Source organism: Pseudoxanthobacter soli DSM 19599, from assembly GCF_900148505.1.
GTDB lineage: Bacteria > Pseudomonadota > Alphaproteobacteria > Rhizobiales > Segnochrobactraceae > Pseudoxanthobacter > Pseudoxanthobacter soli.
Window position 1 is genome coordinate 57,672 of record NZ_FRXO01000005.1, and the last position, 112,106, is coordinate 169,777.

104 protein-coding genes, 3 tRNA genes and 2 CRISPR repeat arrays (2 of these 109 cut by a window edge) are annotated in these 112,106 nt (G+C 67.3%); of the genes, 48 read left to right on the forward strand and 59 right to left on the reverse strand.

Features of this window, described 5'->3' with window-relative positions; translation table 11 throughout:
• Both BUF17_RS13040 and htpX read right to left on the reverse strand, forming a co-directional pair.
• A protein-coding gene (locus BUF17_RS13040) for an RsmB/NOP family class I SAM-dependent RNA methyltransferase (protein WP_073629993.1) crosses the window boundary here: on the reverse strand, positions 1–1,257 show its 5' portion. Its footprint begins 60 nt before the window's first position; the window shows 1,257 of its 1,317 coding nt (coding positions 1–1,257); it begins with the start codon at positions 1,255–1,257; the stop codon falls past the left edge of the window.
• A 215-nt stretch (positions 1,258–1,472) separates the two neighbouring features.
• The gene (gene htpX, locus BUF17_RS13045; protein WP_073629399.1) at positions 1,473–2,480 is read right to left on the reverse strand and encodes a zinc metalloprotease HtpX; all 1,008 of its coding nucleotides are present in this window, start codon (positions 2,478–2,480) and stop codon (positions 1,473–1,475) included.
• A gap of 145 nt (positions 2,481–2,625) precedes the next feature.
• Between htpX and BUF17_RS13050 the strand changes: the two genes are divergently transcribed.
• Complete coding sequence (locus BUF17_RS13050) at positions 2,626–2,835, forward strand: DUF1674 domain-containing protein (protein ID WP_073629401.1); 210 nt, start codon at positions 2,626–2,628, stop codon at positions 2,833–2,835.
• Between the two features lie 79 nt (positions 2,836–2,914).
• Here the strand turns inward: BUF17_RS13050 and BUF17_RS13055 are convergent, their stop codons facing one another.
• The 3 genes from BUF17_RS13055 to secA form a co-directional block, all read right to left on the reverse strand.
• The gene (locus tag BUF17_RS13055) at positions 2,915–3,319 is read right to left on the reverse strand and encodes a (deoxy)nucleoside triphosphate pyrophosphohydrolase (protein ID WP_073629403.1); all 405 of its coding nucleotides are present in this window, start codon (positions 3,317–3,319) and stop codon (positions 2,915–2,917) included.
• Positions 3,320–3,398: 79 nt separating this feature from the next.
• The gene (locus BUF17_RS13060; protein WP_073629405.1) at positions 3,399–4,295 is read right to left on the reverse strand and encodes a lipid kinase; all 897 of its coding nucleotides are present in this window, start codon (positions 4,293–4,295) and stop codon (positions 3,399–3,401) included.
• A 157-nt stretch (positions 4,296–4,452) separates the two neighbouring features.
• Positions 4,453–7,224: a preprotein translocase subunit SecA gene (secA, locus tag BUF17_RS13065; RefSeq protein WP_073629407.1), complete on the reverse strand. Its 2,772-nt coding sequence runs from the start codon at positions 7,222–7,224 to the stop codon at positions 4,453–4,455.
• Positions 7,225–8,018: 794 nt separating this feature from the next.
• Here secA and BUF17_RS13070 point away from each other — a divergent pair.
• The 5 genes from BUF17_RS13070 to BUF17_RS13090 all read left to right on the forward strand — a co-directional run bounded on the left by BUF17_RS13070 (position 8,019) and on the right by BUF17_RS13090 (position 11,818).
• Entirely contained in the window at positions 8,019–8,942 is a 924-nt protein-coding gene (locus tag BUF17_RS13070; protein WP_073629409.1) for a peptidylprolyl isomerase, read from the forward strand.
• 92 nt (positions 8,943–9,034) lie between these two features.
• Complete coding sequence (locus BUF17_RS13075; RefSeq protein WP_073629411.1) at positions 9,035–9,325, forward strand: YciI family protein; 291 nt, start codon at positions 9,035–9,037, stop codon at positions 9,323–9,325.
• 90 nt (positions 9,326–9,415) lie between these two features.
• The gene (locus tag BUF17_RS13080; RefSeq protein WP_073629413.1) at positions 9,416–9,622 is read left to right on the forward strand and encodes a DUF1737 domain-containing protein; all 207 of its coding nucleotides are present in this window, start codon (positions 9,416–9,418) and stop codon (positions 9,620–9,622) included.
• Positions 9,623–9,725: 103 nt separating this feature from the next.
• Positions 9,726–10,964: a bifunctional glutamate N-acetyltransferase/amino-acid acetyltransferase ArgJ gene (gene argJ / locus BUF17_RS13085; protein ID WP_073629415.1), complete on the forward strand. Its 1,239-nt coding sequence runs from the start codon at positions 9,726–9,728 to the stop codon at positions 10,962–10,964.
• Between the two features lie 59 nt (positions 10,965–11,023).
• Positions 11,024–11,818: a GNAT family N-acetyltransferase gene (locus tag BUF17_RS13090; protein ID WP_073629417.1), complete on the forward strand. Its 795-nt coding sequence runs from the start codon at positions 11,024–11,026 to the stop codon at positions 11,816–11,818.
• A 12-nt stretch (positions 11,819–11,830) separates the two neighbouring features.
• Here BUF17_RS13090 and BUF17_RS13095 read toward each other — a convergent pair whose 3' ends face one another.
• From BUF17_RS13095 to ftsE, 5 genes are all read right to left on the reverse strand, one after another.
• Positions 11,831–12,319 carry a GreA/GreB family elongation factor gene (locus BUF17_RS13095; protein WP_073629419.1) on the reverse strand — a complete coding sequence of 163 codons (489 nt, stop codon included), beginning with the start codon at positions 12,317–12,319 and terminating at the stop codon, positions 11,831–11,833.
• Entirely contained in the window at positions 12,316–13,116 is an 801-nt protein-coding gene (locus BUF17_RS13100) for a lysophospholipid acyltransferase family protein (protein WP_244530877.1), read from the reverse strand. Before BUF17_RS13100 ends, BUF17_RS13095 begins: the two co-directional genes overlap by 4 nt.
• Positions 13,117–13,215: 99 nt before the next feature.
• Positions 13,216–13,830, reverse strand: a complete 615-nt coding sequence (locus tag BUF17_RS13105; protein ID WP_175563695.1) for a YdcF family protein — start codon at positions 13,828–13,830, stop codon at positions 13,216–13,218.
• Between the two features lie 308 nt (positions 13,831–14,138).
• Complete coding sequence (locus BUF17_RS13110; protein WP_210215446.1) at positions 14,139–15,194, reverse strand: cell division protein FtsX; 1,056 nt, start codon at positions 15,192–15,194, stop codon at positions 14,139–14,141.
• Complete coding sequence (gene ftsE, locus BUF17_RS13115) at positions 15,191–15,850, reverse strand: cell division ATP-binding protein FtsE (RefSeq protein WP_073629423.1); 660 nt, start codon at positions 15,848–15,850, stop codon at positions 15,191–15,193. Before ftsE ends, BUF17_RS13110 begins: the two co-directional genes overlap by 4 nt.
• A gap of 393 nt (positions 15,851–16,243) precedes the next feature.
• Between ftsE and BUF17_RS13120 the strand changes: the two genes are divergently transcribed.
• Positions 16,244–16,627 carry a response regulator gene (locus tag BUF17_RS13120; RefSeq protein ID WP_073629425.1) on the forward strand — a complete coding sequence of 128 codons (384 nt, stop codon included), beginning with the start codon at positions 16,244–16,246 and terminating at the stop codon, positions 16,625–16,627.
• A gap of 187 nt (positions 16,628–16,814) precedes the next feature.
• On the opposite strand, the gene BUF17_RS13125 is transcribed toward BUF17_RS13120, so the two are convergent.
• The 6 genes from BUF17_RS13125 to BUF17_RS13150 all read right to left on the reverse strand — a co-directional run bounded on the left by BUF17_RS13125 (position 16,815) and on the right by BUF17_RS13150 (position 22,002).
• Positions 16,815–17,642: a universal stress protein gene (locus BUF17_RS13125; RefSeq protein WP_073629427.1), complete on the reverse strand. Its 828-nt coding sequence runs from the start codon at positions 17,640–17,642 to the stop codon at positions 16,815–16,817.
• 239 nt (positions 17,643–17,881) lie between these two features.
• Entirely contained in the window at positions 17,882–18,265 is a 384-nt protein-coding gene (locus tag BUF17_RS13130) for a hypothetical protein (protein ID WP_139282526.1), read from the reverse strand.
• Positions 18,266–18,431: 166 nt separating this feature from the next.
• Entirely contained in the window at positions 18,432–20,051 is a 1,620-nt protein-coding gene (gene xseA, locus BUF17_RS13135) for an exodeoxyribonuclease VII large subunit (protein ID WP_073629431.1), read from the reverse strand.
• 66 nt (positions 20,052–20,117) lie between these two features.
• The gene (locus BUF17_RS13140) at positions 20,118–20,612 is read right to left on the reverse strand and encodes a periplasmic heavy metal sensor (protein WP_073629433.1); all 495 of its coding nucleotides are present in this window, start codon (positions 20,610–20,612) and stop codon (positions 20,118–20,120) included.
• The gene (locus BUF17_RS13145; protein ID WP_084564621.1) at positions 20,609–21,115 is read right to left on the reverse strand and encodes a hypothetical protein; all 507 of its coding nucleotides are present in this window, start codon (positions 21,113–21,115) and stop codon (positions 20,609–20,611) included. The genes BUF17_RS13140 and BUF17_RS13145 overlap by 4 nt, the downstream gene beginning before the upstream one ends.
• The gene (locus BUF17_RS13150) at positions 21,115–22,002 is read right to left on the reverse strand and encodes an RNA polymerase sigma factor (RefSeq protein WP_244530878.1); all 888 of its coding nucleotides are present in this window, start codon (positions 22,000–22,002) and stop codon (positions 21,115–21,117) included. The genes BUF17_RS13145 and BUF17_RS13150 overlap by 1 nt, the downstream gene beginning before the upstream one ends.
• Positions 22,003–22,269: 267 nt before the next feature.
• Between BUF17_RS13150 and BUF17_RS13155 the strand changes: the two genes are divergently transcribed.
• Positions 22,270–22,346 (forward strand) — tRNA-Arg (locus BUF17_RS13155).
• Positions 22,347–23,070: 724 nt separating this feature from the next.
• On the opposite strand, the gene BUF17_RS13165 is transcribed toward BUF17_RS13155, so the two are convergent.
• The 6 genes from BUF17_RS13165 to BUF17_RS13190 are packed head-to-tail and all read right to left on the reverse strand — an operon-like array spanning position 23,071 to position 28,600.
• The gene (locus BUF17_RS13165) at positions 23,071–23,736 is read right to left on the reverse strand and encodes a helix-turn-helix domain-containing protein (RefSeq protein ID WP_175563696.1); all 666 of its coding nucleotides are present in this window, start codon (positions 23,734–23,736) and stop codon (positions 23,071–23,073) included.
• 35 nt (positions 23,737–23,771) lie between these two features.
• On the reverse strand, positions 23,772–24,566 hold the full coding sequence (locus BUF17_RS13170) for an ABC transporter permease (protein ID WP_073629437.1): 795 nt from the start codon (positions 24,564–24,566) through the stop codon (positions 23,772–23,774).
• Positions 24,563–25,468 carry an ABC transporter permease gene (locus BUF17_RS13175; protein ID WP_175563697.1) on the reverse strand — a complete coding sequence of 302 codons (906 nt, stop codon included), beginning with the start codon at positions 25,466–25,468 and terminating at the stop codon, positions 24,563–24,565. Before BUF17_RS13175 ends, BUF17_RS13170 begins: the two co-directional genes overlap by 4 nt.
• An 8-nt stretch (positions 25,469–25,476) precedes the next feature.
• Positions 25,477–26,556, reverse strand: a complete 1,080-nt coding sequence (locus tag BUF17_RS13180) for an ABC transporter ATP-binding protein (RefSeq protein ID WP_073629439.1) — start codon at positions 26,554–26,556, stop codon at positions 25,477–25,479.
• Between the two features lie 32 nt (positions 26,557–26,588).
• Positions 26,589–27,629, reverse strand: a complete 1,041-nt coding sequence (locus tag BUF17_RS13185; protein WP_084564627.1) for an ABC transporter substrate-binding protein — start codon at positions 27,627–27,629, stop codon at positions 26,589–26,591.
• A gap of 35 nt (positions 27,630–27,664) precedes the next feature.
• On the reverse strand, positions 27,665–28,600 hold the full coding sequence (locus tag BUF17_RS13190) for an aminotransferase class IV (protein ID WP_073629441.1): 936 nt from the start codon (positions 28,598–28,600) through the stop codon (positions 27,665–27,667).
• A 157-nt stretch (positions 28,601–28,757) separates the two neighbouring features.
• Between BUF17_RS13190 and BUF17_RS13195 the strand changes: the two genes are divergently transcribed.
• The 6 genes from BUF17_RS13195 to BUF17_RS13220 are packed head-to-tail and all read left to right on the forward strand — an operon-like array spanning position 28,758 to position 34,086.
• A complete protein-coding gene (locus BUF17_RS13195) occupies positions 28,758–29,744 on the forward strand; it encodes an aldo/keto reductase (RefSeq protein ID WP_073629443.1) in 987 nt (328 codons plus the stop codon).
• A complete protein-coding gene (locus BUF17_RS13200) occupies positions 29,741–30,637 on the forward strand; it encodes an amidohydrolase family protein (RefSeq protein WP_073629445.1) in 897 nt (298 codons plus the stop codon). The genes BUF17_RS13195 and BUF17_RS13200 overlap by 4 nt, the downstream gene beginning before the upstream one ends.
• Complete coding sequence (locus BUF17_RS13205) at positions 30,634–31,221, forward strand: DUF1349 domain-containing protein (protein WP_073629447.1); 588 nt, start codon at positions 30,634–30,636, stop codon at positions 31,219–31,221. Before BUF17_RS13200 ends, BUF17_RS13205 begins: the two co-directional genes overlap by 4 nt.
• 22 nt (positions 31,222–31,243) lie before the next feature.
• The gene (locus BUF17_RS13210) at positions 31,244–31,672 is read left to right on the forward strand and encodes an RbsD/FucU family protein (protein WP_073629449.1); all 429 of its coding nucleotides are present in this window, start codon (positions 31,244–31,246) and stop codon (positions 31,670–31,672) included.
• Positions 31,673–31,706: 34 nt separating this feature from the next.
• The gene (locus tag BUF17_RS13215) at positions 31,707–32,552 is read left to right on the forward strand and encodes a fumarylacetoacetate hydrolase family protein (protein ID WP_073629451.1); all 846 of its coding nucleotides are present in this window, start codon (positions 31,707–31,709) and stop codon (positions 32,550–32,552) included.
• Positions 32,545–34,086 carry a UxaA family hydrolase gene (locus BUF17_RS13220; protein ID WP_084564629.1) on the forward strand — a complete coding sequence of 514 codons (1,542 nt, stop codon included), beginning with the start codon at positions 32,545–32,547 and terminating at the stop codon, positions 34,084–34,086. Before BUF17_RS13215 ends, BUF17_RS13220 begins: the two co-directional genes overlap by 8 nt.
• A gap of 89 nt (positions 34,087–34,175) precedes the next feature.
• Positions 34,176–35,273: direct repeats of the CRISPR family, unit length 32 nt; unit sequence GTTTCGATCCACGCCCCTGCGGGAGGGGCGAC.
• A gap of 192 nt (positions 35,274–35,465) precedes the next feature.
• Here BUF17_RS13220 and cas2 (BUF17_RS13225) read toward each other — a convergent pair.
• The 7 genes from cas2 (BUF17_RS13225) to BUF17_RS13260 form a co-directional block, all read right to left on the reverse strand.
• A complete protein-coding gene (cas2, locus tag BUF17_RS13225; RefSeq protein WP_073629455.1) occupies positions 35,466–35,756 on the reverse strand; it encodes a CRISPR-associated endonuclease Cas2 in 291 nt (96 codons plus the stop codon).
• 9 nt (positions 35,757–35,765) lie between these two features.
• Positions 35,766–36,128 (reverse strand): CRISPR-associated endonuclease Cas1, encoded by a 363-nt coding sequence (locus BUF17_RS13230; protein WP_244530879.1) that lies wholly within the window; start codon positions 36,126–36,128, stop codon positions 35,766–35,768.
• 154 nt (positions 36,129–36,282) lie between these two features.
• Positions 36,283–37,236 (reverse strand): type I-C CRISPR-associated protein Cas7/Csd2, encoded by a 954-nt coding sequence (gene cas7c, locus BUF17_RS13240; protein WP_073629457.1) that lies wholly within the window; start codon positions 37,234–37,236, stop codon positions 36,283–36,285.
• Entirely contained in the window at positions 37,233–38,981 is a 1,749-nt protein-coding gene (gene cas8c, locus BUF17_RS13245; RefSeq protein ID WP_073629459.1) for a type I-C CRISPR-associated protein Cas8c/Csd1, read from the reverse strand. Before cas8c ends, cas7c begins: the two co-directional genes overlap by 4 nt.
• Positions 38,978–39,646 carry a type I-C CRISPR-associated protein Cas5c gene (gene cas5c / locus BUF17_RS13250; RefSeq protein ID WP_073629461.1) on the reverse strand — a complete coding sequence of 223 codons (669 nt, stop codon included), beginning with the start codon at positions 39,644–39,646 and terminating at the stop codon, positions 38,978–38,980. The genes cas8c and cas5c overlap by 4 nt, the downstream gene beginning before the upstream one ends.
• 177 nt (positions 39,647–39,823) lie before the next feature.
• Complete coding sequence (locus tag BUF17_RS13255; protein WP_073629463.1) at positions 39,824–42,064, reverse strand: CRISPR-associated helicase/endonuclease Cas3; 2,241 nt, start codon at positions 42,062–42,064, stop codon at positions 39,824–39,826.
• A 118-nt stretch (positions 42,065–42,182) separates the two neighbouring features.
• Positions 42,183–43,055, reverse strand: a complete 873-nt coding sequence (locus BUF17_RS13260) for an EamA family transporter (protein WP_073629465.1) — start codon at positions 43,053–43,055, stop codon at positions 42,183–42,185.
• A gap of 78 nt (positions 43,056–43,133) precedes the next feature.
• On the opposite strand from BUF17_RS13260, the gene BUF17_RS13265 reads away from it, so the two are divergent.
• On the forward strand, positions 43,134–43,685 hold the full coding sequence (locus BUF17_RS13265; RefSeq protein ID WP_073629467.1) for a MarR family winged helix-turn-helix transcriptional regulator: 552 nt from the start codon (positions 43,134–43,136) through the stop codon (positions 43,683–43,685).
• Positions 43,686–43,829: 144 nt separating this feature from the next.
• Here BUF17_RS13265 and BUF17_RS13270 read toward each other — a convergent pair whose 3' ends face one another.
• Entirely contained in the window at positions 43,830–44,267 is a 438-nt protein-coding gene (locus BUF17_RS13270; RefSeq protein WP_073630009.1) for an EamA family transporter, read from the reverse strand.
• 543 nt (positions 44,268–44,810) lie between these two features.
• Here BUF17_RS13270 and BUF17_RS13275 point away from each other — a divergent pair.
• From BUF17_RS13275 to pyk, 4 genes are all read left to right on the forward strand, one after another.
• Positions 44,811–45,572, forward strand: coding sequence for a SapC family protein (locus tag BUF17_RS13275; protein ID WP_073629469.1), 762 nt, complete (start codon positions 44,811–44,813; stop codon positions 45,570–45,572).
• A 200-nt stretch (positions 45,573–45,772) separates the two neighbouring features.
• Positions 45,773–46,717 (forward strand): DMT family transporter, encoded by a 945-nt coding sequence (locus BUF17_RS13280; RefSeq protein WP_073630011.1) that lies wholly within the window; start codon positions 45,773–45,775, stop codon positions 46,715–46,717.
• Between the two features lie 418 nt (positions 46,718–47,135).
• Positions 47,136–47,702, forward strand: coding sequence for a DUF1036 domain-containing protein (locus BUF17_RS13285; protein ID WP_244530880.1), 567 nt, complete (start codon positions 47,136–47,138; stop codon positions 47,700–47,702).
• Positions 47,699–49,129: a pyruvate kinase gene (gene pyk, locus BUF17_RS13290; protein ID WP_073629473.1), complete on the forward strand. Its 1,431-nt coding sequence runs from the start codon at positions 47,699–47,701 to the stop codon at positions 49,127–49,129. Before BUF17_RS13285 ends, pyk begins: the two co-directional genes overlap by 4 nt.
• 138 nt (positions 49,130–49,267) lie before the next feature.
• Here the strand turns inward: pyk and BUF17_RS13295 are convergent, their stop codons facing one another.
• From BUF17_RS13295 to BUF17_RS13325, 7 genes are all read right to left on the reverse strand, one after another.
• A complete protein-coding gene (locus tag BUF17_RS13295) occupies positions 49,268–50,335 on the reverse strand; it encodes an alpha/beta fold hydrolase (RefSeq protein WP_073629475.1) in 1,068 nt (355 codons plus the stop codon).
• Between the two features lie 86 nt (positions 50,336–50,421).
• Positions 50,422–51,138, reverse strand: coding sequence for a tetratricopeptide repeat protein (locus tag BUF17_RS13300; RefSeq protein ID WP_084564633.1), 717 nt, complete (start codon positions 51,136–51,138; stop codon positions 50,422–50,424).
• Between the two features lie 188 nt (positions 51,139–51,326).
• Complete coding sequence (gene ykgO / locus BUF17_RS13305) at positions 51,327–51,452, reverse strand: type B 50S ribosomal protein L36 (RefSeq protein ID WP_073629477.1); 126 nt, start codon at positions 51,450–51,452, stop codon at positions 51,327–51,329.
• A gap of 237 nt (positions 51,453–51,689) precedes the next feature.
• Positions 51,690–51,896, reverse strand: a complete 207-nt coding sequence (gene yacG / locus BUF17_RS13310; protein ID WP_073629479.1) for a DNA gyrase inhibitor YacG — start codon at positions 51,894–51,896, stop codon at positions 51,690–51,692.
• Complete coding sequence (locus BUF17_RS13315) at positions 51,893–52,534, reverse strand: Maf family nucleotide pyrophosphatase (RefSeq protein WP_073629481.1); 642 nt, start codon at positions 52,532–52,534, stop codon at positions 51,893–51,895. The genes yacG and BUF17_RS13315 overlap by 4 nt, the downstream gene beginning before the upstream one ends.
• A 202-nt stretch (positions 52,535–52,736) precedes the next feature.
• Positions 52,737–53,438, reverse strand: a complete 702-nt coding sequence (locus tag BUF17_RS13320; protein WP_073630015.1) for a ribonuclease T2 family protein — start codon at positions 53,436–53,438, stop codon at positions 52,737–52,739.
• A gap of 62 nt (positions 53,439–53,500) precedes the next feature.
• Positions 53,501–53,965, reverse strand: coding sequence for a hypothetical protein (locus tag BUF17_RS13325; RefSeq protein ID WP_073629483.1), 465 nt, complete (start codon positions 53,963–53,965; stop codon positions 53,501–53,503).
• A 351-nt stretch (positions 53,966–54,316) separates the two neighbouring features.
• Here BUF17_RS13325 and BUF17_RS13330 point away from each other — a divergent pair, with 351 nt between their 5' ends.
• Both BUF17_RS13330 and BUF17_RS13335 read left to right on the forward strand, forming a co-directional pair.
• Positions 54,317–55,036, forward strand: a complete 720-nt coding sequence (locus BUF17_RS13330; RefSeq protein WP_073629485.1) for a DUF1013 domain-containing protein — start codon at positions 54,317–54,319, stop codon at positions 55,034–55,036.
• Between the two features lie 252 nt (positions 55,037–55,288).
• On the forward strand, positions 55,289–56,161 hold the full coding sequence (locus BUF17_RS13335) for a 23S rRNA (adenine(2030)-N(6))-methyltransferase RlmJ (RefSeq protein ID WP_073630017.1): 873 nt from the start codon (positions 55,289–55,291) through the stop codon (positions 56,159–56,161).
• Between the two features lie 30 nt (positions 56,162–56,191).
• On the opposite strand, the gene BUF17_RS13340 is transcribed toward BUF17_RS13335, so the two are convergent.
• Positions 56,192–57,184 (reverse strand): AraC family transcriptional regulator, encoded by a 993-nt coding sequence (locus BUF17_RS13340; protein WP_084564705.1) that lies wholly within the window; start codon positions 57,182–57,184, stop codon positions 56,192–56,194.
• A 149-nt stretch (positions 57,185–57,333) separates the two neighbouring features.
• Here BUF17_RS13340 and BUF17_RS13345 point away from each other — a divergent pair, with 149 nt between their 5' ends.
• From BUF17_RS13345 to cas2 (BUF17_RS13365), 5 genes are all read left to right on the forward strand, one after another.
• A complete protein-coding gene (locus tag BUF17_RS13345; RefSeq protein WP_073629487.1) occupies positions 57,334–58,224 on the forward strand; it encodes an SDR family oxidoreductase in 891 nt (296 codons plus the stop codon).
• Between the two features lie 291 nt (positions 58,225–58,515).
• Positions 58,516–61,731: a type II CRISPR RNA-guided endonuclease Cas9 gene (cas9, locus tag BUF17_RS13350; protein ID WP_073629489.1), complete on the forward strand. Its 3,216-nt coding sequence runs from the start codon at positions 58,516–58,518 to the stop codon at positions 61,729–61,731.
• Positions 61,732–61,742: 11 nt separating this feature from the next.
• Positions 61,743–61,922 (forward strand): hypothetical protein, encoded by a 180-nt coding sequence (locus BUF17_RS13355; protein WP_073629491.1) that lies wholly within the window; start codon positions 61,743–61,745, stop codon positions 61,920–61,922.
• Positions 61,923–61,959: 37 nt separating this feature from the next.
• Positions 61,960–62,787, forward strand: coding sequence for a type II CRISPR-associated endonuclease Cas1 (gene cas1 / locus BUF17_RS13360; RefSeq protein ID WP_428977652.1), 828 nt, complete (start codon positions 61,960–61,962; stop codon positions 62,785–62,787).
• A 31-nt stretch (positions 62,788–62,818) separates the two neighbouring features.
• Entirely contained in the window at positions 62,819–63,166 is a 348-nt protein-coding gene (cas2, locus tag BUF17_RS13365; RefSeq protein ID WP_244530881.1) for a CRISPR-associated endonuclease Cas2, read from the forward strand.
• Between the two features lie 72 nt (positions 63,167–63,238).
• A CRISPR array of direct repeats spans positions 63,239–63,670; the repeat unit is 36 nt; unit sequence GGTTTAGCAGTTCAGAAATCGCAGGCCAACCGCAAC.
• Positions 63,671–63,740: 70 nt separating this feature from the next.
• Here cas2 (BUF17_RS13365) and BUF17_RS13370 read toward each other — a convergent pair.
• Entirely contained in the window at positions 63,741–64,343 is a 603-nt protein-coding gene (locus BUF17_RS13370; protein ID WP_073629495.1) for a TetR/AcrR family transcriptional regulator, read from the reverse strand.
• Positions 64,344–64,557: 214 nt separating this feature from the next.
• On the opposite strand from BUF17_RS13370, the gene BUF17_RS13375 reads away from it, so the two are divergent.
• Positions 64,558–65,313, forward strand: a complete 756-nt coding sequence (locus BUF17_RS13375) for an SDR family NAD(P)-dependent oxidoreductase (protein ID WP_073630021.1) — start codon at positions 64,558–64,560, stop codon at positions 65,311–65,313.
• Positions 65,314–65,398: 85 nt separating this feature from the next.
• Here BUF17_RS13375 and BUF17_RS13380 read toward each other — a convergent pair whose 3' ends face one another.
• Positions 65,399–65,770 carry a hypothetical protein gene (locus BUF17_RS13380; RefSeq protein WP_073629497.1) on the reverse strand — a complete coding sequence of 124 codons (372 nt, stop codon included), beginning with the start codon at positions 65,768–65,770 and terminating at the stop codon, positions 65,399–65,401.
• 112 nt (positions 65,771–65,882) lie between these two features.
• On the opposite strand from BUF17_RS13380, the gene BUF17_RS13385 reads away from it, so the two are divergent.
• From BUF17_RS13385 to BUF17_RS13400, 4 genes are all read left to right on the forward strand, one after another.
• On the forward strand, positions 65,883–66,425 hold the full coding sequence (locus BUF17_RS13385) for a hypothetical protein (protein ID WP_073629499.1): 543 nt from the start codon (positions 65,883–65,885) through the stop codon (positions 66,423–66,425).
• 5 nt (positions 66,426–66,430) lie between these two features.
• On the forward strand, positions 66,431–66,664 hold the full coding sequence (locus BUF17_RS13390) for a helix-turn-helix domain-containing protein (protein WP_073629501.1): 234 nt from the start codon (positions 66,431–66,433) through the stop codon (positions 66,662–66,664).
• Between the two features lie 225 nt (positions 66,665–66,889).
• On the forward strand, positions 66,890–67,852 hold the full coding sequence (locus BUF17_RS13395) for an AraC family transcriptional regulator (protein ID WP_084564639.1): 963 nt from the start codon (positions 66,890–66,892) through the stop codon (positions 67,850–67,852).
• Positions 67,853–68,319: 467 nt separating this feature from the next.
• Entirely contained in the window at positions 68,320–69,069 is a 750-nt protein-coding gene (locus BUF17_RS13400; RefSeq protein ID WP_073629503.1) for an SDR family oxidoreductase, read from the forward strand.
• A gap of 240 nt (positions 69,070–69,309) precedes the next feature.
• Here BUF17_RS13400 and BUF17_RS13405 read toward each other — a convergent pair.
• Positions 69,310–69,399: transfer RNA gene (locus BUF17_RS13405), tRNA-Ser, on the reverse strand.
• Between the two features lie 573 nt (positions 69,400–69,972).
• On the opposite strand from BUF17_RS13405, the gene BUF17_RS13410 reads away from it, so the two are divergent.
• The 5 genes from BUF17_RS13410 to BUF17_RS13430 all read left to right on the forward strand — a co-directional run bounded on the left by BUF17_RS13410 (position 69,973) and on the right by BUF17_RS13430 (position 78,568).
• Positions 69,973–70,815 (forward strand): N-formylglutamate amidohydrolase, encoded by an 843-nt coding sequence (locus BUF17_RS13410; protein ID WP_084564641.1) that lies wholly within the window; start codon positions 69,973–69,975, stop codon positions 70,813–70,815.
• Positions 70,816–70,926: 111 nt separating this feature from the next.
• Positions 70,927–71,274: a DUF1244 domain-containing protein gene (locus tag BUF17_RS13415; protein ID WP_073629505.1), complete on the forward strand. Its 348-nt coding sequence runs from the start codon at positions 70,927–70,929 to the stop codon at positions 71,272–71,274.
• A gap of 354 nt (positions 71,275–71,628) precedes the next feature.
• Positions 71,629–71,883 (forward strand): DUF2312 domain-containing protein, encoded by a 255-nt coding sequence (locus BUF17_RS22600; RefSeq protein ID WP_139282530.1) that lies wholly within the window; start codon positions 71,629–71,631, stop codon positions 71,881–71,883.
• A 288-nt stretch (positions 71,884–72,171) separates the two neighbouring features.
• Entirely contained in the window at positions 72,172–74,091 is a 1,920-nt protein-coding gene (locus BUF17_RS13425; protein WP_073629509.1) for an autotransporter assembly complex protein TamA, read from the forward strand.
• 169 nt (positions 74,092–74,260) lie between these two features.
• Positions 74,261–78,568, forward strand: coding sequence for a translocation/assembly module TamB domain-containing protein (locus tag BUF17_RS13430; RefSeq protein WP_073629511.1), 4,308 nt, complete (start codon positions 74,261–74,263; stop codon positions 78,566–78,568).
• Positions 78,569–78,600: 32 nt separating this feature from the next.
• On the opposite strand, the gene BUF17_RS13435 is transcribed toward BUF17_RS13430, so the two are convergent.
• The 3 genes from BUF17_RS13435 to BUF17_RS13445 form a co-directional block, all read right to left on the reverse strand.
• On the reverse strand, positions 78,601–79,938 hold the full coding sequence (locus BUF17_RS13435) for an ATP-binding protein (protein WP_073630027.1): 1,338 nt from the start codon (positions 79,936–79,938) through the stop codon (positions 78,601–78,603).
• Between the two features lie 208 nt (positions 79,939–80,146).
• A complete protein-coding gene (locus BUF17_RS13440; RefSeq protein ID WP_073629513.1) occupies positions 80,147–80,860 on the reverse strand; it encodes a response regulator in 714 nt (237 codons plus the stop codon).
• The gene (locus BUF17_RS13445; protein WP_084564707.1) at positions 80,860–81,450 is read right to left on the reverse strand and encodes a MarR family winged helix-turn-helix transcriptional regulator; all 591 of its coding nucleotides are present in this window, start codon (positions 81,448–81,450) and stop codon (positions 80,860–80,862) included. Before BUF17_RS13445 ends, BUF17_RS13440 begins: the two co-directional genes overlap by 1 nt.
• Positions 81,451–81,809: 359 nt before the next feature.
• On the opposite strand from BUF17_RS13445, the gene BUF17_RS13450 reads away from it, so the two are divergent.
• Positions 81,810–82,703, forward strand: coding sequence for a branched-chain amino acid aminotransferase (locus BUF17_RS13450; RefSeq protein ID WP_073629515.1), 894 nt, complete (start codon positions 81,810–81,812; stop codon positions 82,701–82,703).
• A gap of 73 nt (positions 82,704–82,776) precedes the next feature.
• Here BUF17_RS13450 and BUF17_RS13455 read toward each other — a convergent pair whose 3' ends face one another.
• The 7 genes from BUF17_RS13455 to BUF17_RS13485 all read right to left on the reverse strand — a co-directional run bounded on the left by BUF17_RS13455 (position 82,777) and on the right by BUF17_RS13485 (position 91,699).
• Positions 82,777–83,538, reverse strand: coding sequence for a sulfotransferase-like domain-containing protein (locus BUF17_RS13455; RefSeq protein WP_073629517.1), 762 nt, complete (start codon positions 83,536–83,538; stop codon positions 82,777–82,779).
• Positions 83,539–83,543: 5 nt separating this feature from the next.
• Positions 83,544–84,515 (reverse strand): aminotransferase class IV, encoded by a 972-nt coding sequence (locus tag BUF17_RS13460; protein WP_073629519.1) that lies wholly within the window; start codon positions 84,513–84,515, stop codon positions 83,544–83,546.
• A 369-nt stretch (positions 84,516–84,884) separates the two neighbouring features.
• Positions 84,885–85,820, reverse strand: a complete 936-nt coding sequence (locus BUF17_RS13465) for a sugar-binding protein (RefSeq protein WP_073629521.1) — start codon at positions 85,818–85,820, stop codon at positions 84,885–84,887.
• A gap of 101 nt (positions 85,821–85,921) precedes the next feature.
• Positions 85,922–86,959, reverse strand: a complete 1,038-nt coding sequence (locus BUF17_RS13470) for an ABC transporter permease (RefSeq protein WP_073629523.1) — start codon at positions 86,957–86,959, stop codon at positions 85,922–85,924.
• Positions 86,959–87,699 (reverse strand): ATP-binding cassette domain-containing protein, encoded by a 741-nt coding sequence (locus tag BUF17_RS13475; protein ID WP_073629525.1) that lies wholly within the window; start codon positions 87,697–87,699, stop codon positions 86,959–86,961. The genes BUF17_RS13470 and BUF17_RS13475 overlap by 1 nt, the downstream gene beginning before the upstream one ends.
• A 307-nt stretch (positions 87,700–88,006) precedes the next feature.
• Positions 88,007–89,299: an L-rhamnose catabolism isomerase gene (rhaI, locus tag BUF17_RS13480; RefSeq protein ID WP_073629527.1), complete on the reverse strand. Its 1,293-nt coding sequence runs from the start codon at positions 89,297–89,299 to the stop codon at positions 88,007–88,009.
• Between the two features lie 285 nt (positions 89,300–89,584).
• Positions 89,585–91,699: a bifunctional rhamnulose-1-phosphate aldolase/short-chain dehydrogenase gene (locus BUF17_RS13485; protein ID WP_073629529.1), complete on the reverse strand. Its 2,115-nt coding sequence runs from the start codon at positions 91,697–91,699 to the stop codon at positions 89,585–89,587.
• Between the two features lie 469 nt (positions 91,700–92,168).
• Between BUF17_RS13485 and BUF17_RS13490 the strand changes: the two genes are divergently transcribed.
• The 7 genes from BUF17_RS13490 to BUF17_RS13520 all read left to right on the forward strand — a co-directional run bounded on the left by BUF17_RS13490 (position 92,169) and on the right by BUF17_RS13520 (position 99,720).
• Positions 92,169–92,978: a DeoR/GlpR family DNA-binding transcription regulator gene (locus BUF17_RS13490; protein WP_073629531.1), complete on the forward strand. Its 810-nt coding sequence runs from the start codon at positions 92,169–92,171 to the stop codon at positions 92,976–92,978.
• Between the two features lie 133 nt (positions 92,979–93,111).
• Positions 93,112–94,095: a rhamnose ABC transporter substrate-binding protein gene (rhaS, locus tag BUF17_RS13495; RefSeq protein WP_073629533.1), complete on the forward strand. Its 984-nt coding sequence runs from the start codon at positions 93,112–93,114 to the stop codon at positions 94,093–94,095.
• 240 nt (positions 94,096–94,335) lie between these two features.
• Positions 94,336–95,877, forward strand: a complete 1,542-nt coding sequence (locus BUF17_RS13500) for a sugar ABC transporter ATP-binding protein (RefSeq protein ID WP_073629535.1) — start codon at positions 94,336–94,338, stop codon at positions 95,875–95,877.
• Positions 95,878–95,921: 44 nt separating this feature from the next.
• Complete coding sequence (locus BUF17_RS13505) at positions 95,922–96,938, forward strand: ABC transporter permease (RefSeq protein WP_428977650.1); 1,017 nt, start codon at positions 95,922–95,924, stop codon at positions 96,936–96,938.
• Positions 96,935–97,978, forward strand: a complete 1,044-nt coding sequence (locus tag BUF17_RS13510) for an ABC transporter permease (RefSeq protein WP_084564647.1) — start codon at positions 96,935–96,937, stop codon at positions 97,976–97,978. Before BUF17_RS13505 ends, BUF17_RS13510 begins: the two co-directional genes overlap by 4 nt.
• On the forward strand, positions 97,975–98,292 hold the full coding sequence (gene rhaM, locus BUF17_RS13515; protein WP_073629537.1) for an L-rhamnose mutarotase: 318 nt from the start codon (positions 97,975–97,977) through the stop codon (positions 98,290–98,292). The genes BUF17_RS13510 and rhaM overlap by 4 nt, the downstream gene beginning before the upstream one ends.
• A gap of 24 nt (positions 98,293–98,316) precedes the next feature.
• Complete coding sequence (locus BUF17_RS13520; RefSeq protein WP_084564649.1) at positions 98,317–99,720, forward strand: FGGY-family carbohydrate kinase; 1,404 nt, start codon at positions 98,317–98,319, stop codon at positions 99,718–99,720.
• 20 nt (positions 99,721–99,740) lie between these two features.
• Here BUF17_RS13520 and BUF17_RS13525 read toward each other — a convergent pair whose 3' ends face one another.
• The 4 genes from BUF17_RS13525 to epmA all read right to left on the reverse strand — a co-directional run bounded on the left by BUF17_RS13525 (position 99,741) and on the right by epmA (position 103,571).
• Positions 99,741–100,274, reverse strand: a complete 534-nt coding sequence (locus tag BUF17_RS13525) for a CC0125/CC1285 family lipoprotein (protein ID WP_175563698.1) — start codon at positions 100,272–100,274, stop codon at positions 99,741–99,743.
• A gap of 252 nt (positions 100,275–100,526) precedes the next feature.
• Positions 100,527–102,050 carry a sensor domain-containing diguanylate cyclase gene (locus BUF17_RS13530; RefSeq protein WP_084564653.1) on the reverse strand — a complete coding sequence of 508 codons (1,524 nt, stop codon included), beginning with the start codon at positions 102,048–102,050 and terminating at the stop codon, positions 100,527–100,529.
• A 242-nt stretch (positions 102,051–102,292) separates the two neighbouring features.
• A tRNA-Gln gene (locus BUF17_RS13535) sits at positions 102,293–102,367 on the reverse strand.
• A gap of 133 nt (positions 102,368–102,500) precedes the next feature.
• Positions 102,501–103,571 (reverse strand): EF-P lysine aminoacylase EpmA, encoded by a 1,071-nt coding sequence (gene epmA / locus BUF17_RS13540; RefSeq protein WP_073629539.1) that lies wholly within the window; start codon positions 103,569–103,571, stop codon positions 102,501–102,503.
• Between the two features lie 256 nt (positions 103,572–103,827).
• On the opposite strand from epmA, the gene efp reads away from it, so the two are divergent.
• The 3 genes from efp (at position 103,828) to BUF17_RS13555 (ending at position 108,067) form a co-directional block, all read left to right on the forward strand.
• On the forward strand, positions 103,828–104,394 hold the full coding sequence (gene efp / locus BUF17_RS13545) for an elongation factor P (RefSeq protein WP_073629541.1): 567 nt from the start codon (positions 103,828–103,830) through the stop codon (positions 104,392–104,394).
• Between the two features lie 423 nt (positions 104,395–104,817).
• Complete coding sequence (locus BUF17_RS13550) at positions 104,818–105,909, forward strand: Gfo/Idh/MocA family protein (protein ID WP_244530882.1); 1,092 nt, start codon at positions 104,818–104,820, stop codon at positions 105,907–105,909.
• A gap of 112 nt (positions 105,910–106,021) precedes the next feature.
• A complete protein-coding gene (locus BUF17_RS13555; RefSeq protein ID WP_084564655.1) occupies positions 106,022–108,067 on the forward strand; it encodes a D-apionate lactonase family protein in 2,046 nt (681 codons plus the stop codon).
• A 53-nt stretch (positions 108,068–108,120) separates the two neighbouring features.
• Here BUF17_RS13555 and BUF17_RS13560 read toward each other — a convergent pair whose 3' ends face one another.
• Positions 108,121–109,539, reverse strand: a complete 1,419-nt coding sequence (locus tag BUF17_RS13560; RefSeq protein WP_073629543.1) for an APC family permease — start codon at positions 109,537–109,539, stop codon at positions 108,121–108,123.
• Between the two features lie 612 nt (positions 109,540–110,151).
• Here BUF17_RS13560 and BUF17_RS13565 point away from each other — a divergent pair.
• Positions 110,152–110,439: a hypothetical protein gene (locus BUF17_RS13565; RefSeq protein WP_073629545.1), complete on the forward strand. Its 288-nt coding sequence runs from the start codon at positions 110,152–110,154 to the stop codon at positions 110,437–110,439.
• Positions 110,440–110,614: 175 nt separating this feature from the next.
• On the opposite strand, the gene BUF17_RS13570 is transcribed toward BUF17_RS13565, so the two are convergent.
• From BUF17_RS13570 to sppA, 3 genes are all read right to left on the reverse strand, one after another.
• Positions 110,615–110,959 carry a lipopolysaccharide assembly protein LapA domain-containing protein gene (locus tag BUF17_RS13570; protein WP_073629547.1) on the reverse strand — a complete coding sequence of 115 codons (345 nt, stop codon included), beginning with the start codon at positions 110,957–110,959 and terminating at the stop codon, positions 110,615–110,617.
• A 162-nt stretch (positions 110,960–111,121) separates the two neighbouring features.
• The gene (locus BUF17_RS13575; protein WP_073629549.1) at positions 111,122–111,421 is read right to left on the reverse strand and encodes an integration host factor subunit beta; all 300 of its coding nucleotides are present in this window, start codon (positions 111,419–111,421) and stop codon (positions 111,122–111,124) included.
• A protein-coding gene (sppA, locus tag BUF17_RS13580) for a signal peptide peptidase SppA (RefSeq protein ID WP_073629551.1) crosses the window boundary here: on the reverse strand, positions 111,418–112,106 show its 3' portion. It continues 364 nt past the right edge of the window; the window shows 689 of its 1,053 coding nt (coding positions 365–1,053); its start codon lies off the right edge, out of view; the stop codon is at positions 111,418–111,420. Before sppA ends, BUF17_RS13575 begins: the two co-directional genes overlap by 4 nt.

Consider the following 112,106-nt stretch of genomic DNA (forward strand, 5'->3'; position numbering starts at 1 on the left):
ATCGGTCGCGGGCAGGTGGAAGGGCAGGGTGCGCAGGTCGCCGTCGGCGGTCAGGCATTCGGCAAGGCCGCCGATCTCGTCCGCACGCACAGGAACGCGTCGGAAGGGGGCGCCTTCGGCGAGGAAGCGGGCGATCTGCTGCTCGCCTTCCTCCGGCTCCAGCGAGCATGTGCAGTAGACGAGCGTGCCGCCCAGTGCGACCCAGCCGGCGGCGCGCCGCAGCAGGCTCGCCTGAAGCGCGGCGAGCGCGGCGATATCCGCCGGACCCTTCAGCCGCACCACATCCGGATGGCGGCGGATGGTGCCGGTGGCGGAACAGGGCGCATCGAGCAGCACGGCGTCGAACGGCGCTTCGGGCTGCCATTCGGCGAGATCGGCGACGACGATCTCGGCATGGAGCCCGAGCCGCGCGAGATTGGAGGCAAGGCGCTCCAGCCGGGCCGGCGAGATGTCGACGGCCGTGACGCGCGCGCCGGCCACGGCGAGTTCGGCGGTCTTGCCGCCGGGCGCGGCGCAAAGGTCGGCTACGCGCTTGCCGGCGACATCGCCGAGGAGGCGGGCCGGCAACGCGGCGGCCGCATCCTGTACCCACCAGGCACCGTCGAGATAGCCGTCCAGCCGCTCGATCTGGCCGCGCGGGGTGAGCCGAACGCTGCCGGTCGGCAGAACGGTGCCGCCGAGCCGCTCGGCCCAGCCCTGCGGGTCGGACTTCACGGTGAGGTCGAGCGCGGCCTCGCCCATGTGGGCTTCGGCGATGCGGCCTGCCGCTTCCACGCCGTAGGCCGCGCTCCAGCGTTCATAGAGCCAGGACGGCGTGTTGAGGCGCGGTGCATCCTGGGCGGCGAGAATCTCCGCCCGGCCGCGCGCGAGCGCGCGCATTACGCCGTTGACGAAGGTGGCGTAGTGCTCGGTGTGGCGGTCGGCGTGGGCGAGGTCGACGGCGAGCGAAACAGCGGCGTGGTCGGGCACATCGAGAAACAGGAGCTGCGCCGCCGAGATCACGAGGATCGCGTGCACGGCGCGCGCCTTCGCGGGCAGCGGGCGCGTGACGAGCCGCCCGAGAGCGTCCTCGATCTGCCCGAGACGGCGCAGGGAGACACCGACGATGGCGCGGGCGAGCGCACGATCGCGCTCCGGCAGCACGGCCAGCGCCGAGGCGCCATCCACCGGGTCGAGCGCGGCATCGAGCGAGTGGCCGCCCAGAACGGCGTCGATGATGGCGGCTGCGGCGCTGCGCGCCGGAAGGCCGGGCTTCAGTGAAGGCCGGCGGCCACCAGGCTTTCCACCGCCATTCTTTCCGCCGGACGTCTTATTGCCGGACGCCTTGCTGACGGAATTCTTGCCACCAACACTCTTGCCGGAGGCCGTTCGCTGGACATGACCTTCCGAAGCAGCACCGCCATTGTGGTCACCGGGGCCGCGCCGGTTGCCGCCTTTGCTGCGGTTTTCGCCGTCCGCCCGGCTTCCCGTGCTCAACCCCAGGGTCCGCGGCTGCCGGGACGGCGGCCGTCATCCTGCGGTCGCGCCTGTCCCCACGGGCCGGACGGAGCCGGACCGGTGGACCGGCCGAAGCCCTGCTGCTGCGGAAATCCCGGCTGCGCGAAGCCCTGACCGTGGGGGGCGCCGCCGCGCGGGCCGCTCCAGCGGCCGGCCAGCTCCATCAGCGCCGCGACGCGGTTCTCGGTGTTGGGGTGGGTCGAAAACAGGTTGTCCATCCGCTGCCCGCTCAGGGGATTGATGATGAACATGTGCGCCGTCGCCGGATTCGCCTCGGCGGACGCGTTCGGAATCCGATGCGCGCCGACGGCCAGCTTCTCCAGCGCCGAGGCCAGCCATTCCGGCTCGCCGCAAATCTCCGCGCCCATGCGGTCGGCAGCATATTCCCGCGTGCGGCTGATGGCCATCTGAACCAGCATCGCGGCAAGGGGTGCGACGATCATCGCCACCAGCGTGCCCAGCCAGCCGGCCTGGTTGTTCTCGCGGTTGCCGCCGAAGAAAAACGCGAAGTTCGCCAGCATGGAGATCGCGCCCGCGATCGTCGCGGTGATCGTCATGATCAGGGTGTCGTGGTTCTTCACATGGGCGAGTTCGTGGGCCATCACGCCGGCGACTTCCTCGCGGCTCAGCAGCCGCAGCAGGCCGGTGGTGGCCGCGACGGCGGCGTTCTGCGGGTTGCGCCCGGTCGCGAAGGCGTTCGGCTGCGGTTCGTCGATGATGTAGACCCGCGGCATCGGCAGGTTCGCCCGCTGCGCCAGCGTCTGCACCAGTCCGTAGAACTCGGGGTGGCTGCGCGCGTCGACCTCGACCGCGTGGTACATCGACAACACCAGCCGGTCGGCATTCCAGTAGCTGAAGACGTTCATTGCCGCGGCGATCACGAACGCGATCACCATGCCGCTCTGACCGCCGATGAGGTAGCCGACCCCCATGAACAGCGCGGTCAGAGCTGCGAGCAGCAGAGCCGTGCGGAAATAGTTCACGTTGGTCTCCCTCTCGACAACTCTCTCGCCTCCGCCGGGGCTATCGCGTTCATCCGGATGGATGTGCCCGGCGGGACACCTATATGATGGGAACGGCGCCGGTTTGCCGCAAGCCGGCGGGCGATGAGATCGACGGGAGAAAGCCGTGACCGAGGACGATTCCACCCAGCCGCAGCCGCGCGATCCGGCGACGCTGCCCGAAGCGGCGAAGCGCGCGCTGGCGGAGGCCGAAGCCCGGCGCGCGAGCGCGGCTTCGGACGCCCAGGCGCTGCCGCGTGAGATCAACGGCCGCGACGGCCCCGAACCGGTGCGCTTCGGCGACTGGGAAGTGAAGGGCATCGCCTGCGACTTCTGAGGCAGGCCCGCTGTCACCGCCCCGGATCCCGGGGTCGCAGGACAAGTCGGCCTGATGCTTCGATGCCTCCGCAGGAGCGTCAGCGGATCAGGTCGATCAGGTGCGCGATCAGCGGCTCGTCGGCCGGCGGCATGGGAAGCCCGCGCAGCTTGGCCGGCTTCAGCCACTGGATCGCCTGTCCCTCCCGGCCGGCGGGCGCGCCCTTCCAGCGCCGGCACACATAGAGCGGCATCAGCAGGTGGAAGTCGTCGTAGGCGTGGCTCGCGAAGGTCAGCGGCGCCAGGCAGGGCTTTTCCACGGTGATGCCGAGTTCCTCGTCGAGTTCGCGGATCAGGCACTCCTCCGGCCGCTCGCCGGGCTCGACCTTGCCGCCGGGGAACTCCCACAGGCCGGCGAGCGCCTTGCCTTCCGGCCGCTGCGAGACGAGCACGCGGCCATCGCTGTCGACGAGGGCGCAGGCGGCGACGAGCACGAGGCGCAGCATCGGGTGATCCTGTCGTGAGAGGAAGGCAGAGAGCCGAGGAACGGTAGCCTGCCGGGCCGGCAGGTCAAGCCGTGCCCGGTCAGCTCCGCCCCGGGGCGGGCGGCGCGTAGACCTTCAATGCCGCCCGTTCCACGCTGAACACGGCAGGCGTCATGGTGGTGATCTCGCCGTCGGTGTTGACGGGCCGGGGATGGCGCGTTTCCACCCGGACGTGATGGCCGCGGAAGGTGCGGGTATAGCGGCTGGTGCGGTGCAGGCCGAATCGCACCGCGAAGGCCGCCTGCACGAGATGGGGTAGGGTGTCGGCGTCGATGGCGAAGACGTCGAGCATGCCGTCGTCGATTTCGGCGTCGGTGCCGACCTTGAGGCCGCCGCCGAAATGCACCCCGTTGCCGACGGTCACCTGGATGGTCTTCAGAGAATCCTTCACCCCATCGGCCGTGATCCACACCGTGAAGCGCTGGGTGCAGCACTTGAAGGCCCGCACCGCGGTGACGAAGTAGCTCAGCGCCTTCAGCCGGCGCTTCAACGCGGCGTCCTGGTGCTGGGCGACCGAGACGGGCAACCCGATGCTGGCGGCGTTGACGAACACCCGGTCGTTGACGCGGCCGAGGTCGATCGCCCGGGTCCGGCCCTCGACGATGGTGCGAACGGCTGCGGCGCCGACAGGAATGCCGAGGGTGCGGGCAAGATCGTTGGCGGTGCCGAACGGCAGCAGGCCGAACGGCTTGCGGATTTCGGCAAGCGCCTCGGCGGCGGCGTTCACCGTGCCGTCGCCACCGGCCAGCACCACGGCATCGAACGCATCGGCGCGGCTGCGGATCGTCTCGGCGAGGGCGTCGCAATCGCCGGGCGCCTCGCGCTCGACGGCGATGCCGGCATCGCCGAAGGCGGCGAGGGCCGAATCGAGGCCCTGTGCCGCGCGTCCGCTTTTCGGATTGGCGAGAAGGAGGATCGAGCGCGGCTTTTCTGCCATGTGGCGGTGTACCGGTCCGGACAACGGGCCGCGCCTGCGCCGGCGGCCTGAGGCGTTTCGCTCACGTGTGGCGTCCCGCGCGCATTTTCCAGGGCCGGACGACCCTTTTCATCCGCCGGACGCATCCGTCCGGCGGCACGTCTCTAGCCGGTCGCTATCAGGCGACGAACTGGCCGTGGCAGTGCTTGAACTTCCGGCCCGAGCCGCACGGGCAGGGCTCGTTACGGCCGACGCGACCCCACGTCGCCGGATCCGCGGGGTTGCGGTCCGCAGCCGGAGCTGGCTGGAACGCAGCCGCCGCCTCGACGACCTCGTTCTCGCCGGTCACAGGGTCCTCGTGCTCGGCGATGGCGGTCGCAAGCGTCGCCTCCTCGGAGAGCTGCGGCGGCGTCTGAACCAGTTCGACGCGGGCGAGCTGGCCGGTGACCTGCTGGCGCAGGTGGGCGAGCATCGCCTCGAACAGCGTGAATGCCTCGGACTTGTACTCGTTCAAGGGATCGCGCTGGGCATAGCCGCGCAGGTGGATCGCCGAGCGCAGGTGGTCGAGGGTCGACAGGTGCTCCCGCCACAGGTGGTCGAGGGTCTGCAGCAGCACCGCCTTCTCGACCTGGCGCATGATCGGCTCGCCATACTGGGCGACCTTGCGTGCGGCGGCCTCGTCGGCGGCGGTCTTCAGACGCTCGCGCACTTCCTGGTCGGCGATGCCCTCTTCGCGGGCCCATTCGACGACCGGCAGGTCGAGATTGAAGTAGACGCGCACGTCGTCCTGAAGGTCCTGGGAATTCCACTGCTCGGGATAGGCGCGCTCGGGGATGTGCTTGGCGACGAGTTCGTCCACCACGACATGGCGCATCTCGGCGACCGTATCGGCGACGTTGTCGGCGCTCATCAGGTCGATGCGCTGCTCGAACACGACCTTGCGCTGGTCGTTCATCACGTCGTCGTACTTCAGGATGTTCTTGCGGACGTCGAAGTTGCGGGCTTCGACCTTCTGCTGCGCCTTCTCCAGCGCCCGGTTGATCCAGGGATGGACGATGGCCTCGCCTTCCTTCAGGCCGAGGCGCTGCAGCATGCCGTCCATGCGATCGGACCCGAAGATGCGCATCAGGTCGTCCTGCAGGGACAGGAAGAAGTGCGAGTGACCGGGATCGCCCTGGCGGCCGGAGCGTCCGCGCAGCTGGTTGTCGATGCGGCGGCTCTCGTGGCGCTCGGTGCCGATGACGTAGAGGCCGCCGGCGGCCAGGGCCTGCTCCTTCAGCCGGGCGATATCGGCACGGATTTCGGCGACGCGCGCCTCTTTCTCCGGGCCGTCCTCGAGGTCCGCGAGTTCGCGGGCGACCCGCATCTCAAGATTGCCGCCGAGCTGGATGTCGGTGCCGCGGCCCGCCATGTTGGTGGCGATGGTCACCGCACCGGGCACGCCGGCCTGGGCAATGATGTAGGCTTCCTGCTCGTGATAGCGGGCGTTGAGCACCTGGAACACGAAGTCGTCGGGCGCCGGCGGGCGGCCGTCGAACGGCTCGGACAGGTCGCGCTGGCGGAAGCCCGCCTTGCGCAGGTCGGCGGCGAGCTGCTCGGACTTTTCGATCGACGTGGTGCCGACGAGAACCGGCTGGCCGCGCTTCTTGCAGTCCAGCACGACTTCGACCACGGCGTGGTTCTTCTCCGCAACGGTGCGGTAGACCTCGTCGTCGTCGTCGATGCGCTTCACGGGCAGGTTGGTCGGGATCTCGACCACCTCGAGGCCGTAGATGTCGAGGAACTCGTTGGCTTCCGTCGCGGCCGTGCCTGTCATGCCGGCGAGCTTGCCGTACATGCGGAAATAGTTCTGGAAGGTGATCGAGGCGAGCGTCTGGTTCTCGGGCTGGATCTGGACGCGTTCCTTCGCCTCCAGCGCCTGGTGGAGGCCGTCGGAATAGCGCCGGCCCGGCATCATGCGGCCGGTGAACTCGTCGATGATCACGACCTCGCCGTTGCGCACGATGTAGTCGCGGTCGCGCTGGAACAGCTTGTGGGCCCGCACCGCCTGCTGGAGGTGATGCACCACGGAGACATTTTCGATGTCGTAGAGCGAGCCGCCCTTGAGAAGGCCGGCTTCGCTCAGCCAGACTTCCAGTCGCTCGTTGCCGGATTCGGTGAACGATGCGGTGCGCTGCTTCTCGTCCACCTCGTAGTCGTCGGCCTCGAGACGGGGAATGAAGGCGTCGATGGTGTTGTAGAAGTCCGAGCGATCGTCGAGCGGGCCGGAAATGATGAGGGGCGTGCGCGCCTCGTCGATCAGGATCGAGTCCACCTCGTCGACGATGGCGAAGCCGTGGCCGCGCTGGACCATCGAGCCGCGCTCGTACTTCATGTTGTCGCGCAGATAGTCGAAGCCGAACTCGTTGTTGGTGCCGTAGGTGATGTCGGCGGCATAGGAGGCGCGCCGCTCGGCATCATTGAGGCCGTGGACGATGATGCCGGTCGACAGTCCCAAAAACCCGTAGACCCGCGACATCCACTCCGCGTCGCGGCGGGCGAGATAATCGTTGACGGTGACGACGTGGACGCCGTTGCCGGACAATGCGTTCAGGTAGGTCGGCAGCGTCGCGACCAGCGTCTTGCCTTCACCGGTGCGCATCTCGGCGATCTTGCCGTCGTGCAGCACCATGCCGCCGATGAGCTGAACGTCGAAATGGCGCTGGCCCATGGCGCGCCGCGATGCCTCGCGCACGGTGGCGAACGCGGGAATCAGCAGATCGTCCAGGCTGCGCCCGTTGGCGACTTCCTGGCGGAAGGTGTCGGTCCGCTGGCGCAAGGCGTCGTCGGAGAGTGCCTTCAATTCGGCTTCGAGAGCTCCGATCGCGGCGATACGGGCACGGTAGCCCTTCACCTTTCGATCGTTCGACGACCCGAAAATCTTGCGGGCGAGGGCGCCGAGACCGGCCATGTGCAACTTTCCTCTCGGAACAGATCGAGGAGGGCTCGCCGCCCGTCTCCGGTTTGCGATCCCTGCGGCGGGTTGCCGTACGCCCCGAATGCCGCTTCGATCATGACGTCATTATGATCTTGAAGACGGCAACTGGGGCGAGAAGGCGGCCGGCCGAGGATCGGATGGTCGGCACCCGGGCGGACGCACGCCATCGCAGCCGCGCTCGCGCACGGTCCGGCCCGCCGCGAGACATAAGAACGGGGTCCGTGGTTGTCAACGCTGCGGCTTTCGGACAAAGTGCGCGCGCACCCGGCACCGGGGGCCCGCCAGGGCCGTCGCGGCGTGTTCTGCGTGAAAACGGCACGGCGCCGACGGCGGGAAATCAGGCCCGCGACGGGGAGAACGGCCGGGTTCTTGCGGGAGATGCGGCTGCGATGCGCGTTCCGGCGGACCGCAGGCGCGGAGATCGACGGCGCGACGGCTTGCAACCGCCCGCCGGACCCTCGGATTGCCAGCGGAAACATTGCCGAATTGTAACGTCGTCGGCACGGAAACGTCCATATTTCGCCGAAGTCGGGTGGAAATCCTGCCCACGCCAAGGCTCAGGGCCGGTCCGGCCGGGTGCAACGCCCGGCTTCTAGGCCCTGGAGCGCGGCGATCGGCGGGGCGGGATCGGGCGATCCGGCGTCGATGGAAGCCTTCTTGCGGCGGCGCGCTCATCCGGGCGCTCCAGACCGCGGAAAAACCGAAGCGGGCGTCTTGCCCGTCCAATCAACGGCGGGCGGCGACGCCGCCCTGTGGAGCCGGAACTCATGTCCTTCACCCCCTCCTTCCGTGATGCCGCCCGTTCGCTGGCGGCCGCACTGCTCGTCACGACGACCCTCGGCGCCGCAGTTCCCGCGCTCGCCCAGTCCGAGACGCCGGCTCCCGCTGCCGCCGCCGAGAAGAAGAGCCCGGACACGGTGGTGGCCACCGTCAACGGCGCGAAGATCACCGAGGCCGATCTCGGCTTCGTCTCCGAGGACTTCTCCGACCAGCTCGCGCGTATTCCCGAGGCCGATCGCCGTCACGTGCTGACCGACGTCCTGATCGACATGCAGCTGATCGCCCAGGCAGGGCAGAAGGCCGGCATCGACAAGACCGACGCCTTCCAGCAGCGGATCGACTACCTGCGCACCCGCGCGCTTCGCAACGCCTACATCAGCGAGGACGTCTCCAACTCGGTGACCGACGCCGAGGTGAAGGCGCGTTACGACGCCGAGATCGCCAAGCTGCCGAAGCAGCAGGAGATCCATGCCCGCCACATCCTGGTGAAGACCAAGGCCGAGGCCGAGGAAATCATCAAGGAGCTGAAGAAGGGGGCCGACTTCGCGACCATCGCCAAGGAGAAGTCGATCGACACCGGTTCGGGCAAGCAGGGCGGCGACCTCGGCTATTTCGTCGAGGGCCAGATGGTGAAGCCGTTCGAGCAGGCGGCCGTCGCACTGCAGGTCGGCAAGATCACCGACCAGCCGGTGGAGACCGAGTTCGGCTGGCACGTCATCAAGGTCGAGGACAAGCGCGAGAAGGCGCCGCCGTCCTTCGACGAGGTGAAGGGCCAGATCCACGAACTGCTTCTGCGCGAGAAGTTCGAGACGGTGCTCGCCGACCTCAAGAAGAACGCCAAGATCGACATCATCGACGCCAGCGCGAAGCCGCCGGCGGCCCCGGCCGCCCCGGCGACCCCCGCGCAGTGACGACCTTGGTGCAGTGACGACCTTGGTGCAATGACGATTTGGCTCGCGGCGGGACATCCCGCTGCGGGCCTTTGCTTTGGCGGCCGGCTCCGATGTTCCTCGTCATCCTGACCTACAAGGTCGCCTTCGCGGAAATCGAGCCGCACATGGCGGCCCACATGGCCTTCGTCGACCGGGGCTTCTCCGACGGCATCTTCGTGCTGTCGGGCCGCAAGGTGCCGAGAACCGGCGGTGTGATCATCGCCCGCGCCGCCAGCGAGGCGGACCTGCGCGACTTCCTTGCCTCCGATCCCTTCCTGCAGTTCGATCTGGTGGACGCCGAGATCGTCGCCTTCGCGCCGAGCCGCGCGGCGGAGGGCCTCGGCGCGCTTCTCGACGGCTGAGCCGACCCCCGTCTTCCCTTGCGTGCCCTGCGATCGGAGCCCATCTGATTGGTGGGCAAACATTCTCCAGCGACCGCATTCGAGACCGCCATGCGCCTCTACCGCTTCCTGACCGGCCCCGATGATGCCAGCTTCTGCAAGCGCGTCAGCGCCGCCCTCAACAAGGGCTGGCAGCTCCAGGGCTCACCCTCGCTCACCTTCGATGCCGTCAAGGGCCGCGTGATCTGCGGACAGGCGATCATCAAGGAGGTCGAGGGGGTCGAATACAGCGACGACATCACGCTCTCGGATTACTGAGCCGGGAAAAGAGCGCGTTTTCATCCCGTCGCCTGCGGCGCGGACGGGGCTTGCGAACGCGCCTGCCTTGGGGCAAACGGGAGCCGTCCCGCCGGAGGCTCACATGGCCGTTAGCGCCCACATCTCTCCCTTCGCCCCGTCCGTCTTCCCGGACGTTCCGCCGGTCGCCGGCATGCGCTTCGCCACTGCCGAGGCGGGCATCAAATATCGCGGCCGCACCGACGTGCTGTTCGCGGTGTTCGATCCCGGCACCACGGTCGCCGGCGTGCTCACCACCACCCGCTGCCCGTCGGCGCCGGTGGAATGGTGCCGGGCGAACCTGCCCGCCGGCAAGGCGCGCGCGCTTCTGGTCAATTCCGGCAACGCCAACGCCTTCACCGGTCTCAAGGGTCGCGAAACGGTGCGGCTGTCCGCCGAGGCGGCCGCGGCCGTGGTCGGATGCGCGCCGGAGGAGGTGTTCCTCGCCTCCACGGGCGTGATCGGCGAACCGCTCGACCCTTCGAAATTCTCCGCGGTGCTGTCCGATACCGCGGCGCGCGTCGCCCCCGGCCCGTGGCTCGACGCCGCGCGTGCGATCATGACCACGGACACCTTCCCCAAGGTCGCCAGCCGCACGCTGAAGATCGACGGCGAGACGGTCACGATCAACGGCATCGCCAAGGGCGCAGGCATGATCGCGCCGAACATGGCGACGATGCTGTCGTTCATCGCGACAGATGCCCCGATCGCGGCGCCGGTGCTGCAGTCGCTGATCGCGCGGGCGGCTGACGGTTCGTTCAACGCCATCACCATCGATGGCGATACCTCCACATCCGACACGCTGCTGATGTTCGCCACGGGCAAGGCCCAGATCGCGCCGATCACCGAGGCGACCGACCGCCGCCTTGCCGGATTCCGGCGCGCACTCGCGTCGCTCTCGCTGGAACTCGCCCACCTCGTGGCGAAGGACGGCGAGGGGCTGACGAAGTTCGTGGCGGTGACGGTCGAAGGCGCGACGTCGGCGAAGTCGGCCAAGAAGATCGCCTTCTCCATCGCCAACTCGCCGCTGGTGAAGACCGCGTGCGCCGGCGAGGACGCCAACTGGGGCCGTATCGTGATGGCGGTCGGCAAGGCCGGCGAGCCGGCTGAGCGCGACCGGCTGGCGATCTGGTTCGGCGACGTGCGCGTCGCCGTCGACGGCGCTCGAGATCCGGACTATTCGGAAGACGCCGCCTCCGCGGTGATGAAGCGCCCGGAGATCGCGATCCGCGTCGACCTCGGCCTCGGCCGCGGCAAGGCGACGGTGTGGACGTGCGACCTCACCAAGGAATATGTCGCCATCAACGGCGATTATCGCAGCTGAACCCTGCAGGATGCGCGCCGGCCCCGCCGGCGCCCCGTGCGAGTTACCGGAGGGCGAGGATGGAAGCGCGTGCGCCGGCATCCGCCGCGATCGATCCGGCCCTCGTGCGCCGGCTGGAAGACGCGACGATCAATTCCTGGCCGTCGCGCCATCTCGTCGTCGACGGCGCATGGATGCTGCGTCTCACGCCGGGTCACCCCTCCAAGCGGGCGAATGCGCTTTCGGTGCTCGATCCCGCCGACGATGCCCGCGTCGCCGAGCGGCTCGCGGCGATGTTCGGTCATTGCGAGCGGCTCGGTGCGCCGCCCCTCGCGCGATGGACGCCGCTGATGCCGCCGGCAGTCGAGGCGGAACTGCTGGCCAGGGGATTCGCGCCGTTCGATCACACGCGGGTGCTGCGGGTCCTGCTCGATCGGCCGGCCGTCGCCGAAGCCGAGCCGGCGACGGATCTCCTGACCGATCCGCCGGGGGAGCGCTCGCGCTGGGCCGACATCATCGTCGCGCTCGGCGGGGAGGCCGCCCGCTTTCGCGACCTGCTCGCGGGGATCTTCGACCGTATCGCGCCGCCGGCGGCGCTTTCGGTCGCGTACGATGCCGCCGGCCGGCCTGCCGCGGCGACGCTATCGGTCACGGACGGTTCTCTCTCGGGCCTGTTCGAGGTCGTGACCCGGCCCGATGCCCGCCGCGAAGGTCACGCCACACGCGCGGTTCGCACGGCGCTCTCCCACGGCCGGGCGCTCGGCGCGACACATGGCTGGCTTCAGGTGAAGGCGGACAACGCCGCCGCGGCCGCGGCCTATGACCGGCTCGGGTTTGCCGAGATATACCGCTACCATTATCTCAGGCGCGACTGAGGCGGGCCGGCTTCAGGTGGGCTCAGGCGTCACGTCGATGGCGACGATCTCGGCTGTTCCGCCTGGAAGTGTCACTTCGTCGCCGACCTCCCGTCCGATCAGGGCCCGGGCGACCGGGGCGAACCAGGCGATGCGCCCGCTGGCGGGCTCCGCTTCGTCCGCGCCGACGAGACGGTAGGAGCGTTGCCGCCCGTTCTCGTCTTCCACCGTCACGCGGGCCCCGAACGATACCTTTGCCGGCTCACCATCGGCAGGCAGCGGCGGATCGATCGGTTCGGCGCTGGCGCGGCGCCGGGTCCAGTACCGCAGGTCGCGCGATGCGCGTGCGACGGCGCTCCGGTCCCCAGCGGCGGTCGCAACCGCGAGCGCGTCTCTGAGGATCGCGATCTCGGCCTCGATCAGCGCCAGCCCGCGGCGGGTGACGAGATTTCGCTCCGGGCCGACGGGGCGTTCCGGCAGGGCCTCTTCGCCGTCTGATTCCTTGACGAATGCGCGGCTCACAGCGGGCCTGCAGCGGTTCTGCGGGCGAAGCTTTCCGGCACCGGCGGCGGGTTTGGCGCGGCCAGCGCCTCGGCGATCAGGCGGTCGCTCGCGGTCTCGATCTCGTTTTCAAGCCGGCTCATGAACGTGCTGCGGTCCAGGCCGGGCTCGATCGGGGGCAGGAACTCCACGACGATGGTGCCGGGCCGGCGCACCCACGACCGACGCGGCCAGAACAGCCCGGAATTGAGCGCGACCGGCAGGCAGGGCTGGCCGAGCTTGTCGTAGAGGAAGACGATGCCGACCTTGTAGTCCGGCGGCGCTCCGGGCGGGCGGCGGGTGCCCTCGGGAAACAGCACCACCTGCCGGCCGTCATCGACGACCTTCTTGGCGTCCTTGCACATCGCAACGAGAGCCTTGCGGCCGCCGTTCCGGTCGACCGGGATCATGCCCATGCGCGCCGCGCACCAGCCGAACACCGGAATGGCCAGCAGTTCCTTCTTCAGGATGAAGTCGGCTTCCGGAAAGCAGGGAATGAGCGCGAAGGTCTCCCACATCGACTGATGCTTTGCCGCGATTAGGAAGCCGCCGTCCGGAATGTTTTCCCGTCCACGGAACTCGACACGCGTTCCGGCGATCCAGCGCTGCAGGAACAGGCTGACCTGGGCCCAGGAGATGACGATGCGCCAGGGCGCCCGCCCCGGGATGAGGAAAAACGGCCACGTCGTCAGAAGGTAGCCGATCAACACGGCATAGAAGGCGACGACGAACAGGACGGAGCGGATGCGAAGCATAAGGATCGACGGTCGTGGGCCCATGATTTCTGCGCCGTTATAGCCGATTGCGGCGCCAGAGATATCGATCCGTTGCCTGGAAAGACAATTTGCGTCCCGCGGCGACCGGAACAGGCCCCCGCATCATGATGGATTGGGCGAGGCCGGCGGGAGATGCGGCGAGGCATTCGCGGTGGAGACGAGGCCGATCCGCTCGGCCCCGAGACGCAGACGCACCATCAGGTACTTGAAATATTCCCGCACCAGCACGCGGACGGTCTTGGGGCGGTCGTACCAGTGGTCGAGATGGATGCCGGGATCGGGAACCGGATAGGGGATGAGTTGCCGCCCCGGAAGAGCGGCGCCGAACTCCGCGAGGGTGCGCGGAATGTGATAGGTGCTCGTCACCACGAACAGCGAGTGGAAGCCACGCTCTTCGGCCCATTTGCGCGCTTCCGCGGCGTTGCCGATGGTATCGGCCGCCTCGCGCCCGAGGTCGATGCAGCAATCGGCGAACCCGGCGACGTCCGGCGCACGGGCGATCAGCGCGTTCTCGGTGACGCGCCGGCCGACACCGGAGATCAGCATCCGCTCCGCCCGGCCCTCGCGCAGCAGGTCCAGGCCACCGGGGATGCGGTCTGCACCGCCGGTCAGGACTACGATGGCATCGGCCTTGCTGTCCTGCGGACGCTCAGCCGTCGCGACGGTCTGGACGAAGTGAAGGAAATCGATGGCGACCGCGGTGACGCCGACCACCACCAGAACGGCCAGCGTGAGGCTTGCGACGCGCAGGGTGGTTCGCAGCCGACTTCGGCGCGGCCTCGTCCGTCCGTCGCCCGTCCTGTCAGGCGTCGGCGATAAGGACTCCCCGCCCCGCGGTGCTGTTGCGCCGCTATGCTGGTCGACCACGGCCATACGAATCAAAATACCGTAAAATCGTGGCTGACACGAGCCTCGGCCGTGGCAGAGGAGCGGCGAAACAAAATGTTCCGCAGCCTGCCGCGCGCATTCCCGCGATCTGCAGCGCCTGTCGATCGAAGGGCATCATCCGGTCGACAAGATGTGCTCTAGGAAAGCCGCGAGAGGTGACCCTGCACGGCAAGGCGCGAAGTCGCCGCGGCAAGGAAAGCCGCGAACGCCGCGACGAGCACCGTGGCGAGATAGCCGAGCCAGCCGACCGAAAGACTGCCGAACAGCGCATGGGCCTGATCCGCCTCCGGGGTACCGGCCCCGTTGCGGTCGGCGAACCCGATGGCGAGATAGGTGACGACGGCCATACCTCCGCCGAACAGACCGCCGCGAAGGCCGAGGCGCCAGAAATGGCGCTGGAATTCGCGGGCGATGAAGCGGCTTTCGGCGCCGACGAAGTGCAGCACCTCCACGACCTCGCGGTTGGCAGCCATGGCGGCGCGGGTGGCGAACACCACGCACAGCATCATCGCCGTCATCACCAGCGCGAGCACGATCAGCCCACCCGCGACGACGCTTGCCGCCATCGCCGCCATGTGGGCGCTCCAGGCGGAGTGATCGTCGAGGCTCGCGCCCTTCACCCTCTGGGCGATCTCCGCACCGAGTGCGGGGAGGTCGGCCTTGGCGGGATCCGCGACCTGCACGGAAATCAGCCGGGGCACCGGCAGCGCGTCGAGATCGAGCCCGCTTCCGAGCCACGGCTGGAGCAGGGCGCGGGTCTCGTCGTTGGAGAGCACCTGCACGGTGCCGATCCCCGGGGCGGCACTGGCGATGGACGACGCCCGGTCGAGCGCCTCGCCCATGTCGACGCCGTCCACGGGGCGCACCTGGATGGTGACCTCGCGGGTGAGATCGCGGCTCCAGTCGGTCGCGGCGCCCTGCACCACCGTCACCGCGCCGATGGTGAGGCAGGCGAGATAGCTCATGATGGCGACAACGAGCGTGAGCGCACGCCCCGGCACCGATGCCGCCGGAACGATGGGCGCCGAAGCGGCACCGCGCCCGAGCACCTTGCGGCCGAGCGCCGCCCCGCGCCCCTGGCCGGAACCGAGCCGGGGCGGTTTCCTGTCCGCCGCCGCCATGGCACCTGCGCTCATGCCTGCGGTCTTGCCGGACTTCGTTCCGCGAGCGTTCGAGGGGGCGCGGCCGTTCATTCGGAAATCTCCAGCCGGCCGTCCGAAATCACCAGCCGGCGCGCATCGACCTGATCCATCAGGCCGATATCGTGGGTGGCGATGACGACGGCGGTGCCGAGCCGGTTGAGCTCGATGAAGAGGCGCAGCAGGCGGCGGGCGAGCGGAGGATCGACATTGCCGGTCGGTTCGTCGGCGAGCAGCACCTCGGGCTGGGTGATGAGCGCGCGTGCGATGGCAACGCGCTGCTTCTCGCCGCCCGACAGCACCGGCGGATAGGCGTTGATCCGTTCGCCGAGGCCGACCCAGCGCAAGAGTTCCACGACGTCGTGGCGGTAGCCGCTCTCTTCCCGCTCCAACACGCGAAGCGGCAGCGCCACGTTCTCGTAGGTGGTGAGATGATCGAGCAGGCGGAAATCCTGGAACACTACGCCGATACGGCGGCGCAAGGCGGGCAGTTCCGACTTCGGCGCGGTGGAGAGATCGCGCCCGAAGACCCGCACCAGACCGCGGGTCGGCTTCAGCGACAGGAACAGGAGGCGGATCAGTGTCGTCTTTCCGGCGCCGGACGGCCCGGTTAGGAACTGGAATGAGCGCGCGGGGATGTGGAAGTTCAGGTCGCGCAGCACTTCCGGCCCCATGCCGTAGCGCAGGCCGACATTCTCGAAACGGATCACCCTCGAAATCTCCAGGTCAAGAGCGCGCCTCCGATGCCGGACCGGCCGCCCGGCATCACGTTCCCCAAACCCCGGTGCCGACAATTGCCTCAGGGGTGTTGAACGCTCGTTAACGATAGCCACGCGGGGAGGGAAGAAAAAAGGCGCGCGGCGCACCCGGCGGCGACCGATTCGGCGGCTGTTAACCGGGCGCGGGTCAGTGATGGGCCGAAAGCCGGAACACGCCCCGGCCCGCCCACCCCGACGCGGGTTCTTTCTGATGTGCCGTCCGGCGTGCCGGCTCCACCATGGAACGACCGCGCCGTGCGGGCGTTCCGGTTCTGTCGTGCCTTCCTATCCGCCATCGCAGCCCGGCGAGTGCTTGCCGGGACCGCACCTCCGGGAGCCGCCACCATGGCCCGCATCCTGCTCACCGAGGACGACGACTCGGTCCGCACCTTCGTCCGCCGCGCGCTGGAGCTCGACGGCCATGCCGTCATCGAGGCCGGCGACGGCGCGGATGCGTTCGACGCCCTGCAGCACATGGATCTGAAGTTCGACCTTCTGGTCAGCGACATCGTCATGCCGGAAATGGACGGCATCGCGCTCGCCCACGCCGCGCGCGCCCTGTCCATCGATCTGCCGATCGTGCTGATGACCGGCTACGCCGACCAGCGCGAGCAGGCCGAAGACCTCGCCGCAATCGTGCACGAGGTCATTTCGAAGCCGTTCAGCCTGGACGACATTCGGCGCGCCGTGGGCCGTGCACTCGACCATGCGGCCGGCATCGCCGCCTGACAGCTCCTGACGGCCGAAAATGACGCCCTCCGAATTGGCGCCCTGAAGCACGCCCGCCCGTTTCTCAACAACCCAGAACTACCTAGGCGATACGGAAAACCCAGGGTTCGCAGGCGCCGCCACGGCTCGTCCCGGCGCGTGCCGTGTGGGCAGCGGCCGGGACGTGCGGATCGGATCCCGGCCGTCGTCAGTGCGCCATGAGCACGGGCACCGTCATGGTGCGCATCATGTCGCTGGTGGCACCGCCCAGGATGAACTGGCGCAGGCGGCTGTGGCCGTAGCCGCCCATCACGATCAGATCGGCGTCGCTGTCGACCGCCTGCTCGATCAGGGTGGTGGCGACATCGCGGCCGAGGGAGGACAGGCGGGAGATCTGCACCTTGAAGCCATGGCGGGCGAGATGCAGCGCAAGGTCGGCGCCCGCATCCTCGCCGAGACCGCGACCCGAATCGACCACGGCGACATGGATCTCGCAGGCCTGCTTCAGGAGCGGAAGCGCGGCGCGCACGGCCCGGGAGACGGTGAGGCCGCCGTCCCAGCCGATCACGATCTTATCGAGCTTGAACGGCCCCTGATAGGCGCGCGGCGTCAGCAGCACGGGCGCGCCGGCCTCGATCAGCAGCGTCTCGATCAGAGCCTCGCGGGCGGGCTCCATCGCCTCCGGGTCGTCCTGGCCGACGACGGCGAGGTCGCACAGCCGGCCGACCGAGACGAGGCCGCTGCCTTCGCCTTCCATCAGCGAGAAGGTAGCGCTCTGGCCGCGCGCGCCTGTTTCCGCGAGGATGGCATCGAACGCCTTTAGCCCGGCCGCAGCGCGGTCCTCGGCGACCTCACGGGTGTCGTCGATCATCTCCAGCGGCACCGGACCGCCGATATAGACCGGGGACACGAAATCCGCGACCGGGGCGAGGCCGGTAACGTGGGCATCGGTTGCGAGCGCCAGCGACGCCGCAAGCCGGCAGGCCGCCCGGTCGCCCTCAAGGTCGATGATGGCGAGAATATCCTTGATGCTCATAACCTCTCCGATCGGTTCTGCCGCGGCGTGCGATGCCCTCGGGCCCGGGTGCGGCCTTCGCTGCGCCCCTTTTCGACCGGATTGCGGTCCGGGTCCATGGCGGCGACGCGATTTTTGCTCGCGCCCCGGCCGTTATCCTTGTGCTGCCGCAGGGTTTCGGCAGTCGGAGGTACGAGACTGCGATCGGGTGACGTCGATCGGGCGACGTCGACCCGGCCCACCGATATGGCCGTGGCGCCTCAGGTCTTCCCGGCCGTCTTCCGATTGCGCCCGACCATCACGTCATAGCCGGCGTACACGGCGAGCGCGCCGAAATAGACGGCAAGGACCGTCCATCCCCAGACCGGGACGGACGCGCGCTGCTGGAAGATGATGCTCGAACACACCACCGTCACGCCAATAAGAAGCGGAACGGTCCATTTCGCCTTCATCAAGGCAAGATAGGTATCCGCCCACCGACCCGCCCGGTTTGCATTCGCAGGAAGCGAGGCGAGGATCAGCACGGTGTAAATGGAAAGCAGGACGAAGATTGCCGCAATGCCCATTGCATCGATCCGTTCGCGACTGGATGCGTGCCGGAGCGTCTCGCTGTCGATGATCTCATCAACCGACGGAAGTCGCACCGGAGTCAATTTCTGCGAAACTATTCATGCCACAGAGAAAAGTAAGTCTCATGACGGCGGGCTATTCTGGCCTGCCGTCATGCTTGCGGCAAGTGTTTCCGGCGGCGTTCGCCGTTAAATATTGTTCATGTGGCCCTGTGGCGGTCGCGGAACTTGCCGCGATCGGTCAGAACAGGCTGCCCTGGCTGCCAGGTCCCGGCTTCTTCGGCCGCGCGGCGTCGCTTCGCTTCGGCTTCGGAGCCTCCTGCTGCGGTGCCGGATCGGCGGGCGTGGCGCCGCCGCCGGCGGCGATGGCGGCGATGCGGCCGTCGGACAGTTCGACCGTCAGTGCCTCGCCCGCGGAAACGGCCGTGACGCTGTGAACCGGGCGATCGGCTGCATCGCGCAGGATGGCATAACCCCGCCGCAGCACCGCCCGGTGGCCGAGCCCGTCGATCAGCTTCAGCGCGGTTTGGAGCCGCCCCCGGGAGCGTTCGACAGAACGTGTGAAAGCGCCTTCGAGCCGGCCCGACAGTTCCTCCAGCCGCCGTTTGCGGTCTGCGGCCGCACGCTCGAGCCTCTCCGGGGAAAGGCGGCGCGCGACGGCATCGAGATCGGCGCGCTTGCGGGCGACGAGGCGCAGGCTGCCGGACTCCAGCCGCCGGCCGTCGAGCGCGAGCCGCTCCCGCCGCGCGTCGAGCGTCCGCATCAGCCCGGCCGGCGACAGCCGCGAGGCCGAACGTTCGAACCGGGTTCGGTGGATCTGGCGGGCGGTGGTAAGCCCGTGGGCAAGCCTCGCCGACGCGAGATCGAGCCGCTGGCGCGCCGGCGCGACGAGGTCGCGCGGCTGCGGCAGGCCACGCGCGGCGGACCGGACCAGCGTCCGGCGTGCCTCGATCAGGCGGCGGACGGCACCGGAAAGCCGGCGGCCGTCGTCATCCACGGTCGCGATCAGGTCGGCGCGCACCGGCACGATCATTTCCGCCGCGCCCGTCGGCGTCGGTGCGCGACGGTCCGCGGCGTGGTCGATCAGCGTCCAGTCGGTTTCGTGACCGATGGCCGAGACGAGCGGGATCGCCGAACGCGCGGCGGCGCGCACCACGTTCTCCTCGTTGAAGCTCCAGAGATCTTCCAGCGACCCGCCGCCACGGGCAACCACGATCACGTCCGGCCGGGGGAAGGCGCCGCCCGCTGTCATCGCGTTGAAGCCGTCGATGGCCGCCGTGACTTCGGCCGCCGCGGTTTCGCCCTGCACCCTCACGGGCCACACCAGCACTTCGACCTGGAAGCGGTCGGACAGGCGGTGAAGGATGTCGCGGATCACCGCGCCGGTCGGCGAGGTGACGACGCCGACGACGCGCGGCAGGAACGGCAGCGGCTTCTTGCGGACCTCGTCGAACAGGCCCTCGGCGGCAAGGCGTCGCCGCCGGTCCTCAAGCAGCGCCATCAGCGCGCCGACGCCGGCCGGTTCCAGCGCCTCGATGACGATCTGGTACTTCGAGCCGCCCGGGAAGGTGGTGAGCTTGCCGGTCGCGACCACCTCCATGCCCTCCTCGGGACGGAAGCGCAGCCGCTGGAACACCCCGCGCCACACGACGGCTTCGATGCGGGCCTTGTCGTCCTTCAGAGAGAAATAGGCGTGGCCGGACGAATGCGGGCCGCGATAGCCGGAGATTTCGCCGCGCACGCGGACATGACCGTAGGCATCCTCGATGGTGCGCTTCACCGAAAACGCGATCTCGGAAACCGTGAACTCGCCGATATTGCCGCGCGGCCCGTCAAGATCGCTAACGCTGTCGCCGTCCATCATCGCCTCCGGTTCGGGCACAGGGTTCACCCGAATCCGGCGCGAAGTCCAGAGCGGTTGCCGATGTCAGGGTGCCTCGCCAGGCGGGGGGGGCGGTGGTGGCGGAGGAGGGCCGTCGTCGACGGGAATCGGCGGCATGGCGTTCTTGCCGCGGCCGATTTCCTGCCGCACCGTAAGCGGCACCGTTTCGAGCGCGCGCAGGATCGAGGACTGCACGATGGTCATCAGCCCGCGGGCCTTGTCCTGCTCCACCAGAAAGAGCGCCTTCACGCGGGCCGGATCCAGCGGATCGGCACGCATGGCCTCGAAGGTCTGCTGGCGCGCTTCGTTGAGTTCGCGCGCTGCCTGCCGGACAAGCGGGCGGTTCTGGTTGTCTGCCCGCACGGCATCGCGGATCTCCGGCGGAAACGCGCGCATCATGAATCCGACGCCGGGCGGTGGCGGCGGTGGCGGTCGATGGGAAAAGGTGCCGACGAGATAGCCGGCACCGACGAAATTCACGACGAGCGAGACCGCGAGCACGGCGGCCACCGCAACCGCCGTGCGGGTGCCGACGATCATGACAGGTCACCCGGATCGAATCCGAGGACGACGACCGCCAGTTCCTGCTCGCCGTAGCCGGTGTCGTGGGTGGCCGGCACAGGGGCGACAATGCTGAGGCCGACGCCGAGGGCGACGCACATCACCAGCGTCCATGCCCCGACGAAGGCGAAGCGGCGGCTGAAGCCGATCCGAAGAGGACGTTCGGCCGAACGCGGCCGTGCGCCGTGGAGCCGCGACACCAGTCGCCCGACGGTCGCCGAATCGACCGGAGCGGTGGCGACGGCCTCCCCCAGAAGCACATCGAGGGCGCGGGCGCGGTCGGCCTCCCGCCGCGCGGTTTCATCGCGGGCGGTCAAGGCTAGGGCGGCTTCGCGCTCGCGGGCAGGCCAGCGCGCCGGATCGCCGCCGCAACGGTCGAGCAGGGCGAGAAACGCCGTCCGGTCGAGCGCCGCGGGACCTTCGCCCGGGAGCCCGCGGGCCGGACCGGCTTCGGAGCCGGAAGGATGATGACGGTTCGACATTATCGGACTTCCCCCTCGCGCCGGGCGAGGTTCATTCTCAACGTTCTGCGCGCGCGCACCAGAAGCTGTTCGGCCGCACCGACGGTTACGCCCAGGCTTTCGGCGATGTCGGCGGTGCTGTGTTCTCCGCCAGCGGCGATCAGGATCGCGGCACGCTGACGGGCGGGCAGGGCGCGGATGTCGTCCATCACCGCGGCGAGGCGAGATCGGTCGGCGAGCTGCCGTTCGGCGCCGACGTCCGGGTCGGCGGCCTCTGCCGCGTCCTCCAGACCGACGAAGCGCCGCAGCTTTCGCCGCCGCTCGAGATCGATGCAGCGGTTGACCGCGATCCGGGTGATCCAGCTCGCAACCTTGACGCCTCGGTCCTCGAAACGCGAGGCCGTGCGCCAGATCGTCCAGAAGGTATCCTGCACCACGTCGTCGGCGCTGCCGGCCGCGGCGCTGTAGCCGGCCGCGAGCGCGCGGATACGGGCGCCGTGCCGGCGGAGCAGAGCCGTCAGCGCCTGCTCGTCACCGGCCGCAACCGCCCTGATGAGGGCGATGTCGGGATCGGCCGCGGCAACCTCGGCGATCGCCGCGCCGGCCGCCGCCGCTTCGGACGAGGCGTCGCTATCCGGCACCCGCTCGAACGTCATGGCGGCGTCCGGGCGCGCGTGGAGACCGGCCTCGCCGGCCCGCGCGCTGCCGGCGGGGCCGCCGGTGCCGTTCTGCAGGGAATCCGCCGCCACGTCGGCTCCGGTTGCTGTGTCATGCCATCCGAGGGTCCGCCGCACGCCCGTCGCCATCTCCGTCGCGACCCGCGCCGCGCCGGTTCCCGCCTTGCCTGTCCTGGTCTGCGCGACGTCCGGTCGACCGAATGTCGCGAAGGGCTGAACGAACGCCGCCATGGCCAACTCTCTCGACCGTGTCCATCATAGCAACTGCCGTACGAGACGGCGACTGCAAGGAGAACGCGGCAGGCGCCCATTTCCCTACGCACGCAAACACCTCTGGCACCGGCTCAGGCCCGCAAGTCCCCACGGCCGGCCGCCGGAACGAGGCCTTCGCTGGGGGCAACAGCCACTTTCTGCACCGATGACCGTCCCGCCGCGATTGCGGAACGCCACCTGATCGGTTATGAGATCGGCGTTCGCCAGCGCGGCGAAATCCGGCCTGCACCCGTAGCTCAGCTGGATAGAGCGTTGCCCTCCGAAGGCAAAGGTCACACGTTCGAATCGTGTCGGGTGCGCCATTTTCTGGCGAAAATCAGTCACATATCAAGGCGCCCTTTAGGGCCGTGCACCTCTGTCTCGATGCGGTGGGGATTACGGCGTGCGGCAGCGGCACCGCGTGGAGCGGACGGCGAAGAGATTCGCGATGAGCGTCGTGGCTCTGCCCCTAAGCCGCCTTTCACACCTTGTTGAATCTGCGCCGCGAGGGCCGCCTTGTCCTGCGGCAGGCAGCGCCCGGAGTGCTTGGTGACCGTCTCCAGGGTGTCCTGGACCGGACGAACACGCAAGCACTGCCGGTCGTCGAGCGGTTTCGGTCCACGCCCCTGGGAGAGGGGCGACATGTTGGGGAACTGGACGGTCTGGCCGCCGGTCGAGTTTCGATCCACGCGCCCGCGAGAAGGGCGACGTCGTTCAGCGGCGCGACCGCGACCTACGCCGCGTTTCTATCCACACCCCTGCGATAGAGGCGACCTAATCGCTGCACTCGGTGGCCTGTGGTGGTTGCGGGCGAGGCCGCGTTGCTCAGGGCCGCCAACACGTGCCCGGCCCGATAGCTGAAGCGTGGACGCATCATCGGCGAGAAGCGCGAGAAGGCGTCAACCGCGGCCAGCGCCCGGCTCTTGCGGCCGGCGGCGAGCTGGTCTTGGACCGGCTCCATCACCCAGACGTCAATCGTCCCAGTGGCGGGCGTCCGGTCCTGCCGCACCTTTGCTTAGCCGACGCTCCGGTGTCCCGTTGCGCAGCTCATTTCTTTTCACTCAGTATTTTATCTTTAATGATCTGACGGAGAGTTTGTGCCAGGTTCGGCGTGGCGCTCGAGCATGTAATCATGATCTCGCTCGGCGATTCGGTAAGCGACGTATATGCGTGCTTCATGGTGCTGTCCAAATAGACGCAGTCGCCCGTCTCAAGCGCGATCGGCTCGTAATATTCCGAGAAAAGCATAACTCTGCCTTTCAAGACATGCACGAATTCTTCCCCGACGTGTGATGTCATTTCGCCGGCCTGCTCAATCGTTCGTGCGCGAATCTCGATATGTATGGGTATGATTCGTTTGTGAGCGACATCGGAGCAAAGATATCGATAGGTATAATATTTCGTGTCCAGTTGCTGGCCGTCATATTGCCGGCTGACGCTGCGCCGGCCAACGACGACAGCCGGTGTCCTGTCATCGGTCGCAGGAGGATCAAGAAGGTCTGCAATTTCGACCCCAAGTCCCCGGCTCAGTTGCAGCACCTTGTCGAAAGTGGGCGATAGCAGGCCATTCTCAATCTTGGACAAGGTCGAAGTCGAGATGCCTGTCATCGTGCTGACGTCGGCCAGTGTCCAGCCATGATGCGCGCGCCGGTCGCGCAGCAACTTCCCCAGCGCGGGCGGCTCATTGTTTATCGGAGTGTCTCGGTCTGCCACGTCTGGTCCTGCCGCTTGGCGATTGCGAGGGGTCATTATTTTCGCGCCATCGTCTCCTTAAGCGACATCGCACCGAGAACGGCAAGTGTGATTGTCACCGCGAGGACGATGGAGACGAGCGCATTCACTTCGGGGGTGAAGCCAACCCGCATCATCGCCCACAGGCGGATGGGCAGGGTCGCATCGCCGCCGACGAGGAAGAAGGTGACCAGCGTCTCGTCGAAAGAAAGGGTGAAGGCGAGAAGGCCGCTGGTGACCAAGGCCGACCGCAACTGCGGCAGCACCACATGCCGGAAGGTCTGCCAGTTGTTGGCGCCGAGATCTAGCGAGGCCTCGATCTGGCTGTTCTCCAGGCTTTCCAGCCTGATCGTCACCATACGGTAGATGATGGCGAGAACCAGCACGACGTGCCCGACGGTGACGGTCAGAAGGCCGCGCTCCAGCCCGAGGCCGCGGAACGCGATGAGCAGCGAGATGCCGGTGATGATGGCCGGCAGCACGAAGGGCAGGAAGATCACGAGCTCGATGAGCGCCCGGCCGCGGCGAACACCCGTCTTCATGTAATAGGCAAGGCCGAGCGCCAGCGCCGTGGCGAGCGCGACGGCGCTGGCGCCGACCAGGAGCGTGTTGCCGAGGGCGGCGAGCATCTGCGGATTGTCGCCAAGCCGGGCGTACCACTGCAGGCCGAAGCTGCTCCAGTCGATTCCCTCGCGGCTGATGTCGAAGAAGGACAGCAGCACCACCATGAACGCGGGGCCGTAGAGCGCTGCAAACACCAGGGCGCCGATCAGCCACAGCAGGGTAATGGTCATGCGCTCTGCGGCGGTCATTTCACCCTCGCGTGACGGGAGATGGCGGCCGCAACCAGGATGATGAGGACGACCGAGACCAGCAGCACCACGGCCAGCGCCGCTCCGAAGGGCCAGTTGAAGGCCATGCCGAACTGGCTCCAGATCGCGCGGCCGAAGGTGAAGCCCTGATTGCCGCCGACCATTTGCGGGGTGAGATAATCGCCCAGCGCCAGCACCATGACGAACAGCGCGCCGACGATCGAGCCGGGCAGGCTGAGCGGCAGAACCACATGGACGAAGGTCGGGCCCGGCCGGCCGCCCAGATCGGCCGAAGCTGCCATCAGTGAGGGCGAGATGCGCTCCAGCGACAGGAAGATCGGCAGGATGGCATAGGGCAGATAGATCACCGCCATGGTGATCATCACTGCGGTCTGGTTGTAGATGAAGGCCTTGCTCGGCACGTCCAGCACGCCGATCTGGATCAGCAGCCAATTGACCGGGCCGTTATAGCCGAGAATGTTCCGCATCGCGTATATCTTGACGATATAGTTCATCGCCAGCGGGATCACGCTTATCAGCAGAAGAAAGTAGCGTAGGCGGCCTTCCAGACGCCAGATCAGATAGGCAATGATATAGCCGAAGATCAGACTGGTGGTTGCGACGATGCCGGCAAGCCAGAGAGTTCCGGTGAATACGCTGCGATAGACCGGTTTCGCCAGAAAATCGATGTAGTTAGCCAGGGTAAAGCTCTTCACCAACTGGCCATCGGCGGTCGACCAGAAACTGTAAAGCAAAAAAGTGGCCAGCGGCACGAGAATCAAAAGGACAGGCAGGCCATACACCACCAGCGCCAGAGCGATGCGACGCAATTGCCGGCGGCGGGAGGGGACACCCGTCCTCATCGGACCAGCCTGGGGCGCGGCGAAGGAGAGATCGGCCATGGCGCGCCTCATGCGGTCAGGATACTGACATCGGCGTCGGACCAGCGCAGCGGCACGGGTTCGCCGATCCCGATTCCACTGCCGAGATCCGGTGTCGGCAACCGCACCTTGACGGTGTGCGGCGAGCCCTCGCCGAGGCGCACCACAAGTTGGGTGGTGGCGCCGAGAAAAGTGAGGCTCTCCAGCAATCCGGTCATCGAGCGCTGGTCGTCCGCGCTCTTGCCGGCCATGCCGACACAGAAGCTCTCAGGCCGGATGGCGATCGAGATGGCATCGGCCGGCGCGGGGCCGCTGAGGGCATGGCTGCCGAGCGGGCTGTGCGCCGCCAGCGACGCGCCGGCCCCTGTCAGTCGAGCCGGCAAGATGTTGTTCTCCCCGAAAAATTTCGCCACGAACTCGCTGTGCGGGCGGTAATAGATGTCCTTCGGCGTGCCGACCTGCTCGACCTTGCCATGATCCATGACCACGATGCGGTCCGACATCGAGATCGCCTCCTCCTGGTCGTGGGTGATGAAGACGAACGTGGTGCGGATGCGCCGCTGCAGCGCCTTGAGGAAATCCTGCATCGAGCGGCGCAATTCGGCGTCGAGCGCGCCCAGCGGCTCGTCCAGCAGCACCACCCTGGGCTCGCACACAATGGCGCGGGCCAGCGCCACGCGCTGGCGCTGGCCGCCGCTCAGTTCGGCGGGGTAGCGCGCCGCCTTGTCGGCCAGCTCGACCATGGCCAGCACGTCCGCGACCTTGGCGTCGATTTCCGCCCGCGGGCGCCGCCGCATCTTCAGGCCATAGCCGACATTCTTCGCCACGCTCATGTGCGGGAAAAGCGCGTAGTCCTGAAACACGGTGTTGAAGGGCCGCTCGAAGATCGGCATGTCAGTGATGTCGACGCCGTCCAGCAGGATGCGGCCGGTGCTCGGCGGCGTGAAGCCGCCGAGCATACGCAGGATGGTGGTCTTGCCGGAGCCCGAAGGCCCAAGGATGGTCAGAAACTCGCCATCGCCGATCGTCAGATCGATCGGCTTCAGCACGTTGACCGCCCCATAGGATTTGCCGACCCCGGCAAGGTGGATGAGGTTGCGGAAGCTCATGCCGGCATCTGCTCCGTTTGACGAGAGGCTGGTCATTCGACCGGCGTCGCCTTGATCTCGTTCCACAGGTCGATGCGTCGCGCGAAATCTTCCGGCGCCTGCAGGAAGACCAGCTTGTCGGCATAGGTCAGGCCGATCGCCTCGTTGGCAGCGGCATTGGTGGTGTTGCCGTAACCGGTCTTCTCGCTGATATAGGTGCCGACGTCCTCTTCGAGCATGGCATCGATCCACGCATGGGCAAGGGCGGGGTCGCGGGCGCCGGCGCTGATCGCCCAGCAGTCGATCCAGCCGATGGCGCCCTCCTTCGGAATGGTCAGTCCGACATCGAGACCCTTCTTGCGCAGCATCGGCGCCTGCGGCTCGCCCATGGACATCATCAGGTCGACGCCGCCCTGGGCGAAGATGCTGACCCCGTCGTCGAAGCCGGCATAATAGGTCGAGACGAACCGCTTCTGGTCGAGCAGCTTGGCCTTGATGCTGGCAAACTGGGCGTCGGTGAGGTTGAAGGGGTCCTTGTAGCCGAGCAGCAGCGCGGTTGTGACGATCGCGTTGTTGGCGTCGTCCATGGCGATGATACGCCCCTTGTACTGTTCGTCCCACAGCACGTTCCAGCTGGCCGGCGGCTCGGCGAAAACGGCCTTGTCATAGATCAGCGGGATCGATCCCCACGCGAACGGCACGGCGTAGGGCTTGCCGTCGAACACGATGGCGGAGACGTTTCCGAAGGCCGGCAGCAGGTTCTTCGCATTCGGAATCTTGGAAAGATCAACCGGCTGGATCAGCTTTTCCTGCGTCAGGCGCTTATAGGATGATGTCTCGATGGCGATGACGTCGAAATCCTCGCCCTTCGAGGCGGTCATCTTGGCGAAGATTTCGTCGACGCTGCCGGTGTAGGTGATCTTCACCTTCGCGCCGGTCTTGGCCTCGAAGGCCTTGACCCACGGCTCGTCCGCATAACCCTCCCAGGTCAGCACCCGCAATTCCTTGGGGGCGGCGACTGCAGGCAAAGTGGCGCCGGCCACGAGCAGCCCGGCAAAGCCGGCGACGCCGGCCATGAAGTTGCGTCTGTGCATGGAATTGATCCTCTGGAATGTTCTGATTGGGCCGCCTATGCGGCGGTCGTCGTTTTGGCGGCGGCGTAGTTCACCTCGGTCCGGTGCCAGCCCTCGGCGTGTTTCTGCCAGTAGAGCGCCTTCAGCCTCAGGCTGACCGGCCCGGGAGCGTCGTTGTTCATGATGTGGCCGTCGACCCGCGCCACAGGCATGACGCCGCCTGCGGTCGTCGTGCAGAACACCTCGTCGGCCTGCAGCAGGTCCTCATGGCGCAGCGGCGCGATGCGGGCCGGCAGGCCGATTATCGCGCAGAGATCGAGGACCGAGCGGCGGGTGATGCCCTCGAGGGCGCCGCGGTCCGGCGTGAGCACCTCGCCGTCGCGAACCATGAACACGTTGAAGCCCGGCCCTTCGGTGACGAAGCCGTCAGAGTCGAGCAGCACGGCGGTGTCGGCCCCTGCATCGTGCGCCTCGAACAGGCCGCGCGTCAGGTCGCCCCAATGATAGTTCTTCACCGTCGGGTCGATCGACGCGGCCGCAATGCGCGGCACGCTGGCGACATGGAGGTGCGCGCCGCGGGCCTGGACGTCGAGCGGAATGACGTCGATCCACGGAATGGCGTAGGCGGTGAAGAGGTTCTCGCAATCCGCCGGCCGGCGTGAGCCGAAGATGCGCGGGCGGCCGCGGGTGCAGACCATCGCGACATAGGCGTCACGCAGGCCGGAGAGCGCCACGCAACGCTCGAGTATCGCCGCGATCTCGGCGCGGCTGTGCGGTGGTGTCAGCCGGCACGCTGCGAGCGAGCGCTCGAAGCGGTCGAGATGGTCGTCGAGCCGGAAAAAGCCGCCGTCGCGCACATGCACCACGTCATAGGTCACGTCCGACCGGGTGAAGCCCCAATCGAGGATCGAAAGCCGTGCCTCGGACGCCTGAACGTAACGGCCTTCGACGAAGGCGGCGCCCTGAGAGAAGTCGGGAAGGTCGGCGGTCATGCCATCGATATCCTGCGGTGTCTGCGGTGGACGTGTCGGATGATGCCGGGGAGATATCCGATTGGCAACAAAAATTTCGGATAAGAAAAATAATTTGACATATCCGCAATTGACGGCGACATCTGGCACCGACGCAACGCGATCCACGGGAACCTGCATGCCCCTCGCGACTGAAACAGAACGCCTCGGCCCAACCGGGCTCCGCATCACCCGACTGGGGCTCGGCACGGCGCCGCTGGGCGGCCTCTACGAACCCGTGAGCGACGAGGCCGCAGAAGCGACGATCGCCCGGGCCTGGGACCTCGGGCTGCGCTTCTTCGACACGGCTCCGCAATATGGCAACGGGCTCTCCGAGCGCCGGCTGGGTGCCTTTCTCGCGGGCAAGCCGCGTGAGAGCTATGTGCTCTGCACCAAGGTCGGAAGGCTCCTGCGCCGCCCGGCGCGGCCGGTGGGCGAGGATGCCTATTACAAGGGAACGCCGCCGGAGCGGCCCGTCTTCGATTTCAGCTATGACGGGGTGATGCGCTCGTTCGAGGAGAGCCTGGAGCGGCTCGGTACGGGTCGGATCGACGTTCTGCACATCCACGATCCCGACGATCACTATGATGAGGCGGTGGCCGGTGCTTACCGCGCGCTCGACCGGTTGCGCAGCGACGGCGTCATCGGCGCGGTCGGCGCCGGCATGAACCAGAGCGAGATGCTGGCCAGCTTCGCCCGTGCCGGCCGCTTCGATTGCTTCCTGCTCGCCGGCCGCTACACGCTGCTGGAGCAGGGAGCCGTCAAGGACTTCTTGCCGTTGTGCCAGCAGCAGGGCGTCGGCGTCATCATCGGCGGCGTCTACAATAGCGGAATATTGGCGAACCCCGCGCTTGGGGCCAAGTTCAACTATGTCGACGCCGACCCGGCTCTCATCGCCCGGGCGCTCGATCTTGAAGCGGTCTGTGCCCGCCACGGCGTCCCCCTGAAGGCCGCCGCGATCCAGTTCCCCGCCGCCCATCCGGCGGTCGCATCCATCCTCACCGGCGCCCGCAACGCGGCCGAGATCGACGAGAACGAAGCTCTGTTCCGCCATCCCATACCGGCGGCGTTGTGGGAAGAACTGCGCGCGCTAGGCCTGATCGACCCGGCGGCGCCAACGCCATGAGCGCCGCATCGCCCCTCGTCATCGATGCCCATCAGCATTTCTGGGATCCATCGCGGGCCAGCTACCCGTGGATGGCGGGCGAGGCGATGGCGCCGCTGCGCCGGCCCTATGTGCCTGGCGACCTGGCGCCGCTGCTCGCCGCTGCGGGGGTCGACGCCACCCTCCTCGTGCAGTGCCGTCACGAGGCGGCCGAGACCGAGGAGTTCCTGGCCCTTGCGGCGGCCACGCCTTTCGTCGTTGGCGTCGTTGGCTGGGTCGATCTTGAAGGACCCGATGTCGCCGGCGACATTGCCCGGTTGCGGACCCTGCCGGGCGGCGACCGCCTGGTCGGTCTGCGTCACAATGTGCACGACGAGCCTGATCCTGAATGGCTGGAGCGCGCGGACGTGTGGCGCGGGCTGGAGGCGGTGTTCGCCGCAGGACTCACGTTCGACCTGCTGGTGCGTTCCCGCGAGCTTCCCGCTGCGATCGCCTGTGTCCGCCAGTTCCCCGGAGGGCGTTTCGTGCTCGATCACATGGCGAAGCCGCCCATCGCGCGTGGCTTCGATGCGCTGTGGGCGGATCGCTTCAGGCAGATCGCAGCGTTCGGCAATGTCCGGTGCAAAATCTCGGGCCTGGTGACCGAGGCGACGTGGGCCGACCATTCGCCAGCGACGTTCGAGCCCTATCTGGCCCTCGCGCGCGACGCCTTCGGTGCGCGACGGCTCATCTTCGGCTCCGACTGGCCGGTGGCGACCCTCGCGGCCGACTATGCCACGGTCAAGGACATCGCCGCCCGATGCTTCCACGACGATCCTGACGCCGCGAAAGGCCTGTTCGCCGACAATGCGATCGCCGCCTATCGCCTCGAATCCCGGCTTCGCACCCCTCCCTGCAGCGAGACATCCCCATGACCAACGTCGATCTCGGCACTGGCCGTTGGCTCAACGAGCCGGCCCGCTGGTCCATTGCCTCCGGCACCCTGCATCTGGCGACGGATGCGGCGACCGATTTCTGGCGTGAAACCCATTACGGCTTCATCCGCGACAACGGCCATTTTCTCGGCTTTACGACCGGCGAGGCATTCACCGCGGAAGTTCGGGTCAAGGGCGAGTACCCCTCACTCTACGACCAGGCCGGCCTGATGGTGCGGATCGACGAAACGCGATGGGTCAAGGCGGGGGTCGAGTTCTCCGATGGCCAGCTCAATCTCAGCGTGGTGGTCACCGACGGCCGCTCCGACTGGTCGGTGACGCGGCCGGATGGAGATGTCACCGACGTGCGATTGCGCCTCACTGTGAAGGGCGGTGCCCTACGGGTGCAGGCCTCCACCGACGGCACGATATGGCCGCTGCTGCGCCTCGCTCCGTTTCCGGCGGCGCCCACCTATCAGGTCGGGCCGATGGCCTGCACGCCGGAACGAGCCGGTCTGGAAATCGCCTTTTCGGATTTCCGCATTCTGCCGCCGACCGAGCGCGACCTGCACGACCTTTCATGACCACAACAACCAGGCGGACACCATGCTGATCGGCATCGACCCGATACTGAATCCGGACATTCTCCATGCCTTGCGCGCGATGGGCCACGGCGACGAAGTCGTCATCGCCGATGGCAGCTTCCCCGCCGAAACCGTGGCGCGCCGGCTGGTGCGCATGGAAGCGAGCGACATGCCGCGCATGCTGCGCGCGGTCTTGAGCGTGCTCCCGATCGATGAATCCGAGCCCGACCCGGTGCTGGGCATGGAGGTCATCGGCGAGCCCGACACCTTGATGCCCGCGCACCGGGAGATCGCCACCATTCTCGGCGAGGTGACGGGCGGCGCCGTCAGTCTCAAGCGCATCGAACGCTACGCCTTCTACGAGCGCGCGAAGCAGGCCTTCGCGGTGATCGCGACGGGAGAGCGACTGTTCTACGGCAACGTCATCATCCGCAAGGGAACGGTGGCCTGATCTCGCGGGCTGCCGGACATCTGGAGTCAATGACTTGAAACTGTTGCGTTACGGTCCGGCCGGCCAGGAGCGTCCCGGCTTGCTAGATGGCGAAGGCCTCATACGGGATCTCTCGTCCGTTGTTCCCGACATATCGGGTAAGACGCTGTCGCGCGCGGGTATCGAGGCCTTGAGGCGCCTCGATACCGCCGCGTTGCCGCTGGTTGCGGATCCTGTGCGGATTGGTCCCTGCGTCGCCGGCGTCGGCAACTTCATCGCCGTCGGGCTCAACTATGCCGACCATGCCCGCGAGAGCGGCCTGCCCATTCCAGCCGAGCCGGTGCTGTTCAACAAGGCGCCGTCTTCAATCTCCGGGCCGAACGATCCGATCGTCGTGCCGCCGGGATCGAGCAAGCTCGATTGGGAGGTGGAGATCGCGATGGTCATCGGCGAGGCCGCCTATGATCTCCCTGAAGCTGACGCGCCGGATGTCATCGCCGGCTATTGCGTCTGCCACGATGTTTCCGAGCGTGCCTTCCAGAACGAGCGCGGCGGGCAGTGGACAAAGGGCAAGAGCAGCCCGGGCTTCGGCCCGCTCGGTCCCTATCTGGTCACGGCGGACGCCATCGCCGAGCCGCAGGACCTGACCCTCTGGCTCGACGTCAACGGCGTGCGGATGCAGTCGGGCTCCACCGCCACCATGATCTTCGGGCTCCATTTTCTCGTGTCCTACATCTCGCGCTTCATGCGGCTCGAACCGGGAGACGTCATCACAACCGGCACGCCGCCCGGCGTCGGCATGGGGCGGCATCCTCCGCGCTATCTGAAGGCCGGCGACCGCGTCGAACTCGGCATTACCGGGCTCGGCACCCAGCGTCAGCAGGTGCTGGCCCATGGTTGAGCCCGACATCATGGTGCGGCCGGCGCCGCGCAGCGTTCGGATGGATCCGGACGACAATCTCATCGTCGCGGTCGACGCCATCGAGCGCGGCGTCGCGGCGGGGGGCATCGTCGCTGCCGATCGCATCCCGCGCGGCCACAAAATGGCGGTGGCAGCGATCGAGGCCGGCGCGCCGATCGTCAAATTCGGCCAGATCATCGGCTTCGCCACCGTCGCCATCGCGCCCGGCACCTGGCTGCACGAGCACAATGTCGGTCTCAGGGATTTCGAGCGCAACTCCCGACCGGCCATTGACCCAACCGGCCGGCCGCCAGCCGCCATCGAGCCGCCGGTCACCTTCGCGGGCTTCCGCCGCCCGGACGGCCGGGTCGGCACCCGCAACTATGTCGGCATATTAAGCTCGGTGAACTGCTCGGCCACCGCGGCACGGTTCATGGCGGAGGAGATCGTCCGCTCCGGGGTGCTGGCCGATTTTCCCAATATAGACGGCGTCGTTCCGCTGGTTCACGGCACCGGATGCGCCATGGACACCGAGGGCGAAGGCTTCGAGGTGCTGAAACGCACCCAGTGGGGCTATGCCGCGAACCCGAACATGGCCGCTGTCATTATGGTCGGCCTTGGCTGCGAGGCCTTCCAGATCGACCGCTGGAAGCAGGCCTATGGCATTGTCGAGAGCGACCGCTTCCGCAGCCTGACCATTCAGCAGACCGGCGGCACGCGGAAGACCGTGGAAGCCGGCGTCGCTGCCATCCAGGACCTGCTGCCGCTCGCCAATCAGGCGCGGCGCGAGCAGGTGCCGGCATCGCATCTGATGCTGGCGCTGCAATGTGGCGGCTCGGACGGCTATTCCGGCATGACCGCCAACCCGGCGCTGGGCATTGCCGCCGATCTGCTGGTTGCCCACGGCGGCACTGCGATCCTCTCCGAGACGCCGGAGATCTACGGGGCCGAGCATCTGCTGATACAGCGCGCGGCAAGCCCCGAGATCGGCGAGCGGCTGATCGGACTGATCCGCTGGTGGGAGGATTATGCCGCCCGCCATCGCGGCGTGATGAACAACAATCCGTCCCCCGGCAACAAAGCGGGCGGGCTCACCACCATTCTGGAGAAGTCGCTCGGGGCGATCGCCAAAGGCGGCAGTTCTCCGCTGGCCGGCGTCTATCGTTATGCCGAGCCGATCACCCGGAAGGGGCTGGTGTTCATGGATACGCCCGGCTTCGATCCGGTCGCCGCCACGGGCCAGATCGCCGGAGGCGCCAATGTGCTCGCCTTCACCACCGGGCGCGGTTCCGCCTTCGGCTCAAAGCCGACGCCCTCGATCAAGCTGGCGACCAATACGCCGATGTATATGCGGATGGTCGACGATATGGATGTCAATTGCGGCGACATCCTTGACGGCGTGTCGATCAAGCAGAAGGGCCGAGAGATCTTCGAGCAGATTCTGGAGGTTGCCTCAGGCCGCCGCACCAAATCCGAAATGCTCGGTTATGGCGACCATGAATTCGTGCCCTGGCAGATCGGCGCGACCATGTAGGCGGGGGCATGCGTCAAACGCCTCCTCGCCCGTCGCTCAGGACGATTTGCTTTGCGATCGGTCATGACCAGAACTTGTCATGGCCCGTGGTTTCGATCCACGCCCCTGCGGGAGGGGAGACTACCACGGTCGAATATGCCTCCGGCGCCAAATACGTTTCGATCCACGCCCCTGCGGGAGGGGCGACCTGACGCGGGCGGAGTTCGACGCCGCGCTGCCGGTTTCGATCCACGCCCCTGCGGGAGGGGCGACTGCTGATCTGGGGCGGCTCATGTCGCAGCATCTGTTTCGATCCACGCCCCTGCGGGAGGGGCGACCATCGCCCCTAACGGCTGCCGCTTTGGCCTTTGGGGGTTTCGATCCACGCCCCTGCGGGAGGGGCGACGAGGCGACGCTCGTCGAAAGCGGCGACGTGGACGCGTTTCGATCCACGCCCCTGCGGGAGGGGCGACGCTCCCATCCGCGGGATAACTGGCACTGGCGACCCCGTTTCGATCCACGCCCCTGCGGGAGGGGCGACAACGTGGCGTCGTTGTCTGGGTACTCTACGGTAAGTTTCGATCCACGCCCCTGCGGGAGGGGCGACGCCCTCCCAAACGTCGCGATAGCCGCCGGGGCCGTGTTTCGATCCACGCCCCTGCGGGAGGGGCGACCGTCGAAGCCCTGCCCTTTCGCCTGCTTGAAGATGTTTCGATCCACGCCCCTGCGGGAGGGGCGACGAATAAAGCAGGAGGTTGCGCTCCGGGAGTGTGTTTCGATCCACGCCCCTGCGGGAGGGGCGACTTCGATGGACCGCCGCCAATCGAAGCGCCGAACGTGTTTCGATCCACGCCCCTGCGGGAGGGGCGACCCTGCTGGCCAAGGCACTGTCGCCGGATGTCTCCAAGTTTCGATCCACGCCCCTGCGGGAGGGGCGACATTCTGACCGCGCCAAGTCCGAGTGCGACGAGTACGTTTCGATCCACGCCCCTGCGGGAGGGGCGACGCGCGCCGATGACGAGCTGCCGAGCGGCGTCACCGTTTCGATCCACGCCCCTGCGGGAGGGGCGACCGACAACAGGTCGATGACGTCGCCGGATTCTTCGCTGGTTTCGATCCACGCCCCTGTGTGAGGGGCGACCTGACGCTGATGTCGACCGCGACCGTCCCGGCGCTGTTTCGATCCACGCCCCTGCGGGAGGGGCGACCGCTTGACTTCTAAGCCGATGCACGCGTTCAGCAAAGAGGGCGTGCGGCGCGAACCTGCGCGGAAACTGGCCGCGCAAAGCGGTCTTGAGGATAGGAAGGTTGCAAAAGAGGTTTTCCGGCAAGGGTCTGCCACGGGTGCGAACCTCACCGGGTTCGCCGGCACGCTTCAGGTTCGCACCGCGTGTGTGCCCTCAGACAATGAGGGGGCCGTCCAGATCCACTGCCGGCTTGGCGCCGACGTGCTCGATCTTTCTCCGGCCGTTCGCGCCGAGGTAGTAGTAGCGCAGACTGTCGCTCTCCGGCCTGATCAGACCTTCAAGACGCGCTTTCAGCCGCGTCCACTGGGCCGGATCCACCTCAATCTCAAACACCGAATACTGCACACGCTGCCCATAGTCTCGGCATGCTTTCGCAACCGCGCGCAGGCGGGCGCCGCCATCGCCTTCCGAGGTTCGTACATCATAGGTGACCAGCACGAGCATCGCAGCCGCCTATTTCCAGAACCAGGGCGGGTAGGCATCCAGATCGCCGCGCAGATGCCGCGCCAGCATCTGTGCCTGGAGATAGGGCGTCAGGCCGAGCGGTGCCTTCTCCTCCAGAAAGGGGTGCTGGCGTTCATCCTTCTTTCGTTCCTGCCATGCCGTCAGAACCTTTTTGCGCGCTTCATCGGAAAGAAACACGGCGCCGGCGTCCCGCAGCTCGAAATCGCTCGCCCGCAGCTGCCGTCGATTGATGAGCGAAAGGGCGAGCCGGTCGGCGACGCTGGCGATGTTCAGCCAGCGGCAGCGCCATCGCCCGACGAACGCCGCGCGCCTTGCGGGCCCCGCCCTTGTCCGCCACGGCGTGGAGCACATGGCCCTCCGCCGTGAAACGATTGTCCGCCCAGAGACGCTCCAGATGGATCAGCGCCGCCTGGCGCATGCAATAGACGGCATGCTGAAGGGCCGAGAGCGGAATGGGCTCACCCGGCTCCGTCCTCCCCGATCCTTCCGCCTGCGCTCCCATTGCTCAGAGTCTTTCGATGATCTCGACGCCCGCGGGGAGGTTTTCGCGGTCGATGGTCACGATGTAGTCGGTGAATTTGCGGGCAGGGGGCTCATTGCCGATCCGCTTGTCGTCGATTTCCCGGAACTCGCCATCCACGTTGCGGCCGATCCTGATGCGATCGAACAGGGCGTGGGCGGGGGCGTTGCCCATGGGGTGCTCGTGCTTGAACACGATCAGTTTGCGGGTGGCCATCTGCCCGCGCGCGGCGGCGCGATCATGCTCGAACATGCCGGTCAGAGCCTCGAACAGGAGGTCGAGATCGCTTTCCGAAAAGCCGGTCCGCTCGGCGAACTTGGCCGAGATGAAACCATGGGCCACATAAAGCCCATAGGGCACGATGTGCTTGCGGCCCATGGTGCGGTTGTCGGTACGATCGCTGGAATCGTCGCCCTCCGCCTTCTGCTTCTTCTCGGCCTCATTGGTCGCCGCCATGCGCGTGATGGAAATCTCAAGCGGCATGATCGGCTCGACGGAGGAGGCGAAGGTCATCTGCACCGGTCCCTTCACCTGCCCGCAATTGATGCCGGTGGACATGACCGCGCCGAAGGTGCGCACATCGAAGAAATTGCGGCACATGAAGTCGCGCAGCTTCACCGCCTCGGCGTCGTCCCTGGGGTTCAGCTTGGCATCCTTGCTCGCCTTCGGGTCGTCCGGCCGCAGCGCCTTATAGGCCTGACGGTGCTTCTCGTTCAGAATGGCGCCTTCCTCCACATAGATGTGGAAGCCGTCCTGGCCGCCTTTGGCCAGCTCGATGTAATTGCGAACCTTGCGTTTCAGGCTGACGTCGCTCACCAGACCCTTGTTGGTCTCGGGATCGAGACGCGGCATGTTTCCCGCATCAGGATCCCCGTTCGGATTGCCGTTCTCGACATCGAAGATCAGCGTGAAGTCATAGCGATTGGCGAGCGTGGTCATTCCGCGGTCTCCCCGGTGTCTGCGGCATCGACGGGTTTCTTGAAGAATTCGTTGCGCTGGTGGTAGTAGCCGAGGCCGAACAGGGCCTGCTCTTCAGCGGAAAGCGTCGGGGGGAAGGGATCGTCTCCCGGCTCCATTGCTTCCATGATGCCGCCGATCACCTTCTCCAGGTTTACCCGGCGCCCCGGCGACTGCTTGCCCACCTTCGACAGGTGGTTGGCCGAACCTTTATCCAGCAGGGAAAAGACCTTCCGCGGCTGGGCCGAGGCCGATCCATAGAATTTGTCCTTGATGGTGGCGTTCACCTTGCCGCCGAGGGCGGCATTCTGCGCCTGTTCATAGGCGGCGAAGAGCCGGCCCAGCAGGTAGCCTCGATCTCTGTTGCTCGGGTCGAGCGCCACGGGAGCCTCCCGGTTGTAGTTGCGAACAAGGATTGCCTTGAGAATGCCAGTGCGTAGGGCGTTCACCTCGCCATCGGCGCGGACCCGTGTCAGCACGGTGGCGAGCAGCGTCAGCGGATAGCGCGTGCCGCCCAGAACAGAGCGCATCCATTCGCCGGCGAGATTGGGCGGAACATTCTCGGATTTGCCGAGCAACGCCGTCTCGCGCAGATAGCGCCACAGCGGCGGGTAACCGTCACGCGGCGCCGGCTCGATGTGCATGTCGGAGACGAAGCGCTGATAGTTGCGGGTCAGCGCGCCGAAACTGTCCTCGAAGAAGAAGCGGATCGACAGCCGGGCTGCGTTGGGCGCCAGCCCGAGGACGTAAAAGCGCACGCCGGCCTCAAGGTCCGGAGCGACCTGCGCGAGATGCTCGCCCGCGCGAATGCGGGCCAGCTGGATGCCGACCGTCTTGCTGGCCGCCGCATCCTCCGCGCCGGGGTCGATAAAGGCGGCGAACAGGCTCTCGGCCTCGCTTGCGGCGGCGATGTCGGACGCATCCGCCCAGAACACCACCGAGGCATCGCCGATCTGGATGCGGTGGCCGCTGTCCCTTTCCAGGAAGCGGTTCAGAGCGGTGGTGTAGGCGAAGGCGGCGGCCTCGGAGACCGGGGCATTGTCGCCCTGCTCATGGCCATAGGAGGTGAAGGCGTCGAGGTTGAAGGAGACGATTGAACCGCCGGCCACTTGACCACCCCAAACGCCCTTGATGGCTGGATGAAGCCGAGCAATGGGAGCAACCTGTCCGGTGACCAGACACACAGCTTGCGTGCGCTCACCATCGGCGAAGCGCCGCTCCCAAATCGCTTTGGCGGCTTCCCTCTGGTGTAAGAGCCGGTCTCTTCGCTCTCGCTCAAGCGCGAAAACGATATTCTGGTCCTTCATCTCTTCAGGCCAGCCCAGTTTTACAAAGTCATCCGGGCTCCAAGCCGAAATAAAATTGCGGAGAGCGATCAGACCTTCATCATCCGTCTCTTCCAGCAACTCCATATGGAGGTCGTAAAAAGCTTGGTGTCGAGCCTCTGCGCCCTTCGCTTCGTTTGCGCTGACCCCGAGAACGTATGCTGTGTTGTCCCAAAGGAAAAAGGAGCGGGGCGTAATACCGGGGCGCTTGAAGGATGCCGGCACAGGAAGCAGCCTTGCCACCTTCTTCTTTCCCGCGCCGTCACGCAGGTCCACCACATGGGCGACCGAGCCGTCCTCGTTCAAGGAAATGAGAAAGCCGATCTTCTCCACGGAAAAGCCGAAGGGCGGCGCGTCCGGCAGGCGCTCATAGGCTTGGACGAGGGAGGAGAGGATGCTCATCGGCGGATCTCCGCGGAGTCCGGTGCCGGCACCTGGATCACGCCCGCTTCGAGTGTGGCGCGAAAGAACAGCGAGGGGCGATCGGGCGCCTGATGGTCGATGTCCCACAGCATGAAGCCGAGATCCCGGCTTTCGGAAATGGCCGGGGGCAGGGGGGCGTCGGGCGCGATCAGCTCGAAGTGGGCGGCGAATTCGCGGGTGCCGAGGCAGGGCTGGTGGAAGCACTGGCCGCGCGCGGCGCGCCGGTTGAACGTGTCGAGATGCTTGCCGACATTGTCGTCGGCGCCGGCCTTGCCTGTCAGTTCGAAATGCGCCGCGATCACATAGGCCGGTTTCACCAGCACGGTGGACGCACGCTGCTGGCGATCCTCGTCCACCAGAAGGCTCAGGCCCTCCAGATCGCCGCGCTTCATCGCGCTCTTGATCTTGCCCGCCGGGGCCTTGCTGCCCACCTCGTTGCGGCGGATGGACTGGAAGCGGATCGGCTCCAGCACATGGATGGCATCCACCACCCAGCGGATCGCCGGCTTCCAATGGATCGCCTCGAGAATGCCGCGCGCCGCGGAGGGCGTCATGACATCATAGGAAACCCGTTCGACTTTCATCTCGGGCCGGGTGAAGCAGGCGTAGTCACCCCACACCTTCAGACGGATACCGTACGCCACGATCCCTCCCTGTCGTTTTCCACCTCGTCTCGCTTCTGTGTAACGAAGCGTATTTTAGTTCAGTCGTGTTTTTGGGGAGTTGTGACGGAATGTGGAAGTAAGTTTTGTTCGCGATTCGAAGTTGTAAATCTATAATGGATGGTATGCATCCCCAGCGATAATCTCTGTCCGTTTTATTCAGATAATCACGCTTTCTTCCAAAATATAATCCGCATTTTCCCACAAAAGCCCGACATCGTCCCGGTATAGACTGGTGTTATTTAGTACAGCGAACTGATCGGCACGAATTTCCGCATGTGCGAAAGCAACATGCCCATTCCGAATCAGCAGCTCACGCGCCTTGAGCGGAACTTGCACGATGAAGGATTGCAATTTGCGCGCGAGCGTTCCAGAGGAAATATGTTCTATCCCCAGTTCGCTCACGGCTTTTTCAGCGGCCGCGTCATAGGGGATGATCACCGGCGCTAGACCGCTCTCGATCATCTTGAAGGCCTCGGCCACGGAGCGATAGGCGAAGTCCGTTCCGCGGCGGCTTATCGTGAACTTCTCTAATATCTTCTTCGCATCCAGACGATCGCCCATGCGCCAATAGACCTCGCCGAAATAGTCGGCGATGGCATCCAGCGAGAGCAGGTCCGGATGCTTGTCTATCATACGCCCCATGTCGCTGATCAGGTCTTTTATTTCGTTCGGCGGCGGGTAGTCGGGTGCTGAGAATACGGTAACGATACTGTCTTCCGGGGCGAGCTTTCCTTCCCGGTTGCAGCGACCGGCGGCCTGGATGATCTGCTCCAGCCCGGCTTCAGCCCGCCAGACGCGCGGAAAATCCACATCCACGCCGGCCTCGATCAGACTGGTGGCGATGACGCGGCAGGGGGCTTCCCCCTTCAGGCGCGACCGCACGTCGTCGAGTATGAGACGGCGATGGGCGGCGCATTGGCGGGTGGTGAGATGAATGAGACCATCCAGCCCGGCTGCCTGCGCCGCCTGGAAAAGCTCCAGCGCGTGACGTCGGCTGTTGACGATGACCAGAGCCTGCCTCGCCGAGACAAGTGCGTCGACCAGCGCGGTATTGTCCATCGGTCCGGCCGGCACGATCCGCGCCCGGCGCAGCTGCCGAGCGAGGCCACTCGGGTCCGGTGAAAGTTCGCGCCCCTCCAGCGGCAGGCCGTCGGGCAGGTTGCGCTGGTCGAGGGCGGGCTGCGTGGCGGTGCACAAAACGATGGTGCAACCATAGTTGCGCGCCAGTTCGTCCAGCATGCGGATGCACGGCCTGAGCAGCGCGCGCGGGATGGTCTGAGCCTCATCGAGGATGATGATGCTTCCCGCGATGTTGTGCAGCTTGCGCGCGCGGGACGGGCGGGCCGCGAACAGGCTTTCGAACAACTGTACATTGGTGGTGACGATGACCGGCGCCGCCCAATCCTCCATGGCGAGCTTCAGCTTGTCCCGGCTGTCGCGGCCCTGCATCGGGTCGAACGTCCGCTCTTCGACCGCCGAATGATGCGCCAGCACATGATCGTCGCCGAGAATGTCGCGAAACACCTCCACGGTCTGGTCGATGATGGAGGTGAACGGGATGGCGTATATGATGCGGCGGTGCCCGTGGGCCTGCGCGTGGTCGAGGGCGAAGCCGAGCGACGCCAGTGTCTTGCCGCCTCCGGTGGGCACGGTGAGGGTGAAGAGGCCGGGTGCCTCGCCGGCCTTGCCGCGCACATGGGCGAGAATGTCGCCGCGCAGCCGGTTGAGCGTGGTGGCGGTGCTGGCCTTGCCCCGCATGTGGGCGTCGAAGGCCTCTCTGAAGGCGGGCAGAAGCGCATCCAGCGTCGGCCAGTCGCGTTCCACAACCCGGCCTTCCAGCGCGGCGTAGAAGGCTTCCGTGTCCTTGAAGTCCGCGTCCACGAGGCAGGAGAATATCATCCGGCCCATGACGGACAGGCCGAAGCACAGTGCTTCCCTCGAGCGGTAGTTGCGCGCAAAACTCGGCACAAGATCGCTCACCTGCGTGACGAGCTCTGCTTTCCAGATGGGATCCAGCGCCGGCAGCTTTGTTTCACGACGGCGCTCCAGGCAGGCAGGACTATCGTTCTGCCTGTCCGGCAGCCCCGCATGGTGGCCGGCGATGCAATAGGCAATCAGTTCGGCGATTGACTTGTCGGCGCCCGCAGCCAGATCCCCCAACATGGCGATTGCGCCAGCTGTGGAATGATCGACGCGGACATCCGCGCCCGTCAGCCGCTTCTGGAATTCGGCGGTGTATTTTCCAAGGTCGTGAAACAGTCCAGCGGCGTGTGCCGCAGCGGCAAGGCCGAGCGGCGCGGCCAGCCGAGAGGCAAGGTCGGCCGTGGCGAGCAGATGAGCCCGCAATTCCTGCCAATCCGCTTTGCTGCCATCGCGTCCGGAATGTGCGTAATACATGATCGTTGGTTGCTGCGGTTAAAGGCTGGCCTGCGTGTAGAGAAGCGTCGAAGCGGCGGGTCTAATGGCGGAGACGTTGGAATTGTCTACGGACGATTGTCGGCACAAAACACCAGCTTCAACGCGTGGGCGCCGATGAAATCGCACGCAGCCCTGACCGTTGGCCGAGCCAGACACTGACGAGCACAGTCGCCGCCCCAATCATCTGGACTGGGCCCAGAGCTTGTCCGAGCAGCAGCCACCCGAGGAGAACCGCCGTCAAGGGGCTCAGGAATCCGAAGGATGTGACCGCTGCCGGGCCAAGCCGGGCGATGCCGCGAAACCAGAAGAAATATGTCAGGGCGGCCCCGATCAGGCCGAGCCACAGGAAGCCGGCGAGATTGGTCGCGGTCGGCACGGGAAAGCCGGGCTCCATGACAAGGGCGATGGGTAACAAGAGAAGGCCGCCCGCCGTCAATTGCCAGGCGGTGACCGTCAGCGGCGAAGCCGGCATCTGCCATTTGCGCGTCAGGACAGTTCCCGCGCCCATTGATAGAGCGCCGATGAGGGCCGCGGCGGCCCCTATCGGATCGAGTTCGGCGTTCGGCGCCAGGATCAACAGGCCGACGCCGGCGATCCCGGCAAGCGCTGCGCCCAGACCGGCCGGCTCGATGCGCAGTCCAAGAGCGGGCCTTGAGAGCAGCAGCACGATCAGCGGCTGGGTGGCGCCGAGAGTTGCCGCCACGCCACCTGGCAATCTGTAGGCCGACACGAACAGCGCCGCCCAGAACAGGGTGAAATTGAGCGCGCCGAGGATGAAGATGCGGCCGAGCAGGTCTCTTGGCGGCAGGCGGCGGACGGCGACGAGGAGAATCAGGCCGGCCGGCAGAGCGCGCAACGTGCCGACCATCAGCGGAAAGCCGGGGGGCAGCAACTGGGTGGTGACGATATAGGTGCTGCCCCAGATCACCGGCGCGCTTGCGGTCAGGATGATGTCGCTCATTCGTGCCATGGCTAGCTCCATTTATCTTGACTTCAAGGTATCTGGAGATGGCTTGATGTCAAGATATATCCGGAATATGCTCCAGCCATGGATCAGGTGGATCGCATTCTCGACCAATGGCATCGCGAGCGGCCAGACCTCGACGTCGTGCCTATGGGCATGTTTGGACGCCTGAAGCGGCTCGTCACGCATCTCAGCGCGCATCTCGACAGAGTGTTCGAAGCGCAGGGGCTGAACGCAGCGAGCTTCGACGTGCTCGCCACGCTGCGCCGCTCCGGGCCGCCTTATGCGCTTAGCCCGTCCGTTCTGATCGAGTGGACGATGGTTACTTCCGGCACGATGACCAACCGGATCGACCGACTGGAAAGGGCGGGGCTGGTCTCGCGCTCACCCGATCCACGCGACGGTCGGGGCAGTGTCGTGGCTCTGACGGACGAAGGTTTCACCCTGATCGATGCATTGATCGGCGAGCATGTCGAGAACCAGCATCGCCTCATAGAGGGCTTGGATAAGGCGGAAAGCGCCGAACTCGACCGGCTGCTCGCCAAATGGCTCGCTTGCTTCGAACCGGAGCGGGCCATTGAAGACGGCGACGAAACGATGAACGCACGGCACAGGGGCAGGCCGACCTCCGCCTAGGGTCTGTCCCGTTCAGATCGGAAAGCACTCTGGAGGTAGGATGCGGCGCAGGCATAGTTCCTTGTCTTTGCCGGGCGCCGCGTGCCGGCTCTTCAGGATATGTCGGCTAGGTGTGATTGCGGGAGCGCCATCATACCCCGCTCTTCATCCCCTGTAGGCGACAAGAACGGCGCCGCAGGCGATCAGGCCGACGCCGAGCCAGTTTGGCAGCGAGAGCTTCTCGCCCAGAAAGGCGACGCCGAAGATGGCCACGAGGACGACGCTCATCTTGTCGATCGGGGCGACGCGGGCGGCATCGCCGATCTTCAGCGCCCGGAAATAGCAGATCCACGATGCGCCGGTCGCGAGGCCCGACAGCACGAGGAAGATGCCGGTGCGCGGTGAAATCGTGCCGAGACCCTGCCACTCGTCCGTCGCCGTCAGGATCGCCGCGAGCACGAGCAGGATGACGACGGTTCGGATGAAGGTCGCGAAGTCGGAACCGACATTCTCGATGCCGATCTTGGCGAAGATGGCCGTTAGGGCGGCGAAGCAGGCGGACAGGACAGCCCAGAACTGCCAGGACATCATCACCTGTTTCATCGTGTTCTCCATTGCCCGTCACCGGCCTCGTCCGGCCGGTGTGACGTCAGACTATGCCAGGGCGGGCTGTGCAGCAGCGATCCTTTTCGGTCGATCCCGGGATGACAGGCCGGCGCGGACCGGGACGATGCGACTGCCGTTCCATCAGGCGGCCTGTTGAACCCCGGACGGCACGCGCGCACTCGTTCATCGAAATCATGACGGCTCGGACGCGAGCGAGAGCTGTTCGGCTGAGCAACGGCCGGAAGGGCCGTACGATATCGACGAGAAGCCGCGCCTCGCCGATCTGCCGCGACGGCATGAGCGAAGCCGTTCTCCTCAAAGGAAGAGACCTTCTCGCCGTTACCGTGATGGGTGGGGATTAATGGCGTTCGACCGGCGGTAGCGGGCAGCCCGGGCTTCGGATAAGCTCCCTGACCGCGCCGGAGGCGCTGCCCGGACGGCCTCGCTGCCGCCGCGGCGCGGGGCGCGATCGATGTTGAAGAGAGACCTTTTCGGCCGCCGGTGGTGGGGCCGGGAAGCCCTCAGGAAAGGGTGCCTGCCGTGACGAATCCGACGCCGTCGCTTCCATTGTTCTATCGCAGGCCGTTGCTACTGCGCTCGCAGGACCACGGCCGATACGGTCTTCGGCCCGGCGAGAATTTTGGTTTCGCGGCTGGCGCGGCGGCCATTCCGGCCGTGGTCGGCGAGTTCGCGATCGCGAGCTGCCACTATCCCATCGTTTTCGCCAGCGACGAGGGGGCGATGCCGATGGTGGTGACCGGCATCGAGACCGGCCGCAATCTCTATGTCGACGAGAACGGGCAGTGGAGCGCGGGCCAGTACGTGCCCGGCTACGTTCGGCGCTATCCCTTCATCGGCATTTCTGCGGAAGCCAATGCGCCGAACATGCTCGGCATCGACCTCGACAGCGACAGGTTGAGCACCGATGCGGCGAAGGACGGGGCGGAGCCGTTCTTCGACGGCGAGGGTGCCCCGACCGAGCGGGCGAAGGCGGCCATCACCTTCTGCGATGCCTACGCCTTCGAGCACGAGCGCAGCAGGGCGTTCGCCCAGGCCCTTCTGAAGCACAACCTGCTGGCGGAGAAGAGCGCCGAGGTGAAGTATCCAGATTCCGGCAAAGCCGTGGTCACGGGCTTCCGCGTCGTCGACGAAGCGGTGTTCCGCGCGCTCCCGGCCGACGTGCTGTTCGAACTGCACGGCAAGGGCTGGACCGATCTCATCGTGCTGCACCTCGCTTCTCAGCGCTGCTGGGTGTCGCTGATGGAAAGGTCCGCGCAGGCCCGCGCCGCCGCGGCGGCCTGAGCGGCGGGCATCGGTTTCTGTCCTTAGTCGTCGATGAAACGGCTGCGTCGCACCCCGGCATGCGCCTTGGCTTTCCGGGGCAGCGGCGCCACGCCGGCATTCGGCGGGCCGTAGCAATCGGTGGCGAGAAGGCGTAGGGAAAGGCGCCATCGCATGCACAGAAACAAGTGCGCCCGCCGCCCTCGCCAGAGCCGCCCGACATGACCACCCTCGACCCCGCTACCCCCGCCACGGAGGGGCCGAACCAGGCACAGAACAGGTTCGTGGTCGCCTGCGTCGCGCTGTTCGCCGGGGCCATCGCCATGGGCGTGTCGCCGGTGTTCGTGCGGTTCGCGGCGGTCGATCCCTTCGTCAGCGCGTTCTGGCGCGTCACGATGGCGCTGCCGCTGCTTTGGATCTGGGCGCGCATCGAGAATAGCGGCCGCGGCCGCGGCCGCCGCGCCGCGCCGCTGATGCGCCGTTTCAGCCCGCTGGTGGTGCTGGCCGGCGTGCTGTTCGCCGGCGACCTCGTCTTCTGGCATCTCTCCATCCACCACACCACGATCGCCAACGCGACCCTGCTTGCGACGCTGTCGCCGGTGTGGGTGGTGCTCGGCTCCCGCTTCCTGATCCGCGAGACGGTGGCACGCGGCACCGTCGCGGGGCTCGCGCTCTGCATCGCCGGCGCGGCGCTTCTGGTCGGAGCCGGCTTCCAGGTCCATCCCGGCCGCCTGGTCGGTGATCTCTACGGCGTCGTGACCTCGCTGTTCTTCGGCAGCTACGTGCTGGTCGTGCGCGTGCTGCGCAAGTCGATGGGGGCGGGGGAGATGATGTTCCTGTCCTCTGTCGTCACGGCGGCGGTGCTTCTCGTCGTCGCGCTCGCCGGCGGCGGGCCGATGTGGCCGCCGACCCTCGCCGGCGTCGTCTCGCTGGTCTCCATCGCCGTGTTCAGCCATGTCGGGGGCCAGGGCCTGACGGCGTTCGCGCTCGGGCATCTGCCGGCGGCGTTCTCCTCGCTTGTGATTTTCGTGGAGGCGCTTGCGGCCGCGATCACCGGCTATTTCGTGTTCGGCGAGGACATGACGCCGCTGCAGATGGCCGGCGCCGCGACGCTGATCCTCGGCATCTGGGTCGCCCGGCCGCGCCGCGCCGCCGCCGCGGGCTAACGCTCTGCCCCGGGCTGACGCTCTGCGCCGGGATGACCTGGCGCCGCCATGACTTGGCGCGACGGGACAGCACCTTCGCGCATATCGCACCGCACGGACATCAGCCGTGTCGTTTTCGGGGGATGGGACCGCCGCTCGCGCGCGATGACGCGAACATGCCTCAATCTCCGCCCAAAAAGCCCGCCGTGCTCGTGCCGGGGTGTTCCCGACGCGGGTTCCGCACGTGTGGCCTGAAGGCTGTTCCCATCGTTCCGGTCATTTCCGGTGGCGAGGGGCACAGGCTCCGGTGAAGTGGCTCAGGGTGAACGGCGGCCGCCGAGTGGGCGAGGGAGAAACCCGCGCAACGCCTCGGTTGGCGCCGCTGCCATAACGGCCGTTCCGCCGGGGCCTTTCGTTGACAAAACCTGGCGAAGCGCGCATGAACCGTGACCGAAACGTCCGCCAACCGAGTAACGAGATGCCGTCGGAAAGCGAACGCCCCCGCCTGTCGCGTTACTTTTCCAAACTGCGGTGGAGACGGAACGGGCACCCGGGACGGGCGCTGCTGCCCGCTTTGCTGTCGTGCGCCGTGCTGGGGCTTGGCCTTGCCGCGCAGACGACGCCGGCGCGGGCCGATCTTCGCCTCTGCAACAAGACCTCGGGCGGCATCGGTGTGGCCATCGGCTACAAGACGCCGAAGACGTGGATCACCGAAGGCTGGTGGAATATCGACGCGGGGGCGTGCAGTCTCGTGATCGAAGGCCCCCTCAATGCCCGCTATTATTACGTTTATGCCGTTGATAATGCCAACGGCGGCGAGTGGGGCGGCCAGGCCTTCATGTGCACGAGAGAAAAGGAATTTACGATCGAGGGCATCGGAGATTGCGTGCGCCGCGGCTTCGAGCGGACGGGCTTCTTCGAGATCGACACCGGCGAGCAGCGCAACTGGACCATCCAGTTGACAGATAAGCCGGGCACTGCGGGGGCTGGAGAGCAAAAGCGATGAGACGTAATCGACGGGTCAAGATCCTCGCCACACTCGGTCCGGCATCGTCGGAGCGGGAGACCATCCTGGCGCTGTTCAGGGCTGGCGCCGATGCCTTCCGCATCAACATGAGCCATTCGAGCCACGAGGTGCTGAACCGTCTCGTCGGCCTGATCCGCAGCGTCGAAGCCGAATGCGGCCGTCCGATCTCGATCCTCGCGGATCTTCAGGGTCCGAAGCTGCGCGTCGGCACATTTGCGGACGACGCCGTCCAGCTTCCGGTCGGGGCGACGTTCACGCTCGATTCCGATCCGACACCGGGCAATATCGACCGTGTGCACCTGCCGCATCCCGAGATTCTCCAGGCGCTTGAGCCGGGGCACCGCCTGCTGGTCGACGACGGCAAGATCCGCCTCGTCACCCTGCATTGCGACGGCCGCACCGCCGTGACGCGGGTCGAGGTTGGCGGGCGGATTTCGAACCGGAAGGGTGTCAGCGTTCCCGACTCCACCATTCCGATCGGTGCCCTGACCGACAAAGACCGCCGCGACCTCGACGCGGCTTTGGCGGCCGAGGTCGACTGGATCGCCCTCTCGTTCGTGCAGCGCCCGGACGACATCGCCGAAGTCCGCAAGGTCGCGCGGGGCCGGGCGGGCATCCTGTCCAAGATCGAGAAGCCCCAGGCGATCGAGCGGCTCGACGAGATCATCGAGATGTCGGACGCGCTGATGGTGGCGCGCGGCGATCTCGGTGTCGAGATGCCGCTGGAGGCCGTTCCGGGCCTGCAGAAGCGCATCACGCGCGCCTGCCGCAGGGCCGGCCGGCCGGTGGTGGTCGCGACCCAGATGCTGGAATCGATGATCTCCTCGCCGGTGCCGACCCGCGCCGAGGTCTCCGACGTGGCGACCGCGGTCTACGAGGGCGCGGATGCCATCATGCTGTCCGCGGAATCCGCTGCCGGTGCCTTCCCGATCGATGCCGTGGCCACCATGAGCAAGATCGCCGAGCAGGCCGAGCGCGATCCCTATTATGCGGGCATCCTGAACGCCCAGCGTCCTGAGCCGCAGGCAACGGGCGCCGACGCGATTTCCGCGGCGGCCCGCCAGATCGCGGAAACGCTGAACCTGGCCGCCATCGTCTGCTACACGGCTTCCGGCGCCACGGCGCTGCGTGCCGCTCGCGAGCGGCCGGAGGTGCCCCTCGTCGCCTTGAGCCCGATCCCGTCGACCGCGCGTCGGCTCGCCCTCGTCTACGGCCTTCACACGGTCGTCAGCGAGGATGCGGTGGACCAGGACGATATGGTGGAGAAGGCTTGCAAGTTCGCGATCCAGGACGGGTTCGCTGCGGCCGGCCAGCGCATCATCATCATGGCTGGCGTACCGTTCGGAACCCGTGGCGCCACCAATCTGCTGCGCCTCGCCTTCGCCGACGACGTGACCGCCCGATAGGGCGGTCTTCGGCCTAAGCCGCCATCTTCGGGCGTCGTCGTCATCACGGCGCGGCGCCGCTCCCGGCAATATGCCGGCTCCCGCGCTCCCGGCCGGCCCCAAAGGGTGTCGAGGCCCGACGGTGTCAAGGACGGCGCCTCACCCTTTCGGAGGGCGCTGCGTGGGTGAGCCTGTCTTCGCGGCAGGCGACCCTGCGGCCTGCGGTCTGCGGCGTCGCACCGGCGCGACGGGCCGCGTCTTCTCCGTCACTTTCCCGAGCACGTCGTCCACCGCATCGAGCACCGTCGCCGTATTGGTGTGATGGAGCATGTGGCCTGCGCCCTTGAGGGTGACAAGCCGTGCCTCCGGCACCAGGGCGGCGAAGCGCCGCGCATGCTGCTCGATCGGGACGACGTGGTCGGCATCGCCGGCGATTACCGTGACCGGAACGCGGATGCCGGCGTAAAGCGGCGTGAGCGCCGCCAGCCGTTCGTTCAGGGTGGTGACCTCGCGGTTCGTCGCGCGCATCGCCTCCGGTCGCACGGCGAGAGGCGCACCGGTGGCATCCACCAGCCCAGGCGGCACCGGCTCGGGCGCGAACACCTGCGCGACGGAACTGTCCAGCATCGACAGCGCCAGCGGCGTGGCGAGCGTATCGGTCAGAAAAGCCCCGACGACCGGGGCTTCCATCAATCCGCGCGACCAGGCGAAGCCGTCGTCCCACGGGTGTGTGGCAGGCGCGACGAGGACTGCCCCGGCCGCACGGTCGGCGTGCTGCACGGTGAACGCCGCCGCCACCGAGCCACCGAAGGAATGGCCGAGTAGTACGGCGCGCTCGATGCCGAGGGCGTCGAGCAACTGCGCAACGAGATCAGCCTGATCGGCAAGGCCGGCATAGGCTCCCGCCTCGTCGGCGGTGTAGCCGTGCCCGGGGCGGTCGATGAAGATCACACGCGCCCGCCCCTCGAGATCGGCGCCCAGCGCCGCCAGAGGATCGCGCAGCGAACTCGCTGTGCCGTGCAGGACCACGATCGTGGGTGCGTTTGCGTCCTTGCCCGGCAGGTCGACGACGTGCAGGTCCAGCCCGCCCACGGGCAGAAAGGTGCCGACCGGCGGAAACTCGCGCTCGATGCGCTGGCGCAGCCACGCCGTCGTCATCGACATGCCGAAGGGACCGAAGGCCATGGCGCCGAACCCGGTGAAGGCCTGCCACAGCGATCCGGTCACGTCGCCAGCGGCGCGGGTCGGACGGAGGCGGGATGAAACGGAGGGGGCTTCTACGCCGGGCAACGCGGAGGAGGGGGTGAACTTGTTCAGAGCTCTTGCCCCTCAACCGCTGTCGCGAGTTCGTCGCGGCCCTTCAGGGCTTCTTCCAGATAGGGATGGATGGCGAGGGCGGCGTCGAACGCCTCCAGCGCCGCTTTCTTGCGGTCGAGATCGACCAGAATCATGCCGAGGCCGGCCATTGCCTGCCAATGGCGCGGCTCCAGGGCCAGCGTGCGCCTGAGATCGGCCAGCGCCGGGCCGTAGTCGTCCATCTGGTACTCGATCGTCGCCCGCATCGACCATCCTTCGGCATAAGACGGCTTCAGCCGGACGACGGCATCGGCGAGGTCGCGCGCGAGCGGCAGGTCGTTGGCGGCGAGCGCCAGCGTCGCCCGGCGCATCAGGAGGTCGACGGTGGGACTGCCGGAATTGAGCCAGCGGGTTTCGATCTGGCGCGCGACCACGGCCGCGCTGTCGGCGTCCTTCGCCTTGGCGAGCCGCGCAAACAGCGAATCGAGGCTCTTCGCCGTGTCGGGTCCCTGGGCGACGGCGGTGGATGCGTCCGGTGTCTGGTCCAGGGTCACACCCGACGGCAATTCACTCAAGGCCTGGTTCGGGCCGGAGCCGGCGGGATCATCCGCCTGAGGCGAGCGCTCCTGGGCGTCGTCCTGCATCGGCGCGTCGCCATGACCGCTCGCGGCGGTCGCAACACCGCCGGCGGGCAGAAGCAAGGCAAGTGCGAGAATGGCAGCGCGGCAGTTCATGAGGCAAATATGGGCCCCGCCATCGAATTGGTCAAAGGCCAATCTCACGCGAGGCTGCCCACGCCCGAAAGGCGCGGTCGTGTCATGACCTTCACGGGAAAACGAAAGCGCACCCGGAATCGGTGATTCCGGGTGCGCAATTTCGATTCTGGCCGGCTGAACCGGGCGGCGTGCCGCCCGCCAGGCAATCAGCCCTGGCGCGCCTTGTAGCGCGGGGCCTTCTTGTTGATGATGTAGATGCGACCCTTGCGGCGCACGAGGCGGTTCTCGCGGTGGCGCGTCAGCAGGGACTTCAGCGAGTTCTTGATCTTCATCGGTCTGGTTCCGTCGCGATCGTTCGAGCGTCCACGGTCGTGCGCACCGGAAGAAGCCCTGAAATGTCCGTTCGAGAGACTTCGGCACCTGACCCCGCTGCCGACACCGTCGGCGGATCGTGGCGCGCAGCCTCAATTCGTGCAGCGTTCTAAGAGAGTGGGGCCGCCGCTGTCAACGGGAGGCACGTCGAATCCGTCGTTTGAGGCCCCCTGGCGGTCGAATCCGTGGTCCGCCGATCAAGAATCGTCGCCTTCGTCCTCGCTGCCGACCGCCCGGCCGGGAATCACGTAGCGGCCCGAAAGCCACCGATTGAGGTCGACGTCGGCGCAGCGCTTCGAGCAGAACGGGTGGTAGGCCTTCACGGCGAGCTTGCCGCAGATCGGGCAGGGCTTGAACTTTCGCTCGTCCGCCGCATTCTCCGGCGCCTCGTCAGCGCCGCTCACGCTGCATCCTCCGCCCCGGGGGCGTCGCCGCCCCAGGATTCGACGACGGGATAACCCTCGCCCGCCAGCAAGGTCGCGGTCTCGTAGATCGGCAGCCCGACGACGCCATAGTGCGAACCGATGATCTCGATCACGAAGGCGGCGGCGAGGCCCTGTATCGCGTAGCCGCCGGCCTTGCCCTTCCATTCGCCGGAGGCGATGTAGGCGGCGATCTCCGCTCTGGAGAGCCGCTTGAATTTCACGCGGGTCTCGACGCGCTTTTCGCGCACCTTGCCGCCGGGCGTGATGAGGCAGATGGCGGTGACGACGCGGTGCGTGCGCCCGGAAAGCCGGGTCAGGCAGGCATGGGCTTCCTCGCTGGTCTCGGCCTTCGGCAGCACCCGGCGGCCGGTCGCCACCACGGTGTCGGCGCCGAGGACGTAAGCGGCGGTGCGTTCCTCGGCGCGGAAGCGCTCGCGCGCCACCTCGGCCTTGCGGCGGGCGAGCCGCACGGCCAGCGCCACAGGCGTCTCGCCTTGTTCCGGGCTCTCATCGAGCTCCGCCGGAAACAGGTGTTCGGGCACGACGCCGATCTGTTCCAGCAGCGCCAGCCGGCGCGGGGAGCCTGAGGCGAGGACGAGCGGGGCGTGTGGCGTCATCGAAAAGGTTCCGGTCTTGCCGCGGCAGCCAGGGGCGTCCTTCGAACAGACGGAGCGGTCCGCCCGGCAGGAAATGTCACCCGGTTCAATCTTCTGCTTTCTGTTCTCGTCCGCATCGCGTCGACCGGACGGATCTATGCTCTAGCCAATCGGGCCGGGAAATAAAACCGCGACGGGGATGACGGGACAGCGCGCCCCGGTCTCAGCTGCCGCCCCGGACGGGCGGCATCACCACCGTCGCGGCCCGGCACGCGGAGCGCTCCAGGGCCTGGCAGGTGCGGAACTTCAGGTCCTTCGTCAGACACACCCGCACCTCGGACAGCCGCCCGCGCGAGCACAGGATCGAGATGCCGTCCGCCTTCAGGCCCGGATTGGCGGTGAGGAACGCGCGCTCCACCGCCGCCGGGGCAATGGTGACGGGGGCTGCGAGCGCGGCGAAGGCCGGCGGCACGGCCACGGCGTCGCGCGCGCTGCGCACGGCGGCGAAATAGCCGGCGGCATCGAGGCCGGAGCAGGTGCCGTGCTTGTTCCACTCATGGCGCACGAGACCCGGGCTCGGCATCAGGTCGAGCATCCCGTCGACCGTCTTGCGGGGCAGGCGGGGCGGGGGCGAGAGGCAGTCGGACGGATAGCCCCATTCGTATTGCGGCCAGAGTCCGTGCACCACGAACGCATAGGGCCGTCCGCCGCCACACTGCATGCCGGCGTTAGCGGAACTGCGTCCGGCGCAATAGGTCGGCGACCAGGACAGCGACAGCACGTAGAAATCGAACTGGCCGGGCACGCCGTTGCGCGCCTCCGGCGGCTCGGCGGCCAGGGAGGGCTGAAGCGCGGCCGCAATCAAGCCAGCGCCGAACAGGCACCGCCGGACGATGCGCGCGGTGACCTCTGCGACCCTTCGCAAGCGCGTGCCGGCCTTCACGCCGGCAAGCCTGTCTTTGCCCCGTGCGGAGATCGTTCTGCCGCTCACTGCGACGGCGGCATCATCACGGTGGAGCAGTTGGCGCCGTAGACGAACCACTTATCCTTGCCCGTCATGCAGGTCTCCACGTTCCAGGAGACGCCGACGAAGCCATAGTTCTGCGCGATGACATAATAGGCCGGGTTGACCATGCCGCTCGACAAGGCGAGCTGCGCCGAGCAATAGCGCTTGGCGTACGGATTCTCAGGGCCGACGACGACGCCAGTTTCCAGAATATGGCTGGCGCCCTGCACGGTCACGCCGTCGTAGTAGGAGGGAATGGCGCGGGCGATCGAGCGGGCGACGGCGCTCTGCACCGCACTGTCGTCGCAGGCCGGCACCGGTGCCTTCGCGGCGGCCATGCCCGGCAGCGGCGCGGGGGTCGCCAGATCGGCAGCGAAGGCCGGCTGGACAGCGAGCGCGGTGACGGCGAGAACGCAGGCGAGAAGCGGAGAATGGCGAGCGGACATCGTGTCGGTTCCCTGCGGAGGACGCGGCGGGCGGCTGCATGGCAGGCGTCCGCAAGACAAGCAACTGCAGGCCAAGGCCGAATCGCTGCAGCGCGGGCAGCCGCTCCCCTTGTCCCATGATGGAGAAACCATGGTCGAGCGCCCGCATCCGGTCAAGCGCACCGGTGCCACAGCCCGGCGATTTCGACGGCAGCGGGCCGTTCGCCCGCGGGCAGGGCACGCGCACGCGGGTTCCGTTTGCGTCAGGCGGCTTGCATACTTATAATGGCGCTTTCCCCAATCCGACATGACGTCGAAAAAGGGCTCTCGCGGTGGAAAACCCGCGGGACGCGCACAGGAGGAGTTTGACCGATGGCCACGCCGCTCATGCCGAAGGCGACCGCCGTCTGGCTCGTCGAGAACACGTCCCTGACCTTCGAGCAGATCGCGAATTTCTGCAAGCTGCACCCGCTCGAGGTGAAGGCCATCGCCGACGGCGAGGCCGCCCAGGGCATCAAGGGGCTCGACCCGATCCTCACCGGCCAGCTCACGCGCGACGAGATCAATCGCGCCCAGATCGACCGAGGTCACGTCCTGAAGCTCGCCGATCGCAAGGTGCGCGTGCCCGAGAGCAAGCGCCGCGGCCCGCGCTACACCCCGGTTTCGAAGCGGCAGGACCGGCCGAATGCCATCCTCTGGCTGCTGCGCAACCATCCGGAGATGAAGGACGCGCAGATCATGCGCCTCGTCGGCACCACCAAGTCGACGATCGCCTCGATCCGCGAGCGCACCCACTGGAACGCCCAGCACCTGACGGCGATGGATCCGGTCAGCCTCGGCCTGTGCAGCCAGATCGAACTCGACCTGGAAGTCGAGAAGGCCGCCAAGTCCGCACCGCGCCGCGAGGAAGAGGGGACCGGCCTCGGTACCCTCATCCCCGTCGAGGAGACGACGGCGCCGGACGCGCTGGCGGCGTTCGAGCGCGGTGGTCGCTCGGAGCCCGAGGAAGAGGAAGAGCTCGACGCGCAGGCGGTGTTCGCCAAGCTCAGCGCCATGAAGCGCTCGCCCGACGAGGACGACGACGAGCAGTAAGGGGCGACGGCGCCTTTGTCCGATTTCCCGCTCCTCCAGGGCCGATCTGATCGGCTTGGTCCGGGGAGCGGGTTCTCTCCCGTCCGCCCACCGCCGCCCATCTGACCCCGCCACGGGCGGCGTTTTCGTGGACGGTCCCGCGGGGAGCGTCGCGGACGCCGTTTCCGGCGGCGTGAGCGGGCGGGCGACGGCCCGATGCGCCGGCTGGCCGCCTCGCCGGTTCCCGACAGAACGGCCTTTGAGCGTCTCGCGATGAACTATCGTCACGCCTTTCATGCAGGCAACTTCGCCGACGTGGTGAAGCACGCCGTGATCGCCCGCATCATCGCGCACCTCAGGCGGAAGGACGCGCCGTTCCGGGTGATCGATACCCACGCCGGCATCGGGCTGTACGATCTCTCGGCCGACGAGGCCGTCCGCACCGGCGAATGGCGCGAGGGGATCGGCCGGGTGATCGCGGCCCGTCGCCCGCCGGAGGTGGAGGCGCTGCTCGCGCCCTGGCTCGACGTCGTCGCCGCCGTGAACACCGAGCACACGGCGCCCGATCGCGTCGACGACGGAGGCCTGTCCTTCTACCCGGGCTCGCCGTTGCTGATGCGCCGGCTGCTGCGTCCGCAGGACGCGCTCACGGCGGTCGAATTGCACCCGGCCGACTTTCAGGTCCTCGCCGATCTTTTCTTTCGCGACCGCCAGGTCAAGGCGGTCGAACTCGACGGCTGGCTCGCGCTCGGCTCGTTCGTGCCGCCGAAGGAGCGTCGCGGTCTGGTGGTGGTCGATCCGGCCTTCGAAGAGCCCGGCGAGATGGAACGCCTCGCCGACGGCCTGATCCGCGCCTACGGGCGCTGGCCGACCGGCACCTATATCGGCTGGTATCCCATCAAGTCCGTCGCGCAAGTTGACACCATGCACCGCCGCCTGCTGGACGCGGGCATCGGTGGGCTTCTCGCCATTGACCTGTTCGTGCGAACCGTTTCGGACGGGCCGTTGCCCGGGGCGGGGCTCGTGGTGATCAATCCGCCGTGGACGCTGAAGGACGAACTCGCCGTGCTTATGCCCTGGTTCCGCGATCTGCTGGCCCAGGGCGCCGGAGCTGCCTTCCGCGTGCTGCCGCTCGCGGAGCGCTGACGAAAGACCGCCGGTCGGTCTGCGGCCGGTTCATGCAGGCGATCGGGCCGCCACCGTCGTCGGGCCGGAGCTTTCGCCGGCCGCGGCCTCCCAGAGGCCGGGGGTGGCATCGGCCGTGTTGCCGTCGCGGCCATATTGGCGGGGCGAGCGGCCCATGACGCGCTTGAACGCGGCGCTGAACGCACTTTCCGATTCATAGCCGAGCGCCAGCGCGATGGCCGAGATCGGCTCGTCTGTGTTCACGAGCCGGTCGCCGGCGAGCAGCATCCGCCAGCGCGTCAGGTAGTCCATCGCAGAAAGCCCGACCATCTGCTTGAACTTCAGTGCGAACACCGAACGCGACATGCCGGCCCGTTCCGCCAGCGCCTGCAGCGTCCACCGGCGTGCCGGCTCGGCATGCATGGCGTTGATCGCCGCGCTCATCTGCCGGTCGGCGAGGGCGAACAGCCAGCCGACGCCCCCCTCGACCCCCTCCGCCAGATGCAGCCGCAGCGCCTGGACGAGCACGAGGTGCGCGAGGTGCTGGGCCACCAAGAATCCGCCCGGCTGCCGGTCGCGCAGTTCCTGCCGCATCCGCTCGATGGCCCAGCGCAGCGCCTCCTTGTCGGCCTCCTTGCGCAGGTGGACCACCGGGGGCAGCATGCCGAGCAGGACACCGGCATGATTGCCGGCAAGGGCGAAATGGCCGCCGACGATGGAGAACTCCCCGCCGCCGTTGATGGTGGCGATGCTGCCGTTTCTCCGGGTGGGGAAATAGACCCGGGCATCCTCAGGCTCGACCGCGAGGTCGCTCGCGAGGCGGAACGAGCGGCCGCGCGGCAGCAGGAAGCAGTCCCCGGTCCGCAGGCGGACCGGCTGCGGAACCCCGTCCACCGAAAGCCAGCACGCACCGCCCGCCACGACATAGCACTTGATGCCCTCATGCTGGCCGAAGCGGATGGCCCAGTCGCCACCGGCATCGAACCCGCCGAACATGTAGCTGCGCGGCTTCAGCACCGACAGCACGTCGGAGAGCGGGTCCATCATGGGGATTGCCTCCACGGACGTTGCCGCGATGCCTCGGACGATCGCGACAGAAATACAGACCTTGCAGCATAGATCGTATTTCGCGCGGGTCTATCTTGCTCGTCGCGCCGCGAAAGCGGCCGCCAATCACGAGAAGGATTCACTCGATGCGTGTCTTCGTCACCGGAGCGACGGGCTTCGTAGGCTCCGCAATCGTGCGGGAACTGATCGGCGCGGGGCATGAGGTGCGCGGCCTTGCACGGTCCGAGGCCGGCGCGCGGGCGCTGGCCGAAACCGGCGCCGCCGTCCATCGCGGCGATCTGCAGGATCTGGAAAGCCTCCGCCAGGGAGCGGCCGGGATGGATGCGGTGATCCACACGGCCTTCATCCACGATTTCTCGCGCTTCAAGGAGAACTGCGAGGTCGACCGGCGCGTGATCGGCGCGCTCGCGGATGCTCTGGGATCCGGGCGTCCGCTGATCGTCACCTCCGGCACGGGCCTGTTGCCCTCCGGCCGGCTTGCGACCGAAGACGACGAGGTGCCCGCCTCTGCCGCCATTCCGAGGATCGCCTCGGAGCAGGCCGCTGCGGAGGCATCCGCCCGTGGTGTCGACGTGCGGGTGGTGCGGCTGCCGCCCTCCGTCCACGGTGACGGCGACCACGGCTTCGTGCCGCTGCTGATCGGCCTCGCGCGGGAGAAGGGCCTCTCCGCCTATATCGGCGAGGGCGGCAATGTCTGGCCGGCGGTGCACCGCTTCGACGCGGCCCGGCTCTACCGGCTCGTGCTGGAAAAGGGGACGGCGGGCGCCCGCTTCCATGGTGTCGCCGAGGACGGCGTGCCGTTCCGCCGGATCGCCGAGGTGATCGGCCGCCGGCTGAACCTGCCGGTCATGTCCCTGAGCGGCGAAGATGTGGCGGCGCATTTCGGCTGGTTCGCGCATTTCGCCGGGATCGACAATCGTGCCACGGGCCACAAGACCCGGGATGCTCTCAGCTGGCGCCCCGAGGAGGCGGGCCTGATCGAGGACCTCGACCGCCCGGCCTATTTCGCGACGTGACACTGCAGGCGCGGTGCAGGCCGCATCCGGGTTGCATCCGCACACTGCGCGGGCATAGGCGAAGCCGCTGGCGGAAATGGAAAAGGCGAGGCCGTAGCCTCGCCCTTATTTGGTGCAGCCAAGCTGCTTGTTAACAGCTGGCCTGCGATTTCTGAACGATCGATCTTCGGCAAAGCACGCGCGCAAGTCAACATCGATCCTCGTCTTTACGGCGATCTGCAATTCCGGATTATGATTCTCGCAACTTTGAGTCGTTCGGCGTTCCGATGCCGGGTGAAAAGGGGGCGAGACATGGCTCGGGAGCTGGGCATCGACATCGGCACCAACAGCATCGGCTGGTGCCTGATCGGGGACGGGCGCATCGTCGATATCGGCGTGCGCATCTTCGGCGACGGGCGCGATCCGAAGTCGAGGGCGTCGCTTGCCGTGGACCGGCGGGTGGCGAGGGCGATGCGGCGGCGGCGGGATCGCTATCTCGGCCGTCGCGCGGCCTTTCTCGCCAGGCTGATCGAACACGGGCTGATGCCGGGCGACCTGCCGGACCCGTCCATCCGTCAGCGTCGCGGGCGGCAGCCGGTGCCGAACGACGCGGCCCGCGCGCTCGCCGATCTCAATCCCTACGACCTGCGCCGCCGCGCGCTGACGGAGCGGCTCGACCCCCACGAGATCGGCCGCGCCCTGTTCGCGCTCGGCCAGCGGCGCGGCTTCAGGAGCAACCGCAAGGCCGACCGCCGCCGCAAAGACAACGAGGATGGCAAGATCGCCACCGGCGCGCAGGCGCTGGATAGCGCGCTCGATGGCCGCACCCTCGGCGCCTTCCTCGCAGACCGCATCGCCGAGGGCAGGCCGGCCCGCGTGCGCATGGGCGGCGAGAACCAGGCCTACGACTTCTATCCGCAGCGCCGCCATGTCGAGGCCGAGTTCGAGGCCATCTGGCAGGCCCAGGCCGCCCACCATCCGGGCCTTATGACCGAGGCCGCACGCACTGCGCTCCACCGCATCCTGTTCTTCCAGCGGCCGCTGAAGGCGGTGGAGGTCGGCTACTGCACCTTCGCCGGCATGGCGGGGGTTCCGGCGGACGAGCGGCGGCTGGCGAAATCGCACCCCCTGTTCCAGGAGCGGCGGCTCTATGAGGAGGTGAATCATCTCCGCATCGTCGTCCCCGGTGCCGGGGAGCGTCCGCTCACCAGGTCCGAGCGCGACAAGCTGATCATGAAGCTTCAGGACCGGAAGAAGGTCAGCTTCGACAGCCTCGCCAAGCTGTTGAAACTCGGCGACGGCGAGCGCTTCAACAAGCAGAGCGACACCCGCAAGGACCTCGCCGGCAACGAGGTGCGCGCCGAACTTTCCGACAGGAAGCGGTTCGGCCCGCGCTGGAACGGCTTTGGCCTCGACGAGCAGCTGCGGATCATCGACCGGCTGGAGAACGAGGAGAATCCGGACGCGCTGCTGGCGTGGCTGAAGGCGGAGTACGACCTCGACGATGCGGCGGCGGCGGCCGTCGCCGCCGCGCACCTGCCCGAGGGACATGGCCGCTTCGGCGAAACGGCGACGCGGCGGCTGCTCGAGCACTTGCGGGAGGACGTCGTCACCTACGACAAGGCGGCGCACGCCGCCGGCTTCCACCACAGCGACCACCGCACCGGGGAGAGCTTCGATGCCTTGCCCTATTATGGCGAGGTGCTCGCCCGCGACATCGCGCCGGGCAAGGCTGAATATGCCGATCCGCTGGAACGGCGTTTCGGCAAGATCACCAACCCGACGGTTCACATCGGGATGCGCCAGCTTCAGAAGCTGGTGAACGCCGTGATCGCGGTGCACGGCAAGCCGGACCGGATCGTGGTCGAACTGGCGCGCGAACTGAAGCTGAACGACGAGGAGCGCGAGGAACACCGCCGGCGCATCCGGCGCGACACCGAGGCGGCCGCGGCCCGCGGCGACAAGCTGAAAGCCGAAGGGATTGCCGATACCGGCGCGAACCGGGCGCTGCTGCGGCTGTGGGAGGAGGCGAACCCGGCCAACCCGATGGATCGCCGCTGTCCCTATTGCGGCAAGCCCATCGGCATCCGTCAGCTCTTCACCGGCGAGGCGGATATCGACCACGTCATTCCCTATTCCCGCTCGCTCGACGACAGCGCGGGCAACAAGGTCGTGGCTCACCGCTCCTGCAACCGGGAGAAGGGCAACCAGACGCCGTTCGAGCGCTGGGGCGGCGACCCGGAGCGGTGGGACACCATCAGCGCGCAGGTCGCGCGGATGCACAGGTCGAAGCAATGGCGCTTCGGGCCGGACGCGGCGGAGCGCGTCGAGCGCGACGGCGGGTTCATCGCCCGCCAGCTCACGGACACGCAATATCTCTCCCGCCTGGCCGGCAAATATCTGCGCTGCCTCTACCCGACCGCCGAGAGCGGCCGCGTCGACGTGATTCCCGGCCGGATGACCGCGATGCTCAGGCGCATCTGGGGCCTCAACAGCCTGCTGCCCGACCACAACTTCGTCGAGAACGAGCATTCGAACGCGCCCAAGAACCGGCTGGACCATCGCCACCACGCCATCGACGCCGCGGTGGCCGCGGTGACTGACAGGGGCCTGATGCAGCGGATCGCCTATGCCGCCGCCCGCGCCGAGGAAAAGGAACTCGACCGCCTGTTTGAGGATCTGGCGCAGCCCTGGGACGGGTTCCGCGAGGAACTGCGCGGCCGGCTCGGCCGCGTCCGCGCCAGCCACAAGCCCGATCACGGCCGCAAGGGAAAACCCTCGCGGAACCGCGACGTCACCGCCGGCCGGCTTCACAACGACACCGCCTATGGCCTGACCGGGGAGATGGCGGCGGACGGCAAGACGCCGATCGTGGTGCATCGCGTGCCGCTCGCGAGCCTCAAGCCGGGCGACATCCTCGATCCCGGCCGCATCCCGGACGACGCCTTGCGCCAGGCCCTGTTCGAGGCGACGCGCGATCATGCCGGCAAGGCGTTCGAGCAGGCGCTGGCACGCTTCGCGAAGGAGCATCCCGTCTTCAGGGGCATCCGCCGCGTGCGGGTGCGCGAGCCGCTCAACGTCATCCCGATCCGCGACCGCGAGGGCCGGCCCTACAAGGCCTACAAGGGTGACGCCAACGCGCGCTTCGATGTGTGGCGGCTGCCGGACGGCAAGTGGAAGGCGGACGTCATCTCCCAGTTCGAGGCCCACCGCCCCGACACCGGGGACCGCCGTCCTCACCCGGCGGCGAGGAAGGTGCTGAGCCTGCGCCAGAACGACGTGATCGCGATCGAGCGGGATGGCGCCCCCGTCGAGCTGCTGCGTGTCGTGGGACTGAACCAGCAGGGCAACCTGACACTCGTGCCGCCCAACGAGGCCGGTCCGCTGAAGGCGCGCGACAAGGAGGCCAACGATGTCGATCCGTTCAAGTACACCTATCTCGCGGCAAGCACGTTGAAGAAGCTGAAGGCGCGCCAGGTCCGCATCGATCCGCTCGGCCGGGTCTTCGATCCCGGCCCGCGCGAGTAGAGGAGGGCGGCATGGAGCGGATCGTCGATATCGCGAGCGACGGGCTGCACCTGTCCGTCCATCGCGGCTTTCTCCTGGTCGAGAAGGACCGCGTCGAGGTCGGCCGCATCGCGCTCGACGACATCCATGCCGTCGTCGTCCATGCCTATGGCGTGACAGGAGCATATCCCGTTCAGATCGGATCGATCTGAACGACAAGGATATGCTCAAGCTTTTGAATCTGGAGCGATTTCTTGTCGATCTGATGTTCCATCAGATCGGAAAGCGCTCTGGAGCGGTAATCTCGTCGCTGGGCTCGCCGGGCGCGGTGCGCCGATCGTGTTCTGCGGCGCGAACCATTCGCCCGTTGCCGTCACCTTGCCGCTGGAAGGACACCACGCGCAGAGCGCGCGGATGCAGGCGCAACTCGGCGCGTCGAAGCCGCTGATGAAGCAGCTCTGGCGGAAGATCGTCGCGGCCAAGATCGCGATGCAGGGTTCGCTGCTTGCCGCGCGCGGCATCGAGGGTACGGAGGCCTTTCCCTTGATCGCCCGGCGCGTGAGTTCCGGCGACAAGGAGAACCTGGAGGCACAAGCTGCACGCCGCTACTGGCCGCTTCTGATGGGAGCGCGGTTTCGCCGCGACCGCGACAGCGGCGGCGTCAACGGGCTGCTCAACTACGGCTACGCGGTGATGCGGGCGACATGCGCCCGCGCCGTGGTGGCCGCCGGGCTGCATCCCACCCTCGGCATCCAGCATTCCAATCGTGGTAATGCGTTCGCCCTGGCCGACGATCTCGTCGAACCGTTCCGGCCTTTGGTCGACGCTCTGGCCGAGACCATGGCGCGGGAGGGTATCGAGGTGCTGGACCCGGCGATGAAGCGGCGTTTCGCGCGCCTGATCGCCTTCGATCTCAGGATTGCGGGCGAGGCGTCACCCGTCTCCGTCGCCGCGGCCCGGCTCGCGCTGTCGCTTGCCCGGGCGTTCGAAACCGGCCGCGCCGAGCTTGCATTGTTCGACCCGCCGACGGCGATGGAGTGGGATGCGGCTGGCCGTATCGACGATGGCAACCCGTGATGCGGGGCGAGCCATGATGCGGGGGCGACCCGTGAGCGCGGGCGATGCGGCACACCTGAGCGGGTACCGGCTGATGTGGATCTTCGTGATGTTCGACTTGCCGGTGGGCACGAAGAAGCAGATGCGGGATGCGACGCGGTTTCGCACGTTCCTGCTCGACGACGGCTACGAGATGAGCCAGTTTTCTGTCTATGCGCGCTTCTGCAACGGCCGCGACAGCTTCGAAGCACACTTGAAGCGGATCGAGGCCAATCTACCGGAAAAGGGAGACGTTCATGTGCTCACCTTCACCGACCGGCAGTATGAGGCGATCGTCCGATTCTCCAGCCAGCGGCGCCAGAAGCCCCGCAAGAATCCCGATCAGCTGGCACTGTTCTAGTTATGTCCGGCGGAACCTGCCGACCAGATGCCTCGATTTCCCGTTTGAAAACAAAGGGTTATCGACGCATCTGGTTTAGCAGTTCAGAAATCGCAGGCCAACCGCAACGCCCCTTCGCACTCGACGCATCGGCGGGCTGGTTTAGCAGTTCAGAAATCGCAGGCCAACCGCAACATCGAGCCATGGTTACAGCGCGGCCATCTCGGTTTAGCAGTTCAGAAATCGCAGGCCAACCGCAACGTGACGCGGGCAATCGAGACGTTCCGGCTCGGTTTAGCAGTTCAGAAATCGCAGGCCAACCGCAACCACCGCCATCGAAACCCACCGCCTCAACCAGGTTTAGCAGTTCAGAAATCGCAGGCCAACCGCAACCGCGAGAAGACGGCCCATATCTGGGAGCGCGGTTTAGCAGTTCAGAAATCGCAGGCCAACCGCAACCAAACTCTCGTGATGGTAAGCAATCTCCGGGGTTTAGCAGTTCAGAAATCGCAGGCCAACCGCAACATCTCGACGGTTGAGCCCGGCGCCGCCGTGAGTTTAGCAGTTCAGAAATCCCCGGCCAACCAACCGCGCCTCAGCCTGCCTTGCCGCGCCCGGCCGAGGGCCAGGTCGCGAGGACGTGGTCGATGACGGCGATGAGGTCGGCGCGCGTCGCGCCCGCCTTGGCCTGGATGGCCATGCCCTGCGCTACCGTCATGACGAAGCGCGCCAGTGCCGCGCAATCGGCGCCGGAGGCCAGTTCGCCCTCGGCGCGCGCGCGCTCCAGCCGCTCCTTCAGGTCCGCCTCCGCGGCGACGCGGCGCCTGACCAGTTCCTGGCGGATGGATTCGGTCTCGTCCGAGCACGCGAGAGCGCCGTTGATGCCGAGGCAGCCGCGGGCGTGCGCGTGCATGGTCTGCACCTCCGCCGAGCCGACGAGAATGCGCCGGACCACGGCGCGGCTGTCCGGCTCGTCCAGCGCCTCGCGCATGAAGGCCATGTATTTGGCGTCGTAGCGCGCCACCGCGCGGCGAAACAGCGCCTCCTTGTTGCCGAAGGCGGCATAGAGCCCGGGGCGCGCCACGCCGGTGGCCTGCGTCAGGTCCTCGAACGAGGCGCCCTCATAGCCCTTGCGCCAGAACACGCACAGCGCCGCATCCAGCGCCTGGTCCACGTCGAATTCCCGGTGTCGTCCCATCGCGGCCTCGTTTCGATACCGCTCGTTATAAAACGATTGGCGCCCGCCGTCCATGTAAAGTAACGATCGTTATCGTAACGGTTGGTATCGAATCAGTTCGCGCCGATCCTTGCCGCCGCCTCGTTCGGGCGGCGCCCCGGTTTCGCACGCCTCGGCGCGTGCCGCGGCCGGCATGGCGGAACCCCTCCGCCTGCCACCCTTCATGGAGTTTCAGATGAGCAGAACACTCGCGGGCAAGGTTGCCCTCGTCACCGGCGGCTCGCGCGGCCTTGGCGCGGCGACGGCCGCGGCCCTCGCCGATGCCGGCGCGGATGTGGCGATCAGCTATGTCGCCTCGGCGGAGAAGGCGGCGGCGGTCGTCGCGGACCTCAAGGCGCGGGGCGTCCGCGCCGCCGCGATCCGGGCGGACCAGGGCGATCCGGCGGGCGCCGAACCACTGGTGCGCGCTGTGGTGGACACGTTCGGCCGGCTCGACATTCTCGTCAACAATGCCGGCGTCGCGGTGCAGGGCCACACCATCGACGATCCGGCGATCGACAATGCCGCCATGGACCGGCAGTGGGCGGTGAACACCGCCGGCGTGATCGCGAACATCCGCGCCGCCGTGCGGGTGCTGCCCGAGGGCGGCCGCATCATCTCGGTCGGCTCCGGGCTCGGCACCCGCGTGGCGTTCCCGTTGACGACGGATTATGCCGCCACCAAGGCCGCCATCGTCGGCTACACCATGGGCGCGGCGCGCGATCTCGGCCCCCGCGGCATCACCGTCAACGTGGTGCAGCCGGGTCTGATGGACACCGACATGGCCGCCGCCTCGAAGGACAACCTGCCGCCCATCGTGATGGATTCTCTCGCGATCCGCCGCTTCGCGCGGCTGGAGGAGGTGGCGGCGACCATCGTCTTCCTCGCCGGCCCCGATGCCGGCTACATCACCGGCGCCGTGATCGACGTGAGCGGCGGCTTCACCGCCTGACCGCGCCGGCCCGCCCGTGCGGAAGAGGCGGGCGAGGGGAGCATGGCGGTGGCCGTGCTCCCCGTCGTGCGGATCGGAAAGCGCTCTAGAGGCAGCCCGCACGGCTCAGCATGTCCTCGACGAGGATGGGGGTCGCCGCGGTCTTGCCCCACGTCGCCTTGTCCGTGCGAGCGAACGCGGCGAGGGCTGCATCGCTGGAAATGCCGAGCGGGCGGGAACAGGTCATCCTGATGGAGGAACGCCGCCCGGCTTCGGCCACCAGCAGGCCGGTGGTTTCCCCGACGCCGGCGAGATAGGCCATCGCCGCATTCCGAGCGGCGTTGTCCGTTGGCGCGCGCTCGATCAGCTCGACGACCTGGGCGACGGAGATCGCCCCGGTAGGTGTGGAAGGGGTGGCCTGAGCCGGCAGGGCGAGGCCGAGCGACAGCGTCAGCAGCGTGGCGAGTCTGGCGTTCATGGGCAAACTCCATTATCGTAAAACAACAATTCACGCTTATCAGCGGCCAAAGATTATTGTCAAACAATAATTTTTGGTCCATAACTCGATCCCGAACCGGAGGGGGAGAGAGATGAAGAACCGAGGCGGTCTCGTCTTCGCGGGCGAGGTGGGGGCGCAGGCGGCCCATCGGCCGTCGCCGCGCGCGCGGATCGCGTTCAGCGCGCTCGGCGTGTTGGCCCTGGGGCTGGCGGTTTTGTTGCCGGCGCTGGCGATCGGCTACTGGCTGGCCGGCGCAGGGCATGTGGGCTACGGCGCCGCCATGCAGTTCGTCGCGATCGCGACGGCGCTGCTGCATCTCCTGCCCATGAGCTGGGGTTTGCTGCGGCTGCGCGTGTGCCTCGCGCAGTTCGCGGCGGGGCGGCCGTTCGCTGCCGAAGGCATCGCCGGGCTGCGCGACTTCGCCCTGGGAACCGGATTGAGCGCCCTGGCGAAGCCGTTTGCCGGCATGCTGTTTACGCTGGCGCTGGGCTGGAACGGTGGCCCGAAGCAGATCGCCATCGAGATCAGCTCCGACGTGATGATCCTGGCCGTGTTTGCGGGCGTCGTCGCGTCGTTGGCCTGGGCCATGGAAAAGGCGGCCGCGCTCGCCGAAGAAAACAGTCAGTTCATCTGATCGCCATGCCCATCAAAGTGAACCTTGCCGCGGTGCTGGCGCAGCGCAACGTAAAATCCAAAGAACTGGCCGAATATATCGGCATCACCGAAGCCAATCTCAGCCTGCTCCGGCAGGGCAAGGTCAAAGGCATGCGCTTCGACACACTGGACGCGATCTGCCGCTACCTCGCCTGCCAGCCGGGCGATATTCTCACCTATGAACCCGACAACGAAACAGCCGCGACACCGGAGCCGTGACGCAAGCCCGCCACCGGGCATCGCGCGCGATGTGAACGGGGCGACTAGAGGGCCTGCGGCCTCCGCTCCGGACAGGCCGGGGCGGCGCGGGCATGGAGCCATCGATTTTCGACAGGAACAGGCAATAAACAGAGGGGATCGGGCTAGGTTATCAGCGGAAAGACGCCCATTTCAGGCGGCTGAGACAGGTCGCATCGTCGTGGTGCGAATTTCTGGTGGCTTGGAATGACCATCGTCAGAAGCGAAACCACCGTTGAAGATCCGATGATCGCCCTTGCTCGCGACCGGATCGCCGAGATCGTCAAACGTCACCTGAGCACGAACGGGCGACCTGAAACGGCTGTGGCCGGTCTTACGATTCATGGGAAGACCGGTCCCGCGGAGCCGGCGTCTTTCTTCTACGATCCATCGTTCGCCCTGATCGCCCGCGGATCGAAGCGCGTTGTTCTGGGGGGCGAGAGCTATGTGTACGATGAATCTCACTTCCTGATGACGGCGGTCGGTCTGCCCACCATCGTTCAGGTTCTGAATGCCTCCGAGTCCCAGCCCTATTATTCGATCAAACTGAGCATCGACCTCGATTTGGCGCGGGAGCTCATTTCAGAGCTCGCCCAATACGGCGCGAAAGCGCCGGTCGCCAGTATGGGTATGGCCATCGGCCCGGTGACGCCGTCTCTTGCTCTCGCCGCAATGCGCCTGACCGAACTGCTGGATCGGCCTCAAGACATTCCCGCCCTTGCACGGTCTCTCCAGCGTGAAATCCTCTATCACGTTCTGATCAGCCCGATTGGAGATCGCCTGCGCCAAGCCGTCCAGCTTGACGCGCGCACGAGCAGGGTCGCGACCGCAATTCAGTGGATCCGCGGCAATTTCGCGGAAGCACTGAGGATCGAAGAACTCGCCGCGATGGCGGGCATGGGAGAATCGACCCTGCACCATCATTTCCGGGCCATCACCGCGATGAGCCCCCTGCAATACCAGAAGCATCTGCGGCTGCACGAAGCTAGGCGGCTGATGGTCAACGATCGGATCGATGCGGGCCTCGCCGCTTTCAAGGTCGGGTACGAGAGCTCCACCCAGTTCAATCGCGAATATAGCCGGCTGTTCGGCGCCCCCCCGAAGCGCGACGTCACCGCGATCCTGTCAAACGATGTGGCAGTCCGCCAACGGGCGACGCCCTCACTGTGACGCAACTGATTCCGGGATTCCGGCTGGCCCGTGAAAGAACGCTTGGCTGCAAGAGCAACAGGCAAGAAATGGGCAGCTTCGAGCTACCGCTCTAGAGCATATCCTGTTCAGATTGAACCGATCTGAACGACAAGGATATGCTCAAGCTCTTAAATCTGGAGCGATTTCTTGTCGATCTGATGATTCCATCAGATCGGAAAGCTCTCTAAGGAAACGAACTCCCATCATCCACACGGTCAAGCGTGATGGACGCCGTCGGATCGGAGGGTTCGCACGGCCGACATCGCGCGCCAACCGGCCACTGTGCCATGGGCGCATCCGGCCATGGGCGCACGCATCCGCGGCGCCCGCCGTTGCTGCGGATGGTGCGTTCGGTCGGCCGGCTGCTGCGTCTTTCGAGACCTGATTGAACCGATATCTGCTGGCACGACCGCCTGCGAGACTTCTCGAAAAAGTGGAAAATGTAGATGACTCATCTCAAGGGAAAGACCGCCCTCATTACCGGGGCGTCGAGCGGCATCGGCGCGGCAACGGCGCTGAAACTGGCAAAGGCCGGCGTTAAGGTCGGCATCGCAGCGAGGCGGGCCGATCGGCTCGATGCTCTGAAGGCGGAGATCGACGGCCAAGGTGGCGAGGCACTCGTTCTCGAACTCGATGTGGCAGATCCAGATGCGGTCCGCTCGGGTGTCGATCGTTTCATGCAGATGTTCGACGTGATCGACATCCTCTTCAACAACGCGGGTGTCATGCCGGTGGCGGAGATCGATCAGTTCAAGGTCGATGAGTGGAATGCCATGGTCGATATCAACATCAAGGGTGTGCTAAACATGACGGCCGCCGTCCTGCCGCACATGATCCGCCAGCATTCCGGCCATATCTTCAACACATCCTCTATCGCTGGACGAAAGGTTTTCGGGCCGGGTTACACGGTCTATTCCGCCACCAAATTCGCCGTCAGCGCTTTCAGCGAAGGACTGCGGATGGAGGTCGGGAAAAAGCACAACATCCGTGTGACCAGCATCCAGCCCGGAGCCGTCGCCACCGAACTGCCCGAACAGACCACAGATCCGGAAAAGCGCCGGCAGCTCGACGACTACAGAGCCGCCATCACGTTTCTCGACCCGGACGATATCGCTGACACGTTGCTTTTTGCGGCCCAGGCTCCCGCCCACGTCAATGTCGCCGAGCTGTTCGTCCTGCCGACCGAGCAAATTTGATCATCGGCCAAACCGGCACGCGTCCGGAAACACGTTGACACGCAGGCACTGGCGCGGACCTTCGAGGCCGAAGCGCAATCACATAAGATTGGGCAAGGCCGCGAGGACGGAATCGGCAGGGAGAGCCTACGGCCTCGCCAGCATCTGGGGATAGGATCGAAGGGCGAACTGCTGCGAGCCCTGACGTCGGTCTCTAGCGGCAGATCGGTAGGGACCGGCGCGCCCACTCGCGGGCTGAAATGGCGGAGAGAGAGGGATTCGAACCCTCGATACGGTTTCCCGTATACACGCGTTCCAGGCGTGCGCCTTCAACCACTCGGCCACCTCTCCGGGAAGCAGGCCGGTACGTGTCCGAGGCTGCTCGCGGCGGCACTATAATCATCGGCGGCGCCGACGCAAGGCCACGGCGGCGTTCTTTCGAAAATGCGGTGGATGGCGGTGGAGAGCTTTATTAATATCTTGAAAAAAGAGGGATTTTTCGCCCGGCCGCGGCGGCCGGGCGGGGGGCGTGTCACGCTTGGGTGGGAGAAGGCGGCTAAATCACGCCCCGTTCGCATCGAGGTGTCCCGAGCGGCCGGGGTGTCTCCAAGCTCTTGATTCGGCGCCGTTTTCCCTTGGTCCGACGGGGCTATCGGATCGGAAGGCGTTCCACGCGGCGCCGATGGCCGTCTATCGGACGGCGACCCCGGCCGGCGATGGTGTTTGGTCGGGCTGCGAGGGGGCGGACATCGGCGGTCCCGGGCCGGGGGGCTTCATTCGCCGTGTTCCGCGGCTCGAATTGGTCTATGAGCGGGGAGGCGTGCACGGGCCAGCCTGCCGGGCCTTCTTCGGAACACCCGCGCCTGCCCGTTGCGTGCCGCCGCTCCGCTTCATCCCCCGTGCTCTGATCGACTGCTGCCGCCCATGACCGATCCCCAGTCCGCCTCCATCAATCCGGCTTCCGCCCGGCCCCAGGGCGAGCCGCCGCCCTTCGTCGCGATCGAGGGCGATGATCGCACCGGCATCCTCGTGATCTGCGACCATGCGTCGAACCGGGTACCGGCGGCCTATGGCGGCCTCGGCCTGCCGGCGGCGGAGTTCGAGCGTCATATCGGCTATGATATCGGTGCGGCGGCGGTGACGGAGGCGCTAGCCGCCCGGCTCGGAGCGCCGGCGCTGATGACGACGTTCTCCCGCCTGCTGATCGATCCCAATCGCGGCGAGGACGATCCGACCCTGGTGATGCGGCTCTCCGACGGTGCGGTGGTGCCGGGCAATGCACGGATCGATGCGACGGAGCGCGAGCTGCGGCTCGAGACCTATCATCGGCCCTACCAACGTGCGATCGAGGCCCGGCTCGATTCCATGCTGGCGGCCGGGATCGTCCCGCTGGTGGTCTCGATCCACAGCTTCACGCCGGTCTGGCGCGGTACGCCGCGGCCGTGGCATGCGGCGGTGCTGTGGGACAGCGATCCGCGTGCCGCACTGCCGATGATCGCGCAGCTTCGGGCCGATCCGGCGCTCGTCGTCGGCGACAACGAGCCCTATGACGGCGCCCTGCGCGGCGACACGCTCTATCGCCACGCCACCCGCCGCGGCATTGCCCATGCGCTGCTGGAGATCCGGCAGGACCTCATCGCCGATCGCGGCGGCGCCACGGCCTGGGCCGAGCGGCTGGTACCGATCGTGCAGGCGATCCGCGCCCGCCCGGACGTGGCCGAAATCCGTCATTTCGGTTCGAGAACCGGTCCGGTCGAGATCGGCTGAGGCGGTCGCGCGACGTGCGGCTGGGCGCAACAGGCCGGCGGTTTGCAGCGGCGGCGCAAAGCGTCTTTAATCCCTGCGGCATTGAAGGACGGGCCAGGACCGGAGAGCGACATGAACGACGTGGCGAAGACAGCGCCTGTCGAGGGCACGGACGGGGCGCCGGCACTGGACGAGGCGACCCGGACGGCGCTGGAGGCGGCGGCCTTTCGCAGGCTCGTCGCGCATCTGAGGGCGCGGCCGGACGTCCAGAACATCGACCTGATGAATCTCGCCGGCTTCTGCCGCAACTGCCTGTCGAACTGGTATCGCGAGGCGGCGGAGGAGCGTGGCATCGCCCTCGACAAGGAGGCCTCGCGCGAGATCGTCTACGGCATGCCCTACGAGGACTGGAAGGCGCTTCACCAGCGCGAGGCGAGCGAAGCGCAGCAAAAGGCCTTCAAGGCCGCCTCCGGCCATTGAGGGGCGAGGCGCCGGTGAGCTTGGCCGAGCGTCGCTCTCCGCGCGCCGAAGCATGGGCTGCCCGGTCTTGCAGGGCGAACGGCGGAGCGGCGGGCGGCCAGGCCGGGCACCACCAGCCGGATGCATGCGGTTCGGGGTTGCCACCTTCCCGGCCTTGCTTCAGGAGTGTCGGGCAGAGGCGAGGCCGGGCGTCTCACCGGCCACCGCGCTAGCCTCGTACCGCCCGCCCCGGTCCGAAACGGACGCAGCGGCGCGGTTCAAGCTTATGATCTCCGGCATGTTCCCTCGCCGGCCTTCGGCCGGGAACACGCCGGAGACGACGTGTCGACGTGCAATCGAGGTACGGAAGAAAACATGACCACCGATATCGCCGAAACCGGCGTGGCCGCGGAAGAGCTGAAGCAGTTCATAGAGCGCATCGAGCGGCTCGAGGAAGAGAAGAAGGGCATCGCGGACGATATCAAGGAAGTCTACGCGGAGTTGAAGGGGCGCGGCTTCGACAACAAGGCGGTTCGCAAGATCGTCTCGATCCGCCGCCAGGATGCCTCCGAGCGGCAGGAACAGGAGGCCATCCTGGAGCTTTATATGCAGGCGCTCGGCATGGCCTGATCGCGCTTCGCTGGGGACGTGATGAACGAAACGGTAACGCCCGGATGCGAGCTTCATGCTGGGCGATTCGGATCGCCGTGCGATCAGGCCTTCGCGGGGGCCGCCGATGAGGCCGCAGTCGGCGACGTCCGGCCTCGGAGGCGTGCGACAGCCTCGCGGCCGCAGGTGCAGGTGCTGTAAACGAGGGCGGTGTCGCCGGTAATGCGTAAGAGCGGAGCAAGCCGACGGGGGAGGCGGGGCGAGACACGGAACGCTCCCGGCCGGCTTCGCACGTCTGCCGGCTCCGCCGTGACGCGCATCGCCTCCGGCCTCACCTGCGTTCTGCTTTCCACGGGGCTCGCCACGCCGGCCTCCGCGCGCTGGTTCTGGGAGCGCGAGCCGGCAAGCGACGCGCAGACGACGGCCGGCGGCAAGGCCGACCGCGGCGACGCCCGGCATCGAAGCGCCGTCAACCTCACGATCGATATCAACGGCGGCAACGGCGACGTCCGCTCCGCTGTCCAGGATGCGTCCGGGCTCTACGGCCTCGAGCAGGACGGCGCGCATTCGACGGACGAAGTGCTGCGCGCGGCCCTGTCCGAGCGCGCGCGCATCATCGGCGCGATGTACCAGCAGGGCCGCTACGCCGCGATCGTGGAGGTCGAGGTCGCCGGCACCAGCGTTTCCAATCCGGCGATCCGCGACGCCATCGACGCGGCGTTCGCCCGCGGAACGGTTCCGGCGACGATCCGGCTCACGCCCGGTCCCGTGTTCCATCTCGGCACCGTCGCCGTCCACGACCCGGACGGACGGCCTGCGACGGTTGTCGGCGCGGCTGCGACCGGTCTTGTCGTCGGCGATGTCGCCGGTTCCGCAGGCCTCGTCGCCGCGGAGGCCAAGCTTACGTCGGCGATGCAGAACGACGGCTATCCGCTGGCGCGGGTCACGAGTCGCGAGGTCGTGGCCGACCACCGCGCGGTCAAGGTCGACGTCACCTATGTGGTCGATCCCGGCCGCAGCGCCACCTTCGGCGCGGTGGAGGTTCGCGGCACGGACAAGATGAATCCGGGCCTGATCCGTCGCTGGGCGCCGTTCAAGGCCGGCGAGCGCTATGACCCCGCCCAAGTGGCGGCCTACGAGCGCTATCTGCGCGGGCTCGAGGTGTTCGATTCCGTGCGCGTCACCACGGCCCAGGCGGTGGAATCCGACGGTTCCATTCCGATCATCGTGACGGTCGCGGAGCGGAAGCTGCATTATGTCGGCGCGTCGGCCACCTGGTCGAGCACCGACGGCGCCGCGCTGACCGCCTATTGGGGGCACCGCAACCTGTTCGGGGGTGCGGAGCGGTTGCGGTTGGATGCAACGGTGTCGCGGCTGTTCGTGAACGCGACCAACGACCTCGAATATCGCGTGGGCTTCACGTTCACCAAGCCCGGCATCTGGTCCTACAAGAACGACCTGACCATCGCGAGCCACCTCGTCCGCGAGGCGCCGAAGGCCTATACGCGCGAGGGTTTCGACAACACCATCAGCCTGATCCACCGCTTCGACGACCGGCGCGACGTGTCGATCGGCTTCTCGCCGAGTTGGTCGCACATCACCGATGCCTACGGCGATCACTATTATGCCCTGTTCGGCATGCCCGTGGCCGGGCGGATCGACACAACGGACGACAAGCTCAACCCGTCGGAGGGCTATCGTGCCGTCGGTTCGATCGAGCCGGTCGTCGGCGACATCGGCGACAGCAACTTCATGCTGCTGTCGAATGCCACATTCAGCGCCTACAAGGCGCTCGACGACGCCAAGCGCTTCATCGTCGCCGGCCGCGTCCAGATCGGCAGCGTGGTCGGGCCTTCGCTCGCCGATACGCCGGCTAACGATCGTCTTTATGCCGGTGGCGGCGGTTCGATCCGCGGCTATGCCTACCAGGCGGCGAGCCCGCGCGATGCCTGGGGCCAGATCACGGGCGGACGCAGCCTGTTCGTGACCTCGCTCGAGCTGCGCACCCGGATCACGGAAACCATCGGGCTGGTGCCGTTCGTCGACATGGGCAGCGCCTATACGGAAAGCTGGCCGAATTTCTCCGAACCGCTGAAGATCGGCGTCGGCCTCGGTCTGCGGTATTTCACGTCCATCGGTCCGCTGCGCCTCGACGTGGCAGTGCCGACGACGCACGAAAAGGGGGATCCCTCAGTGGCCGCCTATATCAGCATCGGACAGGCCTTCTAGCGCGTGTGTCCTTCGACCCCGCTGCAGCCGAGTGGGCTGTGGGCGGGCATGCAAGCACAGTGATCCGGGCACGGCAGGTCCGGCTTGAGAAATCGGGGAGACAGTACGGGTGAACGAGCGGACGACGCGGCCCGAAGGACCGCAACCGCAGCGCAGACGGAAGAGACCCGTGGCCGGTCGGCTCGTGCGCCGCGTGGCGCTGGTGCTGCTTGCCGCCGTCGTCGTCATTGCGGCCGCCGCATCGTTCATGGTGTTCACCGCCCCGGGGCGCACCATGCTGGTGCGCGTGGTGGAAGCCGTCACGCGGATGACCGGCTCGCCGGTGACCATCGCCGCCATCGAGGGGCCGTTGGACGACCTGCGACTGCGTGATGTCGGCGTCGGCGACCGCGATGGCCAGTGGCTTTCCATCGACAGCATCGCGCTCGCCTGGCGCCCGGCTGCCCTCCTTCGTCGCGCCGTCGTGGTCGAGAGCCTCGATGTCGGGCGGGTCGACGTGACGCGCATGCCGCATTCGGAACCGTCGGCGCAGAAATCCGAGGGTTTCGCGCTTCCGGTCGACGTGTCGGTGGCGGGCTTCAAGGTCGGCACAGTGTCGCTCGCCTCCAGCGTCGGGGCGGGCCGCGCGGTCGATTTCGGTCTGGCCGGTCGGCTCGACCTGCCGGTTCTGACCGAAGGCGCACCGGTCGATATCGACGTGTCCGTGGACGGGCAGGGGCCCGACGACCCCGACGCCCGCCTGGCGCTGACATTCCGGTCCTCGGACCAGACGTTGGGCGTCTCGATCGATGCCAGCGAGCCCGCGGGCGGTATCGTTCACCGCATGGCGAGGCTCGGGCAGAATATGCCGCTCGCGCTCGTGGTGAAGGGCGAAGGCCCGCTCGATTCCTGGGCCGGGACGCTGCGGCTGGCGCTCGGCGACGAGACGCTGACCGAAGGCAAGGCGAGCATCGCACGGGTGAACGGCGGACGCCGCATCACGGCCGATCTTGATGCGACGATCGCCGGGACGCTGCCGGGCGTCTACCAGCCGCTTGCGGACGGTGGCATCCGCGCCGTCCTGTCGACACTCGTCGGCGACGACGGCGTCGTCGAGATCGAGAAGGCCGATCTTGCCGCCGCGGCCGGCACGCTGTCGGCAACGGGCAAGGTTGCGACCGCCACCGGCGAACTCGATCTCGCGCTCGATGCCCGTGTGGCGAAATCGGACGTGTTCGGTGGCCTCACCGGCGCTACCGCGACATGGGACGGCGCGACGCTTTCCGCGAAGATCGGTGGTACCACCGCCGCTCCTTCCGTGACCCTCACCGGCCAGATCGAGAAACCGGCGGCCGGACCGCTCACGGGCAGCGCGCTGACGCTGCAGGCTTCATCGAGCGAAATCACCTCTCTGCTCGGATCGAGCGGCAGCCGGCAGATCGATCTCGTCGCCAATCTTCAGGATGCGGCCCTGGCCGGCCGGAAGCTCGATGCCGCCGGCGCGCCGCACCTCAACGTGAAGGCGACCGTCGACGACAGCGGCCAGGCAGCCATCCAGGATGCCGAACTCGTCGCACTCGGCCTGACCGTGAAGGCGACCGGCGGCTGGGCGGGCGGCACGGCCACGGTCGATCTCGCGGCCGAAACCAAGGATCTCTCGCCGCTCGGCACGCTGGTCGATCATCCGCTCGGCGGCGGCGCCCGGCTGACCGTCAAGGGCAGCGGCGATCCGGAGCAACTGACCGGCAATGCCGACGTGCAGGTCGCAGGCGAAGGGCTCGCGACCGGCATCCCGGCGCTCGATGCCCTGCTCGGTGCTGCCCCGAAGCTCACGGCCGGGCTATCCGCCGCCAACGATGCCGTGACGGTGGAGCGCTTCAGCCTTGAAGGTGCGAAGCTGACCGCGAGTGCGAAAGGCGGCTTCGGTAGCGGCACCCAGGGCCTCACGCTCGACGCCGCACTGGCCGATCTCTCCGCACTGGCGCCGACCCTCGCCGGCCAGGCGAAGCTTGCCGCCACCCTGACCGGCAGCTTCGAGGCGCCGGTGCTGAAGGCGCGGATTTCCTCCGCCGAGATTGTCGCCGCCGGTCAGCGTATCCGCGACCTGAAGGCCGATCTCGAAGGCAGCCGCCATGACGACGGCCGCATCGATGGCCGCCTCACGCTCGCCGGCTCGTCCTCCGGGCGACCGGTCACCGGTTCGGTCGCGTTCGCGCACGGGCCCGACGGCCAGAGCCTGAAGGTCGCCGATCTCGCCTTCGTCGGGCTGACGGCATCAGGCGACCTTTCGCTCTCGGCCGCGGGCAAGCCGGGCGGCCGGCTCGTCGTCAGAGCGACGGACGTCGCGCCGCTCGCCGCGCTCGCGGGGCAGCAGGCGAGTGGCGGGTTCGACGCCACGATCGATCTCGGCTCGAACGGTGCCGATGAGGCGCGCCTCGATCTGAAGTCCGCCCGCCTCGCCATGGCGGATGCGACCGTCACAGACCTCTCCGCGGCTGTCGTCGTCGCCCAGCCTCTCGGCACGCCGCGCTTCAACGCCACGGTGACGGCGGCCTCGCTCGTCGCCTCCGGCGCGAATGCCGAGGCGGTGCGCATCACCGCCACCGGACCGCTGACGGCGATCGTCACCGAGGTTAGCCTGCGGCTCCAGGGCGCGGCCATCGCGTCCAAAGCGACCGTCTCGCTGCCGGGTGGCCAACCGCTCGGCAGCGCCGTCGACGTGGCGCTCGCCTCCTTCAGCGCCAATCGCGACGACATGTCGGTCGCCCTGTCCCGTCCGGGGCGGGTGTCCTACCGCCCGGACCGCACCAGCCTCGATCTCGCGCTCGCGGTTCGTGGCGGCGGCACGGCGACCGTCACGGGCAGCGTCGGCACGCGGGCGCTCGATCTCTCCGTGGATGTCGCCGCCTTGCCGCTCGCGCTGTCGCGCATCTTCGTGCCCGAACTCGGCCTCACCGGCACGCTCGCAACCCGGGCTCGGGTGACGGGCACCACGGCGGCGCCGCGCATCGCCTACACTCTCACCGTCCGGGGCGCCCGCGTTGCCTCGATGCCGGAAGCGGCACCGGCGGTCGACCTCGATCTGGAAGGCACCACGGGCACGAATGGCGTCACTCTGAACGGTGCGGTGAATGCGGGATCGACGCGCATCACCCTCGACGGCACGGCGCCGGCGACGGCTACCGGCCGCTTCTCGATCCGCATGCGCGGCAACGCCGATCTGGCGCTCGTCAACCAGATCGTGCCGTCCGCGTCCCGTCAGGTCGGTGGCCGGCTTTCGCTCGACGGCACCGCACAGGGCACGCTGGCGGAGCCGGATTTCAACGGCACCCTCAGGGTCGACGGTGTCTCGTTCTCGGACGTGATGACCGGTGTCGATTTCCGCGACATTTCGGGCGTGATCCGTCTCGACCGGCGGGTGGCGCGGCTGGAGAACATCACCGGCCGGGCCGTGGCGGGCGGAACCCTCGCCATCACCGGTACGGTCGGGCTCGATCCCGCGACGGGTTTTCCCGCCGACATCGCCATCGCCGGCCGTTCGCTCGTGCTGCGTTACCAGGGCATGGTGCGTGCGCAGGCAACGGCCGATATCACCGTTCGCGGGCCGGTCGCCTCGTCACCGCAGATCGCGGGCAACATCGTGCTCGGACAGGTCGACGTGACCATTCCCGATCGGCTGCCGTCTTCGGCCGCGCCGATCGACGTGATCCATATCAACGTGCCGCCGGACCAGATCGATCTCTTCACCCAGCCCGCGCCGCCGCGGCCCGCCGGCAGCGCCGAACCGAAGCCGTTCGACCCGAAGATGGACATCACCGTCACGGCCAACAACCGTGTGTTCGTCCGTGGGCAGGGCATCGATGCGGAGTTCGCCGGCCGGTTCGCGATCACCGGAACCGCCTCCGCGCCCATCGTGAACGGCGATCTCGACATGCGCCGCGGCACGCTCACGATCCTCGGCCGCAACCTCACGTTCAGCCGGGGCAACCTGACATTCGTCGATTCGCTCGATCCGCTGCTCGATCTCGTCGCCGAGACCCGGGCGAGCGATATCACGGCGCAGATCGAGGTGACGGGCCGGGCGTCCGCTCCCGTGTTCAACTTCACGTCCTCGCCGCCGCTTCCACAGGACGAGGTGCTGGCGCGGCTGCTGTTCGGCAAGTCGGCTGGCAATCTCAGCGCCGGCGAGGCCCTTGCGCTGGCCGATGCGGTCGGCAATCTCAGCGGCTTCTCCCGCGGCCCGGGGCTGCTCGACCGCATCCGCCGCATGATCGGCCTGAGCCAGCTCAACATGACCTCGGATTCTCGTTCGAACCCGGCGCTGCAGGCGGGCGGCTACGCCACCGACAATCTCTATATCGGGGTCCGGCAGGGGACGAGCGCGGCCTCGACGCGGGTGACAGTCGATCTCGACATCACCAAGCACCTGCGTCTTCAGGGCGAGGTCGGCATCAACGGAGAGGCCAAGGTCGGCATCGGCGCGGAGACGGATTACTGAGGGATGCGGCGGACGGGCGCGTATCGGGCGGTTCAGCCCGGCACCCGCACCCGCACCCTTAGGCCGCCGAGGGGCGAATCCCCGAGCACGACGTCGCCGCCGTGACCGCGCGCGGCATCGCGCGCGATGGTGAGCCCCAGCCCGGTACCGGTCTGGTCCTGGTTGCGGGCGCTGTCGAGGCGGAAGAACGGACGGAACACCGCCTCGCGCTGGTCCTCGGGAATGCCGGGGCCGTCGTCGTCGACGATGACGGTGATCCAGCCGTCGGCATGGCGGCCGGAGATCTCGATGGTCTTGCCGTAGCGGGCGGCGTTCAGCACCACGTTGAAGAGGAGCCGGCCGAAGGCCATCGGCTTGACGGACACCATCGGCTCACCCTCGAAGGTGGAGCGCACCACGGCGCCGCGGGCCACCGCCTCGTCCTCGATATAGTCGAGCATCGTGGTGAGATCGACGAGCGAGGCCTGCTCGTCGCCGTCGCCGCGGGCGAAGGCGAGATAGGCCTCCAGCATCGCGTTCATCACGTCGACGTCCTGTTTCAGCGCCTCGATCTCCTCGTCGTCGCCCAGCATCGCGAGTTCCAGCCGGAAGCGGGTGAGGATGGTGCGCAGGTCGTGAGAGACGCCGGCGAGCATGGTGGTGCGCTGCTCCAGCTGGCGCTCGATGCGCCGCCGCATCTCCATGAAGGCGAGCGCCGCCTGCCGAACCTCGAGCGCGCCGCGCGGGCGGAAATTCTCCACCGGCTGTCCGCGTCCGAACCGCTCGGCGGCCTCAGCCAGCGTCTGGATCGGGCGGATCTGGTTGCGCAGGAACAGGACGGCGATGCCGATCAGCACCAGCGACGCGCCGACCATCCACACCAGGAAGATGTGGGCGTTCGACGCATAGGTCTGGCTGCGGCGCGCGAAGATCCGAAGCACCTTGTCGCCGAGATCGATGCGGATCTCGACATAGTCGGAGCGGCCGACGGTATCGATCCAGAAGGGACGCTGGATCTGGGTGGAAATGAGCCGGCTCAGTGTCCGGTCCAGAAGAGAGAACAGCGGCTTGTCGGCGGGTGGCGGAAGCGGCGTCGGCGGTAGCACCTGCACCGAGAGATCGAGATCGCGCATCGCGATCTCACGGAAGGTCTTGTAGCCGGGGTCCTGCGGATATGCCTCGAGGATGCCGATCAGGGCCGCGATGTCGCGCGTGGTGGCCTCGGACAGGCGCTGGGTGACGAGTTCCCAATGACGCTGCAGGAAAACATAGGCAACGACGGATTGCAGGATAACGAGCGGCAGCACCACGATCAGCAGCGAGCGCGGGAACAGCCGCTTCGGCAGCCGGGCGTGCAGCCATCGGCCCGGCACCAGCAGGCCGTTACCGATGGTGGCGAGCACGGTGCGTACCGGCTTCGACCGCGGCTGCCGTTCGGATTCGCTGTCGATGGCCAAAGCCGGCTCCGTCTTTACGGTTGCACCCGACCCGCGCGGGCAAAAGTCTGCGCCGGAGGGAGGGCCTCGCGCGCGCCATGGGCTGTGTGCGCCGGAAATCGGGCCGCGATGTGGTTCGCTGCGTGTGCCGCAGGTCCGCCGCTCAGGACGCGATCAAACGGTAGCCGATGCCGCGGACGGTCTGAAGGTAAGCCGGATCGGCGGGATCGTCTTCGATCTTGCGCCGGAGGCGGTTGATCTGCACGTCCACGGTCCGCTCGCCCAGCGCACCTTCGCGGCCGACAAGGTGGTGGCGTGCGATGGTCTGGCCGGGCCGCTCCGCGAAGGTGGCGAGCAGCCAGCGCTCGCGGTCCGTCAGGCGGATCTGCGCGTCGCCGCGCCGCAGTTCCTGGCGGCCGAGATCGAACACGAAGGGGCCGAAACGGACCTCGCTCGTCGGCGCCTCCGCGGGGCGCCGCCGCCGCAGGATGTTGGCGAGCCTCAGCAGGAGTTCACGCGGCTCGAACGGCTTGGTGAGGTAGTCGTCGACGCCAACTTCGAGGCCGGCGATACGGTCTGCCGCCTCGGCACGCGCCGTCAGCAGAAGGATCGGGATATCGGACCGGTTCTTGAGGGTGCGGGCGAGCGACAGCCCGTCCTCGCCCGGCATCATCACGTCGAGCACGAGGGCATCGAACACCAGCGATTCGAGCTTGCGGCGCGCGTCAGCTGCGTCCTCGGCGGCGGTGATCCGGTAGCCCTTGCCGGTGAGATAGCGCCGAAGCAGCGAGCGAATGCGGCTGTCGTCGTCGACGATCAGCAGGTGGGGAGCATCGTCGGGCAAAGGCTGCTCGGTGCCGGCGTCGGTCAACGTCATCACGCGTCCTCCTCGTCGGCCTCCGTGGCGGCACCGGACCGCTTCTCACCGGCATCCGTCGCGGCGAGCAGGGTCAGGAAGCGGCGCACGTCTCCCGCACCCTCAGGTCCGAGACCGCCGAGCGCAGCTTCGATCTGGCGAGATTGCAGCATCGACAGCCTGAACGAAAGCTGCTTGCCGGCTTCGGTCGCATAGAGCAGTCGCTCGCGGCGGTCGTCCGGACCGGGGCGCTGGTCGATGAATCCAGTGTCGATGAGCTGTTTCAGGACGCGGCCGAGGCTCTGCTTGGTGATCTTGAGGATGTCCAGGAGATCGGCGACGCGGATGCCCGGATTGCGCACGACGAAATGCAGCACCCGGTGGTGGGCGCGCCCGAACCCGAACTCCGCCAGCACCCTGTCGGGCCTTCCGATGAAGGCGCGGTAGGCGAAGAACAGCAGCTCGATCAGATCGTATTGCGGCGCTTCGGGGTCCGCTTCGCCGGCATCGGCCGGGATGATAGCGCCGCTGCGGGTCGTCGCCGCAACCCGCGCCGGGGCGGCCCGTACCCGGGACGAAGAGTCGGATGGGGAAGAAATTACGTCAGCCATGTTGACATAATCATGCACGATCGTTACTTCAATAAGGGTCGGGACGAAAGGATCGTTCACATTCGGCGACCTGCCGGGCGTGAACGAACGATATCGATAGTTTCGCCGCGACGCAAAATCTGCCTGGCCGGGCGGCCGTCGAGCCCCTTCCGTTCGTGAACGGAAGGCGTTCTGCGAGGTCGTGTCCGGGGGTGGAAGATATCGGCCGGCGGGGCATCCCTGGGATGCCGGGAGTGCGCTCCACGTCCGCTGACCGGAACAGACGCAACCGACGGGATGTCAGGACGACTCGGCTGAAGGGCCGGGGCTCGCAACGGTCGTCCCATGCCTGACCCCAAGCCGCTAAGCAGGAGATAACAATGGCGGGTCAATCTTTCGACAATCGTGACGGCGTCATCTGGATGGATGGCAAGTTCATTCCGTGGAATGACGCGAACGTTCATGTTCTCACCCATGGGCTCCACTATGCGAGCTGCGTGTTCGAGGGAGAGCGAGCCTATGACGGCGAAGTGTTCAGGCTGGCTGAGCATACCGACCGCCTGATCGAGTCCGCCCGGATTCTTGGCTTCGAGCTGCCGTTCTCCGCCGAGGAAATCAACGCGGCCCATCGGGAGCTTCTGCAGCGGATGAACTTCTCCGATGCGTACGTGCGCCCGGTCGCATGGCGCGGGAGCGAGATGATGGGCGTGGCTGCGCGCCAGAACACCATCCACGTCGCCATCGCGGCCTGGCAGTGGCCGAGCTATTTCGATGCCGCGGAGCGCATGAAGGGCATCCGTCTCGATCTGGCCGAGTGGCGCCGCCCCGACCCGCGCACGATCCCCTCGAAGGCCAAGGCCTCCGGGCTCTACATGATCTGCACGCTGTCGAAGCACGCGGCGGAGAACAAGGGTTATGCCGACGCGATGATGCTGGACTGGCGCGGCTACGTCGCCGAGGCGACCGGCGCCAACATCTTCTTCGTCAAGGAGGGGGCGCTCCATACCCCGCTGGCGGACTGCTTCCTCAACGGCATCACCCGGCAGACCGTGATCGGGCTTGCCCGCAAGCGCGGCCTGACCGTGCACGAGCGCCACATCCTGCCGGAAGAGCTCGACGGCTTCGAGGAATGCTTCCTCACCGGCTCCGCGGCCGAAGTCACACCCGTGTCGGAGATCGGACCCCATCGCTTCGTGCCGGGCGCCATCACCCGGCAGATGGTGGAGGACTATGCCGCCGCCACGCGGCCGCAGCGTGCAACGGCGGCTGCCTGAGGGCAGTTGCGATGTGCGGGGCCGCGGCGCTCCGCGGACGGCCGGACGCGTGGCGTCCGGCCATGACGAAGCCTCAGCCGCCGAGCCGATAGGCGGCGAGGCGCTCGTAATAGGGCCGCGCGGCCTCGGCCACCGGCTTCAGCGTGTCGTCGAGATCCTCGAAGCGCGTCCCCGGGCGCGGCGGCCCGAAGCCCGTGGAGGCCTCGACGGCATGATACCAGTGCGGCGCCCACACGCCGTCGGTGTCGCGCCGGCCGGCGGGCCAGGCGAGCATCGCGGGGTCGAACGCGATGCCGGCCGCGCGGCAGAGCGCGGAGAGCACGCCTGCCGGGTCCGCCAGCACGTCGGCACCGTCGATCACGGGCGGGGCATGGCCGAGGCGGTCGGCGGCGCGCTCGAACAGGTCCGCCTGTTCGGCGAACCCGATGTCGCGCAGGGTCACGCTGTCCCGCTTGGCCGCATAGGACGCGAGCACGCTTTCCGGAGTGCGGATCAGGAAGGCGTGGACGAAGCCTGGCTCGTCCATCCAGTCCCGGCCGATCTCGCCGATCATGTGGTGCGTCATGTGCTTCTGGTAGAAAACCGCCCGCCCATCCGGCACGGGGCCGGTCAGGAACGCCGCCGCGTCGCGCCAGTCGGCCGGGCCGGCGGCGATCACCTCCTCGCGCATCGGGTGGTCGAGCCCGGTAAGCGCGAGATAGGCGGCATAGAACGGCTCGTCGACCACGGCCGTGTCCGGCCTGTTTTCGAACGCCCGCATCATCGCGGTCGAGATGTTGCGCGGGCCGGACCACATCGCGATGCGGACGGCGGGTTTCTCGTGTGTGTCCGCCATCGCCGTCACGCCGCCTCGATGTCGGTGCGGCGCGTCAGTTCCCGCCCGATCAGGTCGCGATAGAGCGCCCGCAGCGTGCGGGTGACCGGGCCGGCGTGGTCTCCGTCGGCATTCATCTCGCCGATGGCGCGGCCGTCGACATTGTTGACCGGCGTCAGCCCGGCGAAGCTGCCGGTCACGAAGGCTTCGTCGGCTCCGTAGACGTCGGTCAGCGAGAACCGCTTCTCATGCACCGGGATGCCCGCCTCGCGGCACAGCCGGATGACATTGGCGCGCGTGATGCCGCCGAGGCAGTAGAGCCCGTCCGAAGTCCAGACCTCGCCGCGCCGCACGATGAAGAAGTGGGTGGAGTTGCAGGTCGCGACCGCGCCGGCATCGTCCAGCATCAGCGCCTCGTCGGCCCCGGCCTCCGCGGCCTGGATGCAGGCGAGGATGCAGTTGAGCTTCGAATGCGAGTTCAGCTTCTGGTCCTGCTCGGCCGGACCGGTGCGGCGGATGTGGACGGTGAAGAGCTTCAGCCCGCGCCGCGTCACCTCCGGCAGTGGGGTCTTGTATTCCGGAATGATGACCATGGTCGCCGGGCCGATGGTCATGCGCGGGTCCTGGTAGGGCGTCCGCTTCACGCCGCGCGTGACCATCAGGCGGATATGCACGCCGTCCGTCATGCCGTTGGCGTCGAGGCAGTCGAACAACCGGGCCGCCAGCGCGCGGCGGTCGAGCCCGATCTCCATGCGGATCGCCTTGGCGCCTTCATAGAGCCGGTCGAGATGGGCATCGAGGAAGGCGATACCGCCGTCGACGAGCCGCAGACCCTCCCACACGCCGTCGCCGAGCACGAAGCCCGAATCGAACACCGAGACGGTGGCTTCCGCCCGCAGCTTCAAGGTGCCGTTCACGGAAATCAGGATGGAGGCATTGCGCGGATCGTCGACGAAATCGTGGGTGCCGGTGGTCGCGGCGGCAGCGGAAGAGGACATCGTGGGGAGGACTCCATGCGGCCATGCCGCGGACGAAGCGGAGTTTCCACGCATATGAATGCGACCGCAAGGGTGCCCCTGCGTCGCGGCTGCCGCGACGATTGCATCGCCGGCGATGTCGGCCCGGACGTCGTCCGGCCACGCGCTTGCCGAGGTCCGCGCATCCGTCCGTGGACGGGACCGGAAACCCCATCAACACAAAGGCGCCGCTGCTGGTGCAGCGACGCCCACGCTCCCCCCTGGAGCGCATTTCGCCCGTGCCGGTTCGGCCCGAACGAAATGAAGGTGGTCAAGCCGTTGATCAGGCCTCGTTTCTGCCCGGCCGGATGATCGCACCCGGCCGGTTGTCGCGTCGGGACGCGATGTCGATCAGTTCGCGAGGAACTTGTCGACGTTCGCCTTGTCGACGAGGTCGAGGCCGGCATAGGTGATGGTCGGGACTTCCTTGCCTTCCTTCAGGGCGAGCAGGATGTCCATGGCCTTCTCGCCCATCTCGTAGGGGCGCTGGCCGACGAGGGCGTTGGCGTAGCCTTCCTTCAGCAGCTCCAGCTGCACCTTCAGCGTATCGGCGACGACGAGCTTGAGCTTGCCGGAATCATAGATGCCGCGGTTGGCATCGACGAAGCTCTTGTAGGCATCCGGCACGAACATCGGCCAGCCGCCGACCGGGATGATCGCGCTGACGTCGGGGTTGGCGGTCAGCACGTCGGCCATCTGCTGGACGGCGAGCGCCATGTCGTCGTTGCAGAACAGCGGCGAACCGGAGACCTGCTTCCAGCCGGCGGCGTCGAGCACCTTCTCCACGCCCTTGACGCGATCGGCGAGGTTGGCGGCGGCCGGGCCGCCCGAGATCAGCGCGTAGGTGCCGGGCTCCTTGCGGATCTTGATCAGCTCGTTGGCGAGCGCCTCGCCGAAGGCCACGTTATCGGTGCCGACATGCGCCTGGCGGGCCGAATCCGGCGCGTCGGCATCGAAGGTGATGACCTGAACGCCGGCATCGCGGGCCTGCTTGATGACGTCGCCGATGGCCGAGGCGTCGGAGACGGCGATGGCGATGCCGTCCACGCCCTGGCTGATCAGATCCTGCACGATCTGCACCTGGGTCGCCGGCTCATGCTCCACCGGGCCGATATAGATGCACTCGACATTGCCGAGCTTCTTGGCCTCGGCCATGCAGCCGTCGCGCGACAGGTCGAAATAGGGATTGTTCATCGCCTTGGGCACCAGGGCGAACTTGTAGTCGGCGGCGAGCGCCGGCGCGGAGAGCACGACAGCCGCGACGGCGGCAAGAAGAAGACGCTTCATATGTTTCCTCCCAGAGATGGTCTTGACGACCCATTGTCGATTTGGACTTGCAATCGTTCGCCGGACCGTGCGGCGCGATGGCCGTTCCGGTCCGGCGAAAGTCAGGTGGCGCGGCGGGCGCGGAAGCGATCGACCAGCACCGCGAGAATGATGATCAGGCCGACGAATGCGTCCTGCCAGTAGGGGTTGACGCGGGCCAGCACGAGGCCGTTGCGGATCACCTCGATCAGCGCCGCGCCGAGCACCGCGCCCACCGGGCCGCCGGAGCCGCCGGCGAGATTGGCGCCGCCGATGACCGAGGAGGCGATGACGCGCAGTTCGTAGCCTGTGGCGAGATTGGCCGGCGCGGAGCCGAGCCAGCCGACCATGAGGATGCCCGCGAAGCCGGCCGAAAGGCTGCACAGCACGTAGGCGGAGATCTTCATGCGGTCGACATTGACGCCGGTCAGCGCCGCAGCCTTCTCGTTGCCGCCGAGAGCGAACAGGTGGCGGCCCCAGGCGGTGTGGCGCAGGCTGAGCCCCATCACGACCGAAAGCAGCGCCAGATAGATCAGCGGCATCGGCAGGCCGAGGATCTCGCCCTTGGTGATCGAGGTCATCAGCGCCTTGTCGACGCCGGCCGGCGCCTGTCCCCGGCCCTCCGTCACGATGTAGCAGAGGCCGCGCGCGATGGAGAGCATGCCGAGGGTGGTGACGAACGGCGACAGCCCGACCTTTGCGATCAGCGTGCCGTTGATGAGACCGACGAGGATCGAAACGCCGAGGCCTGCGAGGCAGGCGATCAGCAGCACGAGGCCGGGCACGGCGGACAGGCCCATCGCCTCGCAGGCATTGAACGCCATCGCCGTGACGATGGCCGACAGCGCGATCACCGAGCCGACCGACAGGTCGATGCCGCCGGTTATGATCACGATGGTGGAGCCGAGCGAAACGATTGCGATGTAGGAGAAGTTCTGGGCGACGTTGTAGAGGTTGCCCGACTTCAGGAACGCCGGCGACAGCAGCGCCATGATGACGGCGATGACGATGAACGCCACCAGCACGTAGGCCGTCTGCGAGGCGAAGAAGCCGCGTCGATACCAGGGAGCGCGGCCGACATTGGCGAAGTCGGTGTGGGCGTGGTGGGAGGCACTCGACATCATGCGGCCTCCAGCGCGCCGGTGATGAGCCCGGTGACTTCTTCCGGGCTCGACGAGGCGACGCGCTTGTCGGCGACCTTGCGGCCGCGGCGCATCACGATCACCCGGTCGCACACGGTGAACACGTCGGGCATGCGGTGGCTGATGAGGATCACGGCGATGCCGCTGTCGCGCAGCCGTTTGATCAGTTCCAGCACTTCGGCCACCTGACGCACGGAAATGGCGGCGGTCGGCTCGTCCATCAGCACCATTCGGGCATCGGCGAGCCGCGTGCGGGCGATCGCCACGGCCTGGCGCTGGCCGCCCGACATCTGGCGAACGAGGTCATCGGCGCGGGTTTCGGACTTCAGCTCGCGGAAGAGCTCCGCCGCGCGCTTGTTCATCGCGGAATGGTCGAGATAGCGGATCGGGCCGAAGCGCCGCTTCAGTTCCCGCCCGAGAAACACGTTCGCGGCGGCGGTCAGGTTATCGGCGAGAGCCAGATCCTGGTAGACGACCTCGATGCCGGCCTCGCGCGCATCGACCGGGCGCTGGAAATGCACCGGCTGTCCGGCGAAGCGGAACACGCCTTCGGTCGGGGGGAAGTTACCCGCCATGATGCGGACCAGCGTCGACTTGCCGGCGCCGTTGTCGCCCATGAGGCCGATGGCCTCGCCGGGCTCGACTTTGAAGCTCACGTCGGAAAGCGCCCGGATTGCACCGAACGTCTTCGTGATGCCCTCGAGTTCGAGGAGAGCCATCCACGATCACCCTTGTTGCGTTTCGATCCCGTCACGCGTCGGGGGTGTTCGCCCTCCGCCGCGCGTTGCCATTGCTGGTCTGTTTTTTATCGTTTTCGTGCATTGCTGCCGTTCCCCATTCAAACGACAAATCGCTGACGGATGCAAGCGGGATTTGAGGTGCGTCCCTCATAAAATTTCGTCAGACGCGCAGCAGGAAATCTTACTTACATTCAAAACAAAGAGAAAAATGAGATGTACGTACCCGGTGCTGCACCGCAGCGGGCGGCGGATGTCGCATCGCCGCCCGCGGACCGATGGGCGCCTGTCAGACGATGCCGCCGCCGCCGCCGGAGACAGCCGGACGCTCGTTCGCCTTGCGGGGGCGATAGCCCGAGGCACGATAGACCGCCACCGGATCGATGGCGCCGCCGTTGCGCCGGCGGGCGGCGGCGAGGATGGGGCCGACGTCGGTCACGAAGCCGCGCTTCAGCGTCTGCGCTGCCAGGAACGCGTCGTTTCGCGCCTGCGCTTCCGCCAGCGCGCCGCGGTCGACGATGAGCGCCTGGGCATAGGCCCGGGTGACCTCCACGGCGCTGCCGATCAGGCTTTCGATCGGATCGGTGACGTTGTGGGACTGGTCGAGCATGTGGGCGGGACGGAACGTGTCGTCGTTGAGTTCGGCCTCCACCAGTTCGTTGAAGACGAGGAACAGGCGGAAGGGATCGACCGATCCGGCATCGAGATCGTCGTCGCCGTATTTGGAGTCGTTGAAATGGAAGCCGCCGAGCTTCTTGCGGTGCAGAAGCCGGGAGACGATCATCTCGATGTTCACGTTCGGCGCATGGTGGCCGAGATCGACGAGGCAGAATGCCTTCTCGCCGAGCGATTCGGCCGCGATCAGCGACGAGCCCCAGTCCTGGATCACGGTCGAGTAGAACGCCGGCTCGTACATCTTGTGCTCGACGAACACGCGCCAGTCGTCGGGCAGGGCGGCGTAGATCTGCGACGCCGATTCGAGATAGCGCTCGAACGCCTTGGAGAGGTTGCTCTGGCCGGGGAAGTTGGAGCCGTCGCCGATCCAGATCGACAGTGCGGTGGAGCCGAGCACCTTGCCGAGTTCGATGCACTCGATGTTGTGGGCGACCGCCTGGGCGCGGACCGCCGGATCGGTGTGGCTGAGGCTGCCGTATTTGTAGGACAGCGCCTGACCGGGACTGTCCTGGAAGGTGTTGGAATTCACCGCATCGAAGCCGAGGCCTAGCGCGTCGCCATGGGCCTTCAAGGCCGCCATGTCCGGCACCTTGTCCCACGGGAAGTGCAGCGAGACGGTCGGGGTCGCGCGGCCGAGCTGCTGCACCACGGCGCAGTCCGAGAGCTTGTCGAAGACGTCGCGCGGCTCGCCTGGGCCCGGGAAGCGGGCGAAGCGCGTGCCGCCGGTGCCCACGCCCCATGATGGCAGCGCGACGCCGAAGCCCGCGATCTTGGCCGTGACGGCCTCGATGTCGATGCCGCGGCGGGACAGCTGGCGGCCGAGGGCCTCGTAGTCTTCGTCGAGGGCGTCGGCGAGGGCGGCGTTCTCGCGGACGATGAGATCGGGATCGATCGGTAGCTCGGTCATGGCGGGTTTCCTCACATGTTCTCGTGGGAGCAGGCCGTCTTCGCCCGGGCGCCCGGCGTGGCGGCTCCTGATTGCTCCGGCTTTCTCGATGGGCGTCGTCTCCGGAGCCCGCTTTCCCTCGACCGGGCCGCACCGATCCGGTCGGCGGGAGATCACAGGGGAAGTCGTTCCGATTCGCCGGATCGGTCATCCGGCGGACGCGCGCCGGGACCGTCCTTCGCGAGGGGCGGTCGACGCGGCGCGGCGCGGGCGGGCGGCGATGGTCTCCGCCCGCCGTCGTCCCGTTCAGCGCGTGAACGAAGGCGCGTGGCCTGCGTCCACGTTCAGGATATTGCCGGTGGACTTGGACGACAGGTCCGAGGCGAAGAAATAGACGCCCTCGGCTATGTCTTCCGGATAGACCCCGAGCTTCAGCATCGAGCGCTGGCGATAGATCTCCTCGAGATCGTTCTCGCCGACCTTGTAGGCCTCGGCGCGCTGGCTGCGCCATTCGCCAGTCCAGATCTTGGAGCCGCGCAGCACCGCATCGGGATTGACCACGTTGACGCGGATGCCGAGCGGCGCGCCCTCGAGCGCGAGGCAGCGGGCGAGGTGCACCTCGGAGGCCTTGGCCGTGCAGTAGGCCGCAGCGCCCGGCGAGGCGACGATGGCGTTCTTCGACGCGATGAACACCATCGCACCGCCGCGCGCCTGATGCTTCATCAGCCGGAAGGCCTCTCGCGACACCAGGAAGTAACCGGTGGACAGGATATCCATGTTGCGCTGCCACAGCGCGAGCGACGTGTCCTCCACCGGCGCCGACGATGCGATGCCGGCATTGGAGACGAGGATGTCGAGCCCGCCGAAGGCGACCGCCGCCTCCTTGAACAGGCGGATGACGGTCTCTTCGCGGGTCACGTCCACCGGCAGCGAGGCGACGGCGTCGCGGCCGAAGGCCTTGGCGAGGCCGGCATCCGCTTCGGCGAGCGCGGCCTCGTCGATGTCGCAGATCACGACGCACGCGCCTTCAGACGCGAGCCGCCGCGCGGTGGCGAGCCCGATGCCGCCCGCGCCGCCCGTGATGAGCGCGACGCGTCCGGCGAGCGCCTTCGGCTTCGGCATCCGCTGCAGCTTGGCCTCCTCGAGCAGCCAGTACTCGATGTCGAAGGCTTCCTGTTCCGGCAGGCCCCGATAGGTCGAGACCGTGGAAGCGCCGCGCATCACGTTGACGGCGTTGACGTAGAACTCGCCGGCAATGCGGGCTGTCGCCTTGTCGGCGGCGAACGTCATCATGCCGATGCCCGGGATCAGGTACACGACCGGGTTCGGGTCACGGATCGCGGGCGAATCCGGGTGCTTGCAGCGCTCGTAATAGGCCGCGTAATCCTCGCGGTAGCCGGCAATCGCCGCCTCCAGGCCCGGGAGCAGGTCGGCAGCCGTCTGGGTCGCGGGGTCGAACGGCAGCACCAGCGGACGGATCTTGGTGCGCAGGAAATGGTCGGGGCAGGAGGTGCCGAGCGGCGCCAGCGCGTCGAGCGCCTGGGAGCCGACGAACTCCAGCACCGCCGGCTGGTCGTCGAAGTGGCCGACCATTCGGCGTTCGCCGCTGATAAGCCCGCGGATGCGCGGCATCAGCTCGGCAGCGACCGCAAGGCGGGCCTCCGGCGCGGCGGTCGGAACCTTCACGCCACCGAAAGCCGGCTTACCTTCCGACTTGGCCGCAAGCCACGCGATGGCGCGGTTGATGGTGTCGATGGTCTGCTTGTAGCAGGCATAGGGCGTGTCGCCCCAGGTGAACAGGCCGTGAGCTTCGAGAACGACGCCCTTGGCCGACGGGTTCTCCTTCGCGAACTGCTGCAGCCAGACGCCGAGCTCGAAGCCCGGGCGCCGCCATGGCAGCCAGCCGATCTCGTCGCCGAAGATCTCGCGGGTGATGGCGCGGCTGTCTGCGGAGGCCGCAATTGCGATGATGGCGTCCGGATGGACGTGATCGACATATTTCGCCGGCAAAAGGCCATGCAGCGGCGTGTCGATCGAGGTGGCGCGCGGGTTCAGGTTGAAGGTGCAGTGCGGGTAAAGCCCGACCACCGCATCCTCGACCTCGGGACCCGCATAGCTGGCGGCGATCTGGTTCAGCTTGTCGAGATAGAGCGTGGCGAAGCCGTCGAGCTTCATCGAGCCGATGTCGCCGCCCGAGCCCTTCACCCACAGCACCTCGACCTCCGCCCCGGTGAGCGGGTCGGCCATCATGATCTTGGAGGACGTGTTGCCGCCGCCATAGTTGGTGATGCGCTTGTCGGAGCCGAGCAGGTTGGACCGGTAGAGCAGCCGCTCCGGTTCGCTGAGCGTCGCCGCATGGGCGGCATCCCACAGGTCGGCCAGCAGCGGTGTCGCCTCGGTCGGTGTCGGTTTGTCGAGCATGTGTCGTCCTCCCGGTTGGGCGTGGCACCGAAGCCGCGGGCGTTCGGGACATCACGGCCAAGCATTTGAATCCAGGGCGCCTTGCGAACGCGATTGCGCGCGGCGCTCCGCTGGCGGGTTCGTTGGTGCCTCCGGCCCGGCGTGCGAGGAGCGCCTCTCACGCGCGCCAGTCGCGCGGCGCCGTTGGCACGCCGCCTGTCTGCACGTCGCCTTGATTAGGACCAGATGCCGACGATTTCAATCAACTTCTGTCGTAACCGGTCATTATTGTGCGCCGCAACAATCAATTACGATCATTTCTGACCGAATCGCGATTGACAATCGCCCCTCATTGCCGTGTCTTGGATGCAATCAACGAATGCCCTGCCGCTCCGGCCTGCCGGAACAGGACGGGGTCGGAGCGGGCTGCCGTCCCATGCCGTCGTGCTGGGAGGGGCGGCCCGAACGGGATGGAGACCATGGGACGGCCATGCTTGAGCGCGAACGCCACCGCCTGATCCTGAAGCTCGTCACCGAGCGCTCCGTCGTGAGCGTTACCGAGCTCGTGGACATGCTGGACGCCTCGGAGGCGACCATCCGCCGGGACATCGTAGCGCTGGCCGACCGAGGCGAGCTGAAGCGGGTGCGGGGCGGTGCGGAGGCGCTGCGGCCGCGCCACAAGGCCCACCTCGTCGGCGTGCCGTTCAACGTGAACATGGAAGTCGCGGTGCCCGAGAAGCGGGCGATCGCGCGCGCCGCCGCCGCTCTGGTGGAACCCGGCGACAGCATCATCATCAATGGTGGCACCACCACATGGCGGCTGGTCGAGTTCCTGCGCGACCTCGACCTCGACATCCTGACGAACTCGTTCCCGATCGCCGCGGACCTGCTGGCCACGGCGCGCTCGCGCATCACGCTGCCCGGCGGAACGATCTATCCGGAACAGAACATCATCCTCAGCCCCTACGAGGAGGCCGACGCGGTCGCGCACTTCTCGGGCCGGATCATGTTCACCGGCGCCTACGGCATCGGTCGCGCGGGGCTGCTCGAAACCGATCCGCTCATCGTGCAGTCGGAATGCCGGCTGCTGCGGCGCGCCGAGCGCCTCGTGGTCATGGCGGATGCCAGCAAGCTGCGCCGCCATTCCTCGATGGTGGTGGCGCCGCTTGATCGCGTGAACGTGCTGGTGACCGACGATGCCGCCACCGAGGCCGATCTCGCCCCGCTGCGTGATGCGGGCGTCGAGGTCGTGGTCGCCGAGGTGACGGCCGAGGACCGGGCGCTCGACGTGGCGGCCTGACGTCCGCCGGGGCCCGACGGACGCCCGGATCCCGCTCCTCGCGGGCACGCATACCAACGCCGCGGACAACAAGCGGCGCCGAATTCGGCATCAACGGCCGCGCCAGAAGGGCGGCCATTTCGGGAGGACGACTATGATCCGCAAGCTTATCCTGGCCGCCGCGACGGTGGCGCTGCTCGCCGGCTCGGCGCACGCCGCCGACATCCGCGTCGGCCTCGTGCCGAAATCTCTCGGCAACGGCTTCTTCGATGCCGCCTACAAGGGCGCGCAGGAAGCGGCCAAGGAGATTGGCGGCGTCGAGGTGATCTATACCGGCCCGACCACCACCACCGCCGAAGGCCAGATCGAGACCATCAACGCGCTGATCGCCCAGAAGGTCGACGCCATCGCGATCTCCGCCAACGATCCCGACGCGCTCGTTCCGGCGCTGAAGAAGGCGATGCAGCGCGGCATCAAGGTGGTGTCGTGGGATTCCGGCGTCGCGGTCGACGGCCGCGAGGTCCATCTCAATCCCTCGTCCAACGAACTGATAGGCGAGATGTGCGTGCAGCTCGCGGCCGACGTCGCCGGTTCCGGTGAGAGCGAAGTCGCGATCCTGTCGGCCACCCCGACCTCGACCAACCAGAACATCTGGATCGGCGAGATGAAGAAGGTGCTGCCGAAGTTCCCGAATCTGAAGCTCGTCGCGACCGTCTATGGCGACGACCTCGCCGACAAGTCCTATCGCGAGACCCAGGCGCTCCTGAAGCAGTATCCGAACCTCAAGGTCATCATCGCCCCGACCTCGGTCGGCATCGTCGCCGCCGCCAAGGCGGTCGAGGACGCCGGCCTCTCGGGCAAGGTGCTCGTCACCGGCCTCGGCCTGCCGTCGGAACTCGCCGGCCACGTCATGAAGGGCACGGTGAAGAGCTTCGCGATCTGGAACCCGATCGACCTCGGCTACGCCGCGACCTATCTCGCCGTCGATCTCGTCAAGGGCGACAAGGGCGGCCCCGACGCCAAGCTGCCGATCGGTCGCCTCGGCACCGTCTCCTTCGACAAGGAAGGCGCGGGCGCCATGGCGAAGCCCTTCGTCTACGACAAGTCGAACGTGGAAGAATTCGCGAAGATCTTCTGATCACCGCGACAAGGGCGCATTTCCGATCTGATGGAAGCATCAGGTTCACAAGAAATCGCTCCAGATTAAAAAAAGCTTGAGCATCTCCTTGTCGGTCAGATCGGTTCACTCCGAACGGGATATGCTCAAGCCTCTTCCCCATATCTGACGGCGGCGCCGGCCGGCGCCGCCGCACCGGCCCGGCCCATGGTGCCGGCGCCTCGCGTCGCCGCGTTCGTGCCGCCCTGCAGGGGTGATCCCATGTCCCTTTCGACCACCGCCGCTTCGGCCATAGAGCCTTTGCGTCCCGCCGCCGGGCCCGTGCCCGTGCTCACGCTGTCCGGTATCCAGAAGTCCTTCGCCGGTGTGCGCGCCCTCGTCGACGGCGCGCTCGAACTCTACGGCGGCGAGGCGACCGCGCTGATCGGCGAGAACGGGGCCGGCAAGTCGACGCTCGTGAAGGTCCTGACCGGCATCCACGCGCCGGACCACGGCACCATCACCCTCAACGGCAAGCCCGTCACCATCGGCTCGGCCGACGAGGCCCAGCGCCTCGGCATCACCGCGATCCACCAGGAAGCCGTGGTGTTCGACGACCTCAGCGTCGCCGAGAACATCTTCGTCTCCCACCGTCCACGCGGGCGGTTCGGCATGGTCGACTGGTCGGCGATGAACGCGCGGGCGGCAAAGCTCCTCGCCGAGCTTGAGGCGGATTTCGATCCCGGCCAGCCGCTGCGCTCGCTTTCGATCGCCCAGAAGCACCTCGTGCAGATCGCCCGCGCGCTCTCGTTCGACGCCCGCGTCGTCATCATGGACGAGCCGACGGCGGCGCTTTCCCACCGCGAGGCGGAAGATCTGTTCCGCATCGTCGACCGGCTGAAGGCGGAGGGCCGGGCGATCCTGTTCATCAGCCACAAGTTCGAGGAGATCATGCGCGTCGCCGACCGCTATGCGGTATTCCGCGACGGCGCGGCGGTGGGCGCGGGACGCATCGGCGAAAGCTCGACCGACGATCTCATCCGCATGATGGTCGGCCGTCCCGTCGACCAGATCTTTCCGAAAATCGAGACGGTGCCGGGCGACGAGGCGCTGCGGGTCGAGGGGCTGTCGCACCCGACCGAGTTCGACGACGTCTCGTTTCACGTCCGCCGCGGCGAGATTCTCGGCCTCTACGGTCTGGTCGGCGCCGGCCGGTCCGAAGTGATGAAGGCGGTGTTCGGGCTGACCGAGCCGAGCGCCGGCCGCATCTTGGTCGACGGCCGGCCGCTCTCGATCCGCCGGCCCGACGACGCGATCCGCGCCGGCATCGTCTATGTGCCGGAGGATCGCCAGCACCAGGGCGCGGTGCTGAAGCAGTCCATCGTGGAGAACATCGCGCTGCCGAGCCTCGCGCAGCTGTCGCGCCGCGGTTTCAACAACCGTCCGCGCGAGCGCGATGTCGCCGGTGCGCTCGCCCAGCGCCTGCAGGTGCGCATGTCCGGGCTCGACCAGCCGGTCGAGGACCTCTCCGGCGGCAACCAGCAGAAGGTGGTGATCGCCAAGTGGCTGGCGACCCAGCCGCGGGTGCTGATTCTCGACGAGCCGACCAAGGGCATCGATGTCGGCTCCAAGGCCGCGGTGCACCGCTTCATGGCGGAACTCGTCGCCCAGGGCCTCGCGGTGGTGATGGTCTCGTCCGAACTGCCTGAGGTTCTCGGCATGGCCGACCGGGTGATGGTGATGGCCCGCGGACGGGTGCGTCGCACATTCACCCGCGCCGAAGCCACGCCCGAAGCCGTCGTGCGCGCCGCCACCGATGCCTGAACAGACCCGCCGGACGCCCCGCTGAGGGCCGCCAGGAGGACGACATGAAGACTGCCAAACACATGGCGGCGACGCGGCCCGGTGCGGTCCGCGGCTGGCTCGCGAGCCGCGATGCCGCGCTCGCCGCACTGGTCGTGGCGGTGACCGTCGGGGTCGCCGTCAAGTTCCCCGCCTTTGTTGCCCCGTCGAACCTCGTCGACGTGTTCGACGACACCTCGATCCTGTTCCTGCTGGCGCTCGGCCAGATGCTGGTGATCCTGACGGGGGCCATCGACCTGTCGGTCGCGGCCAATCTCGCGCTCACCGGCGTCGTCGTCGCGCTGCTGAATTCCGCGATGCCCGAACTCGGCGTCGTGCCGGTGATCCTGCTCTCCGTCGCGCTTGGCACCGCCCTCGGCCTCGTCAACGCGCTGCTCGTCTGGAAGCTCGGCCTGCCGTCGATCGTCGTCACGCTCGGCACGCTCGCGGTCTATCGCGGCGTGATCTTCCTCATCACCGGCGGCGCCTGGATCAACTCCAACCAGATGTCCGACGCCTTCCTCGACTTCATCCGCGCGCCGCTCCTGGGGCTGCCAGTGCTGAGCTGGGTGGCGATCCTCGGCATCGCGGCGATGGCCCTGTTCCTGCGCTTCACCGCCACCGGCCGCAACATCTACGTCGCCGGCGGAAATCGCTCGGCCGCCGTCTATGCCGGCATCGATCCCGGCCGGATGCAGGCGATCGCCTTCGTGGTCTCCGGCGCCGTCGCCGGGCTCTGCGGCTATTTCTGGGTGTCGCGCTATGCGGTCGCCTATGTCGACGTCGCCCAGGGCTTCGAACTGCAGGTCATCGCGGCCTGCGTCATTGGCGGCGTTTCCATCGCCGGCGGCGTCGGCACGGTGACGGGCGTCGTGCTCGGCGCCCTGTTCCTCGGCATCGTCAAGAACGCTCTGCCGCTGATCGGCATCTCGCCGTTCTGGCAGATGGCCATCGCCGGCCTCGTCATCACGGTCGCGGTCGTTCTCAACGCCCGCGGCGGCCGGTCGGCCGGCCGCCGCATCCTGGAGGAGAAGCCGGCATGAATGCGGTTTCGAACGGACGACTCGGCAACGGCGTCAAGCTCGCGGGCGATCCGGCGGACGGCGGCGGACGGACAGGACACAGCCGCTTCGCCTTCGCCAGGCGGTGGGAGTTCATCCTGTTCGCGCTGTTCGTGGCGGGCTTTGGGCTGTGTTCGTGGGTGTCGCCCTATTTCCTCGACGTCTGGAACCTGTCGGACGCCACCTTCAACTTCACCGAGAAGGCCATCGTCGCGCTGCCGATGGCGCTCCTCATCATCGCCCGCGAGATCGACATCTCCATCGCCGGCATCATGGCCCTCGCCTCCGTTGCCATGGGGCTTGCCGCGGGGGCCGGCGCGGATGTGTGGCTGGTGGTGGCCGTGGGGCTCGCGACGGGCCTTGCCTGCGGCATCGTCAATGGCACTCTCGTCACCGTGTTCCGCGTGCCGGCCATCGTCGCCACCATCGGCACCATGAGTCTGTTCCGCGGCGTGGGCTACGCCATCCTCGGCGATCAGGTGCTGAAGTCCTACCCGGCCGGCTTCGATGCTTTCGGGCAGGGCTATTTCTGGGGGCCGATCTCCAACGAGTTCGCGCTTTTCCTCGTGCTCGCGGCGCTGTTCGCGGTTGTGCTCCACGGCACCTCGGTCGGCCGGCGCATCTACGCCATCGGCAACAATCCCGAGGTCGCGCGCTTTTCCGGCGTCGCGGTCGACCGCTACCGCTTCGTGCTGTTCGCGGTGGTCGGGCTAGCCGCCGGCCTCGCCTCGGTGTGCCTCACCTCGCGGCTCGGCTCCACGCGGCCGTCGCTCGCGGTCGGATGGGAGCTTGAGATCATCACCATGGTGGTGCTCGGCGGCGTCTCGATCCTCGGCGGCGTCGGCACGATCCTCGGCGTGGTGCTCGCGGCATTCCTGATGGGCCTCGTCACCTTCGGTCTCGGCCTCGTCAACGTGCCCGGCATCGTCATGCAGATCGTCGTCGGCGTGCTGCTCGTCGCCGTGATCTCGATCCCGGTCTTGCTGCGGAAGCTCGGACTCGCGCGGGGAGGGCGGCGATGAGCGAGAAGATCGCCTTCAAGATGCAGCTTCTGCCGGGCTTCGAGGCGGAATATCGCCGCCGCCATGATGCGATCTGGCCGGAACTCGTCGACCTGCTGCACGAGGCCGGGGTCTCGGATTATTCGATCTTCCTCGATCCCGAGACCCTCACCCTGTTCGCCGTGCTGGTCAGGCGCGACGACCACACAATGGACCGCCTTCCCGAAACCGCCGTGATGCGGCGCTGGTGGGCGATGATGCGCGACATCATGGTGGTGCACCCCGATGGCGAACCGGTGGCGACGCCGCTCAGCCCGGTGTTCCACATGGCCTGACCGGCGTCCTCGGAGGCACTGCCCGTGATCGATCCAGCCCGCCCCCCCGCCGCCCCCCTCGTCGCCGTGCTCGACATCGGCAAGACCAACGCCAAGCTGGTGGTGGCCGACCCGGCGACCGGCGAGGAACTCTGGCAGGAGACCCGCCCCAACCGGCCGCTTGCCGGAGCGCCCTATCTTGCCATCGATGCCGCGGCGATCGAGGCGTTCCTGCTGGGCGCGCTCTCGAACGCGCCCGAACGCGAGCGGATCGGCACGATCGTGCCGGTCGCCCACGGCGCCTGCGGTGCGCTCGTCGATGAGGCCGGCCTCGTGCTGCCGGTGATGGACTACGAGGACCCGGTGCTGGAGGAGGTCGCGGACGAATACCGCGCCGAGCGCGACGCCTTCGCCGTCACCGGGTCGCCGTTCCTGCCGCTCGGCCTCAATCTCGGCCGGCAGATCCATTTCCTCGAACGCCGCTTCCCCGCCGCGTTCGCCCGCGCGCGGCACCTGATGATGTGGCCGCAATATCTTTCCTGGCGCCTCACGGATGTCGCCGCCGGTGAGGTGACGTCGCTCGGCTGTCACACCGATCTCTGGGAACCGGCGACTGGCCGCTTCTCGCCTCTGGCGCTTCGCCGCGGCTGGGATCGCCTGGTGCCGCCGCTGAAGGCGGCCGGTGACGTGGTCGGCCGGATCGCACCCGGAATCGCCGCCGCGACGGGGCTTCACCCGCAGACGGCTGTGCTCGCCGGCATTCACGATTCCAACGCCTCGTTCCTGCGCCACCGGCTGGCGCGGCCGAAAGACGAACCTTTCGTGGTGATCTCGTCCGGAACCTGGGCGGTGCTGCTCGCCTCCGGCGTGCCGGTCTCTGGGTTGTCCGAAGACCGCGACTGCCTCGTCAATGTCGACGCCCTCGGCGCGCCGACGCCGACGGCGCGGTTCATGGGTGGCCGCGAGTTCGCCGCCATTGCCGGAGAAGCCCCGGCTCCCGCCGGACCGGGCGATCTCGATCGTGTGCTTGCCGCGGGCGCCGTCGCCTGGCCGTCGTTCGTCGCCGCCGGCGGTCCGTTCCCGGGCCGGCAGGGCTTCGTCGAAAATGGGGAAGGGCTCGATGCGGCCGGGCGCTCCGCGCTCGCTGCGCTCTATATCGCGCTGATGGCGGACACGTCGCTCGATCTCCTCGGCGCGCGCGGCACGGTGGTCATCGAGGGGCCGTTTGCGGACAATGCCCTGATCGGACCGCTGCTCGCCGGTCTCCACCCCGGGCGCTCCGTTGCGCTTTCGCGCGATCGGGCCGGAACCGTCGGCGGCGCGCTGGCGCTCGCCTCGGGCGGTCGGGCTCCCGAGCCACGGCTGAGGGCCGTCGAGCCGATCTCCGATCCCCGCCTCACGGCGTTGCGAAGCCGCTGGCGGACCGGCCCTCGCGTCGCGGTGGGCTGATCCGGCCCGGCCTGCGACTATCAGCGCGACGGTGGCTGCGTCGCCGTCAGGGTGCGGCGGGCGTCGAACGCCGCCGGATCGCCTGCGGGCGCCGCGCCGCGGTGGATCCGGATATCGGCCTGTGCGGTGAACGCGGTGCCAGACCGTTCGTTCAGGGTCGCGACCCCGCCCCAGACTCCGATGACCGGGCCGGCCTGGGGCGCCGAGGGCGGTATCGAGACGCCGCCCGGATAGCTCCTGACCGCCGCCACCGACGCGGGTGCGCCGGTGATGCTGCGCCCCTCGACGACGAAGTAATCGCCGCCCTGTTCGAGGGTCAGCTGCGCCGCCCGTCGAAGTAGATAGCTGTCGACCGTCTCCGGAGAGGTCGCGGGATTGCCGGTGAAAGCGACCCGCCAGCGGTCGCGGGCGATCTGCGTTTGCGAGAAGCCGAAGCCGTCCGCTGCCGGGCCATAGGGGGTCGGCATCGGGCCGGCACAGGCCGCCAGCAGCAGCGCACCGAGAAGGATTGCGATCCGAGACAGGCGACGGGGCATGGACTGGCGCATGGGCATGTTCATCGGTCTCCTACAACCCGCCCGGCCGCGGTCTCGCCTCCGGGGCGGGGTCAAGCCGTTGAACCGGGAGCCTGCTCCCAGGGAGCGGAAAAGGGCGCCGGCATCGCGGCATGGCGTTGCCTTCGGTGGCCCTGCCTTTAGGAAAGACAGGGTCCATAGAGCCTGATGACACAAACTCTTGCCGCCCCATATCGGCGACGGTCGCGCCCCGGCTGTACGCAATCGTACAATTCGGTCCGGTCTTTGGCTTCAAATCTCGACGGTCGTGACGACGCGGTTGCGGCCGGTGTTCTTGGCTTCATAGAGCGCCTGATCGGCCGCCTCGATCAACTGGGCGACCTCGCCATCGGCCTTCGCCGTGGCGAAGGCAACACCGATGCTGACGGTCGTGCCTGGGGCGCGGCCCGCCGCCGCCTTGTCTCCATACCGGTCCTCCATGCCGGCCCGGATTTTCTCCGCCGTCGTCATGGCTTCTTCCAGTGTCGCATCGGGAAGCACGACGGCGAACTCTTCTCCGCCATAGCGCGCACTGCAATCGCCGGCCCGTCGTGTGCAACTGGCGATCAGTCCGCCCAGCGCGCGCAGGACGGTATCGCCCTGCCCGTGGCCGTAGGTATCGTTGAGGTGCTTGAAGTGATCGGCGTCGATCATCAGGAGGGCGAGAGAAGAGCCGGTCCGGCGGGTGCGCCGCCACTCCCGGGCGACGACCTCGTCGAAACGCCGGCGGTTGGCGAGGCCTGTCAGAGCGTCGGTCGTGGCGAGGGCGGCAAGGTGTGCTTCCGCGATCGCCCTGCGGCGCAACTCGTGCCGCAGCGCCAGGCTCAAGGCGATCAAGGCCACGCATATCAGGGTCAGGATGACCGCTATGACGATCGCACGCGTTCGCCAATTGTCGTAGATCTCGTCGACGGCGATGCCGACGCTGACGATAAGAGGGCGTTTGCCCACCGGGCCGAAGAAGTAGGCGCGCCGGACGCCGTCGAGACGGGCCTTGGCCGTGAACGTCCCCGTGCCCATCGCAAGCAGTCGCTTGAAGTTCGGGCTCGACGAAAGATCGAGACCGACGATTTCCAGATCCGGTTCTGACGGTTGGCGGACAAGAACGCGCCCATCCGTCTTCACCACAGCGATCACGCTGTCCTTCCCGAGTCTGAGTTCGGTGAACAGCTTTTCGAAATTGGCGAGCGTGATCGCGATCATGGCGATCCCCGCGAAGCTGCCATCGGGATTGGAGATGCGCCGGCTGAGCGCGAAGGTCGGGACGCCGCCGTGCAGGCGGCTCGCATAGGGGGCACTGATATAGGTGCCGACATTCGGATCGTTCTTGGGAACGAGGAAATAATCGCGGTCCGCGAAGCTCATGTCCGCCGGGACATTCTCGCCGACGTCATCGACGATATGGCCGGTCGTGTCGAGCACACGCAGATAGGTGGCACTCGGAAGGTAGCTCGACGCCCGTTCAAGAAGCTGGTGATGCGCGCGCCCCGGCATCTTGGCGCCGAAGGTCAGGTCGTCGATCACATCCTTCAGCAAGACCTCCGCGACATTCAGGAAGCTCGTGATGTCGCTGCTGATCGTAACGCGAAGATTCGTCGCCGACTGCTCATGAGAACTGAGTGTATCTCTGCGCTCCTTCAGCAGGAGATTCCCGACCAAGGCAATGATGAGAAAGCAGATCAGCCACGGTCCGAAAAGCAGGGCTCGATCGATCGCGACAATGTTGCGAACGGCGGATTTCTCATGATCATCGACCGTCGTCTTCTGATGAGCCATTCGTCAATTTGTTCTTGATGTTACGAACAGGATGGCCGAAACCGGACATCAGAAAAACAGAGCGGTCTCTGGAATGGCCGCCGCGGCAAGCGATCCGAAGCGGAATAACTTTAAAGGACCGCTGCGCCAGTTGAAAGCAGATCGGCGCTCGCGAAAACGCGCTTTCGACGCATGTTTCCGTGCTCATCGGCGCAGACCGTACGGCCCCACGCGGCCTGATCGCGATCATCGGGCAGGTGTTCTGGCTGGGGCACCAGGATTCGAACCTGGGAATGGCGGAATCAAAATCCGCTGCCTTACCACTTGGCTATGCCCCAATGCGGCCCGACGGCGCGCGAGGCACTTTCTAACCACTCGGACAGCACGCCGCAATGGCCGCTTTTCGACTCGCGGCGGACGCCGCGCCGCAGGTCGATCCGCGCGGGAAGCGCCCATGCCGGGTCTGCGGCTCTAGATCGGCGACCCAATCTCCGCAACCGGTGCCCAAAGCACATCGGTGATCCGCGTCGCGCCGGTCGCCAGCATCACCAGGCGGTCGATGCCCAGCGCGATGCCGCTCGTTTCCGGCATCAGGGAAAGCGCCGCAAGAAAGTCCTCGTCGATCGGATGCCGCTCACCATAGATCCGTTCCTTCAGCGCCATGTCCGCTTCGAAGCGGCGGCGTTGCTCGGCCGGATCCGTCAGCTCGCCGAACCCGTTGGCGAGTTCCACGCCGCACGCATAGAGCTCGAACCGCTCCGAGAGCCGGGGGGCGTCCGGCTTTCGTCGTGCCAGCGCGGCCTCGCACGCCGGATAGTCGCACAGCGCGGTCGGCCGTCCGAGGCCCAGGAACGGCTCGATGCGCTCCACCATCACCCGGCTGAAGATGTCGGACCAGCTGTCGTCCGCGGCGATACGGATGCCTTTCGATGCGGCGGCGGCGGCAAAGCCGTCGCGGTCGGGGCTCTCGGGGTCGGCGAGGGTTGCGAGCAGGTCGATGCCGGCGAGATCGCGGAAGGCCTCCGCCACGGTGACGCGCTCGATGCCGGCGCGCGGGTCGGCCGCGCGGCCGCGGAAGACGAAGCGCTCGCTGCCGGCGGCATCCGCAGCAGCCGCGACCAGGGCGGCGCAGTCGTCGATCAGGGCCGTGTAGGGCGCGCCGGCGCGATACCACTCCAGCATCGTGAATTCGGGGTGGTGCAGGTCGGTCCGCTCACGGTTGCGGAACACCCGGGCGAGGGTGAAAAGTCGTCGTTCCCCTGCCGCGATCAGTTTCTTGCAGGTGAATTCCGGCGACGTGTGCAGGTAAAGCCGCGACGGCGTGCCGTCGTTGGCGAAGAGGGTCGTCTCGAAGGCATGGAGATGGGTCTCGTTGCCGGGGGAAACCTGGAGGATCGGCGTTTCCACCTCGGTAAAGCCGTCGTCCTCGAACAGCCGGCGCACCGCCCTGACGATGCGCCCGCGCGCGGCGAGCCGGGGTGCACGGTCCGCGTGAAGATCGGGGCGCCACCAGCCGGCACCGGGAGAGGGGCGTTGCGTCATGTCGGTCCGGTCTCGCTGATCGGCAGGCCTTGTTGGCAGCAGGTCTTGTCGGGTTCTTTCCGTTCGATCTCGGGAGGTGCGCGCGGGCCTCCAGGCTCTGCCTTCCCGGGCTCGGCCCACATGCCGGTTCCTCCGGCGCGGGACGGTGCGAAGCCGCTTCGTAGCGATTGCGGCGGCGCGAGGCAATTGATAGGGTCCGCGCGAAATTCCGGCCGGCTTCCCGGCCCGAAATCAACGTCAAGAGGAAGTCCGCTCCGTGAAGGTCCAGGCCAGCTCGCTCCGCCAGGGCAATGTCGTCGAGGTCGACGGCAAGCTCTACGCCATTCTGCGGGCCGAAAATATCCACCCCGGCAAAGGCACGCCGGTCACCCAGCTCGACATGCGCCGCATCTCCGACGGCGTTAAGGTCTCGGAGCGTTATCGCACCACCGAGCAGGTCGAGCGCGCCTTCATCGAGGATACCGACTACCAGTATCTCTATCAGGACGGCGACGGCTACGCCTTCATGAACACCGAGAGCTTCGAGCAGGTGACGGTGCCGGCCGACGTGGTCGGCGACGTCGCCGTGTATCTCGCCGAGAACATGGTCGTTCGACTCAGCCTGCACGAAGGTGTGCCGGTCGCCATCGAGATCCCGGCCCGCGTCGTGCTCGAGGTGACGGACACCGAGCCGACCGTGAAGGGCCAGACCGCGTCGTCGTCCTACAAGCCGGCGGTGCTCTCCAACGGCGTCAAGACGTCCGTGCCGCCGCACATCGCGCCGGGCACGCGGATCGTCGTGATGACGGCGGACGGTTCCTACGTGGAACGCGCCAAGGACTGATGTCGCAAGGATTGATGCCGCGCCGGCGAACACGCCGCTAGAGTGCTTTCCGATCTGATGGACTCATCAGATGGACAAGAAATCGCTCCAGATTCAAGACCTTGAGCATATCCTTGTCTTTCAGATCGGTTCGATCTGAACGGGTTATGCTCTAGCACCCGTCTCAAGAAGGCCGGCCGGGCTTCCCGCGCCGGCCTTTTTCGTCTGCGATGCGCGGCCGCTGACGCGCGCGGTGCAATTCTTCCGCGCAGCCTGGCCGCGATGGGTGTAGACTGTCGTAGTCGGCATCGCCCGAGCATCCCGTGCGCCCCTCCGAGCCGCCGGGAAGCAGGAACGCAGGCCGACCGAACCGCGCGGAACAATCAGCGCGGAGCCAATGATCGGTCGCGGGTCCGCCCCGCGGCCAGCGGGAGGAGGCCAGGGATGGTGCACGGCATGTCGGCCGGGCCGCCCGCGCCCTTGCGCGGTGCCGTTGTCGGTTGCGGCTTCTTTGCGATGAACCAGCTCCATGCCTGGCGAGACATCGCCGGGGTCGAGATCGCGGCGATCTGCGACCGTGACCCCGACCGGCTGTCGGCGACCGGCGAGGGTTTCGGCATCGCGCGGCGCTACCGGGATGCGGCGGAGATGTTCGCCGCCGAGCGGCTCGACTTCGTCGACATCGCCACCACGGTCGAAAGCCATCGCCCGCTCGTCGAACTCGCGGCGCGCCATCGCGTGCCGGTGATCTGCCAGAAGCCTCTGGCGAAAACGCTCCCGGATGCCCGCGCCATGGTCGATGCCTGCGCGGAGGCCGGCGTTCCGCTGATGGTGCACGAGAATTTCCGCTGGCAGGCGCCGATCCGCGCCGTCGCCGCGGTGCTCGCCACCGGCCGCATCGGCCGGCCGTTCTTCGGCCGGCTTTCGTTCCGCTCGGGATATGACGTGTTCAAGGGGCAACCCCATCTCGCCACCGGCGAGCGCTTCATCATCCAGGAACTCGGCATCCACATGCTCGATATCGCGCGGCACCTGTTCGGCGACGTCTCCGGGCTGACGGCGCGCTCGACCCGCATCAACCCTGCGATCCGGGGGGAGGATGCCGTGACGATGCTGCTCGACCATGCCGGTGGCGCGATGTCGGTCGTGGACTGTTCCTATGCCACGCGGCGTGCGGTCGACAGCTTTCCCGAAACCAGCCTCGAGATCGACGGGGCTTTCGGTTCGATCCACCTCATGCCGGGCTATCGCATGGTGGTGACGGACCGGACCGGGAGCGAGACGGTCGACGTCTCGCCGCCGCTGCTGCCGTGGGCCGCGCGACCCTGGCACAGTGTTCAGGAAAGCGTGCTGGCGATCCAGAGCCATTGGGTGGACTGCCTCCGCAGCGGTTGCGAGCCGGCGACGTCCGGACGCGACAACCTCGCCACCGTCGCCCTCGTCGAGGCGGCCTACGAAAGTGCCGCTGCCGGCGGGCCGGTCTTCCTGCACGCGCGTCCTGCGCGAGCGGCGTGGAGCAGCCCCGCCCTTCATTGAGCGGCCGGTCGGCGGCAGAAAGCCGGTGGGGCGCGACGTTCCGGCGGCGCGACATCATCCGGAGGCGAAACCGGATCGCCGAACGAAGCCGTGGAACCGGGGAGACAAGCACATGGGTTCATCATCGCTCGTCGTTTCGCCGCCGGATTTGGAACAGACGCCGGGCCCGCCCGGTCCCGGCGGCCATGCGCTGCTGGTCGCGCGGCTCGGCACCGATGAAGCGGAGCCGCCGGTGATCCGGCTCTCCGCAGGCCGTCTCAGCGCCGAACTCGTCTCCGGCGGTCTCAGGGCGGTGCGATATGACGGGCGGGAGGTCCTGCGTGCCGTCGGGTGCGTCGCGGCCGGGCGTGCGCTCACAACGGTCGTCGAAGACGTGTCCGTCGAGCGGGACGCCGGCTCGTTCGCCGTGCGCCTTCGCGGCAATGCCGACGGGCGCGCCGCTGCGTTCGATGTCCGCATCGAGGGCCACGCGAACGGGAGCCTGCGGTTCGAACTCAGTGCGACGGCCGCCTCCGCCGCCGGCGGCATCGGGTTGCGGGTCCGCCACCCGGTCGTCGGCGTCGCCGGCCGCCCCGTCGTTGTGGAGCATGACGACGGCCGCGTCGAGCAGTCGGCGTTCCCGGATCTGATCGAGCCGATCCCGCCCTTTATCGCCATTCGCACTCTCACCCATAGCGTGGCCGAGGGCATCACCGCGACCTGCCGCTTCGAAGGGGCGCGCTTCGACATGACCGATCTACGGGCCTGGTCGGACGCGGCGTACGAAACCCGTGCGTGCGCGCCCCTTGCAGGCGCCCCCTCTGCAAGTACCCCCTCTGCAAGCGAACCCCTTTCGGGCGAAGCCCGTGCCGCTACCGGGCCGTCGCAGCCGGCGGACGGTGCGCGGCGGGAGGCCGGCGTCGTCCAGTGCCTCCGGCTGTCGGTCGCCGATACCCGCACCCCGGCGGCCGCGGTGGCGCGCTCAGGCATCACCACGCTCGGCTTCGGCACGGTCGCGGGCTATTTCCCGCGGGTCGGGCTGTTCATCACGCCGGAGGAAACCGCGCGGACGATGGACCGGCTCGACGATCTTCTGGAGATCGCACCCCAGGCGCTGCTGTGCCGGTTCGATCCTGAGGCCGGCCACGGCTGGCGGGCGCTGACGGACTTCGCGGCGCTGTCGCGGTCGAGCGGCATTCCCGTCGCCCTCGAATGCGTCGTGCGGCGGACGGAGCGTGCGCTCGAGACCTTGGAGGCGATCGCCCGCCTCGCCCGCAGCGCCGGGCTCGAACCCACATCCGTCGCGATCCTGTCGGACGAGGACGGACCGGCCACACCGTCCGACGGCGTCCGCCCGCCCCATGCCGAAATCCGGCGGGCTGCGGCCGAGGCCTTTCCCGGCGTCGCGGTTGGCGCGGCGTTCCCGTCGTTCGAGGCGATGAACCGCGTGCGGCCGGCGCCGGAACAACTGGCGTTCATTTCGCACGCGACCTGTCCGATTCTGCACGCCGCGGACGACCGCAGCGTGATGCAGAGCCTGGAGGCGATGCCTTGCATGGTCCGCACGGCCAGAGCGGTGTTTGGCGATGTGCCCTATCGCATCGGCCCGTCCACCATCGCGCTCGGCGCCTGTTCGGCCGGCATCCGGCCGGCCGAGAATCCCTTGGGCGGCCGTTTGCCGTCGGCCGGCGAGGATCCACGCCAGCGCGGGCTGTTCGCCGCCGCGTGGATGCTGGGTTATGTCGCGGCGACTGCAGACGCCGCGCTCGATCTCTGGACCGGTGCGGCGCTGACAGGGCCCGCGGGCGTCGTCGACGACGACGGCGGGCGGCGTCCTGCCTTCCATGTGCTGCGCGGCCTCGCCCGGCTTGCGGGAACCCCGCGGCTTGCCTGCGTGTCGAGCCGGCCAGACCGGGTGCTCGCGCTCGCCGGGCGGGATGCCGGCGGTCGCACGGTCGCCTGGATCGCCAACATCACCGACCGGCTGCAGCCGTTTTCGCTGTCCCATGCCGGCATGATGCCGTGGCGCGCCTCGGTGGTCGACGAGGTGAGGTTGACCGACGATGCGGGGCGGGACGCGGCGCCGCCCCCGGGCGTGCTCGCGTCCCGCGGCTGCGATTTGTCGCTCGCACCTTATGCGGTCGCGATGCTGGAGCAGGTCGGGGCGCCGCGCTATTGAAGCGGGCGGCCCGCATACGGCATCCCCATGGGATGTGCGTTATGGGATGTGCGTTACGCGGCCTCGCGCGCAGGCCCCGGATAGGGCAGGGCGTGCTCCATCGGGTCGGTATAGAAGCGGCTGGCGTAGCGGCGGCGGTAGTACCACATCGGCACGATGCCGATGACGATGGTGCCGATGCTGATGACGGAAACCCGCCAGCCGAGCTGCGGCAGCTGGTAGAGGCCGACGCAGCCGATGAACACCGCCGAGGCGAACGGCACCACGCCCGCGAAAAGGCACACCCGCCAGTCGGTCAGCAGCACCTTGCGGTGATACCAGGCGCAGGCGATGCCGGCGACGGCATAATAGAATGACACCTGTACCCCGATGGCGTTGATGAGGTCGCTCATCAGGATGCTGATCGTCGGCACCGTGGCGGAAACGGCGAACAGCAGGAGCGAGACGCCGGCGACCGCGAAGCCGGCGAGCCAGGGCGTCTGGAATCGCGGGTGCAGCCGGCCCATCCGTTCGGAGACGACGCCGTCGCGCGCCATGGAGAACAGCAGGCGGGTGCATTGGAGGAGCTGCGTCTCCAGCGTCGCGACCGCGCTCACCATCACCGCCAGCACGGCGATGGCGCTCCAGGGCGCCGGAAGCGCCACGTGGCCGAGCGCCGGCAGCAGGTTGGCGCTGTTGTTCTGCACCTCGGCCGGCGTCAGCGCCATTTGCACCGCGACCTGGATCAGGATGAAGGCGAGGAAGATCACCAGCACCCCGATGATGCCGCCAAGCCCCGCCGTTTTCTCGGCGTTCGCCGTTTCCTCCGCGAGGTTGGCCGAGACGTCCCAGCCGAAATAATAGAACACGGCGACCAGCATCCCGGCGGAGAAGGTCTGGAAGTTGCCGAAGCTCGACGGCAGGAACCAGTCCCAGGAGAGGCTCGTGACCGGGGCGGCGCTTGCATGCCAGATCGCGAGCACGCCGACGAGCAGCAGCGCGCCGAGTTCGAGCAGCGTCATCAGCACCTGCACCTTGGCGGTGGCGGTGATGCCGACCGTGATCAGCGCCAGCACGCCGAGGAACCACACCACGCCGATGCCGGTCGCCCAGGTGACATCGTGCAGTTCTCCGGGTGCGAACAGGTCGAGCGTCGCCTCGCCCGCGGGTAGGGCGGCCGCCACCATGAAGATGGTCGAGAGGCCGAGCAGCGCCCAGCCGGCCAGGAACCCGAGCGACGGATGGATGGCGCGCCCGACCCATGCGTAGGCGGCGCCGGCATCCGAACGCCAGCGGTTGAGATAGGAGAAGGCGATCGTGATGCCGATCATCGGCACGAAGGCGACCCAAAGCGCCGCGGGCCCGGCAATGCCGACCGCAGCCACAAGTGCCGCCGTGCTCGCGGTGATCGAATAGGCCGGGGCCGCGCCCGCGACCGCCATCACCGCTGTGTCGAGAAATCCCAACGCGCCCTTCTTGAGCGAGCCTGCCATATCGCGTTCCCCCCTGATCGGAACGGCCCTGTCGATCCCCCCGGATCGACAGGCTTCAGTGTGCACCGGAGGCGATATGCCGGCACCAGAAAACATGCCGATGACGAAAAAAGGCGTTCATGACGGGGACGTCATCCGCCCCACGTCTTCACGCGTCTCGCTTGCGACGGCGACCGCGACGCGAACACGTCGGTTCGTTAAATATCGGACATGTACCCGGCGTGGGTAGTGTGTATATGGACGTGGGCAAGAGAAGGAATATTCTTATCTACATCGACGAAGTGATGTTGAAGCAAGATGACATAGAATACGTCAGGGGAGACTGTAATTTTATGTTGTCGCGATCAGAGCAAAAATCGTCGATGTCGAGAGATTTGACTCGAAACGTCACGTCTTCCCGGCGATATGAACAGGCCTGCACCGATCCGCACGGAATGCAAAGTCATTGTGACGCAAATCGGCAGGGCCAATCGAAACACCGTCGATCCGGGACCGATCCAGCTCACCCGGGGCGGCAATCAGGCACTTGAGGCAGCAGCGTTCCCCCCGCCGGCGGTTTGCATCGGTTGGGAAACGTTCCCGCGCTCGATCACAACAGCAACGAGGCAAGTCATGTCCGTCTTCGCACGTCACAATGCCAACGTCGCTCTCGATGACGTGGCTCTTCAATCTGTCACCGGCGGCATCGCCCTGTCGCCCTCTCTCAACCCTGACGACTGGGGCCCGGGTCCGGCGATCCCCCCGCACGGCTACGGCTCGGGCCTGGTGATTCCGCTGGGTGACTTGGGTCCCGGTCCGGCGATCCCACCGAACGGCTTCGGTCCGGGGTTCGGCGTCCAGCCGACGGTCTCGCAGGGGATTGTGAACGTCCCGAACGGGCCGGTCCTCAGTGGCGGCTGAGGCTCGCCGTTCTCCTGAGGTGTGCCGGATCGCCCGGCCCGGCCGTTCTTCTCGAAACCATCCGGTTAGTCGAAACGATCAGACGAGGCCGCCATCCGCATCGAATCGGATGGCGGCCTTTCCATTTCGCAAAAGGCCTGTGCGGGAAAGCCCCGCAATCTGGAGAGGAACGGGATCAGCCGGCGCGGCTGGCCGGCGAAGGCAGGGCCGGTCCGGTTCCCGCCTCGGCGCGGGCACGGTTGCGCTCCGCCTCGCGGCGCCAGTGCCCGGCCTCGCGCCGCTCGCGCCTGAGCGAGCGGCGGTCGGAAAGGCCGCGGAACCACATCCCGACGCTGCCGATGACGACGCCGAGCGCCAGCACGGCGAACAGGGCCCAGTAGAGCGGAATCTGGAAGGCGACGGCAGGGGCGACACTGTTGAACGGATCGAGCGAGACGAGCACGACCTGCCGGTTGGCGACGGCCACGGCGACGAGCGCCACGGCCAGAACGATCAACACCAGAGCCTTCAGAAAACGCATCGCTGTTCTTTCCCGTCCGCCATGTCCTCAGGCCGCCCGCGCCTGCCGCGCGACGGCGCCCGCCCGACCGGTGCCCGTGGCGGCTTCACCGCAGCAGAACCCCCTGCGTCGACCCCACCGTCGGCCGGCCGGGGACGTGTCCAGCCGAACCGGTGACGGCCATCAATCCTCTTCGTCGTCCGCGCCGTCGTTGAGGCGCTGCCGCATTTCCTTGCCGGTCTTGAAGAACGGCACATATTTCTCGTCGACGTCGACCTGCTCGCCGGTCCGGGGATTGCGGCCGAGGCGGGCGGGCCGGTTCTTGACCGAGAATGCGCCGAAGCCGCGCAGCTCGACGCGATCCCCGCGGGACAGCGCCCCGATGATCTCGTCCAGAATGGCGTTCACGATGTTCTCGATGTCGCGCTGGTAGAGATGCGGGTTCTTTTCCGCGATCAGCTGCACCAATTCCGACTTGATCATTGCTGCGAGGCCCCCTGGCCCCCATCGTCGTCGTACCCGATCGGGCCAACGTGCCAAAGCGACTGAAGTCCGTCAACGCGCTGTCCGGCTGAAGAGAACGCGGCCGAATCCACAGCAATGCCGAACGAGCGGAAAAGTCCATCGGTGACGCCGGAGGCGAGGCTTTCGCCGACCGACGACGCAAGCGAAAGCAGACCGGAACGCCGCTTCACCTCCCAGTCCTCGACGGGAAGGCCGGCGGCGACCTTGCGGTCCTTCTCGAGCCAGGCGATCGCCACCTCCTCGCCGCCGATCGCGTCGACGAGTTGGGCTTCGCGGGCCTGGTGACCGGTCATGATGCGGCCGTCTGCGAGGGCGAGCGCCCGGTCGTGCGGCAGCCGGCGGCGTTCCGCGACGATGTCGACGAACCAGGCGTAGGTGTCGTCGACGACGCTCTTGAGCATCGCCTTGGCTTCCTGCGTGGCGGGCGCGTAGGGTGCGGGCTCGGCCTTCAGCGGGGCGCTTTTGACGGCGCCGATCTCGACGCCGATGGTGTCGAGCAGCTTGGCGGCGTCGCCGTACTGGAACAGAACGCCGATCGATCCGGTGATCGAGGTCCGGCGCGCGACGATATGGTCCGCGGCGATCGCCGTCATGTAGCCGGCGGAGGCGCCGAGCGTGCCGATGGTCGCCACCACGGGCTTCT

Excerpts from the sequence above, each read along its gene's own strand:
- BUF17_RS13055 (WP_073629403.1), bottom strand. The coding sequence starts at position 3,319 with ATGCTGCGCCTCGTGCTCGTCGCCGCCTGCGCCCTCGTCGACAGCGAT.
- BUF17_RS13060 (WP_073629405.1), bottom strand. The coding sequence starts at position 4,295 with ATGGCAGAAAAGCCGCGCTCGATCCTCCTTCTCGCCAATCCGAAAAGC.
- secA (WP_073629407.1), bottom strand. The coding sequence starts at position 7,224 with ATGGCCGGTCTCGGCGCCCTCGCCCGCAAGATTTTCGGGTCGTCGAAC.
- BUF17_RS13070 (WP_073629409.1), top strand. The coding sequence starts at position 8,019 with ATGTCCTTCACCCCCTCCTTCCGTGATGCCGCCCGTTCGCTGGCGGCC.
- BUF17_RS13075 (WP_073629411.1), top strand. The coding sequence starts at position 9,035 with ATGTTCCTCGTCATCCTGACCTACAAGGTCGCCTTCGCGGAAATCGAG.
- BUF17_RS13080 (WP_073629413.1), top strand. The coding sequence starts at position 9,416 with ATGCGCCTCTACCGCTTCCTGACCGGCCCCGATGATGCCAGCTTCTGC.
- argJ (WP_073629415.1), top strand. The coding sequence starts at position 9,726 with ATGGCCGTTAGCGCCCACATCTCTCCCTTCGCCCCGTCCGTCTTCCCG.
- BUF17_RS13090 (WP_073629417.1), top strand. The coding sequence starts at position 11,024 with ATGGAAGCGCGTGCGCCGGCATCCGCCGCGATCGATCCGGCCCTCGTG.
- BUF17_RS13100 (WP_244530877.1), bottom strand. The coding sequence starts at position 13,116 with ATGGGCCCACGACCGTCGATCCTTATGCTTCGCATCCGCTCCGTCCTG.
- BUF17_RS13110 (WP_210215446.1), bottom strand. The coding sequence starts at position 15,194 with ATGAACGGCCGCGCCCCCTCGAACGCTCGCGGAACGAAGTCCGGCAAG.
- BUF17_RS13120 (WP_073629425.1), top strand. The coding sequence starts at position 16,244 with ATGGCCCGCATCCTGCTCACCGAGGACGACGACTCGGTCCGCACCTTC.
- BUF17_RS13125 (WP_073629427.1), bottom strand. The coding sequence starts at position 17,642 with ATGAGCATCAAGGATATTCTCGCCATCATCGACCTTGAGGGCGACCGG.
- xseA (WP_073629431.1), bottom strand. The coding sequence starts at position 20,051 with ATGGACGGCGACAGCGTTAGCGATCTTGACGGGCCGCGCGGCAATATC.
- BUF17_RS13140 (WP_073629433.1), bottom strand. The coding sequence starts at position 20,612 with ATGATCGTCGGCACCCGCACGGCGGTTGCGGTGGCCGCCGTGCTCGCG.
- BUF17_RS13145 (WP_084564621.1), bottom strand. The coding sequence starts at position 21,115 with ATGTCGAACCGTCATCATCCTTCCGGCTCCGAAGCCGGTCCGGCCCGC.
- BUF17_RS13150 (WP_244530878.1), bottom strand. The coding sequence starts at position 22,002 with ATGGCGGCGTTCGTTCAGCCCTTCGCGACATTCGGTCGACCGGACGTC.
- BUF17_RS13170 (WP_073629437.1), bottom strand. The coding sequence starts at position 24,566 with ATGACCGCCGCAGAGCGCATGACCATTACCCTGCTGTGGCTGATCGGC.
- BUF17_RS13175 (WP_175563697.1), bottom strand. The coding sequence starts at position 25,468 with ATGGCCGATCTCTCCTTCGCCGCGCCCCAGGCTGGTCCGATGAGGACG.
- BUF17_RS13180 (WP_073629439.1), bottom strand. The coding sequence starts at position 26,556 with ATGAGCTTCCGCAACCTCATCCACCTTGCCGGGGTCGGCAAATCCTAT.
- BUF17_RS13185 (WP_084564627.1), bottom strand. The coding sequence starts at position 27,629 with ATGCACAGACGCAACTTCATGGCCGGCGTCGCCGGCTTTGCCGGGCTG.
- BUF17_RS13190 (WP_073629441.1), bottom strand. The coding sequence starts at position 28,600 with ATGACCGCCGACCTTCCCGACTTCTCTCAGGGCGCCGCCTTCGTCGAA.
- BUF17_RS13195 (WP_073629443.1), top strand. The coding sequence starts at position 28,758 with ATGCCCCTCGCGACTGAAACAGAACGCCTCGGCCCAACCGGGCTCCGC.
- BUF17_RS13200 (WP_073629445.1), top strand. The coding sequence starts at position 29,741 with ATGAGCGCCGCATCGCCCCTCGTCATCGATGCCCATCAGCATTTCTGG.
- BUF17_RS13205 (WP_073629447.1), top strand. The coding sequence starts at position 30,634 with ATGACCAACGTCGATCTCGGCACTGGCCGTTGGCTCAACGAGCCGGCC.
- BUF17_RS13210 (WP_073629449.1), top strand. The coding sequence starts at position 31,244 with ATGCTGATCGGCATCGACCCGATACTGAATCCGGACATTCTCCATGCC.
- BUF17_RS13220 (WP_084564629.1), top strand. The coding sequence starts at position 32,545 with ATGGTTGAGCCCGACATCATGGTGCGGCCGGCGCCGCGCAGCGTTCGG.
- cas2 (WP_073629455.1), bottom strand. The coding sequence starts at position 35,756 with ATGCTCGTGCTGGTCACCTATGATGTACGAACCTCGGAAGGCGATGGC.
- BUF17_RS13230 (WP_244530879.1), bottom strand. The coding sequence starts at position 36,128 with ATGTGCTCCACGCCGTGGCGGACAAGGGCGGGGCCCGCAAGGCGCGCG.
- cas7c (WP_073629457.1), bottom strand. The coding sequence starts at position 37,236 with ATGACCACGCTCGCCAATCGCTATGACTTCACGCTGATCTTCGATGTC.
- cas8c (WP_073629459.1), bottom strand. The coding sequence starts at position 38,981 with ATGAGCATCCTCTCCTCCCTCGTCCAAGCCTATGAGCGCCTGCCGGAC.
- BUF17_RS13255 (WP_073629463.1), bottom strand. The coding sequence starts at position 42,064 with ATGTATTACGCACATTCCGGACGCGATGGCAGCAAAGCGGATTGGCAG.
- BUF17_RS13260 (WP_073629465.1), bottom strand. The coding sequence starts at position 43,055 with ATGGCACGAATGAGCGACATCATCCTGACCGCAAGCGCGCCGGTGATC.
- BUF17_RS13265 (WP_073629467.1), top strand. The coding sequence starts at position 43,134 with ATGGATCAGGTGGATCGCATTCTCGACCAATGGCATCGCGAGCGGCCA.
- BUF17_RS13270 (WP_073630009.1), bottom strand. The coding sequence starts at position 44,267 with ATGAAACAGGTGATGATGTCCTGGCAGTTCTGGGCTGTCCTGTCCGCC.
- BUF17_RS13280 (WP_073630011.1), top strand. The coding sequence starts at position 45,773 with ATGACCACCCTCGACCCCGCTACCCCCGCCACGGAGGGGCCGAACCAG.
- BUF17_RS13285 (WP_244530880.1), top strand. The coding sequence starts at position 47,136 with ATGAACCGTGACCGAAACGTCCGCCAACCGAGTAACGAGATGCCGTCG.
- pyk (WP_073629473.1), top strand. The coding sequence starts at position 47,699 with ATGAGACGTAATCGACGGGTCAAGATCCTCGCCACACTCGGTCCGGCA.
- BUF17_RS13300 (WP_084564633.1), bottom strand. The coding sequence starts at position 51,138 with ATGAACTGCCGCGCTGCCATTCTCGCACTTGCCTTGCTTCTGCCCGCC.
- ykgO (WP_073629477.1), bottom strand. The coding sequence starts at position 51,452 with ATGAAGATCAAGAACTCGCTGAAGTCCCTGCTGACGCGCCACCGCGAG.
- BUF17_RS13315 (WP_073629481.1), bottom strand. The coding sequence starts at position 52,534 with ATGACGCCACACGCCCCGCTCGTCCTCGCCTCAGGCTCCCCGCGCCGG.
- BUF17_RS13325 (WP_073629483.1), bottom strand. The coding sequence starts at position 53,965 with ATGTCCGCTCGCCATTCTCCGCTTCTCGCCTGCGTTCTCGCCGTCACC.
- BUF17_RS13330 (WP_073629485.1), top strand. The coding sequence starts at position 54,317 with ATGGCCACGCCGCTCATGCCGAAGGCGACCGCCGTCTGGCTCGTCGAG.
- BUF17_RS13335 (WP_073630017.1), top strand. The coding sequence starts at position 55,289 with ATGAACTATCGTCACGCCTTTCATGCAGGCAACTTCGCCGACGTGGTG.
- BUF17_RS13340 (WP_084564705.1), bottom strand. The coding sequence starts at position 57,184 with ATGGACCCGCTCTCCGACGTGCTGTCGGTGCTGAAGCCGCGCAGCTAC.
- BUF17_RS13345 (WP_073629487.1), top strand. The coding sequence starts at position 57,334 with ATGCGTGTCTTCGTCACCGGAGCGACGGGCTTCGTAGGCTCCGCAATC.
- cas9 (WP_073629489.1), top strand. The coding sequence starts at position 58,516 with ATGGCTCGGGAGCTGGGCATCGACATCGGCACCAACAGCATCGGCTGG.
- BUF17_RS13355 (WP_073629491.1), top strand. The coding sequence starts at position 61,743 with ATGGAGCGGATCGTCGATATCGCGAGCGACGGGCTGCACCTGTCCGTC.
- BUF17_RS13370 (WP_073629495.1), bottom strand. The coding sequence starts at position 64,343 with ATGGGACGACACCGGGAATTCGACGTGGACCAGGCGCTGGATGCGGCG.
- BUF17_RS13375 (WP_073630021.1), top strand. The coding sequence starts at position 64,558 with ATGAGCAGAACACTCGCGGGCAAGGTTGCCCTCGTCACCGGCGGCTCG.
- BUF17_RS13380 (WP_073629497.1), bottom strand. The coding sequence starts at position 65,770 with ATGAACGCCAGACTCGCCACGCTGCTGACGCTGTCGCTCGGCCTCGCC.
- BUF17_RS13385 (WP_073629499.1), top strand. The coding sequence starts at position 65,883 with ATGAAGAACCGAGGCGGTCTCGTCTTCGCGGGCGAGGTGGGGGCGCAG.
- BUF17_RS13390 (WP_073629501.1), top strand. The coding sequence starts at position 66,431 with ATGCCCATCAAAGTGAACCTTGCCGCGGTGCTGGCGCAGCGCAACGTA.
- BUF17_RS13395 (WP_084564639.1), top strand. The coding sequence starts at position 66,890 with ATGACCATCGTCAGAAGCGAAACCACCGTTGAAGATCCGATGATCGCC.
- BUF17_RS13400 (WP_073629503.1), top strand. The coding sequence starts at position 68,320 with ATGACTCATCTCAAGGGAAAGACCGCCCTCATTACCGGGGCGTCGAGC.
- BUF17_RS13410 (WP_084564641.1), top strand. The coding sequence starts at position 69,973 with ATGACCGATCCCCAGTCCGCCTCCATCAATCCGGCTTCCGCCCGGCCC.
- BUF17_RS13415 (WP_073629505.1), top strand. The coding sequence starts at position 70,927 with ATGAACGACGTGGCGAAGACAGCGCCTGTCGAGGGCACGGACGGGGCG.
- BUF17_RS22600 (WP_139282530.1), top strand. The coding sequence starts at position 71,629 with ATGACCACCGATATCGCCGAAACCGGCGTGGCCGCGGAAGAGCTGAAG.
- BUF17_RS13440 (WP_073629513.1), bottom strand. The coding sequence starts at position 80,860 with ATGACGTTGACCGACGCCGGCACCGAGCAGCCTTTGCCCGACGATGCT.
- BUF17_RS13445 (WP_084564707.1), bottom strand. The coding sequence starts at position 81,450 with ATGGCTGACGTAATTTCTTCCCCATCCGACTCTTCGTCCCGGGTACGG.
- BUF17_RS13450 (WP_073629515.1), top strand. The coding sequence starts at position 81,810 with ATGGCGGGTCAATCTTTCGACAATCGTGACGGCGTCATCTGGATGGAT.
- BUF17_RS13455 (WP_073629517.1), bottom strand. The coding sequence starts at position 83,538 with ATGGCGGACACACACGAGAAACCCGCCGTCCGCATCGCGATGTGGTCC.
- BUF17_RS13460 (WP_073629519.1), bottom strand. The coding sequence starts at position 84,515 with ATGTCCTCTTCCGCTGCCGCCGCGACCACCGGCACCCACGATTTCGTC.
- BUF17_RS13465 (WP_073629521.1), bottom strand. The coding sequence starts at position 85,820 with ATGAAGCGTCTTCTTCTTGCCGCCGTCGCGGCTGTCGTGCTCTCCGCG.
- BUF17_RS13470 (WP_073629523.1), bottom strand. The coding sequence starts at position 86,959 with ATGTCGAGTGCCTCCCACCACGCCCACACCGACTTCGCCAATGTCGGC.
- BUF17_RS13475 (WP_073629525.1), bottom strand. The coding sequence starts at position 87,699 with ATGGCTCTCCTCGAACTCGAGGGCATCACGAAGACGTTCGGTGCAATC.
- rhaI (WP_073629527.1), bottom strand. The coding sequence starts at position 89,299 with ATGACCGAGCTACCGATCGATCCCGATCTCATCGTCCGCGAGAACGCC.
- BUF17_RS13485 (WP_073629529.1), bottom strand. The coding sequence starts at position 91,699 with ATGCTCGACAAACCGACACCGACCGAGGCGACACCGCTGCTGGCCGAC.
- BUF17_RS13490 (WP_073629531.1), top strand. The coding sequence starts at position 92,169 with ATGCTTGAGCGCGAACGCCACCGCCTGATCCTGAAGCTCGTCACCGAG.
- rhaS (WP_073629533.1), top strand. The coding sequence starts at position 93,112 with ATGATCCGCAAGCTTATCCTGGCCGCCGCGACGGTGGCGCTGCTCGCC.
- BUF17_RS13500 (WP_073629535.1), top strand. The coding sequence starts at position 94,336 with ATGTCCCTTTCGACCACCGCCGCTTCGGCCATAGAGCCTTTGCGTCCC.
- BUF17_RS13505 (WP_428977650.1), top strand. The coding sequence starts at position 95,922 with ATGAAGACTGCCAAACACATGGCGGCGACGCGGCCCGGTGCGGTCCGC.
- BUF17_RS13510 (WP_084564647.1), top strand. The coding sequence starts at position 96,935 with ATGAATGCGGTTTCGAACGGACGACTCGGCAACGGCGTCAAGCTCGCG.
- rhaM (WP_073629537.1), top strand. The coding sequence starts at position 97,975 with ATGAGCGAGAAGATCGCCTTCAAGATGCAGCTTCTGCCGGGCTTCGAG.
- BUF17_RS13525 (WP_175563698.1), bottom strand. The coding sequence starts at position 100,274 with ATGCCCATGCGCCAGTCCATGCCCCGTCGCCTGTCTCGGATCGCAATC.
- BUF17_RS13530 (WP_084564653.1), bottom strand. The coding sequence starts at position 102,050 with ATGGCTCATCAGAAGACGACGGTCGATGATCATGAGAAATCCGCCGTT.
- epmA (WP_073629539.1), bottom strand. The coding sequence starts at position 103,571 with ATGACGCAACGCCCCTCTCCCGGTGCCGGCTGGTGGCGCCCCGATCTT.
- BUF17_RS13550 (WP_244530882.1), top strand. The coding sequence starts at position 104,818 with ATGGTGCACGGCATGTCGGCCGGGCCGCCCGCGCCCTTGCGCGGTGCC.
- BUF17_RS13555 (WP_084564655.1), top strand. The coding sequence starts at position 106,022 with ATGGGTTCATCATCGCTCGTCGTTTCGCCGCCGGATTTGGAACAGACG.
- BUF17_RS13560 (WP_073629543.1), bottom strand. The coding sequence starts at position 109,539 with ATGGCAGGCTCGCTCAAGAAGGGCGCGTTGGGATTTCTCGACACAGCG.
- BUF17_RS13565 (WP_073629545.1), top strand. The coding sequence starts at position 110,152 with ATGTCCGTCTTCGCACGTCACAATGCCAACGTCGCTCTCGATGACGTG.
- BUF17_RS13570 (WP_073629547.1), bottom strand. The coding sequence starts at position 110,959 with ATGCGTTTTCTGAAGGCTCTGGTGTTGATCGTTCTGGCCGTGGCGCTC.
- BUF17_RS13575 (WP_073629549.1), bottom strand. The coding sequence starts at position 111,421 with ATGATCAAGTCGGAATTGGTGCAGCTGATCGCGGAAAAGAACCCGCAT.